This window comes from Rhodococcus sp. FG69 (assembly GCF_057808915.1).
In genome coordinates this window covers 57,417-171,950 of sequence record NZ_JBMDIX010000003.1, presented here as the reverse complement: position 1 = coordinate 171,950, position 114,534 = coordinate 57,417, and the positions used below count along the sequence as shown (strand labels likewise).

The 114,534-nt window shown below is 63.5% G+C and carries 113 protein-coding genes, 3 tRNA genes and 1 other RNA gene (2 of these 117 running past the window's edge); 59 read left to right on the top strand and 58 right to left on the bottom strand.

The window, feature by feature from the left end; translation table 11 throughout:
* A protein-coding gene (locus ACODSO_RS04530) for a penicillin-binding protein (protein WP_489035449.1) crosses the window boundary here: on the top strand, positions 1-363 show its 3' portion. 1,995 nt of this gene lie to the left of the window's left edge; 363 of the gene's 2,358 nt are visible here — the last part of the coding sequence; the start codon falls outside the window, past its left edge; it ends in the stop codon at positions 361-363.
* A gap of 17 nt (positions 364-380) precedes the next feature.
* On the opposite strand, the gene ACODSO_RS04525 is transcribed toward ACODSO_RS04530, so the two are convergent.
* Positions 381-845 carry a GatB/YqeY domain-containing protein gene (locus ACODSO_RS04525; protein ID WP_338886990.1) on the bottom strand — a complete coding sequence of 155 codons (465 nt, stop codon included), beginning with the start codon at positions 843-845 and terminating at the stop codon, positions 381-383.
* Between the two features lie 101 nt (positions 846-946).
* On the opposite strand from ACODSO_RS04525, the gene ACODSO_RS04520 reads away from it, so the two are divergent.
* Both ACODSO_RS04520 and ACODSO_RS04515 read left to right on the top strand, forming a co-directional pair.
* Positions 947-1,945 carry a metallophosphoesterase gene (locus ACODSO_RS04520; RefSeq protein ID WP_068379172.1) on the top strand — a complete coding sequence of 333 codons (999 nt, stop codon included), beginning with the start codon at positions 947-949 and terminating at the stop codon, positions 1,943-1,945.
* 18 nt (positions 1,946-1,963) lie between these two features.
* Positions 1,964-2,037: transfer RNA gene (locus ACODSO_RS04515), tRNA-Pro, on the top strand.
* Between the two features lie 126 nt (positions 2,038-2,163).
* Here the strand turns inward: ACODSO_RS04515 and ACODSO_RS04510 are convergent.
* From ACODSO_RS04510 to ACODSO_RS04465, 10 genes are all read right to left on the bottom strand, one after another.
* Positions 2,164-3,477, bottom strand: coding sequence for a ClC family H(+)/Cl(-) exchange transporter (locus tag ACODSO_RS04510; protein ID WP_489035342.1), 1,314 nt, complete (start codon positions 3,475-3,477; stop codon positions 2,164-2,166).
* Positions 3,478-3,541: 64 nt separating this feature from the next.
* A complete protein-coding gene (locus ACODSO_RS04505; RefSeq protein WP_489035341.1) occupies positions 3,542-4,516 on the bottom strand; it encodes an LLM class F420-dependent oxidoreductase in 975 nt (324 codons plus the stop codon).
* Between the two features lie 41 nt (positions 4,517-4,557).
* The gene (locus tag ACODSO_RS04500; RefSeq protein WP_489035340.1) at positions 4,558-5,235 is read right to left on the bottom strand and encodes an HAD family hydrolase; all 678 of its coding nucleotides are present in this window, start codon (positions 5,233-5,235) and stop codon (positions 4,558-4,560) included.
* 78 nt (positions 5,236-5,313) lie between these two features.
* Entirely contained in the window at positions 5,314-5,787 is a 474-nt protein-coding gene (locus ACODSO_RS04495) for a Dps family protein (RefSeq protein ID WP_068379155.1), read from the bottom strand.
* Between the two features lie 12 nt (positions 5,788-5,799).
* Positions 5,800-7,317, bottom strand: a complete 1,518-nt coding sequence (locus tag ACODSO_RS04490; RefSeq protein WP_489035339.1) for a catalase — start codon at positions 7,315-7,317, stop codon at positions 5,800-5,802.
* Between the two features lie 40 nt (positions 7,318-7,357).
* The gene (locus ACODSO_RS04485; RefSeq protein WP_489035337.1) at positions 7,358-7,828 is read right to left on the bottom strand and encodes a Fur family transcriptional regulator; all 471 of its coding nucleotides are present in this window, start codon (positions 7,826-7,828) and stop codon (positions 7,358-7,360) included.
* Positions 7,829-7,878: 50 nt separating this feature from the next.
* The gene (locus ACODSO_RS04480) at positions 7,879-8,535 is read right to left on the bottom strand and encodes a hypothetical protein (RefSeq protein ID WP_489035335.1); all 657 of its coding nucleotides are present in this window, start codon (positions 8,533-8,535) and stop codon (positions 7,879-7,881) included.
* A 4-nt stretch (positions 8,536-8,539) separates the two neighbouring features.
* The gene (locus ACODSO_RS04475) at positions 8,540-10,228 is read right to left on the bottom strand and encodes a GMC oxidoreductase (RefSeq protein WP_489035333.1); all 1,689 of its coding nucleotides are present in this window, start codon (positions 10,226-10,228) and stop codon (positions 8,540-8,542) included.
* Entirely contained in the window at positions 10,225-11,712 is a 1,488-nt protein-coding gene (locus ACODSO_RS04470) for a flavin-containing monooxygenase (protein ID WP_489035447.1), read from the bottom strand. Before ACODSO_RS04470 ends, ACODSO_RS04475 begins: the two co-directional genes overlap by 4 nt.
* Complete coding sequence (locus ACODSO_RS04465; RefSeq protein WP_442971405.1) at positions 11,712-12,302, bottom strand: TetR/AcrR family transcriptional regulator; 591 nt, start codon at positions 12,300-12,302, stop codon at positions 11,712-11,714. Before ACODSO_RS04465 ends, ACODSO_RS04470 begins: the two co-directional genes overlap by 1 nt.
* Before the next feature lie 189 nt (positions 12,303-12,491).
* Between ACODSO_RS04465 and lpqN the strand changes: the two genes are divergently transcribed.
* Entirely contained in the window at positions 12,492-13,229 is a 738-nt protein-coding gene (gene lpqN / locus ACODSO_RS04460) for an envelope biogenesis lipoprotein LpqN (protein ID WP_489035331.1), read from the top strand.
* On the opposite strand, the gene ACODSO_RS04455 is transcribed toward lpqN, so the two are convergent.
* Entirely contained in the window at positions 13,230-15,116 is a 1,887-nt protein-coding gene (locus ACODSO_RS04455) for an ATP-binding protein (protein WP_489035329.1), read from the bottom strand.
* A 214-nt stretch (positions 15,117-15,330) separates the two neighbouring features.
* Positions 15,331-17,169, bottom strand: coding sequence for a multicopper oxidase family protein (locus ACODSO_RS04450; protein WP_489035446.1), 1,839 nt, complete (start codon positions 17,167-17,169; stop codon positions 15,331-15,333).
* Positions 17,170-17,271: 102 nt separating this feature from the next.
* On the opposite strand from ACODSO_RS04450, the gene ACODSO_RS04445 reads away from it, so the two are divergent.
* Positions 17,272-18,348, top strand: a complete 1,077-nt coding sequence (locus ACODSO_RS04445) for an ABC transporter ATP-binding protein (RefSeq protein WP_489035327.1) — start codon at positions 17,272-17,274, stop codon at positions 18,346-18,348.
* 77 nt (positions 18,349-18,425) lie between these two features.
* On the opposite strand, the gene ACODSO_RS04440 is transcribed toward ACODSO_RS04445, so the two are convergent.
* Genes ACODSO_RS04440 through ACODSO_RS04430 form a run of 3 tightly spaced genes read right to left on the bottom strand, consistent with a single transcriptional unit; the run spans position 18,426 to position 20,953 of the window.
* Entirely contained in the window at positions 18,426-19,448 is a 1,023-nt protein-coding gene (locus tag ACODSO_RS04440) for an aspartate-semialdehyde dehydrogenase (RefSeq protein ID WP_489035325.1), read from the bottom strand.
* A gap of 2 nt (positions 19,449-19,450) precedes the next feature.
* Positions 19,451-20,716 (bottom strand): aspartate kinase, encoded by a 1,266-nt coding sequence (locus ACODSO_RS04435; protein ID WP_489035323.1) that lies wholly within the window; start codon positions 20,714-20,716, stop codon positions 19,451-19,453.
* Positions 20,717-20,761: 45 nt separating this feature from the next.
* Positions 20,762-20,953: a hypothetical protein gene (locus ACODSO_RS04430; protein WP_489035321.1), complete on the bottom strand. Its 192-nt coding sequence runs from the start codon at positions 20,951-20,953 to the stop codon at positions 20,762-20,764.
* A 193-nt stretch (positions 20,954-21,146) separates the two neighbouring features.
* On the opposite strand from ACODSO_RS04430, the gene ACODSO_RS04425 reads away from it, so the two are divergent.
* The 4 genes from ACODSO_RS04425 to ACODSO_RS04410 all read left to right on the top strand — a co-directional run bounded on the left by ACODSO_RS04425 (position 21,147) and on the right by ACODSO_RS04410 (position 26,830).
* Positions 21,147-23,786 (top strand): winged helix-turn-helix domain-containing protein, encoded by a 2,640-nt coding sequence (locus tag ACODSO_RS04425; RefSeq protein WP_489035320.1) that lies wholly within the window; start codon positions 21,147-21,149, stop codon positions 23,784-23,786.
* Between the two features lie 186 nt (positions 23,787-23,972).
* Positions 23,973-24,206: a DUF8691 family protein gene (locus ACODSO_RS04420; protein WP_338887016.1), complete on the top strand. Its 234-nt coding sequence runs from the start codon at positions 23,973-23,975 to the stop codon at positions 24,204-24,206.
* A 175-nt stretch (positions 24,207-24,381) separates the two neighbouring features.
* A complete protein-coding gene (gene leuA / locus ACODSO_RS04415) occupies positions 24,382-26,193 on the top strand; it encodes a 2-isopropylmalate synthase (protein WP_489035319.1) in 1,812 nt (603 codons plus the stop codon).
* 259 nt (positions 26,194-26,452) lie between these two features.
* Complete coding sequence (locus ACODSO_RS04410) at positions 26,453-26,830, top strand: SHOCT domain-containing protein (protein ID WP_068379201.1); 378 nt, start codon at positions 26,453-26,455, stop codon at positions 26,828-26,830.
* A gap of 1 nt (position 26,831) precedes the next feature.
* Here the strand turns inward: ACODSO_RS04410 and ACODSO_RS04405 are convergent, their stop codons facing one another.
* Positions 26,832-27,734, bottom strand: coding sequence for a LysR family transcriptional regulator (locus ACODSO_RS04405; protein WP_489035317.1), 903 nt, complete (start codon positions 27,732-27,734; stop codon positions 26,832-26,834).
* 72 nt (positions 27,735-27,806) lie between these two features.
* Between ACODSO_RS04405 and ACODSO_RS04400 the strand changes: the two genes are divergently transcribed.
* The gene (locus ACODSO_RS04400; protein ID WP_489035316.1) at positions 27,807-28,715 is read left to right on the top strand and encodes an EamA family transporter; all 909 of its coding nucleotides are present in this window, start codon (positions 27,807-27,809) and stop codon (positions 28,713-28,715) included.
* Between the two features lie 28 nt (positions 28,716-28,743).
* Here the strand turns inward: ACODSO_RS04400 and ACODSO_RS04395 are convergent, their stop codons facing one another.
* On the bottom strand, positions 28,744-29,127 hold the full coding sequence (locus ACODSO_RS04395) for a nuclear transport factor 2 family protein (RefSeq protein ID WP_489035314.1): 384 nt from the start codon (positions 29,125-29,127) through the stop codon (positions 28,744-28,746).
* Positions 29,128-29,221: 94 nt separating this feature from the next.
* On the opposite strand from ACODSO_RS04395, the gene ACODSO_RS04390 reads away from it, so the two are divergent.
* The 3 genes from ACODSO_RS04390 to ACODSO_RS04380 are packed head-to-tail and all read left to right on the top strand — an operon-like array spanning position 29,222 to position 31,452.
* Positions 29,222-30,487: a Mur ligase family protein gene (locus ACODSO_RS04390; protein WP_489035312.1), complete on the top strand. Its 1,266-nt coding sequence runs from the start codon at positions 29,222-29,224 to the stop codon at positions 30,485-30,487.
* Entirely contained in the window at positions 30,480-31,187 is a 708-nt protein-coding gene (locus ACODSO_RS04385) for a type 1 glutamine amidotransferase (protein WP_489035311.1), read from the top strand. Before ACODSO_RS04390 ends, ACODSO_RS04385 begins: the two co-directional genes overlap by 8 nt.
* Before the next feature lie 43 nt (positions 31,188-31,230).
* Positions 31,231-31,452, top strand: a complete 222-nt coding sequence (locus ACODSO_RS04380; RefSeq protein WP_489035310.1) for a hypothetical protein — start codon at positions 31,231-31,233, stop codon at positions 31,450-31,452.
* Between the two features lie 60 nt (positions 31,453-31,512).
* Here ACODSO_RS04380 and recR read toward each other — a convergent pair whose 3' ends face one another.
* From recR to ACODSO_RS04365, 3 genes are all read right to left on the bottom strand, one after another.
* Positions 31,513-32,121, bottom strand: coding sequence for a recombination mediator RecR (gene recR, locus ACODSO_RS04375; protein WP_489035309.1), 609 nt, complete (start codon positions 32,119-32,121; stop codon positions 31,513-31,515).
* Between the two features lie 11 nt (positions 32,122-32,132).
* Positions 32,133-32,471: a YbaB/EbfC family nucleoid-associated protein gene (locus tag ACODSO_RS04370; protein WP_489035445.1), complete on the bottom strand. Its 339-nt coding sequence runs from the start codon at positions 32,469-32,471 to the stop codon at positions 32,133-32,135.
* Positions 32,472-32,533: 62 nt separating this feature from the next.
* The gene (locus ACODSO_RS04365; RefSeq protein ID WP_068379228.1) at positions 32,534-32,968 is read right to left on the bottom strand and encodes an SRPBCC family protein; all 435 of its coding nucleotides are present in this window, start codon (positions 32,966-32,968) and stop codon (positions 32,534-32,536) included.
* 244 nt (positions 32,969-33,212) lie between these two features.
* On the opposite strand from ACODSO_RS04365, the gene ACODSO_RS04360 reads away from it, so the two are divergent.
* On the top strand, positions 33,213-34,661 hold the full coding sequence (locus tag ACODSO_RS04360) for an FAD-binding oxidoreductase (protein WP_489035307.1): 1,449 nt from the start codon (positions 33,213-33,215) through the stop codon (positions 34,659-34,661).
* Positions 34,658-35,971 (top strand): class I SAM-dependent methyltransferase, encoded by a 1,314-nt coding sequence (locus tag ACODSO_RS04355; protein ID WP_489035306.1) that lies wholly within the window; start codon positions 34,658-34,660, stop codon positions 35,969-35,971. Before ACODSO_RS04360 ends, ACODSO_RS04355 begins: the two co-directional genes overlap by 4 nt.
* Before the next feature lie 34 nt (positions 35,972-36,005).
* On the opposite strand, the gene ACODSO_RS04350 is transcribed toward ACODSO_RS04355, so the two are convergent.
* On the bottom strand, positions 36,006-36,944 hold the full coding sequence (locus ACODSO_RS04350; protein ID WP_489035304.1) for an oxygenase MpaB family protein: 939 nt from the start codon (positions 36,942-36,944) through the stop codon (positions 36,006-36,008).
* A 53-nt stretch (positions 36,945-36,997) separates the two neighbouring features.
* Between ACODSO_RS04350 and ACODSO_RS04345 the strand changes: the two genes are divergently transcribed.
* Genes ACODSO_RS04345 through ACODSO_RS04335 form a run of 3 tightly spaced genes read left to right on the top strand, consistent with a single transcriptional unit; the run spans position 36,998 to position 40,244 of the window.
* Positions 36,998-37,588 carry a TetR/AcrR family transcriptional regulator gene (locus ACODSO_RS04345; protein ID WP_489035303.1) on the top strand — a complete coding sequence of 197 codons (591 nt, stop codon included), beginning with the start codon at positions 36,998-37,000 and terminating at the stop codon, positions 37,586-37,588.
* A 16-nt stretch (positions 37,589-37,604) separates the two neighbouring features.
* Positions 37,605-37,865: an acyl-CoA-binding protein gene (locus tag ACODSO_RS04340; RefSeq protein ID WP_489035301.1), complete on the top strand. Its 261-nt coding sequence runs from the start codon at positions 37,605-37,607 to the stop codon at positions 37,863-37,865.
* A gap of 24 nt (positions 37,866-37,889) precedes the next feature.
* Positions 37,890-40,244: an FdhF/YdeP family oxidoreductase gene (locus ACODSO_RS04335; RefSeq protein WP_489035300.1), complete on the top strand. Its 2,355-nt coding sequence runs from the start codon at positions 37,890-37,892 to the stop codon at positions 40,242-40,244.
* 104 nt (positions 40,245-40,348) lie between these two features.
* Here ACODSO_RS04335 and ACODSO_RS04330 read toward each other — a convergent pair whose 3' ends face one another.
* Positions 40,349-41,167: an oxygenase MpaB family protein gene (locus tag ACODSO_RS04330; protein ID WP_489035298.1), complete on the bottom strand. Its 819-nt coding sequence runs from the start codon at positions 41,165-41,167 to the stop codon at positions 40,349-40,351.
* Between the two features lie 86 nt (positions 41,168-41,253).
* On the opposite strand from ACODSO_RS04330, the gene ACODSO_RS04325 reads away from it, so the two are divergent.
* On the top strand, positions 41,254-41,871 hold the full coding sequence (locus ACODSO_RS04325; protein ID WP_068379302.1) for a TetR/AcrR family transcriptional regulator: 618 nt from the start codon (positions 41,254-41,256) through the stop codon (positions 41,869-41,871).
* Positions 41,872-41,936: 65 nt separating this feature from the next.
* On the opposite strand, the gene ACODSO_RS04320 is transcribed toward ACODSO_RS04325, so the two are convergent.
* Together ACODSO_RS04320 and ACODSO_RS04315 are read right to left on the bottom strand one after the other, a co-directional pair.
* The gene (locus ACODSO_RS04320; protein ID WP_489035296.1) at positions 41,937-42,650 is read right to left on the bottom strand and encodes a GntR family transcriptional regulator; all 714 of its coding nucleotides are present in this window, start codon (positions 42,648-42,650) and stop codon (positions 41,937-41,939) included.
* Positions 42,647-43,789 (bottom strand): acyl-CoA dehydrogenase family protein, encoded by a 1,143-nt coding sequence (locus ACODSO_RS04315; protein ID WP_489035294.1) that lies wholly within the window; start codon positions 43,787-43,789, stop codon positions 42,647-42,649. Before ACODSO_RS04315 ends, ACODSO_RS04320 begins: the two co-directional genes overlap by 4 nt.
* 161 nt (positions 43,790-43,950) lie before the next feature.
* Between ACODSO_RS04315 and ACODSO_RS04310 the strand changes: the two genes are divergently transcribed.
* A complete protein-coding gene (locus ACODSO_RS04310; protein ID WP_489035292.1) occupies positions 43,951-45,447 on the top strand; it encodes an aldehyde dehydrogenase family protein in 1,497 nt (498 codons plus the stop codon).
* A 4-nt stretch (positions 45,448-45,451) separates the two neighbouring features.
* Positions 45,452-46,387, top strand: a complete 936-nt coding sequence (locus ACODSO_RS04305) for an oxygenase MpaB family protein (protein WP_489035291.1) — start codon at positions 45,452-45,454, stop codon at positions 46,385-46,387.
* On the opposite strand, the gene ACODSO_RS04300 is transcribed toward ACODSO_RS04305, so the two are convergent.
* Entirely contained in the window at positions 46,337-47,392 is a 1,056-nt protein-coding gene (locus ACODSO_RS04300) for an alpha/beta hydrolase (RefSeq protein WP_489035289.1), read from the bottom strand. The genes ACODSO_RS04305 and ACODSO_RS04300 overlap by 51 nt on opposite strands.
* A gap of 94 nt (positions 47,393-47,486) precedes the next feature.
* On the opposite strand from ACODSO_RS04300, the gene ACODSO_RS04295 reads away from it, so the two are divergent.
* Positions 47,487-48,431, top strand: a complete 945-nt coding sequence (locus ACODSO_RS04295) for a DUF808 domain-containing protein (protein WP_489035287.1) — start codon at positions 47,487-47,489, stop codon at positions 48,429-48,431.
* Here ACODSO_RS04295 and ACODSO_RS04290 read toward each other — a convergent pair.
* Positions 48,425-49,735 carry a TetR/AcrR family transcriptional regulator gene (locus tag ACODSO_RS04290; RefSeq protein WP_489035286.1) on the bottom strand — a complete coding sequence of 437 codons (1,311 nt, stop codon included), beginning with the start codon at positions 49,733-49,735 and terminating at the stop codon, positions 48,425-48,427. The two genes, ACODSO_RS04295 and ACODSO_RS04290, sit on opposite strands and share 7 nt — an antisense overlap.
* A gap of 230 nt (positions 49,736-49,965) precedes the next feature.
* Here ACODSO_RS04290 and ACODSO_RS04285 point away from each other — a divergent pair, with 230 nt between their 5' ends.
* From ACODSO_RS04285 to ACODSO_RS04215, 15 genes are all read left to right on the top strand, one after another.
* Positions 49,966-50,751, top strand: a complete 786-nt coding sequence (locus ACODSO_RS04285; RefSeq protein ID WP_489035284.1) for an enoyl-CoA hydratase-related protein — start codon at positions 49,966-49,968, stop codon at positions 50,749-50,751.
* On the top strand, positions 50,748-52,292 hold the full coding sequence (fadD5, locus tag ACODSO_RS04280; RefSeq protein ID WP_489035283.1) for a fatty-acid--CoA ligase FadD5: 1,545 nt from the start codon (positions 50,748-50,750) through the stop codon (positions 52,290-52,292). The genes ACODSO_RS04285 and fadD5 overlap by 4 nt, the downstream gene beginning before the upstream one ends.
* Before the next feature lie 3 nt (positions 52,293-52,295).
* Positions 52,296-53,105, top strand: a complete 810-nt coding sequence (locus tag ACODSO_RS04275; RefSeq protein ID WP_068379271.1) for an MlaE family ABC transporter permease — start codon at positions 52,296-52,298, stop codon at positions 53,103-53,105.
* Positions 53,105-53,968 (top strand): MlaE family ABC transporter permease, encoded by an 864-nt coding sequence (locus ACODSO_RS04270; protein ID WP_489035281.1) that lies wholly within the window; start codon positions 53,105-53,107, stop codon positions 53,966-53,968. Before ACODSO_RS04275 ends, ACODSO_RS04270 begins: the two co-directional genes overlap by 1 nt.
* Entirely contained in the window at positions 53,965-55,101 is a 1,137-nt protein-coding gene (locus tag ACODSO_RS04265; protein ID WP_489035279.1) for an MCE family protein, read from the top strand. The genes ACODSO_RS04270 and ACODSO_RS04265 overlap by 4 nt, the downstream gene beginning before the upstream one ends.
* 29 nt (positions 55,102-55,130) lie before the next feature.
* Positions 55,131-56,114, top strand: a complete 984-nt coding sequence (locus ACODSO_RS04260; RefSeq protein WP_489035278.1) for an MCE family protein — start codon at positions 55,131-55,133, stop codon at positions 56,112-56,114.
* Positions 56,111-57,121 carry an MCE family protein gene (locus ACODSO_RS04255; RefSeq protein WP_489035276.1) on the top strand — a complete coding sequence of 337 codons (1,011 nt, stop codon included), beginning with the start codon at positions 56,111-56,113 and terminating at the stop codon, positions 57,119-57,121. Before ACODSO_RS04260 ends, ACODSO_RS04255 begins: the two co-directional genes overlap by 4 nt.
* Positions 57,118-58,191 carry an MCE family protein gene (locus ACODSO_RS04250; RefSeq protein ID WP_489035274.1) on the top strand — a complete coding sequence of 358 codons (1,074 nt, stop codon included), beginning with the start codon at positions 57,118-57,120 and terminating at the stop codon, positions 58,189-58,191. Before ACODSO_RS04255 ends, ACODSO_RS04250 begins: the two co-directional genes overlap by 4 nt.
* Positions 58,188-59,207 carry an MCE family protein gene (locus ACODSO_RS04245; RefSeq protein ID WP_489035273.1) on the top strand — a complete coding sequence of 340 codons (1,020 nt, stop codon included), beginning with the start codon at positions 58,188-58,190 and terminating at the stop codon, positions 59,205-59,207. The genes ACODSO_RS04250 and ACODSO_RS04245 overlap by 4 nt, the downstream gene beginning before the upstream one ends.
* Complete coding sequence (locus ACODSO_RS04240; RefSeq protein WP_489035272.1) at positions 59,204-60,409, top strand: MlaD family protein; 1,206 nt, start codon at positions 59,204-59,206, stop codon at positions 60,407-60,409. Before ACODSO_RS04245 ends, ACODSO_RS04240 begins: the two co-directional genes overlap by 4 nt.
* The gene (locus ACODSO_RS04235; protein ID WP_489035271.1) at positions 60,406-60,876 is read left to right on the top strand and encodes a hypothetical protein; all 471 of its coding nucleotides are present in this window, start codon (positions 60,406-60,408) and stop codon (positions 60,874-60,876) included. The genes ACODSO_RS04240 and ACODSO_RS04235 overlap by 4 nt, the downstream gene beginning before the upstream one ends.
* A gap of 235 nt (positions 60,877-61,111) precedes the next feature.
* A complete protein-coding gene (gene mihF / locus ACODSO_RS04230; RefSeq protein WP_026347388.1) occupies positions 61,112-61,426 on the top strand; it encodes an integration host factor, actinobacterial type in 315 nt (104 codons plus the stop codon).
* Between the two features lie 50 nt (positions 61,427-61,476).
* Positions 61,477-61,959: a cation:proton antiporter regulatory subunit gene (locus tag ACODSO_RS04225; protein ID WP_489035268.1), complete on the top strand. Its 483-nt coding sequence runs from the start codon at positions 61,477-61,479 to the stop codon at positions 61,957-61,959.
* A gap of 33 nt (positions 61,960-61,992) precedes the next feature.
* The gene (locus ACODSO_RS04220) at positions 61,993-63,165 is read left to right on the top strand and encodes a cation:proton antiporter (protein ID WP_068379299.1); all 1,173 of its coding nucleotides are present in this window, start codon (positions 61,993-61,995) and stop codon (positions 63,163-63,165) included.
* 82 nt (positions 63,166-63,247) lie between these two features.
* Complete coding sequence (locus ACODSO_RS04215) at positions 63,248-63,928, top strand: GntR family transcriptional regulator (protein ID WP_489035266.1); 681 nt, start codon at positions 63,248-63,250, stop codon at positions 63,926-63,928.
* 88 nt (positions 63,929-64,016) lie between these two features.
* Here the strand turns inward: ACODSO_RS04215 and ACODSO_RS04210 are convergent, their stop codons facing one another.
* Both ACODSO_RS04210 and ACODSO_RS04205 read right to left on the bottom strand, forming a co-directional pair.
* The gene (locus tag ACODSO_RS04210; RefSeq protein WP_489035265.1) at positions 64,017-66,155 is read right to left on the bottom strand and encodes a 3-hydroxyacyl-CoA dehydrogenase NAD-binding domain-containing protein; all 2,139 of its coding nucleotides are present in this window, start codon (positions 66,153-66,155) and stop codon (positions 64,017-64,019) included.
* A 10-nt stretch (positions 66,156-66,165) separates the two neighbouring features.
* Positions 66,166-67,377, bottom strand: coding sequence for an acetyl-CoA C-acetyltransferase (locus tag ACODSO_RS04205; RefSeq protein WP_489035264.1), 1,212 nt, complete (start codon positions 67,375-67,377; stop codon positions 66,166-66,168).
* A 221-nt stretch (positions 67,378-67,598) separates the two neighbouring features.
* On the opposite strand from ACODSO_RS04205, the gene ACODSO_RS04200 reads away from it, so the two are divergent.
* Entirely contained in the window at positions 67,599-67,841 is a 243-nt protein-coding gene (locus tag ACODSO_RS04200) for a hypothetical protein (RefSeq protein WP_489035263.1), read from the top strand.
* A gap of 182 nt (positions 67,842-68,023) precedes the next feature.
* Here the strand turns inward: ACODSO_RS04200 and ACODSO_RS04195 are convergent, their stop codons facing one another.
* The 5 genes from ACODSO_RS04195 to phoU are packed head-to-tail and all read right to left on the bottom strand — an operon-like array spanning position 68,024 to position 74,299.
* Positions 68,024-70,237, bottom strand: coding sequence for a DNA polymerase III subunits gamma/tau (locus tag ACODSO_RS04195; protein WP_489035261.1), 2,214 nt, complete (start codon positions 70,235-70,237; stop codon positions 68,024-68,026).
* 60 nt (positions 70,238-70,297) lie between these two features.
* Positions 70,298-72,205 carry a helicase-associated domain-containing protein gene (locus ACODSO_RS04190; protein ID WP_489035259.1) on the bottom strand — a complete coding sequence of 636 codons (1,908 nt, stop codon included), beginning with the start codon at positions 72,203-72,205 and terminating at the stop codon, positions 70,298-70,300.
* The gene (locus ACODSO_RS04185) at positions 72,202-72,777 is read right to left on the bottom strand and encodes an HhH-GPD-type base excision DNA repair protein (RefSeq protein WP_489035258.1); all 576 of its coding nucleotides are present in this window, start codon (positions 72,775-72,777) and stop codon (positions 72,202-72,204) included. Before ACODSO_RS04185 ends, ACODSO_RS04190 begins: the two co-directional genes overlap by 4 nt.
* Before the next feature lie 27 nt (positions 72,778-72,804).
* Positions 72,805-73,608, bottom strand: a complete 804-nt coding sequence (locus ACODSO_RS04180) for a transglutaminase-like domain-containing protein (protein WP_489035256.1) — start codon at positions 73,606-73,608, stop codon at positions 72,805-72,807.
* Positions 73,609-73,645: 37 nt separating this feature from the next.
* A complete protein-coding gene (gene phoU, locus ACODSO_RS04175; protein ID WP_489035443.1) occupies positions 73,646-74,299 on the bottom strand; it encodes a phosphate signaling complex protein PhoU in 654 nt (217 codons plus the stop codon).
* Positions 74,300-74,448: 149 nt separating this feature from the next.
* Between phoU and ACODSO_RS04170 the strand changes: the two genes are divergently transcribed.
* Complete coding sequence (locus tag ACODSO_RS04170) at positions 74,449-74,778, top strand: YnfA family protein (RefSeq protein ID WP_489035255.1); 330 nt, start codon at positions 74,449-74,451, stop codon at positions 74,776-74,778.
* Between the two features lie 18 nt (positions 74,779-74,796).
* Here the strand turns inward: ACODSO_RS04170 and ACODSO_RS04165 are convergent, their stop codons facing one another.
* On the bottom strand, positions 74,797-76,104 hold the full coding sequence (locus tag ACODSO_RS04165; RefSeq protein ID WP_489035253.1) for a lipase family protein: 1,308 nt from the start codon (positions 76,102-76,104) through the stop codon (positions 74,797-74,799).
* A gap of 147 nt (positions 76,105-76,251) precedes the next feature.
* A complete protein-coding gene (locus ACODSO_RS04160) occupies positions 76,252-76,896 on the bottom strand; it encodes a TetR/AcrR family transcriptional regulator (protein ID WP_489035442.1) in 645 nt (214 codons plus the stop codon).
* A 128-nt stretch (positions 76,897-77,024) separates the two neighbouring features.
* On the opposite strand from ACODSO_RS04160, the gene ACODSO_RS04155 reads away from it, so the two are divergent.
* On the top strand, positions 77,025-78,545 hold the full coding sequence (locus ACODSO_RS04155) for an MFS transporter (RefSeq protein WP_489035251.1): 1,521 nt from the start codon (positions 77,025-77,027) through the stop codon (positions 78,543-78,545).
* A gap of 16 nt (positions 78,546-78,561) precedes the next feature.
* Here ACODSO_RS04155 and ACODSO_RS04150 read toward each other — a convergent pair whose 3' ends face one another.
* Positions 78,562-79,848, bottom strand: coding sequence for an aspartate aminotransferase type Ic (locus tag ACODSO_RS04150; protein WP_489035249.1), 1,287 nt, complete (start codon positions 79,846-79,848; stop codon positions 78,562-78,564).
* Between the two features lie 50 nt (positions 79,849-79,898).
* Positions 79,899-79,993, bottom strand: an RNA gene (gene ffs / locus ACODSO_RS04145) — signal recognition particle sRNA small type.
* Positions 79,994-80,154: 161 nt separating this feature from the next.
* On the opposite strand from ffs, the gene ACODSO_RS04140 reads away from it, so the two are divergent.
* Both ACODSO_RS04140 and ACODSO_RS04135 read left to right on the top strand, forming a co-directional pair.
* Positions 80,155-80,242, top strand: a tRNA-Ser gene (locus ACODSO_RS04140).
* 75 nt (positions 80,243-80,317) lie between these two features.
* Positions 80,318-80,875, top strand: a complete 558-nt coding sequence (locus ACODSO_RS04135) for a TIGR03086 family metal-binding protein (protein ID WP_489035247.1) — start codon at positions 80,318-80,320, stop codon at positions 80,873-80,875.
* Positions 80,876-80,955: 80 nt separating this feature from the next.
* On the opposite strand, the gene ACODSO_RS04130 is transcribed toward ACODSO_RS04135, so the two are convergent.
* Together ACODSO_RS04130 and ACODSO_RS04125 are read right to left on the bottom strand one after the other, a co-directional pair.
* Positions 80,956-81,702 (bottom strand): 3-hydroxybutyrate dehydrogenase, encoded by a 747-nt coding sequence (locus ACODSO_RS04130; RefSeq protein WP_489035246.1) that lies wholly within the window; start codon positions 81,700-81,702, stop codon positions 80,956-80,958.
* On the bottom strand, positions 81,699-83,096 hold the full coding sequence (locus ACODSO_RS04125) for an MFS transporter (RefSeq protein ID WP_489035244.1): 1,398 nt from the start codon (positions 83,094-83,096) through the stop codon (positions 81,699-81,701). The genes ACODSO_RS04130 and ACODSO_RS04125 overlap by 4 nt, the downstream gene beginning before the upstream one ends.
* A 104-nt stretch (positions 83,097-83,200) precedes the next feature.
* Here ACODSO_RS04125 and ACODSO_RS04120 point away from each other — a divergent pair, with 104 nt between their 5' ends.
* The gene (locus tag ACODSO_RS04120) at positions 83,201-84,142 is read left to right on the top strand and encodes a LysR family transcriptional regulator (protein ID WP_489035243.1); all 942 of its coding nucleotides are present in this window, start codon (positions 83,201-83,203) and stop codon (positions 84,140-84,142) included.
* Positions 84,143-84,145: 3 nt separating this feature from the next.
* On the opposite strand, the gene ACODSO_RS04115 is transcribed toward ACODSO_RS04120, so the two are convergent.
* A complete protein-coding gene (locus ACODSO_RS04115) occupies positions 84,146-84,763 on the bottom strand; it encodes a dihydrofolate reductase family protein (protein ID WP_489035241.1) in 618 nt (205 codons plus the stop codon).
* A gap of 217 nt (positions 84,764-84,980) precedes the next feature.
* Positions 84,981-85,232 carry a hypothetical protein gene (locus ACODSO_RS04110; protein WP_489035239.1) on the bottom strand — a complete coding sequence of 84 codons (252 nt, stop codon included), beginning with the start codon at positions 85,230-85,232 and terminating at the stop codon, positions 84,981-84,983.
* A 291-nt stretch (positions 85,233-85,523) separates the two neighbouring features.
* On the opposite strand from ACODSO_RS04110, the gene ACODSO_RS04105 reads away from it, so the two are divergent.
* Entirely contained in the window at positions 85,524-86,627 is a 1,104-nt protein-coding gene (locus ACODSO_RS04105) for a hypothetical protein (RefSeq protein ID WP_489035237.1), read from the top strand.
* A gap of 497 nt (positions 86,628-87,124) precedes the next feature.
* Here the strand turns inward: ACODSO_RS04105 and ACODSO_RS04100 are convergent, their stop codons facing one another.
* Complete coding sequence (locus tag ACODSO_RS04100; RefSeq protein ID WP_489035235.1) at positions 87,125-87,763, bottom strand: hypothetical protein; 639 nt, start codon at positions 87,761-87,763, stop codon at positions 87,125-87,127.
* A 596-nt stretch (positions 87,764-88,359) separates the two neighbouring features.
* Between ACODSO_RS04100 and gluQRS the strand changes: the two genes are divergently transcribed.
* The 7 genes from gluQRS to ACODSO_RS04065 all read left to right on the top strand — a co-directional run bounded on the left by gluQRS (position 88,360) and on the right by ACODSO_RS04065 (position 94,554).
* Positions 88,360-89,220, top strand: a complete 861-nt coding sequence (gene gluQRS, locus ACODSO_RS04095; protein WP_489035233.1) for a tRNA glutamyl-Q(34) synthetase GluQRS — start codon at positions 88,360-88,362, stop codon at positions 89,218-89,220.
* Between the two features lie 45 nt (positions 89,221-89,265).
* A complete protein-coding gene (locus tag ACODSO_RS04090) occupies positions 89,266-89,403 on the top strand; it encodes a hypothetical protein (protein ID WP_331712399.1) in 138 nt (45 codons plus the stop codon).
* A 76-nt stretch (positions 89,404-89,479) separates the two neighbouring features.
* Positions 89,480-90,232, top strand: coding sequence for a queuosine precursor transporter (locus ACODSO_RS04085; protein ID WP_489035232.1), 753 nt, complete (start codon positions 89,480-89,482; stop codon positions 90,230-90,232).
* A gap of 297 nt (positions 90,233-90,529) precedes the next feature.
* Positions 90,530-91,366 carry an SDR family NAD(P)-dependent oxidoreductase gene (locus tag ACODSO_RS04080; protein WP_489035231.1) on the top strand — a complete coding sequence of 279 codons (837 nt, stop codon included), beginning with the start codon at positions 90,530-90,532 and terminating at the stop codon, positions 91,364-91,366.
* A 1-nt stretch (position 91,367) separates the two neighbouring features.
* Entirely contained in the window at positions 91,368-92,288 is a 921-nt protein-coding gene (locus ACODSO_RS04075; protein ID WP_489035229.1) for a ferritin-like domain-containing protein, read from the top strand.
* Entirely contained in the window at positions 92,285-93,778 is a 1,494-nt protein-coding gene (locus ACODSO_RS04070) for a flavin-containing monooxygenase (RefSeq protein ID WP_489035227.1), read from the top strand. The genes ACODSO_RS04075 and ACODSO_RS04070 overlap by 4 nt, the downstream gene beginning before the upstream one ends.
* Positions 93,779-93,810: 32 nt before the next feature.
* On the top strand, positions 93,811-94,554 hold the full coding sequence (locus ACODSO_RS04065; RefSeq protein ID WP_489035226.1) for a MerR family transcriptional regulator: 744 nt from the start codon (positions 93,811-93,813) through the stop codon (positions 94,552-94,554).
* On the opposite strand, the gene tgt is transcribed toward ACODSO_RS04065, so the two are convergent.
* The 6 genes from tgt to ACODSO_RS04035 form a co-directional block, all read right to left on the bottom strand.
* Complete coding sequence (gene tgt / locus ACODSO_RS04060; RefSeq protein WP_489035224.1) at positions 94,508-95,749, bottom strand: tRNA guanosine(34) transglycosylase Tgt; 1,242 nt, start codon at positions 95,747-95,749, stop codon at positions 94,508-94,510. The genes ACODSO_RS04065 and tgt overlap by 47 nt on opposite strands.
* A gap of 86 nt (positions 95,750-95,835) precedes the next feature.
* Positions 95,836-97,743, bottom strand: a complete 1,908-nt coding sequence (locus ACODSO_RS04055; protein ID WP_489035440.1) for an ABC transporter ATP-binding protein — start codon at positions 97,741-97,743, stop codon at positions 95,836-95,838.
* Positions 97,740-99,470 (bottom strand): ABC transporter ATP-binding protein, encoded by a 1,731-nt coding sequence (locus tag ACODSO_RS04050; protein WP_489035222.1) that lies wholly within the window; start codon positions 99,468-99,470, stop codon positions 97,740-97,742. Before ACODSO_RS04050 ends, ACODSO_RS04055 begins: the two co-directional genes overlap by 4 nt.
* An 83-nt stretch (positions 99,471-99,553) precedes the next feature.
* Positions 99,554-101,872: an MMPL family transporter gene (locus tag ACODSO_RS04045; RefSeq protein WP_489035221.1), complete on the bottom strand. Its 2,319-nt coding sequence runs from the start codon at positions 101,870-101,872 to the stop codon at positions 99,554-99,556.
* A gap of 3 nt (positions 101,873-101,875) precedes the next feature.
* The gene (locus ACODSO_RS04040; RefSeq protein ID WP_489035220.1) at positions 101,876-102,523 is read right to left on the bottom strand and encodes a TetR/AcrR family transcriptional regulator; all 648 of its coding nucleotides are present in this window, start codon (positions 102,521-102,523) and stop codon (positions 101,876-101,878) included.
* Positions 102,524-102,625: 102 nt separating this feature from the next.
* Complete coding sequence (locus ACODSO_RS04035) at positions 102,626-103,081, bottom strand: RrF2 family transcriptional regulator (RefSeq protein ID WP_068379408.1); 456 nt, start codon at positions 103,079-103,081, stop codon at positions 102,626-102,628.
* Positions 103,082-103,186: 105 nt separating this feature from the next.
* Here ACODSO_RS04035 and ACODSO_RS04030 point away from each other — a divergent pair, with 105 nt between their 5' ends.
* Positions 103,187-104,026, top strand: coding sequence for a phytanoyl-CoA dioxygenase family protein (locus tag ACODSO_RS04030; RefSeq protein WP_489035217.1), 840 nt, complete (start codon positions 103,187-103,189; stop codon positions 104,024-104,026).
* A 278-nt stretch (positions 104,027-104,304) separates the two neighbouring features.
* Entirely contained in the window at positions 104,305-105,213 is a 909-nt protein-coding gene (locus ACODSO_RS04025) for a sterol desaturase family protein (protein ID WP_489035215.1), read from the top strand.
* Here ACODSO_RS04025 and ACODSO_RS04020 read toward each other — a convergent pair.
* Positions 105,194-105,886 carry a YceI family protein gene (locus ACODSO_RS04020; RefSeq protein WP_489035214.1) on the bottom strand — a complete coding sequence of 231 codons (693 nt, stop codon included), beginning with the start codon at positions 105,884-105,886 and terminating at the stop codon, positions 105,194-105,196. The two genes, ACODSO_RS04025 and ACODSO_RS04020, sit on opposite strands and share 20 nt — an antisense overlap.
* A 153-nt stretch (positions 105,887-106,039) precedes the next feature.
* On the opposite strand from ACODSO_RS04020, the gene ACODSO_RS04015 reads away from it, so the two are divergent.
* From ACODSO_RS04015 to ACODSO_RS03995, 5 genes are read left to right on the top strand one after another with little or no spacing between them, the layout of a single operon-like run.
* Positions 106,040-106,690 carry a hypothetical protein gene (locus ACODSO_RS04015; RefSeq protein ID WP_489035212.1) on the top strand — a complete coding sequence of 217 codons (651 nt, stop codon included), beginning with the start codon at positions 106,040-106,042 and terminating at the stop codon, positions 106,688-106,690.
* A gap of 29 nt (positions 106,691-106,719) precedes the next feature.
* Positions 106,720-107,178, top strand: a complete 459-nt coding sequence (locus ACODSO_RS04010; RefSeq protein WP_489035438.1) for an RDD family protein — start codon at positions 106,720-106,722, stop codon at positions 107,176-107,178.
* Between the two features lie 4 nt (positions 107,179-107,182).
* Complete coding sequence (locus ACODSO_RS04005) at positions 107,183-108,193, top strand: PHP domain-containing protein (protein ID WP_489035210.1); 1,011 nt, start codon at positions 107,183-107,185, stop codon at positions 108,191-108,193.
* Entirely contained in the window at positions 108,190-109,101 is a 912-nt protein-coding gene (locus ACODSO_RS04000) for an alpha/beta hydrolase family protein (protein ID WP_489035208.1), read from the top strand. The genes ACODSO_RS04005 and ACODSO_RS04000 overlap by 4 nt, the downstream gene beginning before the upstream one ends.
* 20 nt (positions 109,102-109,121) lie before the next feature.
* Positions 109,122-109,595 carry a hypothetical protein gene (locus tag ACODSO_RS03995; RefSeq protein ID WP_489035206.1) on the top strand — a complete coding sequence of 158 codons (474 nt, stop codon included), beginning with the start codon at positions 109,122-109,124 and terminating at the stop codon, positions 109,593-109,595.
* A gap of 85 nt (positions 109,596-109,680) precedes the next feature.
* On the opposite strand, the gene ACODSO_RS03990 is transcribed toward ACODSO_RS03995, so the two are convergent.
* The 8 genes from ACODSO_RS03990 to ACODSO_RS03955 all read right to left on the bottom strand — a co-directional run bounded on the left by ACODSO_RS03990 (position 109,681) and on the right by ACODSO_RS03955 (position 113,707).
* Positions 109,681-110,169, bottom strand: coding sequence for an FBP domain-containing protein (locus ACODSO_RS03990; protein ID WP_489035204.1), 489 nt, complete (start codon positions 110,167-110,169; stop codon positions 109,681-109,683).
* A gap of 21 nt (positions 110,170-110,190) precedes the next feature.
* Positions 110,191-110,763 (bottom strand): TetR/AcrR family transcriptional regulator, encoded by a 573-nt coding sequence (locus tag ACODSO_RS03985; RefSeq protein WP_489035202.1) that lies wholly within the window; start codon positions 110,761-110,763, stop codon positions 110,191-110,193.
* An 82-nt stretch (positions 110,764-110,845) separates the two neighbouring features.
* Positions 110,846-111,577 carry a siderophore-interacting protein gene (locus ACODSO_RS03980; protein WP_489035200.1) on the bottom strand — a complete coding sequence of 244 codons (732 nt, stop codon included), beginning with the start codon at positions 111,575-111,577 and terminating at the stop codon, positions 110,846-110,848.
* Between the two features lie 14 nt (positions 111,578-111,591).
* Complete coding sequence (locus ACODSO_RS03975; RefSeq protein WP_489035198.1) at positions 111,592-112,029, bottom strand: GNAT family N-acetyltransferase; 438 nt, start codon at positions 112,027-112,029, stop codon at positions 111,592-111,594.
* A gap of 218 nt (positions 112,030-112,247) precedes the next feature.
* Positions 112,248-112,338, bottom strand: a tRNA-Ser gene (locus tag ACODSO_RS03970).
* 59 nt (positions 112,339-112,397) lie between these two features.
* Positions 112,398-112,595 carry a CsbD family protein gene (locus ACODSO_RS03965; RefSeq protein WP_489035196.1) on the bottom strand — a complete coding sequence of 66 codons (198 nt, stop codon included), beginning with the start codon at positions 112,593-112,595 and terminating at the stop codon, positions 112,398-112,400.
* A 93-nt stretch (positions 112,596-112,688) separates the two neighbouring features.
* Positions 112,689-113,141 (bottom strand): nucleoside deaminase, encoded by a 453-nt coding sequence (locus tag ACODSO_RS03960; RefSeq protein ID WP_489035194.1) that lies wholly within the window; start codon positions 113,139-113,141, stop codon positions 112,689-112,691.
* A 2-nt stretch (positions 113,142-113,143) separates the two neighbouring features.
* Positions 113,144-113,707, bottom strand: a complete 564-nt coding sequence (locus ACODSO_RS03955; RefSeq protein ID WP_489035192.1) for a tRNA adenosine deaminase-associated protein — start codon at positions 113,705-113,707, stop codon at positions 113,144-113,146.
* An 82-nt stretch (positions 113,708-113,789) separates the two neighbouring features.
* Between ACODSO_RS03955 and ACODSO_RS03950 the strand changes: the two genes are divergently transcribed.
* Positions 113,790-114,534, top strand: partial view of a prephenate dehydrogenase gene (locus ACODSO_RS03950; RefSeq protein WP_489035191.1) — the 5' portion only. It continues 209 nt past the right edge of the window; the window shows 745 of its 954 coding nt (coding positions 1-745); its start codon is at positions 113,790-113,792; its stop codon lies off the right edge, out of view.

Below are 114,534 nucleotides of genomic sequence, written 5' to 3'. Positions count from 1 at the left end.
AACAACTTCGGTCCCGTCGAATTGCCGCCGGTGGACCAGAAGTACGTCCGCGGTTCGGCCAACGGTCAGGTGCCAGACGTGACCGGGCAGAGCCAGAGCAGCGCCACCTCGACGCTGCAGGGGGCAGGCTTCCAGGTGACCGTGGCGACCACTGCCAACTCGGCGGCACGCGGAACTGTGACGGGCGTTTCCCCGTCGGGCTCCGCAATACCGGGATCGACCATCACGATCTATGTCAGCGACGGTTCGGTCCGGCAAGCTCCCGCGACCCCGGCCGCCCCGGCATTGCCGAACATCGAGATACCGGCGTTGCCACCGAACATCCAGATCCCGGCGATCCCGGGTCTGACGGTGCCTCGCTAGCTGTTGGCGGCTCCGGACTACAGGCGATCCTTCACAGCCTTCGAGACCCGGGTACCGTCGGCCTTTCCGGCGGCGAGAGCCGACGCAGCCTTCATGACCTGGCCCATCTGCTTCATACCCGGACGCTGTCCGATTTCCTCGGCGACCTGCGCGATAGCTGTATCCGCAACATCGGCCAACTCGGCATCGGTCAGCGGGGTCGGAAGGTACTCGTCGATGATCTGAGCTTCGGCGCGTTCGTTCGCAGCCAGCTCGCCGCGACCGTTCTCGGTGTAGATCTCCGCCGATTCTCCACGCTTCTTCGACTCTTTCGCGAGTACCTTCAGCACCTGCTCGTCGGTCAGATCGTGAGCTTCTTTACCGGAAACTTCTTCGGTCTGAATCGCAGCGAGAAGCATGCGTATCGTGGCGGTGCGCAGCTTGTCCCTCGCCTTCATGGACGTGGTGAGGTCGGATCGAAGCTGAGACTTGAGTTCGGACATGTACCGGAACGCTACGCGCGCTCGACTCGAGCGCGCACGTCGATTAGCCGTCCTGCCGTATCGTGGTCGGTGTGTCCGTGAAAAAGAATGCATCACCGCTTCTGTCGGCGGGTCTTCTCGCGGCAGCGTCGCGCGCCCGAAGCACTGCCGCGAACGCTCCCGTACAGACCGCCGCCCTCGCCACCGCAGGAGCGGCGGCACTCGGACTCGGATACGCCACTCTGATCGAACGCAACGCGTTCACGCTGCGTGAGACGTCCATGGCGGTTCTGGAGCCGGGCTCGGCATCGCTCCGCGTCCTGCACATCAGCGACCTGCACATGATGCCCGGTCAGCGCCTCAAGCAGAATTGGCTTCGCGAGCTCGATCGCCTGGAACCAGACCTCGTGGTCAACACGGGCGACAACCTGTCACATCCGAAATCGGTCCCCGCCGTCGTCCAGTCACTCGGTCCACTCCTGTCGCGGCCCGGACTGTTCGTCTTCGGCAGCAACGACTACTTCGCCCCGAAGCCGAAGAACCCACTGAAGTACTTCAACAAGAACCACACTCGCGTTCTTGGCGAATCCCTCCCCTGGCGGGATCTACGTGCGGCGTTCACCGAGCGCGGTTGGCACGATGTGACGCACGTGCGTCGCGAACTGGAGATCGCCGGTGTCCGCATCGCGTCGGCCGGCGTCGACGATCCGCACTTGAAACGCGACCGCTACGACACCATCGCCGGCCAGCCCAATCCACTCGCCGATCTACGGCTGGGCATCACACACTCGCCGGAGCCGCGGGTGCTCGACAAATTCGCCGACGACGGATACGACCTTGTTCTCGCCGGGCACACCCACGGCGGCCAATTGTGCCTGCCGTTCTACGGTGCCCTGGTGACCAACTGCGACATCGATCGCTCCCGGGTCAAGGGTCCGTCGAAGTGGGGTACGCACACGCAGCTACACGTGTCCGCCGGCATCGGTACCTCGCCGTACGCTCCCGCGCGCTTCTGCTGCCGACCGGAAGCAACTCTCCTGACGCTCACCCCGGCGCCACGCACTGGTCCAAAAGAGGGGTCGGACGAGGGCGTTTCGCGTTCCGAGGCAGTCGTAAGCTAGACTTCTGCTCGCGGTACACGGGGTGTGGCGCAGCTTGGTAGCGCGCTTCGTTCGGGACGAAGAGGTCGTGGGTTCGAATCCCGCCACCCCGACAGCATCGAAAAAGAGACCCGCCTGATCACTCAGGCGGGTCTTTTTTCGGTTTCGCAAGACGATAGCGCCATGACCGAGAGCTTCGAGGGCGCGTCGCCGGTTGGTGAGCAAGCGACACACAGGGTTCAAGCGTCGCCCAGCATTCGGTGGCGCAGACTGTCGTAGATCGGCGGTGATCCGGCAACCTGCGCGACGAGGACGGCAGCAGCGGTCGCAGCGATCATCGGGACGGTCACCGACGTCACCGCGGTCATCTCGATGACTATGACGATGCCGGTGATCGGTGCTCGCACCACGGCGCCGAACAGCGCAGCCATTCCGACGACGATCATCGCCGGGAGCGACGGGGTGTACAGCTCCGGCACGACGGCGTCGGCGATCCCCGCGATCAGAGCTCCCCAGAGAGCGCCGAGCGCGAGCAGCGGCGCGAACAGTCCGCCTGGCGTCGCCGAGGCGTAGGACAGCGGCCCGGTGATCAAGCGGATGGCCAGGAACCCGATGAGTATCGCGACCGCCGGATTTCCGCCCCCGATCAGCGACTGCACCAGTGCGTCGCCCCCACCGGCGTAGGCCTGGTCCATCGTCATCAGCGCGCCGACGACTGCGCCGATCAGTACGGCGCGGACCGTCGGCGGCACGTCGTCGAAGCTCTCGGCGACGTCGAGCGATCCGAGAATCATCTTGTTGTAGAGAACCCCGAGGATTCCTGCCGACAATCCGAAGACGACGAAGTACGGCAGTAGCGCGATCGACGGTGTGTCGATGCCGCCGACGAAGAAGTCGGGTCTGTCCCCGGTGATGATTCGCGAACAGCCTGTTCCGAAGGCCACCGCGATCAGAGTGGGCAGCACGGTCCGCATGCGGAACGACTTCGTTACTTCCTCGAAGACGAACACGGCTCCCCCGATGGGGGCGTTGAAGGCTACGGCGAGACCGGCGCCCGCAACCGAGGATTGCATCGACACAGAGTCCTCGCTGTTCAGCCGTGCTCTCCGACCCGCCTCCGCCCCGACTGCCGCTCCCATGTGCACAGTGGGTCCCTCACGGCCCAGCACCAGTCCCGAACCGATCGAGAGCAGCCCCCCGAAGAACTTCGCCGGGATCACCCGGAGCGGCGGAGACTTGGCCTCTCCCCTGGCGACGGCCTCGACGTGTTGAATACCGCTGCCGGCGGCCAGAGGCGTCCACTTGACGATCAACGCGGCAAGGCCTGCTCCACCGGCAGTGATTGCGATGGGAATCAGCAGGGCGGGCGCCGGCGCAGCGTGCGCCCACTGCAGAAGCTCGAGCCTCAGTTCGTCCGCTTGTCGCAGGCACCATCGGAACGCTCCGCCGACGAACCCGATCACCACTCCGCAGATGGCCGCCACCCAGCACAGCCGCCACAGCCCGAGTGCCTTCGGACTGCCCGCTGTCCGGTCTCGTGTCCCACGGTTCATCTCGCTCCTGGACGCCGACGAAGCTACTACCGTCGGCGTCCACTATTACAGGTGGAGCGTGCTTTCAGCCTGCTGATGCGGCTCGCAACTTTTCGAGCAGCGGTCCCGCTGCCTCCGCCAGGAATCGCTCCTGCGTCTCGTCGCCGACCTGTACGAGCGCGATGTCGGTGTAGCCGGCCTCCCAGTACGGCTTGACGGCCTCGACGATCGCATCGAGGTCAGGGCCGCACGGAATCGTCTCTGCCACATCCTCTTTCCTGACGAACTTCGTGGCGCCGGCGAACCCGGCAGTCGTCGGCAGGTCCGCGTTGACCGCCCAACCACCAGCGAACCAGCGGAACCGGTCGTGCGCGCGCTCGATGGCAGCGTCCTTGTCAGGGTCCCACGAAATCGGGATCTGTCCGATTGCCCTCGCCGGTCCCTGATGATTGTCGGCCCATGCCTTCACCAGGGCGGGATTCGGCTCGGTGGCGATCAGGTGATGGCCGTAGTCCGCGAAACGCGCGATCGCTTTCTCCCCTCCGGCCGCGATGCCGATGGGGACGCCCGCCTCGGGCATGTCCCAGATTCGTGCCGAGTCGACACGAAAGTGCTTGCCTTCGTACGTGACCAGCCCGCCCTTGTGCAGCAGCTCGATAATCTCGAGGGCCTCGACGAACATGTCCTGACGCTTGTCGACCGACGGCCACCCCTCACCGACGACATGCTCGTTGAGGTTCTCACCGCTGCCGAGGCCGAGCGTGAACCGACCGTCGGCGAGGATCTGGAGCGTCGCGGCTTTCTGCGCGACGACAGCTGGGTGGTACCGCATGATCGGACACGTCACGAAGGTCATCAGTTCGACGCGTTCGGTGACCTGCGCGACAGCTCCCAAAGTGGTCCAGGCGTACGGTGAGTGGCCCATCGAAGACAACCACGGCGAGTAGTGATCGCTCATCACCTCGAAGTCGAAACCGACGTTCTCGGCGCCGGCTGCATACTTCACGAGTTCTTTCGGACCGGACTGCTCGGTCATGAGTGTGTAGCCGAAATTCGTCATGCTTTCGCTCCTGAGTTCTTGATCGTGGCCATACAGGCGACTCATAGGTCGGCGAGCCTCGCAATGGGGCTCTCACCGAAGCGTTCGAGGAGATCGGCCGGGTCGTCGAATACGGCTTCGGCTCCTGCCGAACGCAATTCGGCGTCCGGCACGCCCCCACAGCGAACACCGATTCCAGTGACCCCCGCCGTGCGCGACGCTTTCATGTCCCAGACACTGTCGCCGATCATGACCGCGTCGGCGGGCTCGACACCTGCTCGATCCAACGCGACCTGGACGATTTCCGGGTTCGGCTTCGCGACATCGGCGTCCTCCGACGAAGTCACGACCGACACGATGTCCTCGACGTCCAGCAAATCGCGCAGGTAGGCAAGTTCACTCTCGGGCGCAGAAGTAGCGAGCACGGCAGTCAAACCCGTATCACTCACGCGCTGCAGCAGTTCCCGAGCGCCGGGAAGGATGTGCAAACGCCCGCTCGCTTCACCGTAGTAGCGGCTGTGCAGGTCTTTCGCTTCGAGCGCGGCAGCACTGTCGGCAGAGCCGACGAGCGATTCGAGCAACTTGTCGCCGTCCATACCGATGCATCGGTGAATCTTCCACGACGGCGCTTCCACACCCACGTCGGCGAACGCGCGCGACCAGGTGTCGACGTGCACGTAATTCGAATCGATCAGTGTGCCGTCGATATCGAACAGAACTGCGCCTGAGGTCGGTGTCATTGTCGTCGGCTACCCGGCCTGTCGGGCCATGAAACACGAAAGGCCCCTCCCTGCCGGGAGGGGCCTTCGCTCGACAACTCAGTCGACCTGGGCTTGCCACATCCAGTGCAGCTGCTCCAAGCGAGCCGTGATGGAAATCAGCAGGTCCTGGGTGACCGGATCGGCCGCCTCGGTATCGGCGATGCGATCGCGGAGACGATCGATCACTGCAGCGAGATTGTCGACGATTGCAGCAGTGACCTGCTCATCCTTGGTCCAACCTTCGCCGAATCCCTTGGTTCCTGCCGACGCACTGACGGTTGCAGAGCGACCGTCGGGGCTGACACCGATCGCCGTGGCGCGTTCGGCCGCCTGATCGGTGAACTCACGGGCCGCCGCAACCAATTCGTCGAGGCCTAGATGCACCGAGCGGAAGTTCCGTCCGATGACGTTCCAGTGCGCCTGCTTCGCGATCAAGGACAGGTCGATCAAATCGACTACCGTGCCCTGCAACGCATCTCCGGCGATCTTCTGCTGGCCTGCGTCGAGTGTGCTCGAGATGGGGTTGCTCATAGTCATTCCTCCTCAGACCTTCTCGGCTTCGTCACCGGGGGTGGTCGGCGACTGACTGGTGGTCGGCGCGGAGCCGGACTGGCCTGCGCGCACACCTTCTTCGACCTTCTTGCCGAGGTCGGCGTCGACGTTCTTCCAGTACTCGAAGACTCGCACCAGGACTTCCTCGGTCACACCGTTGAGGGCGTGTCCGATGATGTTGCCCGCCAACCGTTCTCGCTGAGCATCATCCATGACCTCGCGAACGAGGGTGCCGGCTTGCACGAAATCGCCGTCCTCCGGATGCTCGATGTAGCCGGTACGCACGAAGCGCGGCTCGAAATCCCACGAACCGTCGTCGCCGTACTTCTCGCTGTTCGCGTGCGGGCCGCCGTACGAGTTGGGCGCGTAGACGGGAGTGTCCGCCGAGTTGAACGAGTACCGCATCGCACCGTCTTTGGAGTACGAATTGACCGGTGACTTGGGTGCATTGACGGGAAGCTGGGCGTAGTTCGCGCCGATCCGGTAGCGATGCGCGTCGGCGTAGGAGAAGATTCGGCCCAACAGCATCTTGTCCGGGCTGGCACCGATTCCGGGAACGAGGTTCGACGGCTCGAACGAGCTCTGCTCGATCTGGGCGTGGAAGTTCTCCGGGTTGCGGTTCAAGGTCATCTTGCCGACCTCGATCAGCGGGTAGTCCTTCTGCGACCAGACCTTGGTGAGGTCGAACGGGTTGAACTTGTAGTTCTCCGCGTCGTCGTAGGGCATGATCTGCACCTTCAAGGTCCAGCTCGGGAAGTTGCCTTCCTTGATCGAGCCGAAGAGATCCTGACGGTGATGATCCGGCGAGGTTCCGGCTAGCTCGTCTGCCTTCTCCTGCGTCAGGAAGTCGACGCCCTGATCGGTCTTGAAGTGGAATTTGACCCAGTTACGCTCGCCCGCATCGTTGATCAGCTGGAACGTGTGCGAACCGAATCCATCCATGTGCCGGTACGACTTCGGGATGCCGCGGTCGCCCATCAGCCAAGTGACCTGGTGCGCGGTCTCCGGAGACAGAGTCCAGAAGTCCCATTGCATGTTGTGATCGCGCAGACCGGAGTCGGGCATACGCTTCTGGCTGCGGATGAAGTCCTGGAACTTGATCGGGTCCTTGACGAAAAAGACCGGGGTGTTGTTTCCGACCAGGTCCCAGTTGCCTTCCTCGGTGTAGAACTTCAGCGAGAATCCGCGCGGGTCGCGCCAGGTGTCTGGGCTTCCCTGTTCGCCTGCGACAGTGGAGAAGCGCGCCAGCATCTCGGTCTTCGCACCGGGCTGCAGCGCCTTCGCTTTGGTGAACTTGCTGATGTCGCCGGTGATTTCGAGTTCACCGAATGCGCCTGCACCCTTGGCGTGTACGACGCGCTCCGGTACCCGCTCACGGTTGAACTGCGCCATCTTCTCGATGAGGTAGTGGTCGTGCAGAAGAATCGGGCCCTGCGTGCCCGCAGTCAGCGACTGGTCGTCACTGGGTACTGGAATTCCAGAATTGCTGGTAGTGGCTGGCTCGGTCATGCAAAGCCTCCTGAGAGATGTAAGAGTTGAGTCTGGTTGTCTAGGTAGTGGATATAGCCGGAACCGGCACAGTTGAATCGCTGTCCGACGCGCAGTCGGAGCACAATCCCCAGAACACGATTTCGGCTTCCTCGACGACGAACCCTGCGGATTCGGACGATTCGAGGCACGGCGCTGCGCCGACGACACAATCGACGTCGACCACTTTCCGGCATCCACGACAGACCAGGTGGTGATGGTTGTCGCCCGTGCGAGTTTCGTACAGCGCCGGTGAGCCGGCCGGTTCGATGCGACGCAGCAAACCTGCATTGACGCATGCGCGCAACACGTCGTATACGGCCTGCATCGACACCGAACCCGCCTCGGCTCGTACCACCGCGGCCACGTCGTCGGCATCCGAATGCGGCCGGGCTGCGACCGCATTCAGAACCGCCACACGCGGACCTGTGACACGCAGACCCACGGAACGCAATTGCGCTACCGGGTCCTTCGTCACATTGTCCAATGGCATGACTCGAGTATGCCCCTTTTCTGGAGTAAGTCAAGAAAAGAGGCGAGCAACTACACCTCGACGTCGCTGACCAGCCGCGACGGTCCTGTCGCCATCTTGCCGGAGATGATGTGAAGACCGAAATGAGTGCCCGAGCGGAGCCACGAACCGAGCGACGGACCGTGCGCGTCGACCTCGACCCGACACAGCCGTGCCTTCCCTGTCAGCTTCGCTCCGGCCAGAGCCAGTTCTTCGTCGACCGGCTGCGCGAACCCGAGGGCGCCCTTGATCGGAAATGCGGGTCCAACGCCCTTTGCGTCTGCGTGTACCGCCCAGCCGTCACCTGACGCCGAGGATCGAGCGAGGACTTCGCCTCCGAAATTCGCGAGCACCTTCGGCAGATGCCAGTGCGTGCGGCCACCGTGCACGGACACGTCCGAGTCGACGGCAATGAACGGAACCGACATCCTCGGCATCGCGCCCAGCCCATGGCCAGGGCGTCGGAGGACCGGACTCGCCAGGATCTCGCGATACGGCCCTACCGGGGAGCTGAGATAGTCGACGACCATCACCAACGTCACCGGCACGATCTTCTGCGGCAGCAGAGCGCGTCCCGACGGCGTGGCGCGGTGCCACCAGATGGTTGCTCTCACGTCCGCGGGCCACGGCGGAGGCGGGCTCTGGGGCCAGTCGGTGCGGGTGGTTTCGGACTCGCTCACGCTCCACATGAATCTAGGATCCTTTCACCGTAAGGGGAAGCCGCAACGCACCTGGCGCACTGGCGGGGACGACGGGACGCCTGGGCTGAGTCGGCGCGATCTCACGGTAGCCGGAGCCGAGCGGCGCACGCTTGTCCTGCTCGCCCTTGTTCGGCCACAGCGCCATGGCTCGTTCTGCCTGCGCGGTGATGGTCAGGGACGGATTGACTCCGAGGTTGGCGCTCACCGCCGATCCGTCGACCACATGCAAGCCCTCATGCCCGAAGACCCGGTGATACGCGTCGACGACGCCGTGGTCGGGTGCTGCCCCGATCGCACATCCACCGAGGAAGTGAGCGGTCATCGGGATGTTGACGATCTCGGCTATCGATCCTCCCGGGTCGCCACCGATCTTGTCCGCGAGCAGTCGAATGGCTTCGTGTCCCTGCGGAATCCATTGGGGTGGTGGGTTCCCCTGCCCGGGACGACTGGTGAGGCGCCGACCGAAGTACCCCTTCTTCGAGCCCAGTTCGAGGGAGTTGTCGTCGGTCTGCATGACGAGTGCAATGACCGTGCGCTCGGACCAGCGCCGCACCGACAGGCTGCGCAGAGCCGCCCCGGGATGACGCAGCGCCACGCCGAGCGTCTTGAGGACTCGAGGCGTCCGTCCACCACCGTCGCTGAGGACCGTCTGCAGCAGACCGATTGCGTTGCTGCCCTTGCCGTATCGGACGGGCTCGATATGGGTGTGATCGTCGGGATGGAACGAAGAGGTGATCGCCACGCCTTCGGTGTAGTCGATCTCCCTGCCGCGCGCAGTGGCGGCGAGCACAGCTTCGGAGTTGGTACGCACCATACTGCCGATCCGGTCCGACACACCAGGCAGCTGGCCGGTCTCCTTCATCGCGAGCATGAGCTTCTGGGTGCCGTAGGTGCCGGCCGCGAAGACCACCTGATCTGCCGTCATGACGGTCTCGGCGCGTCGGAGCTTTCCCCCGGTTCTGCGTGTCACCACCTCGTAGCCACCGCTGGCTCGCGGCCGCACCGCGGTGACCGTGGTGAGCGGAAACACCTCGGCCCCTGCTTGTTCCGCCAGGTACAGGTAGTTCTTGACGAGGGTGTTCTTTGCGCCGACGCGGCATCCAGTCATGCAGGATCCGCACTCGGTGCACCCGGTTCGCGTCGGTCCGACTCCGCCGAAGAACGGGTCGGCAGACTGGGCGCCCGGCGTTCCGAAGAACACGCCCACCGGTGTACTCGTGAAGGTGTCGCCGACGCCCATGTCCTCGGCAACTTCTTTCATCACCTTGTCCGACGGTGTGATCGTCGGGTTCGTTTCCACACCCAGCATGCGTTTGGCCTGGTCGTAGTACGGGCTCAACTCGCGGTGCCAGTCGGTGATGTCACCCCACTGCGGGTCCTCGAAAAAGCGCTTCGGTGGTTGGTACAGCGTGTTCGCGTAGTTGAGCGAACCACCGCCCACTCCGGCACCCGCCATCACGAGGACGTCGGGAAGCAGATGGATCCGTTGTACGCCGTAGCAACCGATCGCCGGCGCCCACAGGTACTTACGCAGCCGCCAACTCGTCTTCGGAAGCTCGTCGTCGGCGAACCGGCGTCCGGATTCGAGAACGCCTACCCTGTAGCCCTTTTCGGTGGCGCGAAGAGCAGCAACGCTTCCGCCGAACCCGGAGCCGATCACCAGTACATCGAAGTCGCTCATATCTGCTGCCCTTCCTTGGCTGGAATTCCCTGGTAGTGGGATACATCGAACGTTCGAGTCGAGTTACGGAAGGTGAACGTGTAGGTCGGCCACATCACGGGATTACGCCCCTCCGAGTCGAGGTACCAACTCGAGCACCCACCCGAATTCCACACGGTGCCCGCAAGCGAGTCGTGGATCCATGAGTTGTACTGCTGTTGAGACTGTTCCGTCACCTCTACCGACGACAATCGACGTTCGGCCATCTGCCGCAGGGCCTCCGCGACGTAGGTCGCCTGAGACTCGAGCATGTAGACGATGGAGCTGTGGCCGAGGTTGGTGTTCGGACCGTACATCAGGAACAAGTTGGGAAATCCGTGAACAGTGGTCCCGCGGAACGCATTGGGGCTTCCACCCCAGTACTCGGCGAGGGTTCGACCGTCCGTGCCGACCAGCGCGTGGGACACGGGAGGTTCGGTCGGAGTGAAGCCCGTCGCAAAGATGATGGTGTCCACCGGGTAGGAGCGGCCGTCTGCATCGACGACCGCGTCTTCGGTGATGCCGGCCAATCTGCTTGCCACGAGGTCGACGTCCGGACGATCCAACGTTTTCAGCCAGTCGTTGGACAGCAGGATCCGCTTGCAGCCCAGCATGAAGTCGGGAGTCAACGCAGCGCGCTTGGCCGTGTTCTTCACCTGACGGCGAAGATGGACCTTCGCTATGGTGGTGATCGCAGGGAGCACCTTCGGATGGTGGGCGAGTGCAGTGACGTATGCCTCACGGTAACCGTAGATGACACCACGGACCACTTTCTGCGACAACGGAACCCGTCGATACAACGCCTTCTCCAGACGCCCGAGCGTGCGATCCAGTCTCGGGATGACCCAGGCGGGCGTCCGCTGGAATACTGTGAGTCGAGCTGCTCGGTCGGCAATTTCCGGGACGAACTGCACCGCCGATGCGCCGGTACCGATGACCGCGACACGTTCACCGGTCAGATCGTGCTCGTGATTCCACGTTGCCGAGTGGAACATCGTGCCTCGGAACCTGTCGATTCCTGGCACATCGGGAAGCTTGGGTGTCGACAATGCACCCGTCGCGGCAACCAGGACGTCCGCGGTCAGGGATCCCTTCGAGGTCTCTACCGCCCAGTGAGATTCTGCGGAATTCCAGGTGGCGGAGAGCAATTCGCACTCGGTGACAATTCGCTTTCGAAGGCCGGTGGAATCGACCACCCCTCGAAGGTATCGGTAGATCTCCGGCTGCCGGGCGAACGTGTGCGTCCAGTCCGGGCTCGGTGCGAAAGAGAACGAGTACAGCGATGTCGGCACATCGCACGCGCAGCCCGGGTACGTGTTGTCTCGCCACGTTCCCCCGACATCACCGGCTCGTTCGATGATCACGACATCGGCACCGGGATCCTCGGCGAGGACTTTCGACGCCGCCGCGATACCCGCGAATCCCGCACCGACTACCAGAACCCGAACGGACTCGGGGAGTGTCATCATTCCGACACCTTCGCTTCCCAGATTGGCAACAAACGACTGCGTAGTGCCGCATCGGCCTCCGCTGTCCTGAACAATGCGGACACTGCGAGTCCGCGCGCGAGTTCGATGCTGAGCTCGATCGATTCGCTCGACATTCGACCACCCATGATTGCGGTGGCACCTCCCATGATCGCCTCGGAGACGCGTCGTTCGAGCGGAAGCATCGCCTCGTGCAGCGCTGGATCGGTTCTGGCCGCTACCCACAGCTCGAGGGCCGCATGGAACAGCGGGCCCGAGAACGCCTCGCTGAGCACCTCCACGCCGCGCTCCGGGTCAGGGTCGGTTGCAAGAATCTCGTCGAGGCGCCGGTCTACGAGATGCTCGACGGCCGCGATCACCAGCAATTCCTTCGTCGGGAAGTGGTGTAGCTGCGCGCCTCGCGAGACACCTGCCCGGCGGGCGATTTCCTGGGTACTGGTCTTGGCGAAGCCGATCTCGACGAGGCATTCGATGGCAGCGTCCAGGAGTTTCGCCTGGGTTCCTGCGGTGCGTTCGGCTTGAGTTCGCCGTTCTGGGGCCTCGGTGCTCTGGGTCACACCGACGACCATAGCCCCAAATCAACAAACAGTCCAGACTGCTTGTAAATATTCCGGCTGACCCTTCAGCGCTCGCCCTCACACCGTGCCGGAAGGTTCGCTTCGATCACTGCGTTCCAATCGATTTCCAACACTGCCGCCCTAGGCTCTGCCTTCGATCGAGGTCGGGTTACCGGGAGTGTTTGAGAGAATCGAGGACACATGAACCGTTCGAGTAGAGGCGCACGCTGTGCAGCTGCCGCCGCAACATTGGCTGTGGTGATCGGTCTCGCTGCATCATGCAGCAGCGACTCCGAGGGTTCGGCATCGGGCGAATCCACATCGGCCGCCGCGACCACGACCACCGAGTCTGCATCGACAACGAGCAGCACGACCAAGCTGGCCCCGGCGACCACCACCGCAGCTGCGGCGGGTCCGAACTACACCATCGCGGACTACATCGCCGACGAGGAAATCGTCGAGACCCCGATCTATATGGGCGATCCCGAGGCACCTCAGATCGTGTTGCCGTTCCCGGAAGGCTGGGAGGATGCAGGTGAACAGACGCCGGACTGGGCATACGGAGCAATCATCTACACCGGACCCGAAAGTGCGGAGTACACGCCGTCGATGATTGCGATCGTGTCCAAGCTCGAGGGCAACGTCGATCCGCAACTTCTCATCGACTATGCGGCGGGTGAGGTACAGAATCTGCCCGACTTCGCGCCGATGGGCGAGGGCAGGGTCTCGACGCTCGCCGGATTCCCGGCTTACCAGATCTCCGGCACGTACACCAGTGAGGATGGAACAGAACTCGTCTCGGCACAGAAGACGGCCGTCATCGAAAGCTCCGACGGGCTCTACATCATGCAGATCAACGTCGACGGCACTCCCGACCAGATCGATCTGCTGGCCAGCGCTACGCAGGTAGTGGACGACGAAACGACCATCACGCCGTAGCTAACTGGTCATCCGCTGCCACCGATTGTCGGTAGACGTCGATGCCACCCGCACCAGGCGGGTGGCATCGACGCGTACGGCGTCCGCAAGTTCGGCGCGCGTGCACTGCGCGGCAAGCGCATCACGAACCAGAGGACATATGAAGCGCACAGCGTTCGAGTCCGGCAGTTCCACGAGAAGCCCTGCCGCAAGAGCTGGTTCGAGATGCGTCGACGGTCTCGCGATCAGTTCTTCTGGCTGTGCCGCCGCCAGACGCAGCTCCTTCCGCGTCTCGCTTGGAAGCGTCGAAGTTCGGGAGCGGATCACCGCAGAAACGGAATCGGGAACGACATCTCGACACACGCCGTCGATCCCGATTTCACGTATCACTTCTGCTGTGTAGTAAGGATTCCCGCCAGCCCGACGATGTATGTACTCGGCCAGCTGAAACGTTTGCTCCCGGATACCGGCATGAACAACCATCCGCGCGGTGGCGTCGACGTCGAGCGCGCTGATCCGCACCAGCGTCGAGTCGCACTTGCTGGTCAATCCAACCAAAGAGCCACGCCGAGAACGAGTCTCGGCACCGTTGTCCTGCCAGGTCGCGACGATGACGAGAGGAAGCTGACGTAGATTGCCGACTACCAGCTGCAGGACCTCGCGGCTGGCGCGATCGGCTCGATCGAGATCGTCGAGTACGACCAGGGTGGGATGACCCTCGACGAGTCGATGAAGCGCGAGTACGACGCTGTCCAGAATCAGGAAGTCGGCGCGGTAGCGCTCCTTGGCTTTCGACGGCACCGACCACCCAGGCAGAAGTTCCAGCAGCTGCGGCGCGATGACCTCTGCCGCCCGTGCGAGCTGCCCTCGCCCAGCATTGTCTCCCAGTGCGCGCAACACCTGCACCCACGACCACAATTGCGGTTGGCGAATCCCCTCGGGCGGACACGACCACGCTGCGGTGAACCCGACGGACTCGGCCCGTAGAACTGCCTCACCCGCGATCGCGGTCTTCCCGATCCCCGCTTCCCCTGCCAGGACGATGACGCGCCCGACCCCACACTGCGCGCTGACGAGGGCGTCGTCGATCCTCTGCATCTCCGCGTCCCGACCGAACAAGCAGGAGTCGGGCGGCCCGACGATACCGGGGGCATCGTCCGGTTCGAGCCACCCCAGGGTCGCGGACTGTCGCCTGATCTCTGCTTCGAGCGAGACCAAGGCTGCTCCTGGCTCGATACCCAGCTCGTCCCTCAGCAGCAGTTCCACCCGTCCGAACGCACGCAGCGCGTCGGCACGCCGGTTCGCGCGATACAGCGCAAGCATCAGTTGCCACCACAACCGCTCTCGCAGCGGTGATATCACGATCTGATCCTCGAGCTGTCCCACGATATCGACGTGGTGTCCGAGCATGAGTCTGCAGTCGAAGTACGCTTCGACGATATCTGCTCGGAGTTCGTCCAGGCGGTGCGTCTCATGCACAGAGACGGCCAGATCGCGCAGGTCCTCCAGCGGCTGCCCGGTCCAGACATCCATCGCCTCGCTCAGCAGTTCACACGCGCGAGCATGATTCCCGTTCTGAGATTCGATGCGTCCCGCTGCGGCCAGTGATTCGAAGCGGTCGACATCGAGATCCCCCGTCCCCAATTCGAGCCGGTACCCGTACGACGTCGTCACCAACGATTCGGGGCCGAGCACCCGCCGCAAATTGGCCACGTAAGCACGAACCGAACTGATCGCTTTGACGGGTGGATCCCCGTTCCACACCGCCTCGATCATCGCGCCGAACTCGACGACATGCCCATGGGAAAGCAGCAGAACCGCAAGGACTGCGCGTTGTTTCGGCCCTCCCAGCGGCAGGGGCTCACCGTCACGCAGGACTTGGAGTGGGCCGAGCAGCTTGTAGTCCACGCAACCCCCCACCTTCGGCCCCGACACCACACAGAGGAATCAATTGAGCCACACCTCCCGGGATCGTGCACAACACGTAGTCCAATCGAATTCCAACCGTTATCGATTTCGGTGAATTCCTTTCGTTTCTATGACAAAAGGAATTCACGGGGCTGCGACCGGCACCTGACGCAGCCTGAGGTCAGCGAATGGAAATCCCCACCCAAGCGTGCGATCAGCCCAGTACGCGATATCGCAGCATCATCTCGTGATCCTCGTGGTCGAGCATGTGACAGTGCCACATGTAGCCCTGCAACTCCGAGCCGCTTCCATGATTGCCCGATGCGTGATGGCTCGATACTTGGTGGCTCGATACTTGGTGGCTCGATGCGGTGGAAAACGTTGCGTCGGGATCGAATCCGAGTTCTTCGGCACGCGGGAACCGCACAAGGATTCGCGTCACGGTACCCGGGTAGGTGTTGACGGTGTCCTTGGCGCCGGCTTCCCACGGCGCGGGCCCAACCGTCGGCCCGGTGCAGTAGCGCTCGACGTCTGGTGCCCATTTCACACCGATGCCCGGCCGGGGGTTGTCTCGCTGGTACGCCGCGAGATCGACCGGCGCCCGGCCGAGGGTTCGAAAGTGCACGAGATGCAGATGGATCGGATGCGGTTCGAGTGTCGTATTGACGATGTTCCACTGCTCGACGGCGCCCTGTGCGGGCATTTCGATATCGGGATCGCTGTACCGCAGGTTGTTCAATGTCATCATTGGAGGCGCCGTCGACAACCCGGCCGACGGCTGGTTGACCGTGACGGTTCGAGTGAAAGTGGGAGTCGGCACGGGAGGCAACAATGCGGCCTGGCCTTTGCCACCGCGATACATCGTCATGACGTCGCCTGTGAACCCGCGGCCCGACGCCACCCTGAATTGGCAGAACAGCGGCATCGGGACTGCACCGAGCGAGGCGGCCTGGGCAGGTGGCGGCTCGTCGTTGCGCAGTTCGACGACGGCGCCGGGCTCCACGGCACCGAAATCGACGAGCACATCGACCCGCTCGGCCGGCGCCAACCGGATGCTGCCGGTATGGACAGGCGCGTCGAGCAATCCCCCGTCGTTCCCGATCACCCAGAACTTCATCCTGTTCGAGAAGAACAGATTCCACACACTGTAGGAACCGGCGTTGACGACACGGAACCGATAGAGACCGCGTGCGACTTCCATCGTCGGCCAGATCTTTCCGTTGACGACTCCGACGTCGCCGGTCCCGCCACCCTCCCATTTGCCCTGCGGCACCGTGATATTCGAACGGATGCTCATCGAACCGTCGGGGTTCATGATCTTTTCCTGCAATACCAACGGCATCTCGAACTCACCGGACGGCAATCCGAGCGAGTTGTCGGCCAGTCCCGAATCGAACTGGTCCCGAACAAGATTCGTGCCGACAAGCCCGGCGTAGACGTTGATGCGCGTCATCGACATCGCATGATCGTGGTACCACAGACCAGCAGCGTCGTTCAGGCCGGGGAAGCTGTGCGTCAGGGACTCCCCGGGTCTCACCAGCATCTCGGAGTGCCCGTCACTGTCCGGCGGCGTGATGCCTCCGTGCAGGTGCAACGACGTCGGCGTCAGGTGACGGTCGTTCTCGCTCATCCCGTGCAGCGACGTGTCGATATCGGCGGCGAGAGGATTGCCGTCCGTCGAATTGGTGTACCGCAGCGTCCACGGCTGCCCCTGCACGCTCTCGATCGTCGGACCTAGGTAGTCGAGTTCGCCGTATCCGAAGGTGGGCGCCGGCGCGAGATCGGCGTGGAAGGAATGTGCGCCACTATGGGCATCGAGCTCGATCGCACTCCCCGACAGGACCGGCAGCCTGGGCAACTCGTCACGAAACGGCTGCAACTTCGGTGAGTGGAAGAGCAGCGGGCTGTTGCCTCCGAAAATGTCGTCGGCCAGTGCCCGACGGGTCGCCGTACTCGATGGCAGCGCTGCCGCTCCGACAGCCAGCGCGGTCAGCCCGGCCGCACGGAAAGCAGATCGACGGGACACTGCATCCACGCGCACCCTCCCGTCCATCGATGTGATCGAGCCCATACTATGGGCCCTCGTCGACACCCGTCGACACCCCACACTCGGATCGTCCGGCACGTTCCTGCCGGTGGAGGGACTTTCTTCGTCATGGCATCGATCACATTCGACCGCGCCACCAGGCTTTTTCCAGGCTCCGACGTCCCAGCCGTCAATTCGCTCGACCTGGAAATAGCCGACGGCGAATTCTTGGTACTCGTCGGCCCCTCGGGCTGCGGCAAGTCGACCTCGCTGCGGATGCTCGCGGGCCTCGAAGAAGTCGACAGCGGCCGCATTTTCATCGGCGGCACGGACGTCACCGACTCCGAACCCAAAGACCGCGATATCGCGATGGTGTTCCAGAACTACGCGCTGTACCCACACATGAGCGTCGCCGAGAACATGGGCTTCGCGCTCAAGCTCGCGAAGGCGAACAAGGAAGAAATCCGCGCTCGCGTGCTCGAAGCTGCCAGACTGCTCGATCTGGAACAGTATCTGGACCGCAAGCCGAAGGCACTGTCGGGAGGTCAGCGTCAACGAGTCGCTATGGGGCGCGCCATCGTTCGGCAACCGCAGGTGTTCCTGATGGACGAGCCGCTGTCCAATCTCGACGCGAAACTCCGTGTTCAGACGCGTACTCAGATCGCGCAGCTTCAGCGTCGCCTTGCCACCACCACGGTGTATGTGACGCACGATCAGGTCGAGGCGATGACGATGGGTGACCGGGTGGCCGTGTTGAAGGGCGGCGTTCTGCAACAGTGCGCGTCCCCGCGCGAGCTCTACCGGACGCCGACGAATGTGTTCGTCGCTGGATTCATGGGTTCACCATCGATGAACCTGTTCAGCGTGCCGGTCACCGATGGTGGCGTGCGGATCGGTGACCAGGTGGTCCCGGTCTCGCGGGGGACCCTCGCGGCGTCCACGGGGTCCGAGGTCGTTTTCGGGATCCGGCCAGAGCATGTCGAGATCGTGTCCTCGGGATTGAAGCTCGAGATCGACGTCGTCGAGGAACTGGGCTCGGAAGCGTTCGTATTCGGTCGCGCCGATATCAACGGCACTGCTCAGACGATCGTCGCGCGCGCCGACTGGCGTGATCCGCCGCAGAAGGGCGAGATCGTCAGCATTCGGTTCGACGACGCCCACTCCCATATATTCGACGGATCGGGCGACGGCGTGCGGCTCGGGTGACGAGAGGGCGCTCCGCGCCAGTGGCGTGGTTGAGTGCACCCCAACGCACTCAACCGCGCCACTGGCGGCGGAGCCGCCTACACCAGCAATTCCGCGATCTGAATCGTGTTCAGGGCAGCACCCTTGCGCAGGTTGTCGCCCGAGACGAAGAGCGCAAGCCCGCGCCCCTCAGGGACGCCCGGATCCTGGCGGATACGGCCGACGAGGGACACATCCTTGCCTGCGGCTTCCAGCGGCGTCGGGACATCCACCAGCTGGACGCCGGGAGCCGAACCCAGGATCTCCCTGGCACGCTCTGCCGAGAGCGGCCGAGCGAACTCCGCGTTGATCGACAGCGAGTGACCGGTGAACACCGGGACGCGAACGCACGTACCGCTGACCAGCAGATCAGGCAGCCCCAGGATCTTGCGGGACTCGTTGCGGAGCTTCTGGTCCTCGTCCGTCTCGCCGGAGCCGTCGTCGACGAGCGCACCGGCGAGGGGCAGGACGTTGAACGCGATGGGTGCGACGTACTTGTTCGGAGCCGGGAAGTCGACCGAGGATCCGTCGTGCACGAGCTTTTCGACGTCACCGATGACTGCGCGCGCCTGGGTGGCGAGTTCGTCGACGCCGGCAAGGCCACTGCCGGAGACCGCCTGATAGCTGGAGACGATCAAGCGCTGCAGGCCTGCCTCGTCGTGCAGCGCCTTCAGGACCGGCATTGCAGCCATCGTGGTGCAGTTGGGGTTCGCGATGATTCCCCTGGGCGGGTTCTTCGCCGCCTCGGGGTTCACCTCGCTGACGACCAGCGGTATGTCCGAGTCCTTACGGAACGCCGACGAGTTGTCGATGACGACGGCGCCGGCCGCCGCGAAGCGGGGCGCCTGCTCACGCGAGAGGGTTGCACCGGCCGAGAACAACGCAATGTCGATCCCGGCGAGATCTGCGGTGGACGCGTCCTCGACGATGATCTCCTCGCCGCGGAACGGAAGCTTCTTGCCCGCCGATCGAGCGGATGCAAAGAACCGCACGGTCTCGGCCGGAAAGTTACGCTCCTCCAACAAGGTTCGCATGACTGCGCCGACCTGCCCGGTGGCTCCTACGACTGCAACTACGGTCATGACTACCGTCCTGTCCCTGCGTGTACGACGGCTTCTTCCTCGCCGCCGAGGTCGAAGGCTGCGTGCAGAACGCGCACCGCCTCGTCGAGCTGTGTGTCGCTGCACAACACCGAGATTCGGATCTCGGAGGTGCTGATCAGATCGATGTTGATGCCCGCGTCCGCAAGAGCCTCACAGAACGTCGCGGTGACGCCCGGATGACTCTTCATTCCGGCGCCGACGAGCGAAACCTTGCCGATGTGATCGTCGTAGAGAACCTGCGCGAAGCCGATTTCGGACTGGAGCTTGGTGAGCTTCTCCACCGCCGTCGGACCGTCGGCCTTGGGGCACGTGAAGGTGATGTCAGTCTTGCCGGTGTCGATCTTGGAGACGTTCTGCAGCACCATGTCGATGTTGATCTCGGCATCGGCGACAGCTCGGAACACCTTGGCGGCGTAGCCGGGAGCGTCGGACAATCCGACGACGGTGACCTTCGCTTCGCTGCGATCGTGTGCGACGCCGGTGAGAATGGCTTCTTCCACTGGGATGTCCTCCATAGATCCGGAGACGATGGTTCCGGGTTTCGTGGTGTACGACGAACGGACGTGCACTGGAACGTTGTAGCGGCGCGCGTATTCGACGCACCGCAGCATCAGAACCTTCGCGCCGCAGGCCGCCATCTCGAGCATTTCCTCGAACGAGACGGTGTCGAGGTGTCGGGCATTCGGCACGATGCGCGGATCGGCGGTGAAGATTCCGTCCACGTCGGTGTAGATCTCGCAGACGTCGGCATTCAACGCGGCGGCGAGCGCAACGGCCGTGGTGTCCGAGCCACCGCGTCCGAGCGTCGTGACGTCCTTGCTGTCCTGACTGACGCCCTGGAAACCCGCGACGAGGACGATCGAGCCTTCGTCGAGTGCGCTGCGAACGCGACCAGGCGTGACGTCGATGATCTTGGCGTTGCCGTGCACGCTCGTGGTGACGACGCCAGCCTGCGAACCGGTGAAGGACCGCGCCTCGGCGCCGTACGAATGAATGGCCATCGCCACCAGCGCGTTGGAGATGCGCTCGCCGGAGGTGAGCAGCATGTCCATCTCGCGGGCAGGCGGGGCTGGGCACACCTGTTGCGCCAGGTCGAGCAGCTCGTCGGTGGTGTCACCCATTGCGGAGACAACTACTACGACGTCGTTGCCCGCCTTCTTCGTCTCGACGATTCGTTCAGCGACGCGTCGGATGCGTTCGGCGGTGCCCACCGACGATCCACCGTACTTCTGGACGATGAGAGCCACGCGTGTGTACCTCCGCTGCATTGTGGTGTGACTGGCTTGACTACCTTACCGAGTTGCCTGCCTGCGAGGCGCTGCGGGTACGACGGCGACGCCTCTCACCTGCGCTGATTCGGTCTTCGACGACGACAGTCGACGAGTGATCGGTCCGATCGCCCACGACAGGACGGCACACGACGAGACAGCACCCGACTCCGCGGCACCGATGACGAGTGGTCCCGCATCGCCCCGGTCCGGCATCCGGTTTCTCGGCTTCGATCGGGGGCTCGGTCTCGAAATTCGATTGCTACTACGACACGACGCCGCCGCTACCCCTCCGAACCGTACCGACCGGCCTGCATATTCGACTTTCGGCACCCGAAATGGCAAGGAAGGGAATACTATTGGGCAGTCCAACGCATCGCCTGCGCCTTTCGTCGGGAGAGGGTCGTGTATGACCACGTTGCCCTTGTCTGTGCCCACACCCCGAAGTCGCATTCCGGCCCTCGCCGAGGCGACCATTCGGCGACGACGGCTGCTCGACGACCTCGATCGCGGCGGGCGGACCAATACGGTCACGTTGTTGACCGCACCCGCGGGATCCGGCAAGACCATGCTCCTTGTCGACTGGATCGACTCCAAGCGGGGCACCGCCAGAGGCTCGATCGCCTGGCTGACGGTCGACGAGACCGACAACGACCTCGTCGGCATCCGCTCGCGCATCGCCTCTGCCTTCGCACAAGCCGGCTCCCCCGCCCTGGATTCGGCAATTGCGACCCTCCCGTCGCCCAGCGACTCGTCGTACGCCGACTTCGCTGCGCTGCTCGTCGAGGCACTCGAGTCCGTGGACGAGCACATCACGTTGATCCTCGACGACAGCCATCTGCTGCATGATCGACAAACACTTGCATTGCTCGGGAATTTTCTCCGGTGGCCTCCTCGCAACGTGCGGGTCGTTCTGGCGGGGAGATACGAACCGCCACTCGCGCTCCAGAAGCTGCGCCTCGACGGCCTCGTGCACGATATCTCGGCCTCTACCATCGCCTTCACCTCCGACGAGGCAGCCGAGATGCTGGCGCGATCCGGGACCGTTCTGAACGAGCACGACTTGGCGAAATTGATGAACCGCACCGAAGGCTGGGCGGCTGGCCTTCGACTCGCGGGCATGACACTCGTAGGCTCTCTCCGCCCCTCCGAACTGATCGAGGACTTCACCGGAACCGAGCACACGGTTGCGGACTATCTAGTGGGTGAGGTGCTGTCCTACCTCCCGCCGACCGTTCGGATGTTTCTCGTCGAGACGGCCGTACCCGATTGGTTCACAACTGATCTCGCGGAGCGTCTCACCGGCGAGAGTCACGCCCAAGACGTCATCGACGGCCTTCTCGCACAGAACTTCCTGATCGATCAGATCCCCGGTCCGGAGCCCGCATACCGCTACCACCCGCTGATGCGCGGGTACCTCCGCGCCGAGATGGCCCGGCTCGGTGCGGAGCAGATCCGAAATCTCGAACGCGTCGCAGCGTCCTGGTTCAACGACTACCGACAACCGCTGCAAGCTCTCCAACACAGCGTCCACGCGGGAGACTCTCCGACGATCGTCGAGATCCTATGCGAGTCGGGCCTCGGCATGGTGCTGCGAGGGAACGGCGCCCAGGTGCTCACGGCCATCGAACGGAGCCCGGTTCGCGTCAGAAAACACGCGATCGCTCAGCTCGTCAACGCTGCAGCGTTTCTCATCGATGGCAACACCGCTCCGGCAGTGTCGATACTGTCCGCGCTTCGCCGATCTGCGACGGCTCCGGTCACCGATCGGACCTCACGCAAGGATCTCGACGCCGAAATGCTGCGGCGCGCTCTCGAAGTCCACGCTGCGATTCGCACCGGCAACATCGCGGCGGCGCTCGCTCGGGCGAAGAATCTCGACCTCGGAAAGTCCGGCTCACCAGAACTCGATTCCTACACCTTGATGGTCGTCGGCCTGGCCGAACTGCACCTCGGCCTCGCCACCGACGCCATCCACCACCTCATGGACGCGACGGCCAACGCCCGAGCAGGCAATCTGCATCTCACTGCTCTGAGCGGCCTGTCCATCGTCGCCGGATCTTATTTCCTCGCAGGACAACTGGACGATACCCTCGGCATGGTCGACGAGGCTCGCGAGATCGCCGACCGACACGGACTCACCGACACTCCCGTCTATGCCGTGGTGCAGTCCTTGGAACTGCTCGTGGCGACTATTCGCACCGACCCCGCCCCACCACCCGTTCCGGAGGACGTCTGGGTCGCAATCGGCCAGTCGCCGGATCCAGCGGTCGCCGACTACGGGCGCCGTGCCAGGTGGGCCTTGGAGATGCTGGGCGACCGGTCCGGTCACCACGACCGCGAGTGGTTGGAATTCGACCGGCCGGCCATCCCCGGCTTCGAGGCCCTGCTCGCTCCGATGGTGCAACGACGCTATCTGACCTCGGGCGAGGTCCATCGCGCAACCGAACTCGTCGACGTCACGACACGTCGACTCGGCAAGATCGGCGACGTCGGGCTGCTCGCCGCCGAGATCCATCGACTGCACGGGCGGCTCGACGCCGCGGACAACGAACTGTCGTCGATTGTCGACGGCACCAGGCGGTGCATCAATCCAGTCAACTCCGTTCGTGCGCTCCTGGCGGCCGCAAGCGTCGCCGCGGCTAGAAAACACCCGATTCGGGCGTTCGACATGGTCGTCCAAGCGTTGACTGCGGCGGAACCGGAGTCGATACTGTTGCCGTTCGTCGAGGCAGGTACCCCGGTACGCGACATTCTGACGCATAACCACGGACGATTCGGTCTGCTCGAGCCATTCGCGGATCGCGCCCGTGCCTGTGTCCCTCACGAAGCTCGGACGATCGATCGGCCCGCTACCGGCACGCTCACCCGCCGCGAACTCGAGTTGCTTCGGGAACTCCCCTCATGGCGGACCGCAGAACAGATCGCCGCCGATCACTTCGTCTCCGTCAACACCATCAAGACGCACCTTCGCGGGATATACCGAAAGCTCGAGGTCCGCTCCAGACGGGACGCGATCGCGGCAGCACACGAGCTGGGTCTGCTGTAAGAGACCCGCGACCGGAGCGTCACAGGGTTCATCACCTGCGGGTGATGCCGCAGCCCGGTTCGACGCGGACGCTGGTACTCACACCGACAAGCCAAACCCGGGAGCGGAACCTGCAGAACAACCCCCCATTCCGGGAGTGGAACCTGCGGAACGCCCCTGGTGGAATCAACTGCAGGAGCGAACGCCATGGCTCGACCCGCCGACGTGCATTCGCACGGAATCCGATACGAGTTCACCGTCGAGGGCGACCTCTCCGAGCGCGCGAAGGCCGCATTCCCCGACCTCTCCGTCGCACGGATTCCGACCACTTTCACGCGCCTGTTCGGACCCATCGACGACGAGACGGCGCTGCGCGGAATGCTCGCACGCTTCGATGCGCTCGGTCTGACCATCGTCGAACTGCGCAGGCTTCCGGACTGAGGTTCGAGCAACCCGGACGTGAAACCACCATGGTCGGTAGTACACTCGCACACATGCAGCGCGCGCTTCTTCTCGATCGCCGCGACGGGGTCTGAATCAGACTGGCTTCCCGTCGCGGGGTTTCATCGCGCCGGTCGAAATCCATTTCAGCGAAGTAACCTCGGAGATCAGAGCAATGTCACCAGCCGACGCATACACATCCGGATCGCGCACCATCACCCCGCCTTCCCGTCCTGGACCGAGCGACCAGCCCGCATGGAACACGCAGAAGAACTCTTCGATGCCGACCTACCGGTACCGTCCGTTCGCCGAAGAGGTCGAGCCGATCACGCTGCCGGATCGAACCTGGCCCGACAAGATCATCGACCGCACTCCGCAATGGTGTGCCGTCGATCTACGCGACGGTAACCAGGCTCTCATCGATCCGATGAGTCCGGCGCGCAAGCGTCGAATGTTCGATCTGCTGGTCCGGATGGGCTACAAGCAGATCGAGGTCGGGTTCCCGTCCGCCAGCCAGACAGACTTCGATTTCGTCCGGGAGATCATCGAAGACGGCGCCATCCCCGACGACGTCACCATCCAGGTTCTGACGCAGTGCCGTGCCGAACTCATCGAGCGGACCTACTTGGCCTGTGAAGGCGCACGCAACGTCATCGTGCACTTCTACAACTCCACCTCCATTCTGCAGCGTCGCGTGGTGTTCAAGGCCGATCGGGACGTCATCAAGAAGATCGCAACGGACGGCGCGCGCAAGTGCCTCGAGGTCGCTGCGAACTACCCGGACACCGATTGGCGGTACGAGTACTCCCCCGAGTCCTACACCGGAACCGAACTGGCATACGCAAAAGAGGTGTGCGACGCCGTCGTCGAGATCATCGATCCGACGCCTGCGAAGCCGATCATCCTGAATCTGCCTGCGACGGTAGAAATGGCGACACCGAACGTCTACGCCGACTCGATCGAATGGATGAGCCGTAATCTGAACCGCCGCGACAGTGTGGTTCTGTCACTGCACCCGCACAACGACCGCGGTACGGGCGTCGCCGCAGCAGAACTCGGCTATCAGGCCGGCGCGGACCGCATCGAAGGATGCTTGTTCGGCAACGGGGAGCGCACCGGCAACGTGTGTCTGGTGACGCTCGGACTCAACATGTTCACCCGCGGTGTCGATCCGCAGATCGATTTCTCGAACATCGACGAGATCCGGCGGACCGTCGAGTACTGCAACCAGCTCCCCGTACACGAGCGTCATCCGTACGGCGGCGACCTCGTCTACACCGCTTTCTCGGGAAGCCACCAGGACGCCATCAACAAGGGCCTCGACGCAATGAAAGTCACTGCGGACGAGCAGGGTTCGGACATCGGCGAGATCACCTGGCAGGTTCCGTACCTGCCGATCGACCCGAAGGACGTCGGCCGCACCTACGAGGCTGTCATCCGGGTCAATTCGCAGTCAGGCAAGGGTGGCGTCGCATACATCATGAAGGCCGATCATGGTCTGGCGCTTCCGCGTCGGCTGCAGATCGAGTTCTCCCAGGCCGTGCAGCGCATCACCGACGGTGAGGGTGGTGAGGTCTCACCGAAGGAAATGTGGGACGTTTTCGCCCAGGAATACCTGAGTCCGATCCGGCCGCTCGAACGCATCAAGCAGCGCGTCATCGCCGCGGAGACCGACGGCGGCACGGACAGCATTGTCGCCACGGTCAAGCTCGAAGGCGTCGAGCAGGACATCAGTGGTTCCGGCAACGGACCACTCGCTGCCTTCGTCGACGCGCTCTCCACAGTCGGCTATGACGTCAGCGTCCTCGACTATTCGGAGCACGCGATGTCCGCAGGTGACGACGCGCAGGCCGCCGCCTATGTGGAAGCATCCGTCACCGGGCCCACGGGAAGTGCAGTCACCGTGTGGGGCGCCGGAATAGCCACCTCCATCACGACCGCGTCACTACGCGCAGTCGTGTCAGCAGTGAACCGCGCACTGAAGTAGACGACGCGGCCCGCCGCAGTCCACTCAGGCCCCTTTCCCGCTTCCTCGTGCCGGGAAAGGGGCCCGCGTGGTTCCCACCGCCCCGGGGGCCGCGAACGGGAGATTCAGCTCGCCGTCGTATGCACAGTGTTCCTGTGAAGCTCACGCGCGCACATCATCCGGCGCGGGTGATCTCACCTGTTTCGGATGATGATCTTGCTTTGCGTCGGATGCCAGAATTGCTCGTAGGTTTTCACACTGATGAAATGGGGCACCGAACGTGGACTCGTTCTGGGATTTTTTGTGGCTGATAATCGTGAGTTTCGCGTTCATCGCGTACCTCATGGTGTTGTTCTCGATCATCGGCGACCTCTTCAGGGACCACAAGACCTCTGGCTGGGTCAAGGCGATCTGGGTGTTCTTCCTGATCGTTGCACCGTTCCTCACCGCTCTGGTCTACCTGATCGCCAAGGGCGGTGACATGACCAAGCGTCAGGTCGCGGCCGTGCAGCACGCGAGGGACGAGCAGGAGCAATACATCAAGCAGGTCGCCGGACGGACATCCGCCGAGGAAATCGCGCACGCCAAGGCACTACTCGACGCGGGCACGATCACCGAGGACGAGTTCAACCAGCTCAAGTCGAAGGCACTTACGTAGCTCACGCTCCGTTTCCGCTCACGCAGGCGGCCTCGTCGACGAAGGCGTCCACCACTGCGGCGACAGCCGCCAGTGCGTGGGCGCCTGGGCGCGTTGCGAGCTCGTAGATTCGCCCAGCCCGCACACCCGAGAGCGGGAGACGAACCAAAGCTGGATGGACGACGGCATAGCGCGGCATCAGCGCGACGCCGTGTCCCCGGGCAACGAGTTCCTCGGTGACACGGAAGTCGTTGATGCGCTGAATAACTCGGGGGCGAACTCCTGTGGCGGCCGCAACCGAGAGCAAGACGTCGTCGACCGGAAATCCACCCCTGACGCTGATCCACTGCTCGTCGGCCAGCTGACGTAGATCGACCGAATCCTGTTTTGCCAGAGCATGTTCAGGCGGAAGCACGAGATCGATCGGTTCGCGCATCAACGCTCGAACTTCGATGCGCGGCGCTGCCGTCGCCGCAGCTCGTTCGTCTCGATGCGTCAGAACGACGTCGTAGTCCGCCAGGAGCGCCGGAACGGACGAGGCAGGTAGATCCTCGTCGCTCGCGTCCACTCGAGTTCCACTCTCGCGCATCCTGTCCAGAACGCCCGGCAACAGCAACGCGGCACCGGACGGGAACAGAGCGACGCGCACGCGTCCCCTCGGCGACGCGCTGTAGGACGCCATCTCGGCACTGGCGCGATCGAGAGCTCCCAGAACCTCGTCGGCGCGAAGCACGAGCGCGGCGCCCGCGTCGGTCAGACGCAGGCGTCGACCATCGGGTTCGAGTAGCGGGACACCTGCCTCTCTGCCGAGCAGTTTGAGTTGCTGCGACACTGCCGACGGCGTCAGCGACAGCGCGATCGCGACCGCTCCGACAGTTTCGCGGTCCGCGAGCTCCCTGAGGATTCTGAGCCGCTCCACATTCATGTAGTAAATCTTAACTGTTGATACGGATATATTCGATTGTGCTGATAGTTAAGGCCCGTCACGATTGGTGCCATGACCACTCGCGACCGCCTCCTCGGACTGACCGTCGCCGTGCTGTGGGGACTGAACTTCCTCGCCATCCGTGTCGGCCTCGACCACTTCCCCCCGTTCTTCTTCGCTGGGCTGCGATTCCTGGTCATCGCCGTGCCCGTCGTACTGTTCGTCCGACGCCCGAACGTTCCGCTGAAGTGGCTTCTGCTGTACGGCTTCGGCTTCGGCTTCCTGCAATTCGCCTTCCTGTTCGCAGCCATGAACGCTGGAATGCCCACCGGGTTGGCCTCGCTCGTGTTGCAGTCTTCGGCGCCGTTCACGATCGTTCTCGGCGCGCTGCTCCTTCGCGAGAACGTGAGCAGGCGTCAGATCCTCGGGATTACCATCGCGGTCGCCGGGATGGCCCTCATCGGATACGACCGGACCCAGGCCGCGTCCCTGATACCCGTCGTGCTGACCTTGATGGCCGGACTGGGTTGGGCGGTCGGCAATCTGGGCAACCGGCTGGCCAAGTCCACCGAACCGATGCGGCTGATGCTGTGGATGTGCGTGGTCCCGCCGCTCCCGATGCTCGCTCTGTCGGCTGCGGTGGAGGGCCCGGCGACGGGCTGGCGGGCGCTCGCGGACTCGTTCAGCATCGACGGCTGGCCCGCCCTTGCAGGCCTCGCGTACATCGTGCTGCTGGGAACCATCGCAGGTTCCGGTCTGTGGACGATCCTGATCAGCCGTCACCCGGCCGGCGTCGTCGCGCCGTTTTCGCTGCTCGTTCCGGTCGTCGGAATTGCCGGCGCGTGGATCTTCCTGAGCGAAACCCCGAGCATTCTGTCGCTGATAGGAGCCGCGGTCGTCATCGCCGGCTGCTTGGGCGGGATGGCCACCGCGCGGCGAGCGTCGTCGGCTACGCCACTGGCGGAACCGCTGCGAGTCTGACATCGGTGACCCCGATCTGGGCGTTCCTTCAGTTTCCAGGAAGCTGGACCAGATCCTCGGGCGACCAATACGCCCGCATCGATGTGATTCTGCCGTCGTCGTCGAATTCCATCACGTCGATGGGTGCCACTTCGAACGTGTTCTCGCCGAATTTGGACACCAACCTGAAGTGGAAGGCCGCCGAGTTGGAAGCGATCTTGCACGTCAGGAGTTCCGCTGACTGCTCCAAGGGCTCCAGCACCGCGTAGAACTCTCTGATCGCCTGTTCGGTTGTCCTGACCTCGGTGCCGACCGGATCTTCCACGGTCGCCCCCTCGGCGTACAGGGCAAGAATGTCGTCGACGGTGCCGTGCGCGACGGCCTCGACGTAGGCGTCGACGGTCTTGCGGACGACATCGGCAGATGGGGCCATGCGAGTTCCTTTCTAGAACTTGTTTCAGTCAACATAGCGGGTGCCGCCACATTCCGAGGAGAGTCGAGCCGGATGTTTGTGCCAGACTCGGCGCATGGTTCGATCGGGTGAGCGCAGAGCGGCAATCGGCGCGCGGGGCCGGCTGGCACTACGAGCGGCCGAGGCCGCGACGTGGGCGTCACGCAAGGCAGGTCGAGGTAAGGGATCGATGATCGGCGGTCTGGTCGCCCTCAAGATCGACCCGGACATCCTGACGGGACTCGGCTCCGGTCGTCGCACAGTGGTGGTGACAGGAACCAACGGGAAGTCGACGACGACACGCATGACGGCTGCCGCACTGGCCACCCTCGGCGACGTCGCGACACAAGCAGACGGCGCGAACATGGACGCAGGCATCGTCGCCGCCCTGCACGCGCATTTCGACGCCCCGCTCGCGGCGCTCGAGGTCGACGAACTTCACGTACCGCACGTGTGCGACGCCGTGTCGCCTGCCGCGGTCGTGTTGCTCAATCTCAGTCGCGACCAGTTGGACCGCGTCGGCGAGATCAACATGATCGAACGAAAGCTACGAGCAGGCCTGGCCCGTCATCCCGAGACAGTCGTGATCGCCAACTGCGACGACGTGCTCGTCACGTCCGCTGCATTCGACGCCCCGAACGTGGTGTGGGTGGCGGCGGGCGGCGGCTGGGCAGGCGACTCCGTCAGCTGCCCTCGGACCGGTGAACCCATCGTCTGGGACGGTGAACACTGGTACAGCACCGGAAGTGAGTTCAAGCGCCCGACTCCCGACTGGTGGCTCGACGACGAAAATCTCTACGGCCCGGACGGCCAGATCATCCCGATGACGCTCGCTCTTCCCGGTAAAGCCAACCGCGGCAACGCAGCCCAAGCTGTCGCAGCCGCAGTGACGCTGGGAGCAGCCCCCACCGATGCCGTCGTCGCCGCGTCCGGAGTAAACGAAGTCGCCGGGCGGTACTCCACCGTCCAGCACGGACCACATTCCGTCCGAATGCTTCTCGCGAAGAATCCCGCCGGCTGGCAGGAAGCGCTGTCGATGATCGACCCGACCGTGGATGGGCTCGTCATCGCAGTCAACGGTCAGGTTCCCGATGGCGAGGACCTTTCATGGCTGTGGGACGTACGGTTCGAGCATTTCGAGAACGTTGCTGTCGTCGCTGCCGGCGAGCGTGCCACCGATCTGGGAGTCCGGCTGCTGTACGCCGGTTCGCAGCACACAACCGTCGCAGATCCGTTGAAGGCCATCGAATCCTGCCCTCCCGGGCGCATCGAGGTTCTAGCCAACTACACTGCGTTTCGCGATCTGGGGCGCGCACTCGCACGGGAGGCGAACGATGTCTGAGTCCACCGTTCGCATCGGGTTGGTCCTGCCCGACGTCATGGGCACCTACGGCGACAATGGCAACGCATTGATTCTGCGACAACGGCTTCGGATGCGTGACATCGACGCCGAGGTCGTGCACATCACCCTGAACGATCCAGTCCCCGACTCGCTCGACGTGTACACCCTCGGCGGCGCCGAGGATTCGGCGCAGCGCTTGGCGACTCGGCACTTGACGAAGTATCCAGGGCTGCAGAAGGCAGCCGCCCGCGGAGTCCCGGTGCTGGCCATCTGCGCGGCCATTCAGGTCCTCGGCCACTGGTACGAGACATCCTCCGGCGAAAAGGTCGAGGGGGTATCCCTCTTCGACGTGACGACGTCACCTCAGGAAACTCGATCGATCGGCGAGGTCATCACCGAGCCGCTGCTCGATGGGCTGACCCAGAAGCTGTCCGGATTCGAGAATCACCGAGGGGGAACGACATTGGGTTCCGACGCGCATGCGTTGGCACGTGTCACCTCGGGCGTCGGAAACGGAGTCGGTGACAGCCGAGAAGGCGTCGTACAAGGTTCCGTGATCGGGACGTACATGCACGGGCCGGTTCTCGCCAGGAACCCGGAACTGGCGGACTATCTGCTGGAAAAGGCGATCGGCAGGACCTTGGAGCCGCTGGACCTGCCTGAGGTCGCACAGCTGAGGCGCGAGCGCCTGCGACGGTAGTGCCCGGCGGCTCCAGAGGCTTGGCGGCCCCGCCGCACGGATCGTGAGCGACATCGTCCCAGCCGAACGCCAGGCTGGCGCGTCCGGCGAGTTCGGCGGCATTGTCTCTGCGTCGATCTCGGAAGCGAATCTGCTTGGCCGAATGGAATTGCTGCCCGTCCAGCCGGACTATCAGCCCACCCTGCCCGTATTCGACGTCCTCGTAGAGAAAGACGTCCGCCGACGTGGACCGGTGCTTGCCGTCGGCCGGTCGGTAGTCCGTTGAGTGCACGTCAGGACACTCAACCGTGCCACTGGCGGCGAAGCCGCCCTCCAAATCCGAGCCCTACAAAACCCGCCGTCCGGTCAGCGCACGGCCGAGCGTGAGCTCGTCCGCGAACTCCAGATCCCCGCCCATCGGCAGGCCGGAGGCCAGCCGGGTGATCGATAGGCCGGGAAAATCGCGCATCATCCGGACGAGATAGGTCGCGGTCGCTTCGCCCTCGGTGTTCGGATCGGTCGCGATGATGACCTCGGCGACATCGACGCCGTCCTCCTGGTTCCCGATGCGCACCAGCAACTCGCGAATGCGCAACTGATCAGGCCCGACGCCGTTCAATGGATCGAGCGCACCACCGAGGACGTGGTACCTGCCTTTGAACTCTCGAGTGCGCTCCACGGCTTGAACGTCTTTCGGTTCCTCGACGACGCAGATGATGCTGCGATCACGCCGAGGATCGGCGCAGATTCGGCACAACTCCTTGTCGGCGACCGTGCCGCACACGGTGCAGAACTGGACCCCGTCACGGACACGCTGCAGCGCATTGATGAACCGGTCCACCTCGGGCGGTTCGACGCCCAACAGGTGAAATGCGATGCGCTGAGCACTCTTCGGGCCGACCCCAGGCATCTTGCCGAGCTCGTCGATCAGATCCTGGACTGGACCCTCGTACACGCGCGAACTCTCTAGAAGCCGGGGAGCCCGAGCGATCCGCCGCCGAGCCCACCCGCCAGCGGTCCGAGCTTCTCGGCGGCGACAGCCGACGCCGACTTCGAGGCGTCGGCGATGGCCCCGATGATCAGATCCTGAAGAGTCTCGACGTCCTCGGGGTCGACGACCTTCGGATCGATCACCAGGGAAACCAGCTCACCCGTCCCCTTGACCGTCGCCGTGACGAGGCCCCCGCCTGCCTGGCCGGTCACCTCGGCTTCGGCGATCTCGGCTTGCGCAGCCATCAGCTGCTGCTGCATCTGCTGGGCCTGCTGCATGATCGACGCGATGTCGGGCTGCTCACCGGGTTGCACAGTGGTGTCCTCTCGGTTCGGGTACTCCACAGCAACACTAGTGGGTCATCCAGCCTTACCGACTAACGCACTTCACGTTCCAGATTCGACAGCGTCTGCGCCTGGATCTTCTTCAATCCCAACGGCGCGAAGGTCTTCTCGAAGAACCCGCCGATCCCGCCCGCACCCTTCCACTCGGTGGTGGTCGTCACCTCGCTACCGGTTCCGGACGGGGCGACGGTCCAGGTCGTGACCATCGAGGAGTTCGCGTCGCGCTCGACGATCCTCGATCCGTCGACGGTGACGGTCGCCTTGACGTTGCGCGACCGCTTCGACGTGGCCTGCAGCGTCCACTGAGCGACAGTGCCGTTGCCCTGTCCCCCTTCTACGACGGTGTAGTCGAGGTACTGCTCGGGAAGAATCCGCGGACGGACGGTCTCGTAGTCGGCGAGTGCCGCCAGAACCTGATCGGGCGCCTGAGCGATGGTGATCGAACTACTCGCGCTTACCTGTGCCACGTGTGCGTCTCCTTGAATCGTTGTTACCTGGTTCCCATCCTGCACTCCGGGGTGACCGATCGAGAAAGAACGACGTCGTGGGTGTGATGCGCTTCACCGCGGACTGTCCCAGCTGCGAAAATAAGTTGGATGCACCACGCATTTGACCGATTTGCGCATATCAACAACAACATTTCCATGAAGTTTCATGCTCCAGGTGCCATTCTCGGTAGCCCCGCGCGAGCAGTGGATATAGCGTCTCCATGTGGCTTACGCGATAGCACTCCCGAGACGAAGGCCCGCACCCCGCGAGAGCGGATTCGCCGCGCACCGCGCAGGGGTGGAACTTCTGCTGGACAGCTATCGGGCAATACCCGCGACCGCAACCGTTCGGTTGGCGAAGAAGACGTCCAACCTGTTCCGAGCCCGCTCGGCGACGAGCGCACCCGGCTTGGACGTGTCAGGCCTGACGAGCGTCATCTCGGTCAACCCGCAGAACAAGACCGCCGATGTCGCCGGCATGTGCACCTATGAGGACCTCGTCGCGGCCACTCTCCCGTACGGCTTGGCGCCGCTGGTCGTCCCACAGCTCAAGACGATCACCCTCGGCGGGGCAGTCACCGGACTCGGCATCGAGAGCACCTCGTTCCGTAGCGGTTTGCCGCACGAGTCGGTGTTGGAAATGGATATCCTCACCGGCCGCGGTGAGATTGTCACCGCGACTCCCGACGGTGAAAATTCAGACCTGTTCTGGGGCTTCCCCAATTCGTACGGAACTCTCGGATACGCGACTCGACTGAAAATTCAGCTGGAGTCCGTCCTGCCGTTCGTCGCCCTGCGCCATGTCCGCTTCGACGATCTCGACGTGATGCAGCGCGTCATGGACGAGATCGTGCGCGACCGTTCGTACGACGGCACCGAAGTGCAGTATCTCGACGGAGTCGTCTTTTCGGCCGACGAAAGCTATCTCACCCTCGGCATTCAGACGGCCGAACCGGGGCCTGTCAGCGACTACCACTCGGGGCAGGACATCTACTATCGCTCGATCCAACACAGGGGCGCCACACCTGAACCCGACCGACTGACGATCCATGACTACCTCTGGCGCTGGGACACCGACTGGTTCTGGTGCTCACGCGCATTCGGCACGCAGAATCCGAGAATCCGACGGTTCTGGCCGAAAAAATACCGTCGCTCCAGTTTCTACTGGAAGCTCATCGCGCTCGACCGAAAGTACGACATCGCCGATCGCCTCGAGGCGCGCAAGGGCAATCCGCCACGGGAACGCGTCGTACAGGACGTCGAAGTGCCCATCGAGAACACCGCCGCGTTCCTGCGTTGGTTCCTGAACGAAATACCCATCGAACCACTGTGGTTGTGTCCGTTGCGTCTTCGGGAACCGGCACTGTCCGGCGCCGACGCGGCTCGCCCCTGGCCGCTCTATCCGCTCGAGCCGAAGAGGACCTACGTCAACATCGGGTTCTGGTCCTCGGTTCCGATAGTTCCAGGAGCCCCTGAAGGTGCAGCCAACCGGGCGATCGAGCACAAGGTGACCGATTACCAGGGGCACAAGTCGCTCTACTCGGATGCGTATTACACCGAGTCGGAGTTCGCCGCGCTGTACGGCGGCGAGAAGTTCGTCGAACTGAAGAAGCGTCACGACCCTGATTCACGTTTGTTGGATATGTACTCGAAGGCGGTGCAAAGAAAATGACAACGTTCGAAGAACCCACTACACGCGAGACCCGAACTCACAAGCTCACCATCTCGGAGATCCTCGAGTTGCTCTCCGACGGCAACATCCCGATGCGGTTCACCGCCTACGACGGAAGCGCGGCGGGACCCGAGGACGCCGAAATCGGCCTGACCCTCAAGAGCCCACGCGGAACCACGTATCTGGCAACCGCCCCCGGCGATCTCGGGATGGCGCGCGCGTACGTCTCCGGTGACCTCGACGCCGTCGGCGTCCATCCGGGCGACCCGTACGACCTGCTGCGGATCATGGGCGACGAACTGCATTTTCGACGCCCGAGCGCCCTGACGCTGGCGTCGATCACGCGGTCACTCGGCTGGGATCTGTTGCGTCCCATTGCCCCTCCCCCGCAGGAAGTCGTTCCGCGGTGGCGTCGGATAGCCGAGGGACTCCGACATTCGAAAACTCGCGACGCCGATTCGATCTCGCATCACTACGACGTGTCCAACACGTTCTACGAGTACGTACTCGGGCCATCCATGACGTACACCTGCGCTGCCTACACCTCGGAGAACGACACGCTGGAGGCGGCGCAGGAGAACAAGTATCGCCTCGTGTTCGAGAAGCTCGGATTGAAGGAAGGCGATCGACTGCTCGACATCGGCTGCGGCTGGGGTGGAATGGTCCGCTACGCGGCGCGACGGGGCGTCAAGACCATCGGCGCGACCCTGTCGAAGGAGCAGGCTGCCTGGGCGCAGAAGGCGATTGCCGAGGAAGGCCTGTCCGATCTCGCCGAGGTGCGCTTCTCCGACTACCGGGACATCGCGGAAACGAACTTCGACGCGGTGTCGTCCATCGGGCTCACCGAGCACATCGGCGTCCACAATTACCCGTCGTACTTCGACGCGATCAAGTCCAAGCTTCGGGTCGGCGGCCGAATACTCAACCACAGCATCACCAGGCCGGACAATCGAAGTCATGCACGCGCTGGGTCGTTCATCGACCGTTACGTCTTCCCGGACGGTGAACTGACCGGTTCCGGGCGCATCATCACCGAGATGCAGGACGTCGGCCTCGAGGTCCGCCATGAAGAGAACCTGCGCGAGCACTATGCACTCACTCTCAAAGCCTGGTGCAAGAATCTCGTCGACAACTGGGACGCCTGCGTAGCCGAGGCGGGCGAGGGCACTGCACGCGTCTGGGGCTTGTACATGGCCGGATCTCGGCTCGGGTTCGAGCGCAATGTCGTTCAGCTGCACCAGGTGCTGGGCGTCAAGCTCGGCCCCAAGGGCGAGGCGAGTGTTCCGCTTCGCCCGTGGTGGGAGGGCTAGCCCTCCAGTGGCGCTGCAGAATCGGGTGACATCACTACACCTTGGGGCTGTAGTGCTTCGGATCGTCGCGCGCTTCCATCGGCGGCAGATTTCGCGCTGGGGTCTGCGGCAGCGCAGCGTCGGCGAGCACGCGGCCGTTCGCACGGTCCCAGCCGGCCCGTCCACGCGGATGCAAACGGTAGCGTCGTGGAACCAACGCGAACGACAGGTTCACTGCCTTACCCACCCAACCGAAGACGCGCTCGTCGCGCTCGGACCAGTCGTAGCCCAGCAAGTCTCGCACCGGCTGGTCGTACAACCCGACGGTAAGCCAGACGAACCCGCGGGTGATCGGCACTCGCAGGACCGACCACACGCGGCTCGGAATCCACGCTGCATACGGCGGGGGTCCGATTTTCGACAGGTCCAGCACGTCGCGTGTTGCCTTGTTGTCCTCGAGGACCTCGTTGCACATGCGTTTCCAGTACAGCTGGAAGTCCTCCCACGTCTCCGGCACCGGTTTCATGCTCATGCCGTAGAGCCGATACCACTGGATGTGCTCGGTGAACAGCTGACGTTTCTGTGCTTCGCTCACTCCGCCCATGAAGTGATCCGCCGTGAGGATCGTTCCCATGAAGAACGTCGCGTGCGCCCAGTAGAAGGTGTCGGGATCGAGCGCGTGGTAGCGGCGCCCCTTGGCGTCGACGCCTTTGATGTTCTCGTGATATCCGCGGACCTGCAGCGCAGTCGCTTCGGCGCGATCGCCGTCGAACACCACTCCCCCGATGGGATAGAGCGAGCGATACAGACGTTGCCACCGTTCGTCGAAGAAGATCGAGTGCTGCTCGACTCCTGCGCCGAGACCAGGGTGCATGTTCTGCATGGACCCCGCCCATACGCCCTGCAGCATTCCACGCCAATCACCGAAGTATTTCCATGTCAGCGAATCCGGTCCCAGTGGAACCGGTCGCTCGTCACCCGATTGACTACGCATGTTGTCAGACTAGGATCTGACAACATGCGTAGTCAATACTTCAGGCGAAGCCGTTGAACATCGACGAACGCCGACGCCAGCGCCACGAGTCGCTCTTGGCCGCAGGAATCGAGTTGCTCGGCTCCCCCGATGGTTCCGCCGTCAGCGTTCGCGGGGTCTGCCGCTCGGCAGGTCTCACCGAGCGCTACTTCTACGAGAGCTTCGACGATCGCGATGCATTCGTACGAGCGGTGTACGCCCACGTCGGCGAGCAAGCCCGACAAGCAATCGTCGATGCCGTCGAATCCTCGGACCAGCGCGACCGAGTCGAGACACCCGTCCGCGCGTTCGTCGAACTGGTTCTGGACAACCCGAGCGTCGGACGAGTTCTACTGCTCGCCCCGTTCTCGGAGTCGGCGATCGGCGGAAGCGGCGCAGCATTGCTTCCCAGCTTCGTCGAGCTCGTGCAAGCCCAGTTGGTCACCGACGACCCCGATGACAGACACCTGATTGCCGTCGGCGTGGTCGGGGCGCTCACGGCGCTGTTCGTCGGCTACCTCGACGGCTCCATCACGACGCCCCGCGAGAAATTCGTTGCGCACTGCGTCAGGCTCGTCTCCGGGGCCTCGGAACATGCCATGATCGAACCGACCACATTCCGATAGCCAAGGAGCTCACACGATGTCCGATCTCGACAAGTCGTTCCAGCAAGCCCAGGTCGACGTCAAGACCCTCACGACCAAGCCGAGCAACGATGATCTGCTGAGCCTGTACTCGTTGTACAAGCAGGGCTCGAAGGGCGACGTCGACGGCAAGCGACCAGGCAGGCTGGACATGGTGAACCGCGCCAAGTACGACGCCTGGGCAAAACTCGAAGGCACTGGCCAGGATTCGGCCAAGCAGTCGTACGTAGACTTGGTTTCTCGCCTTCTGGGCAAGTAACTCATCCACAATGAGAGGCACCGCGTGAGCGACTACGACGAGGCAGATCTGCACATCGAGAAGCCGAAGACTCACGCGGCGGGACCGGTCGCCGTCGCAGTGTCGATGAAGCGATCACTCGGGCACATGGGTGCGGTGCGCACCGCGAAGACGCTCCTCGACCTCAACCAGGCCGAGGGCTTCGATTGCATGAGCTGCGCGTGGCCGGATCCCGACCCCGGCCACCGCCATGCCGCCGAGTTCTGCGAGAACGGCGCCAAGGCCGTTGCCGAAGAGGCGACGACCACGCGTGCCACTCCGGAATTCTTCGCGCGGCACAGCATCGCCGAGCTCGACGCCCGCACCGAGCACTGGCTCGGTCAGCAGGGCCGCATCACGCACCCGATGGTCAAACTTCCCGGCGCGACGCACTACGAACCCATCGAATGGGATGACGCCTTCCGCCTCATCGGCGACGAGTTGAATGCCCTCGACAGTCCCGACGAGGCACTCTTCTACACGTCGGGACGCGCCTCCAACGAGTCTGCGTTCGTCTACCAGCTGTTCGCCCGCGCGTTCGGAACCAACAACCTTCCCGACTGTTCCAACATGTGCCACGAGTCGACGTCGTTCGCCCTGCAGGAGACCATCGGCATCGGCAAGGCCAGCGTCACCCTCGACGACGTGTACGACGCCGAGCTCATCATCCTGGCCGGCCAGAACCCCGGTACCAACCATCCCAGGATGCTCTCCGCGCTGGAGAAGGCCAAGCAGAACGGCGCGAAGATCATCTCGATCAACCCGCTCCGGGAAGCGGGCCTACTGAATTTCAAGAACCCCCAGACCGCACGGGGCATGGTAGGGCCCGGCACCGACCTGTCTGACTACCACCTGCCGATCAAGATCAACGGCGATCTTGCGCTCTTCCAAGCCATCGGATCGTTGCTGCTCGAGTGGGACTGCATCGACCACGAATTCGTCGAGACGTACACCGCAGGATTCGACGAATGGCGCGAGCATGTCGCGTCGGTGGACTGGGATGTGGTCACCGACGCAACGGGTTTGACCGTCGAACAGATCACCGAGGCCGCACAGATGCTGCGTGACTCCAAGGCCACCGTGTTCTGCTGGGCGATGGGCCTGACGCAACACCGCAATGCCGTCGCCACCATCAAGGAAGTCACCAATCTCGCTCTCGCGCAGGGAAACATCGGCAAGCGCGGTGCCGGACTGCTGCCAGTTCGTGGACACTCCAATGTGCAGGGAGATCGCACGATGGGAATCTGGGAGCGGGTTCCGGAGCACTTCCTCGACGCCATCCAAAGCGAGTTCGGCTTCGATCCGCCTCGCAAACACGGCCTCGACACCATCGATTCCATTCGAGCGATGCGCGACGGCAAAGCACACTTCTTCCTCGGCCTCGGCGGCAACTTCGCCCAGGCGACGCCCGACACCGAAGTGACGTTCGAAGCTCTGCGCGGGATGCGCATGACCGTCCACATCTCCACCAAGATCAACCGATCACACCTGGTCACCGGAGATACCGCGTTGATTCTGCCGACTCTGGGGCGCACCGAGAAGGACGTGCAGAAGTCGGGGCCACAGTGGATCTCGGTGGAGGACTCGACATGTTCGGTGCACTCTTCCCGTGGGCCGTTGACACCGGCGAGCGAGCACCTGCGCTCGGAGATCGCGATTCTGACGGGAATCGCCGAGGCGACCCTGGGAGATCGCTACGGGATCGACTGGAAGAACATGCGGGAGGACTACCGCAACATTCGCACCCACATCGCCCGCGTCGTCAACGGTTGCGAGGGTTACGAGGTCAACGTGCGGCGGCCCGGCGGCTTCATACTTCCGCACCCGCCGCGGGACTCACGGACGTTCGAGACACCGTCGGGCAAAGCAGAATTCACATCCTCGCCCATCGATGTTCTGCACGTTCCCGACGGGCACCTGCTGTTGCAGACCCTCCGCAGTCACGATCAGTTCAATACGACTATCTACGGACTGAGCGACCGGTATCGCGGCATCGAGGGCGGCCGACGCGTCGTCTTCGTCCATCGCGAGGACATCGCAGCGCTGGGCTACCGTGACGGCGACTTCGTGGACCTGGTGACGACGTGGGATGACGACGATGTCGACCGGAGTGCTTCGAACTTCCGCATCGTCGAGTACGACACCCCGCGCGGGTGCGCTGCGGCGTACTACCCGGAAACCAATCCTCTGGTGCCGCTCGATTCCACCGCGACGGACAGCAACTGCCCCACGTCGAAGTCCGTTGTAATACAACTGGTTCCGGCCGGCACCTCGGCAGTCGCCGACAAGGGCGGACACCAGGACGAGATTCGTTCGGACGAAGGCCACAAGAAGCACCCGCAGCCGCATCATCTCAGTTAGGCCCTCCGGCCCAGTGCGGTGAGGCCCTCCGGCCCAGTGCGGTGAGGCCCTCCGGCCCAGTGGCGCGGTTAGGTGCACCCCAGTGCACTCAACCGTGCCACTGATCAGACAAGCGAACGACCCTGCTTGATCCTGGTCCGGACATCCCACAGCAGAATGTTGAACGGCATGTTCCGGATCACCTGGGGCGTGAACCTGTTCACCACTGCGAGGCTGCCCATCAGCCGATCGAAACGCCTCTGCTTGACCGGATCCCACGGCAGTTCCATCTCGTCGCGGAACCGCTCGGGCAGGAATCCCGTGGTCACGAAGCGCATGAACGGGCCGATGAACGGATGTAGGATTTTCGGTTTGACGAACGTCGCCGACGCGATGCCGTAGAGGTACTTTCGGATGGTCGGGTCTATGTGCACGTCGTTCAGTGCTGTGTTCCAATACTTTTCGAATGTGACGCGGTCGGACGGCCACATGTCGCGCGGCATCTGCAGCGTCGAACCCAACACGTGGCATCGCTGATACATCTCGTCGAGAGATTCCGCATCCGGTTTGCCGTACAACGCGTTGTGGACGTCCTCGAACCCTCTGTACAGACAGGCCGCGACCCACAGCTGCAGGTTCGGATCGAATGCGTTGTACTTCACCGGACTGTCGGAGGTGGACTTCACCGAAGCGTGCGAACGATTTGTTGCCTTGCGGTATGCGGCTTTGACGTCGTCCTCTCCCATCCCCGCTACCGCCAGATAGGACAACGTCGTACGAGTTCTCTTCACCGGATGCCGGTTGATCTGGCCGCTCTCGACCGTGCTCTCGTACACCCCGTACCCGACCGCTGGATGCGCCAGCTGCATGATCACGTTGGCACCACCGGCGAGCAGACCGACACCCGTCATCGATTTCCGGAGTAGTTCGTTGTCGACTGCCATGGCGAATCCTTCTGATCGGATATCTGCATACGTTCGTGTGCAGATGACGTTAGGTGAGTCCGACGAACGGTGTCAAGATGTTGTCCATGCCCGAATCACCCCGGACCTACGGCGGAGTCGACGGCTCGGCCCGGGTCGCCGAACGGCGTCGCATGCTCGTCGAGGCGGGCCTCGACCTGTTGGGAACGACCGAACCCGAGCTGACTGTGCGAGGTGTGTGCCGCCGATCCGGAGTCGCCTCGCGGTATTTCTACGAAAGCTTCGCCGACAAGAACGCGCTGATGGAAGCCGTGTACGACCGGGTCATCGGTGACATCACGACGACCGCCCTCGCCGCAGTCTCCGCGTCGGCCGACACCGAACGCGAACGCGTCCACGCCGCAGTCCATGCCATCGTTCGATCGGTCGCCGAGGATCCACGCCGCGGGCGTGTGTTGTTCTCGGCGACGTTGAGCAACGACGTCCTGGCCGCGAAACGAGCCGAGTCGACGAAGATGTTCGCGGCCCTTCTTGCCGCCCAGGCCAACCAGTTCTACGGCACCTCCGCGAACCGGCAGCAAGCTCTCACAACCCATTTCGTCGTAGGAGGTTTCGCACAGGTACTGACGGCGTGGCTCGGCGGCGAACTCGATCTCGACGAGGGTGCGGTTGTCACCCAGTGCACGGATCTGCTGCTGGCCGCCGCACCCTACGCGTCGCCCTAGTGGTGCGGCACTGCGCGCTCTGGTGCACTCGACCGCGCCACTGAGGCCCGAGGATCCGTGAATCGCTAGGACCGAAGTCCCACCCGCTCGCGGTAGGCGACCAAATGCTCCGCCCCGTCCGCGAACTGCCGACCCATCAGCTCACCGGCGGCATCGACGTCTCCGCGCGCGAAGGCGTCGATCAACGCGTCGTGACCGGCGACGGCGTCTCGACCCCACGACTCCGACGCCGAGTACAGCTTGGTCGGCGTGTAGCGAATCGCACCGTAGAGGAACCACGCCAGCTTTCGCCCGCCCGCGACTCTGTTGACGAATCGATGGAATTCGAACACGCACGTCTCGACTGCATCGGGATTTGCGTGCACAACGGCCTCACGAAGCCGAGCATTGAGACCCGTCAGCTCCTCGATCTGCGACTCGGTGATCACTCGTGCCGCTCGGCGGGCCAGCTTGCTCGCGATGGCGCCCTGCAGCCAGAAGATGTCCTCGATATCGTCACGGTCGAGCTCCCCGACGCGGTAGCCGCGATTGGGCACCTGCTCGACGAGACCCTCCCCACGCAGCGACACCAGCGCCTCCCGCACCGGCGTGGCACTGACCCCCAGTTCCACAGCCGTGTCGTCGATCCGCACGAACACGCCGGGCCGTAGCACCCCCGACATGATCTGGCTGCGGATATGCGCGGCAACGTCCTCGGACAACTGCGGTCGACGCCTCAGCCCTTTCACCACCAGCCCTTTCACCGCCGGACCCTCCGTCGCCAGTTCCGGTGCAGTCACAGCCCGTAGGTCTTGCCGATGATGTCGCGCTGAATCTCGTTGGTACCGCCGTAGATCGACGAGACGAGCGTGGTTCGGACGTGCTTCTCCATGTCGAACTCGGTGGCGTAGCCGTACCCACCCATCATCTGCATGCCCTCGAGCGCGACCTTCTTGGCCGTCTCGGTGAGCTTCAGCTTCGCCATGGACGCTTCCCGAGGGAACAGCTTGTCGGGGTTCTCGTCGACGAGCCGGGCGACGTGATAGACCAGCAATCGACCGCATTCGATCTCGGTGGCAAGGTCCGCAACCCGGTGTCTGAGGGCCTGAAATGTTCCGACGGGCCGACCGAACTGCTTACGTTGGGTGATGAACTGGAGAGTGTCGTCGAATGCTCTCTGCGCGGTCCCGAGCATCATCGCCGCCAGAATCAATCGCTCGATGTTGAGCCCGGTCATGAGCTGCGACCACCCTTGACCTTCGACTCCGACAACCGCATCCTCGGGCAGTACGCAGTCGGTGAAGTAGAGGTCGTTGACCTCCTTGCCGCCCATCGTGTCGATCCCGACGATGCTGAGGCCGTCCGCATCGGCGGGCACATCGAACATCGTCATCCCCCCGTGCTTGCCCTCACCGCGGCCAGTTCGGGCTACCAACAAGATCCGGTCCGCGAAGTGCGCGTTGGAACACCACGTCTTCTGGCCGTTGATCAGCCACCCGTCGCTTGTCTTCTCGGCGCGGCAGCTCAGATTTCCGACATCCGAACCGGCCTCCGGTTCGGACATCGAGATCGAGTAGCTCTTGCCTGCGACGATTCCGCCGAGCACTGCCTCTTTCTGCGTGGGTGTTCCGAACTTCCCGTACGCGGCTCCGGTGATGAGCGTGGGTCCGATTCCGCCGATCGGAGCCATTCCCTTGGCTGCCTGTTCGAGAAGAATGCACATGTCGACCGTGCTGCCATCGGCGCCGCCGAACTCCTCGGGGATGGTCGCTCCGAGCCACCCCAGCTCGGCCATCTTCTCGTAGAGGGCCTGGTTGTGTGAATGCGTGCCGTGTTCGGTGAGGGCATCCCGCTGTTCGCGGGTCCCCGCCTCCCGCGCGCAGAATGCTGCGACGGCTTTGGCGAACGACGCTTGTTCCTGGGTGAAGTCCGTACTCATGGTTGCTCCAGACGGTAGAGGGATCCGTCGGTGCCCCTAGGGGTTGTCATCGACAGGTCACGACGCATAGTGTGAGCTTCACAACAGTAAATCACATCAAATATATGTGATGCGATCTATCGGACTGATCGAAATACCGAGCCTGCGGAGGATGCACACCCATGACGGACCAGGTCGTAGAGATAGAAGCCCGCACCTTCGACAGCCTCGATCCACGAACGGGCACAGTGCTCGCCAGCTACCCCGTCGACGGCGAGACCGAGGTTCGCGTGGCAGTCGAACGCGCCCGATCCGCAGCCAGATGGTGGGACATCCAAGGCTTCACCGGTCGCAAGCGGTGGCTGCTCGAGTTCAAGAGCGCCATAGCCAAGGACGCCAAGAGCCTCGCCGACGTCATCGCCGCCGAGAGCGGCAAGCCGGCCGAGGACGCGATGCTCGAGGTCATGTTGGGCGTCGAACATATCGACTGGGCTGCCCGTAATGCAGAGAAGGTGCTCAAACAGCGCAAGGTGTCCTCCGGCCTCATCAGCGCGAACCAGCAGGCATTCGTCGGCTACCGGCCCTTCGGAGTCGTAGGCGTGATCGGACCGTGGAACTACCCGCTCTACACACCGATGGGGTCCATCGCGTACTCGCTCGCGGCGGGAAACACCGTGGTGTTCAAGCCGAGTGAGCTCACCCCGGGCGTCGGAGTCTGGCTTGCCGAGAAGTGGAATTCGCTCGCCGCGGCGCATCCGGTGTTTCAGACCGTCACCGGCGACGGGTCGACCGGGACGGCACTGTGCACCGCGGGCGTCGACAAGATCGCATTCACCGGATCGACCGCGACAGCGAAGAAAGTCATGGCCACGTGTGCGGCATCGCTGACTCCACTTGTCGCAGAATGCGGAGGCAAGGATGCGATGCTCGTCGGCGCCGACGCGGATATCGACGCGGCCGTCGAGTTCGCGACGTTCGGCGCCATGGGCAACGCCGGTCAGACATGCGCGGGAGTGGAACGCATCTACGTCGCAGCACCGGTGTACGACGCCTTCGTGAACAAACTCACGACGTCGGTGAAAGCACTGAAACCCGGTGGCGCGGCTACCTCGTCGTATGGCCCGATGACGCTCGGCAAGCAGAGCGACATCGTCCGGTCGCAGATCGAGGACGCCCTCGCCAAGGGCGGGCGCGCGGTACTGGGTGGACTGGAATCGCTGCACGGTCCGTACATCGACCCGGTCATCCTGACGGACGTGCCGGAGAACTCGACCGCCATCACCGAGGAAACGTTCGGACCCACTGTGGTGGTGAACAAGGTCCGCGACCTCGACGAAGGTATCGAGCGTGCGAACGCGTCGTCGTACGGTCTCGGCGCGTCGGTGTTCACCAAGGACACAGCTGCGGGCCGCCGTGCGGCAGACAAACTCGACTGCGGTGTCGTCACTGTCAACTCGGTTCTCGGATTCGCTGGAATCCCTGCCCTTCCGTTCGGCGGTACCGGCGACTCCGGCTTCGGACGAATCCATGGCGCCGACGGCCTCCGTGAATTCAGCACCGTCAAATCCCTTACCGTACAGAAGTTCGCCGCACCCCTGAACTTGCTGACCATGCAGCGCAAAGCACGCGATCTGAAGATTTCCGCGCTCATGCTCAAGCTGCGGCACGGCCGAGGCTGACGACATGGATATCACGCCGAAAAGAGGCCGCTACGGCTGGCTTCGACGCATCGAAGAGCTGGACCCGGTGGCGGACTGCCACACTATCCACCGCATCACCGCAGGCTACGAGTTTCCGTGGGACTACACGCGGGCGCTCGAGTTTGCACTGTTCCGAACCTATTGTGTGCCCAGCATTTCCGAGCTTCTCGAGAAGACCGGCGAATTTCGGGACCGTCCACAGAAGCGGTACGACGACACCTCGCTTCTGATGGCCGAGATGCTCGAACACGGGTACGACTCCGAACGTGGTCGCGAGGCGCTTCGCACGGTCAATCGAATGCACGGGAAGTACGCCATCGACAACGACGACATGCTGTACGTCCTGACCACGTTCATCTACGAACCGATCGACTGGATCGACAGCTACGGATGGCGCAGGTTGCACCCGAACGAGCGCCTCGCGGCGTTCCACTTCTACCGTGAAGTCGGAATCCGGATGGGTATCAAGAACATTCCGGAGTCTTTCACCGAGTTCGCGAAGTTCAAGCTCGACTACGAGGAGCGCACGTTCCGCTTCACCGAGGACAACCACAAGGTCGGCACGTACACCCTCGAGCTGTTCTGCTCGTGGTTCCCCACGGCCGTGCACCCAGCGGTACGGCAGGGTGTCTACGCGTTGATGGACGACAGGATGGCCTCCGCGTTCGGCTTCCCCGCCGGCTCCCCCGGCCTGAGGCGCATGGCCGAGGCAAGCTTGCGCTTGCGGGCACGCGGCGAGCGCTTCCTGCCTACACGCAAGCACTCGCGCAGCACCGACGACGCCAAGAACAAAACCTACCCCGGCTACCCGGGCAACTACCGTCCGAAGGACCTGGGCGCCCTGAACTGCCCTTACTCGTCGGAGACCTCAGCCGAAAGCCTTACCCGCCCAGCCGTCGAGCACCCCGCGAAACTCTGACGACAGGGGCAGCGGAACGTTGATGTCGAGGCCGGTGGCCGGCAACGGCCCCAACTCCGCAAGCATGTGCGACGCGTTGATCAACCGCGCGTAGTCGACGTCGGTCCCGGCGAGCGCGTCGAACAGTCGGTCCGTCTGCCCGCACGAGACGTTGAGATCCTTCTCTGAGCACGTCAGCAGCACATCGGTACCCGCTGGAAGAGTTTGCGCCACAGCCGCCGGGTCCACCGCGTCCGCTTCGGCAAGAAACTGCGCGTTGCTTCCACTGAACCCGACCGCGGCCAGCACCTCGTCGTCCGGATAGGGCAGCGAACGCCCCGCACGCAACGCGGCGATAGTCTCGTCCAGACGGCCACGCAGTCCATCGGCGTCGGCCGGGAGGAGCTGCCCCGAGGCGACGGCCGCGTCGAAATTGCGGTTCAGCTGTGCATGAAGAAGATCGAAGTATCGAAGGGACAGCGGCGCCAGCAGTCCGAGCTTTCCGATGTCGGGGATGCGTTCGGTCAGTGCCAGCGCAGTGAGGCCACCTTCGCTGTGTCCGAACACCGCGAAGTCGTCGCCGCGAATCCCGGTGTGGTCGGTGAGGTATTCGGCTGCGGCTTCGGCTCCGTCCACCTGCTCGGTGAAACTGGGCAGGTCGGCCGGGTCGAAGCCGGTTCGTCCGCTTCCGATCTTGTCGAAACGCAATGTGGTGACGCCACGTTCGGCCAGTACCTCGGCGACGTACGCGAGCGTGTTCGGCGTGATGCCGCCGTCGACGTAGTTGCCGTTGCGATCGATCGGCCCACTACCCGGGAGTATCAGCGCGGCGCCTCGACGTTCACCGACCGCTTCGCGGATGCTTCCGTAGTAGGTGGTCCCGTCGGACTCGAATTCGATCTCGCTGTCGGCCGCTGCATCGGGCGACCACGGGACGTTGATCGGCGCGGCATTCGCAGTCGCACCTCCCACCACGACGAGCAACGAGACGGAAAGCCCCAGGACCTTCTTTCGGGTCAGCATCATATGACGCATGCTAACAATTCGACTTGACCAAAGCATTACCTAAGCACGCGGTATCGTTCATTCACATGCTCGAGACAATTTCAGGAGGCCAGTGATGGCGGGTGGACTCGTTGCCCTGTTGGACGACGTTGCCGCGCTCGCGCGACTCGCAGCGGCCTCGATCGACGACGTCGGGGCAGCAACGGGGAAGGCGACGGCCAAGGCCGCGGGCGTCGTGATCGACGACGCCGCGGTAACGCCCCAGTACGTACGCGGCCTTGCCGCCGAACGGGAACTGCCGATCATCAAGCGCATAGCGATCGGCTCGCTCCGCAACAAGTTGCTGATCATCCTCCCGATCGCACTGTTGCTGAGTCAGTTCCTCCCCTGGCTCTTGACGCCGATCCTGATGCTCGGCGGCTGCTACCTCGCGTACGAGGCGGTCCACAAGATCTGGGGCGTCGTCTTCGGCCATGGCGCACACCATGCAGAGGCTGCCGACGAGCCCAAGGACGAGGACAGCGTCGTCTCCGGCGCAGTGCGCACCGACCTGATCCTTTCTGCCGAGATCATGGTCATCGCCTTGGATACGATTGCATCCGAGGGATTTTGGAATCGGCTGATCATTCTTGCGGTCGTCGCTGTCGTCATCACCATCGTCGTGTACGGCGTCGTCGGACTGATCGTGAAGATGGACGACATCGGACTTCGCCTCGCGGAGCAATCGTCTGGATTCGTCGAGAAATTCGGTCGCGGTCTGGTCAAGGCAATGCCGAAGGTCATGTCGGCTCTCAGCGTGGTAGGCACCGCCGCGATGCTGTGGGTGGGTGGCCACATTCTTCTCGTCGGGATCGACGAACTCGGATTCCATCCGCTCTACGAACTGGTCCACCACGGTGAAGAGGCCGTTCGCGGCATCGCCGGAATCGGTTCGATCCTTGCCTGGATAGTCAATACGCTGGCGTCGGCGTTGCTTGGCTTGATCGTCGGCGCCCTGGTCGTTGTCGCGCAGCTGGGTGTAACCAAGATTCTCGACAAGCGAAGAGCTGCCGCTCACTGACCCATCAGAGTTGTGATCATCAGCTGACGCACCCGACCCGCCGGGCCAGGCGAGAGATCGAAGTGCACGAGGCGGCCCATATCGAATACCAACCCCAGGGCCGCGTGCACCAGGAATCTCGCCTGCACCGCCGTGATGTCTGGGCGCGCGTCGCTGAGCAGTTGCGCCCACTTCTCGATGTTCAACCGCTGCAGGTTGCGCAGCGCGGAGCGCTGTTCCTTGGGAAGATTACCGATCTCCGCGAAATACACGGCCATGAGTTCGCTTCGCTCGAAGGACAACTCGAGATACAGATCGACGAGAGTCTCGATCGCATCCTCGGTTGTCGTCGACTGCGCGAACGCCTCGTCGAGCGCCACCGTCAACCCGTCGCTCGCGCGTTGGAACGCGGCGGCAAGGAGATCGGATTTGCTGGCGAAGTACCGGTACACGCTCGATGCGTTGATTCCTGCAGCGGCACCGATGTCCTCGATACTCACGCTGTGGTAGCCGTGACGATAGAACAGCCGAATTGCCTCGTGAAGCAACTCTTCTCTCTTCGACTCGTATCTGCCGGCGGATGTATCCGCCGGCGGACCATCGGTGAGCTCCGGCAAGTTCACTGCTAGAACGCCACGAACCGTGGACAGCAGCAGCGATTCGATCTGCTTGGCGGACAACACCGACCGATGCGCGGTGATGCTCGCGACCACACTGATCGCTGCGGCCGCAACGGTCGACGCGTCCGCCTCCGATAGTTCCGGACGCAACTGCATCAGCGGAGTGCGTACACGCTGGTTCAGTATCGTGACCGAGCGCCGCAGCGCGAGCCGGTCCGCGGGAGCGAGGTAGCGCCCCTCCCACCGATACAATCCGCCGGTTCGCCGATTGTCGATGGTGGTATCGATGATCGCCGTCATGACGGCGTCGAGCCGTTCGCGCGGATCCTCGGAATCGAATTCGAGATCTGTTGCAGTGAGCAATGTTCCGGAGAGCCCCATGACCGTGTGCACGAACAGCGCGTACTTCGTCGGAAAGTGTCGATACAGCGCGGGCCCCGAGATATCGAGTGTTGCCGCGATGTCGTCGATCCCCACGGCGTGATACCCGCGTTCGCTGAATGCCTCGGCCGCGGCGGACAGGATCTGAGCTTTGCGATCCTTGGGCCGCCGGCGGGGGGCAGGAGTGGAGCCTGCGGAATGACCGGGTAGGGCGGGAGTGGAGCCTGCGGAATGACCAGGTAGGGCAGGAGTGGAGCCTGCGGAATGATTCGAGGTTATTCCACATCCGGCATCGGTCATGGTTCCACCTCTCTCGTTCGCCATCTGCGCCCCTCGGCCAGGTTACTCGCAGACCATTGCACCGTTGCAGACCGCTGCCCCGCTTCCCGACCGAGAAGTACGTCTCGGCGAATGTACTCGCACGAGTTCGATGTATGTCATGGATTCCTTGACATCAACGATGATTCGAGTGCTAAGTTAGCGGCAATTCGCATATCGCTCGTGTTCGCGTTGATCGCACAACATCGCACAACTCCGACCGAAACGGCTGCACCATGACAGCTCCAGGACTTCGAACCGAACTCTCCGACGGCATTCTCCGCGTCACCGTCGATCGACCGTCGCATATGAATGCGCTCGACGACGCCACGTGCGCAGCGCTGATCGCGGCATTCGAGTTCGACGACGTTGATGTTCGCGTCGTAGTGCTCACCGGTAGCGGAGGCTCCTTCAGTACCGGCGCCGACGTCGTCGAACTTGCTACCGCCACACCCGCCAGCGACGCCGAGGCGCGGCACGCAGCCGAACATACGATGCACCGTGCAGGAGCATTGGCCCGTGCGATCACCAGTTGCCCGGTGCCCGTCATTGCGCAAGTCAACGGCCCGGCAGTCGGGATCGGTGCGTCGATGGCATTGGCATCGGACTTGATCTACGCGAGCGAGGACGCATATTTCCTGTTCGCCTTCAGCAAGATCGGTCTCATGCCCGACGGGGCGAGCAGTCTGCTCGTTCCGGCGGCGATCGGACGCGCGCGAACCAACGCGCTCATGCTTCTCGCGGAGCGGATGCCGGCCGAGGAGGCATTCGCAGTCGGCCTGATCAACGACGTTCTGCCCGCCGACGAGCTCGGAGCCCGCGTCGACGCGGTGGCCGCGAGGCTCGTCCGTAGCCCTCGGCGAGCCCTTGAACTGACCAAGAGATCCATCACCGATTCGACGCTGGCGCTTCTCGACGATGCGCTGCGCCGAGAAACCGAGGGACAGATCGAATTGCTTACATCACCTGAGTTCATGCAGCGGGTAGCTGCACTCGCGTCGCCGCAGAAGAAGGGGGCATGACCGTGTTGGACGAACCACAGCGTTCTCGCCGCAACAACTGGAACAACCAGGTACGACGCCACGCGCTGATGCAACCGGATGCCGTCGCCCTGCGCTTTCAGGGCGCGTCGACATCCTGGTCGGAGTTGTCCGATCGTGTCGATCGATTTGCCGGCGTCCTGAGCCGACGAGGGGTCGGCTTCGGCGACCGCGTATTGATTCTGATGCTCAATCGCCCCGAGTACCTCGAAGCTGTACTGGCAATCAATGCGTTGGGCGCACTTGCGGTTCCGGTGAACTTCCGTATGACACCGCCCGAGGTCGCGTTCCTGGCACAGAACAGCGGCTCGCACCTCGTCGTCACCGACGAGACATTGTCACCGCTCGCCGATGCCGTAGTCGCACAGGTGGATTCCCTCACCGAGAAGATAGTCGTCGGCAAGGAGTACGAGGCTCTTCTCGCCGACTCCGAGCCTGCGGAGCCCGTGGACGTCCCGGACGACGCCCCCGCGCTCATCATGTACACCTCGGGTACCACCGGCAGGCCGAAGGGCGCCGTCCTGACGCACGCCAACATGCAAGCCCAGGCATTGACCTGCATTCGGGCGCTGCAGATGCACGGAATCGACGAGGTCGGATTCTGCGCGTCACCGATGTTCCATATCGCCGCTCTCGGCAGCTTGGCGCCGAGCCTGCAACTGGGTATCCCGACCGTCGTGTATCCGGTCGGCGCATTCGATCCGGCAACCCTCCTGGACGTGCTCGCCGCCGAGCGCGTCACCACATTGTTCTTGGTTCCCGTGCAGTGGCAGGCCATGTGCGCCGAGCAATCACGCAACCCTCGAGACCTGAACCTGAGAGTCATTTCGTGGGGTGCGGCCCCGGCGTCGGACACCGTGCTCGAGGCCATGGCCGCGACTTTCCCGAATGCACAGAACGTGGCGGTGTTCGGCCAGACCGAGATGTCGCCCATCACCTGTGTGCTCGACGGCGAGGATGCTCTACGCAAACTGGGTTCGGTAGGGCGCGTCATCCCCACGATTGCGGCACGCGTCGTCGACGACGAGATGAACGATGTCGCGCCCGGCGAGATCGGTGAAATCGTCTATCGCGGGCCGACTATGATGCAGGGATACTGGGAGAACCCGGACGGCACCGCCGACGCGTTCCACGGCGGCTGGTTCCACTCCGGCGATCTGGTCCGTCAGGACGACGAGGGGTTCGTGTTCGTCGTCGATCGCAAGAAGGACATGATCATCTCGGGCGGTGAGAACGTCTACTGCGCCGAGGTCGAAAACGTACTGTTCGGGCATCCACGCATTCTCGAAGCAGCCGTCATCGGACGTCCCGACGACAAGTGGGGCGAAGTACCGGTCGCCGTGGTAGCACTGAAGGATTCCGAAGACCTCACGTTGGACGAACTCGTCGTATGGCTCGGTGATCACCTGGCGCGCTTCAAGCACCCACGGGAGCTCGTCATCGTCGATGCGCTCCCCCGAAACGCAAGCGGTAAGGTCGTGAAGGTTGCTCTGCGTCAATCGCATTCGACCACGCCCGCCTGACCGGTGAGTTTCGAACTTCCCACCGCCACATCGCCGGCGCGCGATCTCGCGAACCAGGTCGGCGGCCTACTCGCGTTCTCGGTGACGGCATTGTCGCGGACAGTCACCACGATTCTACGACGACGGTTGTCTCTCGAAGAGACGGTCACGCAAGCATTGTTCGTCGCACGGGTGTGCACCGTTCCGGCTCTGTTGCTGATGCTCCCGATCGGGGTACTGATCGCAGTCTCGGTCGGCTCACTCGCCGGAAGATTGGGCGCCGGTGCCTATTCCGGTGCCGTCGTCGCCTTCGTGGTCGTCGGTCAGGCTGCAGCGCTCGTCTGTGCGTTGATGCTGGCAGGAGTCGCGGGCTCGGCGATCTGCGCAGACCTGGGCTCGCGAACCATCCGCGAGGAAATTGCTGCTATGGAGGTGATGGGCCTCGATGTCGTGGAGCGTCTCGTCGTCCCCAGGCTCATCGCGTCGATGTTCGTCGCGGTGGTCGTGTGCGGCATGGTCACCGCCGTCGGCGTCGGCGCCTGCTTCTTCTATCAGGTCTTCGTCGCCGATCAATCCGCGGGTGCGTTCCTCGCCACGTTCAGCGAGTACGGGCGGGTGTCCGACTTCGTGATGGCAATGGTCAAATCGGTGTGCTTTGCGGTGACATCGACGCTGATCGCGTCGTTCAAAGGTCTGCACGCCAAGGGCGGTCCGAGCGGTGTCGCCGACGCTGTCAACGAGGCCGTCGTGCTCGCGTTCGTCATGGTGTTCGTGGTCAATACCGTTCTCTCCCAACTCTATGCGGTCGTCGTGCCCGCGGTCGGGACTTACTGATGGCCTACGTCCTGAGAGGCTCGGACAGCCTTCATCGCCTGAAAAGGCGAGGCCGCGCTGCCACCACGGCATTCGCCGAACTGGGCCGTCACATGACGTTCTTCGCCGAGACCGTCGCGGCCATTCCCTTCACACTGCGGCGGTATTCCAAGCACGTGGCGCAGCATGTGGGTGAGGTCAGCTTCGGGTACGCCTCGCTGCTCGCGGGTGGGGGAACGATCGGAATTGTCTTCGCAATGTCCGCCGTCGCCGCAATGATGGTCGGTGTCGAGACATACCGCGGCCTCGAGTTGATCGGGTTGACGTCGTTGTCCGGCTTGCTGTCTGCCATCGCGAACACCCGTGAACTTGCACCCGTCATCGCCAGCATCGCCCTTGCCGCCAAGGTCGGCACGGGATTCACCGCGCAGCTCGGAGCAATGCGCATCTCCGACGAGATCGACGCACTCGACTCGATGGCCGTACGTCCGATTCCCTTTCTTGCCACGACACGCGTGATCGCAGCCGTAGTATGCATCGTGCCGATCTACATGGTCGGCCTGATCTCGACGTTCGTCGCAACACGCTTGGTCGTCGTCACATTCGGCGGCAGTTCGGCAGGAACCTACGACTACTACTTTCACCTGGCTCTCACTCCGGCGGACCTGATCTACTCGGTCGTCAAAGCCGCGGTATTCGCCATCATCGTTGCACTCGTGCACTGCTCCTATGGTTTTCACGCCTCCGGTGGTCCGGAGGGAGTCGGCCGGGCCGCCGGGCGAGCACTGCGCACCTCCATTCTCGCGATCGGAATCACTGACGTCTTCCTTACCTTCGTGCTGTGGGGAATCGTTCCCACCGTTCCTGGACTCGGTGCATCGTGACAGCTCCCCCGCGGAGGCTCGGGCCGAACCGCGCTTCTCTCGTCGTTCGCGGAATCACGGCAAGCGTGGTGATCGTCGCGGCCGCTGTCGCCGCTGTCGCCTACGGCGGTGGCGCTTTCGACCGTGGTACCGCCGTGCATGTCGATATCCCAGCTTCCGCAGGATTGCTAATCGGCGAGATCAGTGTGCAGTACAACGGGGTTCAGGTCGGAACAGTCGTCGATATCGACAGCGGTATCGAAACATCGACGGTGACGATGCGGATCGACGCCACAGATGTGCCCGCATCCTCGATGGTGCGGGTCGTACCTCGAACTCTGTTCGGAGATGTGTACTTACGGCTCGTCGACGACGGCTCCGATCCCGGCCAACTTGCGTCCGGTGACGAACTGGCGATGGATACATCGACCGAGGCAGTTCAGCTGAGCGAGGTCTACCGCCGCGTCACGAGCCTGTTGGACAGCCTCGAACCGGCCAAGGCACAGATCGCCCTCACCGAGATCAGCACTGCCTTGCGGGGCCGTGGCGATAGTCTCGGCGCCACGATCGATCGGCTTGCTTCGCTCACCGCGGTGCTCGAACCTCGCGCACAGTCGGTCATCGATCACACTCCACAGACGCGCAAGGTCGCCGACGCCTTCGCGGAGGCAACGCCCGATATCCTTGCCACCGTCGAGGCGACGACGGCTCTCTCGCAGACCATGCTCGCCCGATCACGCGGAGTCGAGAATCTGCTGACCAACGCAGCAACACTTGGTAATTCTGCGTCGATTGCCGCCCAGGAGAACACGTCGAACTCGATCACAGTGATCCACAACGGTGCACCGGTGCTGAGGACAACCGCGGAGAACTCCTCGGGGCTGGGCGCGACCCTCGACATGTTCGAGCCGTTCGGAGCGGCCGGTGCGAGGATCTTCGCGAGTGGCCGGTTCGACATCACCGCTGTCCCCGACTTCTCCTCGCCGCTACCGTATACCGCTGCGCACTGCCCGAAGTACCCCGGACTCGACGGTCCGAATTGCGCGTTGGCCGAAATTCAGGACACCGCAACCACAACCCCGCAACCGTTGAATCCGGCCAGCACGATACTGCTCGCTCCCCTGCTCCGCGGCACGGAAGTGAGAATCCGGTGACCTCGCTACGACGTCCACTGTTCGCACTCATGGCATTCACGACGGCCGGGATTCTGTCCACGATCGTCGTCACCAACACGCTCAGTGTCCCGGTGGCCGGGGACACGACGACGCACACAGCCGAGTTCGCTGGAGTCGAAGGCTTGCGTGCAGGCAACGACGTCACCCTCGCGGGGGTCAGGATCGGCAAGGTCGGCGGCGTGGAATTCACCACCGTCGGTTCACGATCCACCGCCGTCGTCACGTTCGACGTCCAGAAGTCGGTGCCGATCGCCGCCAACGTCACCGCCGCAATTCGGTACGGCGACATGCTCGGCGCACGGTACCTCGCCTTGGTGACTCCGGATGATCCGGCCGGAACACTCGACGATGGCGACAGCATTCCGATCGATCGCACCTCACCGCCGGTAGACCTGACTGCGCTGGTGAACGGCTTCAAACCCCTGTTCGACGCCATCGAACCGGCACAGGTCAATGCGTTGGCTCGCTCCATCACGGATGCATTCAGCGGCGAGGCAGCAACCGTCGACTCGCTGCTTCGCCATATCGCATCCGTCACGAATGCCCTGGCAGACAACGAACAGGTTCTGAACGATCTGATCACCGACCTCGATTCGGTTCTGCAGGTGATGGATTCGCGCGGAGGCGACATCACCCGACTGATCATCGGGCTGACCGAGATGAGCCAGGTCGTCGCCGACCGAAACGCCGCCGTGATCACCGTGCTCGACGACGGCTCCGGCGCGGTAGATGCTCTTGCCGACCTCCTGACGAGCACATCCGGTTCGCTCGACCGGACCGTCACCGATCTGACCGCGACCACTCGGTCATGGATTCCCGAGACAGCGCAATTCGATCGGACCATGACGGTGCTCCCCGAACTGGCACAGTCGATCAACCACCTGGGTGACTACGGCGGCTGGCTGAATCTGTACACCTGCAATTTCACCCTGAAAGCCGGTGAGGCCGAGGCGAACATCTTCGGTGGAACGCACACGGAGATCTGCCGATGAGTATCGCACGCCTCGGGTCGATCGGAATTGTGGCTGTCATTGCACTTCTTGCATCCGCCCTGCTTGTTCCACAAGGATGGTATCTGGTTCGAACCAGTTCCTACACAGCTCAATTCGCCCACGCAGGAGGATTGGCGGAATCCGATCCGGTGTTCGTCGCCGGTGTCCCTGCGGGTCGCGTCGACAGCATCGACCTTGCGGGCGACCACGTCGACGTACACTTCCGACTCGACCGCGACCGTACGCTGGGGCACCGAACCACCGCCGCCGTGAAGCTCAGGACCATCCTCGGCAAGCGGTATCTCGACATCGTCCCCGACGGCACCGGATCCGTCGGCGACAACAGGACCATTCCGACCGAGCGCACCTCCGTCCCTTACTCGCTCGACGACATCGGCGCAAAGGTCCAGTCGGTCGCCACCGGACTCGACGTCACAGCGCTCGCGTCGATGGTATCCACCCTGCGCGAGACAGTGCCCTCGGATCGTGCCGTCGTGTCCGACGCGCTCACCGGCGTCAGCGCGGCCTCGGCGATGCTGGCACGCAACGACGAGAAGATTGCCAGTCTGCTCGAAGCCGCGACATCGCTCACCACGTCGGTCGCGGCCGAAAGCGAATCGATCGGCATACTGCTCGGCAACGCGCGATTGGTTCTGGAGACGCTGTCGGATAGGCGAAATGCCATCAGCGCCCTGGTGACCGACCTGCGCACGGTTGTCGAGTCGGCGTCGGTCTTCCTCGATGGCAACGCCACCGAACTCGATCAGCTCCTCATCGACATGCGCTCTGTCACCGACACACTCGACCGAAACGGACGCAACATCGACACTCTGCTGAGGACGCTCCCCGCTGGGCTCCGAGCCGTCACCGATGCCACCGGAAACGGGAACTGGGTCGATGTCTCTGCCCCTGCCGGGCCGCTGCCCGACAACCTGCTCTGTGCACTGGGCATATTCGACGGTGACCCAGCAGGCTCCACTCCCGGGATGCAGGGGTGCAGCGGATGAAGATTCTCGCAGCCCTCGTCGCCGTCGGGTCCGTTGTCGGAGCCTGGTTCGTCTTCTTCGCCTCCGACGACAGCATCACCGTCACAGCGGATTTCTCCTACATCAACGGAATCTACCCGGGCAGCCCCGTGCATGTTCTCGGTGTTCCGGTCGGCACGGTGGATGCAGTCGACCCCCAGGGAACGTCGGTACGAGTCACGATGAGCGTGGCCTCCGGAGTCGACATCCCAGCGGATGCGGGAGCGTTCGTCATGAATCCATCAGTAATCAGTGACCGTTTCGTCGAACTCGGGCCCGCATACCGGGGCGGTCCGACTCTGGGCGAGGCAGTGATCCCCGTCGAGCGCAACCGCTCACCGATCAACTGGGACCAGCTCTTGGAGAGCGTGAACACCGTCGCCAGCGCCCTCGGCACACAGCCCTCCGCAGGCTCGAGCGGGATCGGGTCCGCACTGGACATCGTCGCCGATGGGACTGCGGGCCTCGGACCGGAGATCAACGATGCCATCGGCAACATCTCACGAGCGACAGCCGTGGTCGGCGGAAACAGCGAGGAACTCGGCACCCTCATCGACAACATCGACCGACTGATCGGTGCCGTCGCCTCCCGTCAAGGCGCCGTCGAGTCGATGACCGATTCCCTGTCGCAGCTGGGCGCTGAGATACAGCAGCAGGACCTCGACATCGGCGAACCCATCGCGCAAGTACGCTCGATGTTCGATCACCTCGACCGTCTGTTGGTCGACCGCGGCGAAGACCTCCGCGCGGTGCTGCAGAACGCCAGCACACTGACCGGGCAGTTCGCCGCACAGGATGCACAGTTCGCCGAACTCGTGGACCTGCTTCCGCTCATGATGGAGAACATCGGCAACACCATCGGCGATGACCAGCGCGCTCGAATCCGGTTGAACGTCTCGACCGACCTGGACCAGTTCGCCGTCGCCGTCCCACTGTGTCGTGAACTGGCGTTGCCGATATGCACCGGAGCGGGTATCACCAATCCGATCTCTGTTCCGATCAGCACCTCGAATCCACTCGGGCTCGCGCAGTTGTTGGGAGGAGGGCGATGAGACAGTTGGTCCCACTGATCGCGAGTTGCCTCCTTCTCTCCGGATGCGGCCTCGGACTCGGCCAGCTACCCATTGGTCGATCGGCCGAAGGCGACGACTATCACGTCGTCGCGAATTTCCCTCGCGCCGACCGCATCCGGCTCGGCACCGAGGTCAGGGTCGGCCAGCAACTGGTGGGACGGGTACACGACCTGTCGACGGACGGCACTCACGCGCTTGTCGGACTGAGTCTGTCCCGGTCGGTTCCACTACCCGCCGACGTGACCGCCTCCCTCGAACTGCCGTCGGCACTGGGGGAACCCTATGTACGGCTGACGCTTCCGCAGGATCCTGCCCAGCACACGTTGACCGACGGCGCCGTTCTCGACAACACCGCCATCGGACCGGAACTCGAATCATCACTCGCCACTCTGGGTCTGGTCCTCAACGGCAGCGGACTCGACCAGCTGCAGACGATCATGACCGAGATCAACGACGCTTTCGGTGGCCGCGGCCCGGAGATTCGCGAACTTCTTCGCAGCGCCGACAGAATTGCCGCGAACGCGGCTGATCACCAGGGCGAATTCGATCGGGTACTTGTCGCGGCGGGGGCGGTATCGGCGACGCTGGCGGACAACAGGGCTGCGCTCGACACCGGTCTCACGGTGGCTGCGCCGACGATGGAGTTGCTCGTACGCCAGCGAGACCACATTGCCTCGATTCTCGAGTCCACCTCGTCGTTGGCATCGTCGGCGCAGGATCTGTTCGTGGACGATCAGGATCGACTCACGACGGGCGTGCACGATCTCGCCGACATCGTGAGTTCGATTCAGGGATTCAACGATTCGGTGACTCCGACGCTCGCCAACATGAATCAGTTCATCGACGGTTTCAACGGCGCAGTTCATGGCGACTACCTCGTCTTCGACGGCGCCCTCGACCTGCCGGAGACGGTCGGAGAGCTGATGACGGGCGGACGCGTCGCCGACGTTCCCGCGACACTGCAGGAATTGCTCGTGCCGGGGGGACCCGCATGAGCAGGGGCGTGCGGATTCAGCTGGTGCTGTTCGTCGTCACTGCTGTCCTCGCTGTGGTCGTCGGCAGCAACTATGCGCTCGGCTCGCAGTCTCTCCGCGGATCGATCGACGTGGTCGCACCGATGACCGACGCGATGAACCTCGGCGTCGGCGCGGGCGTCACGTATCGCGGTGTCGCGGTCGGCACCATCACCGACATCTCGGTGAGGCCGTACGGCGCGAATGCCCATCTCGCGCTGGATCCAGACACACGGATACCCGTCGGATCGACGGCGAAGGTCACCACCAGCAACGCACTGGGAATCATGAGCCTGGACATCATGCCCAGCAGCGCGGATGGTCCGTTTCTCGCAGACGGCGACACCCTCGACGTCCCGCCCGAGCTTCACCCGCTACCGCTGGACGAATTGTTGACGCAGATGGCAGCGCTCATCGACTCGATCGACCCCGCGTCCATCACGACGCTGAGCGAGACCGTCGGAACCGCGCTCACCGGCACGGGCGCCGCTCTGAATCAACTGTTCGACGACGTGGACACGCTCGGTCTCCTGCTCGAGTCCCACGCCCCGGCGCTCGCGAACATCGTCGATTCCTCGCTGCCTATGCTCGACGCCGCCGCGGCACAGGCGGACGGCGTCGCCGGCGCAGCCACAGCGACACGGGACGTCACTCAGCAGCTTCTCGCGCAGCAGCCGTCCTTGATCTATCTCGTGGATCGATCACCGGACGCGCTCCTTGCAACCAGTCGACTGCTCGACGACACGCGCGGGACCGTCGGCGCGTTGATGACCAACCTCGTGACCGCCACCGATGTGCTCGGGGACCGCACACCCGCGCTGTCTGCATTCCTGACGACCACGCCGGAAACGCTGGAGAAGCTGACGTCCATCGTGCACGGCGACCGTGGAGATTTCACGCTCGTGGCCACCCAGGGCCCGGTCTGCTGGTACGACACCGAGCGCCGAACCGTCGGCGACGAATCTCCGCGCGATCCCGACCTGTCGCTCTACTGCCCACCCGGGGACGACCTCGCGCAGCGAGGTTCTGCGAACGCCCCACGACCGAACGATCTCGGTCTATCGGGCGCGACCTCGCCGGGCAACGTCACCGGGCCACCTGTCGTCGACGATCCCCTTCTCATCCCGACCGGGGTGGAGGCGCTCGACTACTGGAAGAAGCTCCTGGAAGGAGTGCAGAAGTGACAGTACGGAAAAGCGTGGCCGCGCTCGTGATCCTCGCTCTCGCAACCGGTGTGGCCGTTCTCGGCTACCTCCACCTGGGCGACCGCAAGCTCGACGACCTACGGGCGACGGCATTGGCGTCGGCGACGCAGTTCACCGAGGAACTCGCGACGTACAACTTCGACGACTCGGGCGCGAACCTCGACCGCGTCACGGCCGTATCCACCGACGAGTTCGCGCAGACGTACCGCGACGTGTCCGGGAAACTTCAAGGGTTGCTGACGAGCGGGCAGGGCTCCTCGACGGGACACGTTGTCACCGCAGGGATCGTCGAGATAGACGACCGAAATGCGCTCGTCGCGGTGTTCCTCGATCAGGAGGTCCGCAACCTGTCGGTACCCGACGGCCGCACCGATTCCTCGCGCATGGTGATCGGTCTCGAGCGCGTCGGCGATCGATGGTTACTTGCCTCAGCGGAGCCCCGGTGAGACGGCAGCGAGGACGCTCAGTGACATGATCGCAGGCCTGTCGAGAAGGCCGAAGTGCTGGTCGGGGCACACCCCCAATCACAAAGCACGTAGCCTGACTGAGAAGGTACGGTGGCTCCAGTTCGAATGACATGCGTGTCGTTCGAAAAGATTGTCGGAGCCACCAGGCACGATGCAAGAGGGTCCCGACCATGTCACCAAAGCGACGGGTCACCACTATCGAGGAGATAAGGCCATGGCTTTACCAGTATTGACTCCGGAACAGCGCACCGCGGCTCTGGCCAAGGCTGCCGAGGCGCGCACCGCCCGGTCGAAGCTGCTGGCCGCCGTCAAGTCCGGCGAGCTCAGCGTCGCTGACGTTCTCGCGAAGGCCGAGAACGACGAAATCGTCAAGAAGACCAAGGTGTCCGCCCTGATCAAGGCACTTCCGGGTGTCGGTTCGGTGCGCGCCGCACAGCTGCTCGAGCAGCTGTCCATCGCAGATACCCGCCGCATCGGCGGCCTCGGCGCGAACCAGCGCGAAGCGCTGCTGGCGGCCGTCGCGTCCTGATACAGGGCTTGTGCGGTACAGGTCACACTCGACGGGGCTAGCATTTCCCCATGAACGTCGAAGTGACCCTGCTGCCCGGGATCGGGGTGCGGAAAGATTTCGCCCTCGCATCCGGGCGCCGCATCGGAGTCATCACCCGCAAGGACGGCGCGAACGAGCTCATCGTGTCGCGCAAAGATGACCCCGACGCAACACAGGCGTCCATCACCTTGAGCAATGAGGAAGCGGCGGCGCTGGGCAATCTGCTCGGCACGCCGCAACTCATTGCTCAACTCGGGGAAGAGCATCGCGATCTCCCCGGCATCAACACCCGCCAGCTCCCGATCCGCGAAGGTTCGCGGTACGACGGTCGAGCTCTCGGCGACACCACCATGCGCACCAGAACCGGCGTTTCCATCGTTGCGGTGATGCGCGCGGGCCAGGTGCAACCATCACCAAAACCGGACTTCACACTTACTGCGGGTGACTTGCTGGTCGCTGTCGGTACAGCGGACGGTCTCGACGCAGCCACCAAACTTCTCGGCAACAACTGAGACGGACGGGGCGAGAAGAGACGGGGTCGACCGATGGCGGAGAGCGCGCTTGCGTTGACCGAGCTCGGCGCAGTGTTCTTCGCACTCGGAATTCTCGCGCGCGTCGCCGGCAAGATCGGCGTCTCACCGATCCCGTTCTACCTACTCGGCGGACTTGCCTTCGGCAACGGTGGTGTCCTCACGCTCGGTGGCATCGACGAATTCACCGAACTTGCCAGCGAAATCGGTGTCGTCCTGCTCCTTCTGCTCCTCGGGCTCGAATACACCGCCACGGAACTCGTCACCGGCCTCCGGCGATCGTGGATGGCGGGAATCGTCGACATCGTTCTCAACTTCACACCGGGAGCCGTCGTCGGCCTGATGCTCGGGTGGGGTGGCGTCGGAGCGCTGGTGCTCGGCGGCGTCACGTACATCTCGTCCTCCGGCATAGTCGCCAAGGTCCTCACCGATCTCGGGCGGCTCGGCAACCGTGAAACACCGGTGGTGCTGTCGATCCTTGTGTTCGAGGACCTGGCGATGGCTGTGTACCTGCCGATCCTGACGACAGTGCTCATGGGGGCCGGTCTACTCGGTGGGCTCGAAGCCCTCGCTGTCTCGCTACTGGTGGTCACCATCGTGCTGGTGGTGGCGCTACGGTACGGCAGATTCGTCTCGGCACTGCTGGACAGCCAGGACCGCGAAGTGATGCTGCTCAATGTCCTCGGTGCGGCGCTGCTCGTCGCCGGCATCGCGTCCGAACTGCAGGTGTCCGCGGCGGTGGGTGCATTCCTCCTCGGAATCGCGATCTCCGGGTCAACGGCCATGAACGCCACCCGTGTGCTCGAACCCCTGCGTGATTTGTTCGCGGCGATGTTCTTCGTGGTGTTCGGCCTGGCAACCGATCCGGCGACCATCCCCCCGGTCCTGGGCTGGGCTATCGTGCTCGCCGTCGTCACCACGTTCACCAAGGTGCTGACTGGAGCCTGGGCGGCGGGGCGTCAGGGGATCGGACTGCCTGGCCGTCTGCGAGCGGGCGCAGCGCTGGTCGCGCGCGGCGAGTTCTCCATCGTCATCGCGGGGCTCGCGGTCGCCGCAGGGGCGGTCGAAGGCGAACTAGCTGCATTGGCCACCGCCTACGTGCTTCTCATGGCGGTACTGGGGCCGGTGGCAGCGCGCGTGGTGGAGCCGCTGGCACGGACGGTCATCGGTCCGAAGCCCTCCCTATGAATGCGGTGTCACGCGGACGGCAACCATCCACTCTCGGGGCGCCGCCTGCATGGCACCCCACCCGTGTGATTTGCTGACCGATATGACTCAGCGGCGTCGCTCTTCATCGGAAGGCGAATCCGCCCTGCGCCGACGCCCACAGCTGTCCGAGGACGTCGCAAACCATGTTCGGCACATGGTCATGTCCGGCGAAGTTCTTCCAGGTAGCTACATCAGGCTCGACGAGACTGCAGCCGAGCTCGGGGTCAGCGTCACCCCGGTGCGGGAGGCACTACTGACACTGCGCGGTGAGGGGATGGTCGAGCTCGTCCCGCACCGCGGATACGTCGTGTCGCCGCTGACCCCGGAAGACATCGTCGACATCTTCTGGTTGCAGGGGCAGATTGCCGTCGAACTCGTACGGCGTGCGGCCCCGAAGATCACCGCCGAGGTGATCTCGGAGCTCGAATCGTTCAATGCATCCCTGGCCGCCGCGGTCGAGAAGGGGCAGGCAGAGGAAGTCGAGTTCAGCGAGTTCGAGTTCCACCGGGTGCTCAACCGGCTCACCAACGCGAACAAGCTGGCGTGGTTCCTCAACAACGCGACCCGGTATACGCCGACGCGGCTGTACGCGTCCGATCCGACGTGGGGGCGAGCGGCGGTACGAAATCACGAGGAGCTGATCGAGGCACTCCGCATCGGCGACGTCGAGCGGGCGTGCACGCTGATGCGGCAGCAATTCACCGACGGAGCCGAGAGGCTCATCGCCTACCGCGGGGCTTAGTCGCAGAAAAAGCCAGTGGCACGGTTAAGTGCATTGGAGTGCACTCAACCGCGCCACTGGGCGCGGAGCGCCCCTACCGAACTTGCAGTCAGCGCAAGGAATCCGGGGCGGTGAAACGCTCACCGTACTTCGCTGCGAGCTCGTCGGCACGCTTGACGAACCCTGCCTGACCACCCTTGTAGCCGACGACGTACTGGTGCACGCCACCGGTCCAGGCGGGGTAGCCGATGCCGAAGATCGAGCCGATGTTGGCGTCAGCGGTGGTGTTCAGGACACCCTCGTCGAAGCACTTCTGGGTCTCGATGGCCTCGATGAACAGCATCCGCTCGATGAGGTCTTCGAACGGAACGTCCGCCGAACCCGACTTGAATGCATCGCGCAGTCCGGGCCACAGGCCGGTGCGCTTGCCGTCTGCGTACTCGTAGAAGCCCGCACCCTTTGCCTTCGACGGACGCTCGAACTCGTCGACCATCTTGTCGATGACTGCACCCGCCGGATCCTCGGGAGGGGTCTGACCCGCAGCAACGAGCGCGTCGTAGGTCTCCTTGCGAATCTTCTGCATCAGGTTGAGCGTCAGCTCGTCGGACAGCTGCAGCGGCGCTGCCGGGTATCCGGCCTGCAGACCTGCCTGCTCGATGGTCGCTGGCTCGACGCCCTCACCGAGCATCGCGATGGCCTCGTTGATGAAGGTGCCGATGACGCGCGAGGTGAAGAATCCGCGACTGTCGTTGACGACGATCGGGGTCTTCTTGATGAGCTGCACCAGGTCGAATGCCTTCGCCAACGCGGCGTCCGACGTCTTGTCGCCGCGGATGATCTCCACGAGCGGCATCTTGTCGACGGGCGAGAAGAAGTGGATCCCGATGAAATCTTCCTGACGCTTCACACCCTGAGCGAGGCTCGTGATGGGCAGCGTCGAGGTGTTGGAACCGAGCAGCGCGGTCGGATCGACCAGATCCTCGATCTCCTGGAAGACCTTCTGCTTGAGCTCCTCGGACTCGAACACGGCCTCGATGACGAGATCCGCGCCTTCGACGTCTTTGGCGTCGGCGGTGGGGTGAATCCGCGCGAGCAGTGCGTCGGACTTCTCCTGCGTGGTCTTGCCACGCGAGAGAGCCTTGGCCTCGATGGCCTCGGAATACGCCTTACCCTTCTGCGCAGACTCGAGCGCCACGTCCTTGAGGACGACCTCGATGCCCGCCTTCGCGCACACGTACGCGATGCCCGCGCCCATCATGCCTGCGCCGAGGACTGCGACCTTGGTGAACGTCGTCTTCTCGATGCCGTCCGGACGTGACTTGCCCGCGTTGATCGCCTGCAGGTCGAAGAAGAACGCCTGAATCATGTTCTTCGAGACCTGGCCGACGACCAACTCGGTGAAGTAACGCGACTCGATGGTGCACGCATTGTCGAAGTCGACCTGCGCACCTTCGACTGCCGCAGCGAGAATCGCGCGCGGAGCCGGCATCGGTGCGCCCTTGATCTGCTTGCGCAGGTTGGACGGGAACGCCGGCAGGACCTGTGCGAGCTTCGGGTTCGACGGCGTGCCGCCGGGGATCTTGTAACCCTTGACGTCCCACGGTGCGACGCCACCCTCCGGGTTGGCCTTGATCCACGCCTTCGCGGCGGGCACCAATTCTTCGATGCTGCCGACCAATTCGTGAATCAGACCGACCTCGAGGGCCTTCGCCGGACGGAACCGGGTGCCTTGTGCGAGGACGGTCATGAAACCGTTCTGGATACCGAGCAGCCGCGTGATACGGGCAACGCCACCGCCGCCGGGCAGCAGGCCGAGCGAGACCTCGGGCAGACCGATCTGCACACCGGGTACGTCGGCCGCGATGCGGTGATGCGTCGCGAGGGCGATTTCGAGTCCGCCGCCGAGTGCTGCACCGTTGATGGCGGACACGACCGGCTTGCCGAGCTTCTCGATGCGACGCAGCTGAGCCTTCACTCCCTGCACCTCGTCGAAGACCTGCTGTGCGTCCTCGGGACGAGTAGCCAGAATGTTGTTCAGATCTCCGCCGGCGAAGAAGGTCTTCTTCGAGGACGTGAGGACAACGCCGGTGATGCTGTCCAGCTCCGCTTCGAGGCGGTCGACGGTGGCGCCCATCGATTCCTTGTAGAGCTGGTTCATCGTGTTGGCGCCCTGGTTCGGGTCGTCCATCGTGAGTACGACGATGCCGTCGGCGTCCTGGTCCCACTTGATCATGTTGTTTTCAGACATCAGTTGTTCCTCAGACTCGCTCGATGATGGTGGCAACGCCCATGCCGCCGCCGATGCACAGGGTGATCAGCGCGTATCGGCCGCCGCGGCGCTCGAGCTCGTCGAGCACAGTTCCGGTGATCATGGCGCCGGTGGCGCCGAGCGGGTGGCCCATCGCGATAGCGCCGCCGTTGACGTTGAGCTTCTCGTTCGGGATCTGAAGATCCTTCTGGAACCGAAGCACGACGGACGCGAACGCCTCGTTGAGTTCGAAGAGATCGATGTCGTCGACGGTCAGTCCCGCAGTTGCGAGAACCTTCTTCGACGCAGGCGTGGGGCCTGTCAACATGATCGTCGTGTCGGCGCCGCTCGTCGCGGTCGCAACGATGCGGGCGCGAGGCACGAGATTCAGGTCCTTGCCTGCCCGCTCGCTGCCGACGAGAACGAGTGCCGCGCCGTCGACGATGCCGGAGCTGTTGCCGCCGGTGTGCACGTGATCGATCTTCTCGATCCAGTGGTACTTCTGCAGCGCTACGTCGTCGAATCCGCCCATCGCGGCGATGCCGGTGAACGCGGGGTTGAGCTTGCCGAGTGACTCGACGGTGCTGCCCGGACGCATGTGCTCGTCCTGATCGAGGATGAGCAGACCGTTCTGGTCGGTGACCGGAACGACGGACTTGGCGAAGTAGCCACCGGACCACGCCGCCGCGGCGCGTTCCTGGGACTGCACGGCATAAGCGTCGACGTCTTCGCGGCTGAACCCCTCGATCGTCGCGATGAGATCGGCGCCGATGCCCTGCGGCGCGAAGTACGTGTCGTAGTTGGTGGCCGGGTCCATCGCCCAGGCTCCACCGTCGCTACCCATCGGGACACGCGACATGGACTCGACGCCACCAGCGATGACGACCTCGTCCCATCCTGAGCGCACCTTCTGTGCTGCCAGGTTGACCGCTTCGAGGCCGGACGCGCAGAACCGGTTGAGCTGGAAGCCGCCGACGGTGTCGGGCATCTTCGCGGCGAGGACCGCGGTGCGCGCGATATCGGCGCCCTGGTCACCCACCGGGGAGACGACACCGAGGATCAGGTCGGAGATTCGGTTCTCGTCGAGGTCTGGGAATCGTCGACGCAGCTCGTCGATCAGGCCGGTGACCAGCGAGATCGGCTTGACGGAGTGCAGTGCACCATTTTTCCCCTTGCCACGCGGGGTTCTGATGGCTTCGTAAATGAACGCTTCTGTAGTCACAGGGCGGTCGTTCCTTCCACGTACTTCTCATTCGGCGGCGGCACCGTAAGGCGCCACTGGACTCGAGGAATACACCTCGGCTTCGTTCAGCCTAGAACGCGTTAGATCACCGGGTGAAGGACCGAAACGAGCGAACTACGTGACCGGTGTGATCGTTTGAGCGGATCGCGGCGGGGGTAGAGCTAAGATCACCAGTGGGGGAACATTGGCCAGCTACGGAGATGATGACCATGGAAACCCAGAAGCCGTTCACGGTCGGGGCGCACGTCAAGGTGCAATACAGCTCCGACCCGACGCTGCCCCGAGATCAATGGAGCAAAGAGTCGGGCGTGATCAAGGAAGACTTCGGCGAGCAGATCACCGCAGCCACCGGTCGCAGCTGGGCACAGGCGCACCGCTTCGCAGTCGCGCTCGACGACGGACGGCTCGTATTCGTGGATCCGGAGAATCTGGAGCAGGCCTGACGGACAGGTGCAGTCCGGCGGGTGCAGTTCCGCGGGCTCAGTCCGGGGGAAGCTAGCACCCTTTATGCAGAGCTAGCACCCCCGCTCGCCTCCGAGCAGGTGTGCTAGCTCGACAAGAGATGTGCTTGCTCCGCAAGAGGTTGTGCTAGCTCCGCAAGAGGTGTGCTTGGTCCACGCGGGATCTACTCCTTCAGCGGAGTCGCCCCGAGCTGCGCCTGCAACAGTTCCATAGCAACGGTCTCCGGATCACGTCGAACCGATGGGTCGGCGGGTTCGGCTGCGGCCTTGAGTAGCTCTTCCTCGTCCTCCGGAGTTTCAGGCGGCGGTGGTCCGGCCGGCTCGGGCTCGTCCGGGTAGTCGGGGGCCTCGGGCGGCGGAATGTCGTCGTACGCAGAACCACCGCTCCCTCCCGAACCAGCCGCTACCGAACCGTCGCCTGCCGACCCGAAGCCGTCGTCGGTCGTACGTGCCGGCTTACTCTGGCTCGGACGCGAAAACTTGGTCGGCGGGGTCTTCGGGGCTTCCTGCGCGCCCTTGGACACCGGAGAGTCGTCGGCGGGTGCGGCTGCTCCGACGACACAGGTCACGGCCCAGTCGACGCCGAACACGTCACGCAGTGCGTCACTGATGACGTCGGCATTCCTCGGTTCCTGCAGCCGCTTGGCGAGGGGAGCCGAATCGTGGCCGAGCGTGATCGACCCGGCGTCGACCGCCCGCACCGAAGCTCCGGAAAGCATGACCTCGACGGTGCGGCTGCGTTCGCGGACCTTGACTCTGACCTCGGACCACACCGCGCGCACCGCCGCTGCATCGGGTTGATTGGACGCAGCGACAACAGGTTCGGGCTCAGGTACAGCCGCTGGTTCGGGCTCAGGTACAGCCGCTGGTTCGGGTACTGGTTCAGCCGCAGCTGGCGCGGGTTCGGGCTCAGGTTCAGCCGCTGGTTCGGGCTCTGGTTCAGGCGCCGCAGGCGCAGGTTCGGGCTGTGGTTCCGGAACAGGCTCGGGCTGTGGTTCCGGAACAGGCTCGGGCTCTGGTTCCGGCGTTGGATCAGGCGCGGGCGCGGACTCAGCAGGCGGCACCACAGCAGCAGGCACCGGCTCAGCAGGAGCAGCATCGGCCGCCGGCCGCTGGGACGGACGGACGAACTTGGGCGCAACCTCCTCGACGGGCGGTGCCGCCTCGGGTCGACGCTGCACAGTCACCTGATCGACAGCGGCTTGCTCGCCCGCGGGAAGAGTGACGTCGAGCCGTCGCTCCAGCCGCTCCAGCCGCTGCAATACAGCCGATTCCGCATCCGACGCAGACGGAAGCAGCATCCGAGCGCACATCACTTCGAGGAGCAGCCGCGGAGCCGTGGCGCCTCTCATCTCACCGAGACCGGTGTGAACGATCTCGGCGTAGCGAGCGAGGGTCGCCGACCCGATGCGTTCGGACTCCTCGCGCACACGCTCGAGGACGTCACCGGGGACGTCGACGAGGCCACGCTCGCCCGCGTCCGGGACGGCACGCATCAAGATCAGATCGCGAAGTCTCTCGAGGAGGTCGGTCGCGAACCGACGTGGATCGTGACCGGCGTCGACGACCTTGTCGATGGTCCCGAACAGCGAGCCGCCGTCGCCGACTGCCAGCGCGTCGACGGCCTCGTCGATGAGCGCGACATCGGTGACGCCGAGCAACGACAGCGCTCGCGGGTACGTGACTCCTTCCGGCCCGGCACCGGCAAGCAGTTGGTCGAGCACGCTGAGGGAGTCACGCGGCGAACCGCCACCCGCACGGATGACCAGCGGAAAAACCGGGGCCTCGACCTCGACATTCTCCTGCGCGCAGATCTTTTCCAGCAACCCACGCATCGTCGACGGCGGAAGCAGACGGAACGGATAGTGGTGTGTCCGCGACCGGATGGTCGGAAGGACCTTTTCCGGTTCCGTCGTCGCGAAGATGAATACGAGATGTTCGGGCGGCTCTTCGACGACCTTGAGCAGCGCGTTGAAGCCCGCCGTCGTGACCATGTGGGCCTCGTCGATGATGAAGATGACGTAGCGCGATTCGGCGGGCGCATAGACGGCCTTGTCGCGAAGATCACGGGCGTCGTCGACGCCACCGTGACTCGCTGCGTCCATCTCCACCACGTCGAGGTTTCCGGGTCCGCCCGGTGCGAGGGCGACGCAGGAATTGCACACGCCGCACGGCGTCGATGTCGGACCCTCGGCGCAGTTCAGCGATCGCGCGAGGATGCGCGCAGACGAGGTCTTTCCGCAGCCGCGAGGGCCGGAGAAGAGATAGGCGTGGTTGATCCGATTGGCGTTCAGCGCAACACTCAACGGCTCGGTGACGTGCTCCTGCCCGACGACATCAGCGAACGTCGCAGGACGGTACTTCCGGTAGAGAGCCACGCCTGGAAGGGTACCGGCGCACACCGACGCAAGCATCGATGGCCCGATACAAGACCCGAGTCATTCCGTGGGCTGGACCATTCGAATGCGCGTGAGGGTGATGCTGCGTCGCCCGTTCGACTGTGCCGACCATCCGTGAACGACTCCTGCGTCGAGCACGACGTCGCTGAGCTCGTCCATGATCGTGCCGCGCTTGGTATCCAGGCAATTCACCCGGACCGTGCCCCCAAGGGCAACCGCACGGGCCAATGCATCGACATCACGCGGCGCAAGCTGACACCATGCTCGGATCGACCCGGCCACTCGATCGACGTCGACCTCCACCGCCTTTCCCGACGCCAGTGCCGCGGCGAGGACAGCAGGTGGGGTGCCCGCCCGAATCGCGAACACCGGACCGGAAGCCGTCCGGGGTGCCTTGGCCCTGGAGACCTTCATCTCTGCCGCTGCACCCTCGACTGTCGGCGCATGCCCGGCTTCGCGGAGAACGTCCAGAACCAGATGGGCCGGAAGTGACGATACGACGACGGTGGGGGCGACGATGCGTGACTTCAACTTCGCCAATGACGCTATCTCTCGAATCAGCGATTCGTCGTCGCTCACGACGACACTCGACGCGGAACGGACGACCATGTGGCCGTGTCTCCGCGCGCAATCCTTGATCAAGTAGTCGAGCGACTGCGGTATGTCGGTGACGGCGACCTCGGACAGTTCGGCACACAGGTTCTCGGCCGTGCCACCGTCGTCGAAATATCGTCGAACCGATGCCGGGGAGAAACGCCACGTCGACGCCGCATCTTTCGACTCGGCGATGGCAGCGCCGGAGAGGAGGTTCGAGATGCGTTCGCTTACCGGTCCGGTCACGACGGCGGTGAGATCGGGCAACAGCCGCAGCACACACTCCGATCCGTCGACGATGCGGTCCACGATCGGAGCGATGACCGTCTCGACAGCGCCCACGCCGCAACGACCGAGACCGCCGAGCGCGCTCGACAGTTCGGTCGGCGCATGACCCGCCAGCAGTCCCAGCCACGACAGTTCACGCCAGATCGCCTCGAGGTCCCCTGGATCGGCTGCGTCGACGAATCCCGGCAGTAACCACTCGAAATAGCGAAGCGCCGATGCGTCGTCGGCGACGCCCTTCGGTGGCATGGATGCGAGAACAGCGTGCCGAAGCATCGCAGTGGACGCATTGCTCGGATACACGCTCAGCACCTTGGCGCCCGAGAGATTGGTCGGCGAACCGTCCAGGCACCACCACCCGGCGATCATCGACACCAGCTTCTCCGCGCGGCTCGACGCCTTCCATGCGGGGAAGTCTGTGGTGCTTCGCACGACGCCGCGTCCATGCTGAAGCAGTCCCATCGACCGGCCCAGTTCCAGCACCAGTTCGACCACCGAACTGTGCTCTGCGTCAACGGCTGTGGTCAATGTTCGGATTTCGCGGGCACCGACGCCGCCCGCCTTCACCGTCGAGACGCTCCCCGAATCGACCGCGTCGAGCACTGCGTCGGCCGTCTCGCAGAAGCGTGCGATTGCCCGCTGCTGTCCCGCGAAGTCCATGTCTGCAGGCTCGCCTGGCCACGGGCACGCCAGGCTCGGGACACCATCGAGTTCGAGTCCATCGAGCGGGGATGTCCGATACCCGTCGCCGCTCGGCCACGCGAGGGCCCGGTCGACGAGCGCTGCCAGGGCTCGGTCGATGTCCTCCGCCGTGTTCCGGCCGCCTTCGTCGAATCTGACGGCGAGCTCCGAGCGCGTCCGGATGTCCTTCGATGCCGCCAGGACACTCCGCGCGCCATGGTCGAGCGAACGCACGGCCGCGCCCACCGACTGCGGAGTCTGCAGCAGGTGAGCCAGTGCTGCATAGGTGCGCGGCGGGGGGTCGATTGCGACGTCGATGCGGTTGTCGAGCAGCCGCGCAAGTGCCGCCTCGTCCAGACCTTCGAGCCACTCGCGCTGCGACGTCACTTCTTCTTCGCTGCAGCCTTGGCGGCCTTCTTGAACTCACGCACTTCGAGGAGTGACTTCTCGTCGACGACGTCGGCAATGGAACGCCGAGATCCGTCGTCCCCGTACGCACCTGCGGCCGTGCGCCAACCCTCGGGGGTGACACCCATCTGCTTTCCGAGAAGAGCAAGGAAGATCCGTGCTTTCTGATCGCCGTATCCGGGAAGTGCTTTCAGTCGCTTCAGCACTTCGGCACCGTTGGGGTCGCCCCGGCGCCAGAGCTCGTCGGGCTTGCCGTCGTAGTTGTCGACAAGAAACTGCGCGAGTCCCTGGATGCGCTTGGCCATCGACCCCGGGAATCGATGCACAGCAGGAGTCGTGGCACAGACGGCGGCGAACTCGTCGGGATCCGCTTCCGCGATGGTGTCGACGTTCAGGTCACCGAGCCTGTCGACGAGCTTCTTCGGACCTGCGAACGCCGATTCCATCGGTACCTGCTGATCGAGAAGCATGCCGATGAGCAACGCGAACGGGTCCTCCGCCAGCAGTGCGTCGGCCTCGACGTCACCGGTCAGGTGCAGTGTGGGAGACATGACCGAATCTTCTCACGCACGAGAGGCCTAGGTGATCGACACCAACTGCGTGATGTCGTCGAACGGCAACGGCCCGTCGACGATGGCCCCGACGACCGCGTTGTTCAACGTGATCGATCCGCCGTGGTTGTCGAGGAAGGCCGTGTCGGCGGCGTCGCGCCCGGTTGCAATGCGCACCAGCGTCGAACGGGGTGCGAGGCAGGTGGCGTCGACGACCCGCCACTGACCTTCGACGAACGCTTCGGCGACTGCGTGGAAGTCCATCGGATCGCACCCGGGCGCGTACACCGCGACGAGCCGAGCCGGAACGTTGACCGCACGAAGGAGTGCCACGACGAGATGGGTGTAGTCGCGGCACACACCGGCACCGGCCAGCAGCGTGTCGACGGCACCGTCGATCGGATCACTGCTTCCCGGCACGTAGCTCAGCCGAGCGCCGACCCACGACGACACCTCGGCGAGAAGCTTCTCCGACGGTTCGTAGGATCCGAATTCCGTTGCGGCGAAACCGAAGAACTTGTCGGCTTCGGAGTATCGACTCGGTCTGAGGTACAGCGACAGATCGTAGTCCGACGCCGGCGCCGGTTCGGTATTGCCGTAGATCGTGGCCGAGTAGGACACTTCGAGTTTGCCGACGCCCGCATGCAGCTTGTGGATGCGCGTACCGTGCGCGCCACTGATCTCCTGCGCGTCGACGGGTTGCCCGTCGAGTGTGAACGACAGTGCTTCCCACACGTCCGCGCCGGGATGCGGTGCTACCGCGATCTGAAATTCGAGTGTGCTGGCCTCGGTGACATCCACGTCGAGGTAGGCCGAGACGTCACGTTTCATTGTGGTGATCCTGCCATCAGTCGGACGAACGTGCAGATCATGAGTCTTCAGAACGAAATTCTCCGGTGGCGAGGAAGATGACGCGCTTGGCGACTTCGACGGTGTGATCGCTGAAACGCTCGTAGAACCTGCCGAGCAAGGTGATGTCGACTGCAGCGGGAACCCCGTACGGCCAGTCCGGCGCGGAGGTCAGCACGAAGAGACTGCGGTGCAGCTGGTCCATCTCCTCGTCGGCCGTCTTCAGCTCGGCCGCGAGCTCCGGATCCCGCGTCAACAGAACCTCACGCGTCGATCTTGCCTGCGCGACGGCCACGCGCCCCATCTCGGCGAACACGGCCTCCGCTTCGGGAGGAAGCACGTGAGCAGGGTGACGCCGCCGGACAAGCTCGGCGACATGGATCGCGAGCCCACCCATTCGCTGGAGGTCGGCGACGATGTGGATCCCGCTGACCATGATCCGCAGGTCGAGTGCGACGGGCGCTTGCAGCGCGAGTACCGAGAATGCCTTGAGTTCCCATTCGGTCGCGAGCAGGTCGATCTCGTCGCGGCTGCCGATCGTCTCCTCGGCCAAGTGCAGGTCAGCGTTCAGCAGCGCGGTCGTTGCCGACTCCATCGCCGACTCGGCCAACCTGCACATGTCGGTCAGGTCGGAGCGAACCGAATCGAGCTGCTCGTTGTAGGACTCACGCATGACGGCAGCCATTTGCGGCTGTGCGCGCGAGCGAGCGCTGTTCGTCGAAAGTCCCCATGTGCGCTGATCCTCACCGTAGAAATCTACGTGTCGTTGTACCCCCGCCTGCATCTTTCTACACTTCGGGGATTTGTGGGATCCTGCTGCCCGTGACGGTCGTCAAATCGATTCTGTTGTTCGGTGTAGCTGCTGTGTTCGAAATCGGCGGTGCATGGCTGATCTGGCAGGGCATCCGTGAGCACCGCGGCTGGATCTGGATCGGCGCAGGGGTGATCGCACTCGGCGCGTACGGCTTCGTTGCGACGCTCCAGCCCGACGCCAACTTCGGTCGCATACTCGCGGCCTACGGTGGCGTCTTCGTCGTAGGGTCGCTGGCGTGGGCGATGGTCGCCGACGGCTTCCGCCCCGACCGGTGGGACGTCACCGGCGCGTTGATCTGTCTGGCCGGCGTCGCCGTGATCATGTACGGCCCGCGCTGACTCGCGAGCCACACATGATCAGCAGTTGGTCGGCGCAGGCACTCCGTAGAAGCGATCCTTGATCCAGTTCTGTGCCTCGCCGATACCGAGAAGGTCCGGGATGAGGTGTCCTGCACCCGATCCGGGAACGATCGCCGGAACCTGCGCGGCACTGAGCTGAACCGTGGCACCTTTGCTGCACCACGCGCCGCCGAGTTCGACGGCCTGTCCGTGCGGAACGATGTCGTCGGACGTGCCGGACTGGATCAGCACCGGAGCCGTCGGGGTACGTTCGCCGATCTTGTTCTTCGACAGGATTTCCTGCGCTATCGGCAACCGGTCGAGCACAACAGACATCGGTTCGCCGGTGGTGGTGTACTCGGTGGTTCGGTGCAGCCCCACGGTCAGAATCGTCTCGCCGACACACTGATTGGCGACCAGGTTCAGCATCGCCCTCCCTGCGTCGTTGATGTTCGCGTCGATGATCGGCCGCAGACCGGGATCGGATTCGAGTAGTCCGTTGAGGGTGTATCCGATGACACCGGTCAAAATGGTTCCGTCCACCTGATCGAGCGTCTGCTTCAGGTCCGCGGGCGGGGCGCCGGCGTAGGTGCCGACGAGGTCGAGTTCGGGGGCGTACTCACCGGCCAGTTCGGCTGCAGCAGCTGCCGCACCGCCGCCCTGCGAATACCCGTAGGCCGCAACGGGTCCGTCCGCGGAGATCTTGGTGCCCTGCAGGTTCTGGGCAGCCCGGACAGCGTCGAGAACCGCGTGCGCTTCGGAAGCTCGGTTGACATAGGTGTGCGCACCCGGCGTACCCAGTCCCTCGTAGTCGGTGATCACGACGCCGTAGCCCTGAGACAACAGAGAGTACGCGGCGAGAATTTCGTACTCGACCATGAATCCCAGCGGAGGCGTGTAGGTGATGAGGCGGTTCAGCATCCGCGACGGCGCGCACTGATCGCCTTGCCCTTGGGTGCCGGGGGCCAGCACGACGAGCGGCCTCGGCCCAGGTCCTGTCCAGTCCGCGGCAGGATCGATGTACGTTCCGGTCACCGCGTTCGGAGCGTCGTTGGAATCGGTGCTGCGGTACATGATTCGTGTGGCGACACCCGGAAGTGTCCCGCCGATTCCGGGTACCGAGATCGCCAGCGGCGACGGCTCGGTGCGGAGAACATCACCCGGCGCGCCCGCAGGCAACGGACTCGGGGGCGTGTAGAAGTCGGACGCCCCGGTCGAGCCTGTCGACGATCCCGAGGGCGGTTGCGCCGACGCGAGCGGCGTCATCACCGTCGCGACCAACACCGCGGCACCGATTGCCGAACCGAATATCCGTGACACCCGCATGCGTGAGAACCCCCCGTACGTCCGACCGCTCCTTACCGAGCGGTAGTAAGACTTCGAAACGGACCATACGTGATGGGGCACACAAAATGAAAGGAGGGTTGAGCGGATCACACTATCCTGCGGTAATCGGTCGGGAGATTCTCCATTTCACCGACGTCGACGATGCATCTCGGCTTTCGCAGCGGTGATCTCGTCCGTAGTCAGCGCACGACCGGGCAGCGCGGACATACCTGAATCGGCTCGCAGACCATCCATGACGATCGCGAAATAGCGCTTCCAGTTCGCGGGCTCCACGCAGCCCATGAACTCGGACGCTGCGCTGACCATCCCGATCAGCGGGAAGAGGTCGTTGACCTCGACATCAGCTCGTAGGCGACCCGAATCTTTCGCACGAATGACAATTCGTTCGACGAACGGCTCGATCCGTTCACGCATCTTGGCGATCCCATTGCAGCCCTCGTCGGTACCCAGCACGACGTCACCGAGGCCCTTGTCTGCCGATATCCCTTCGAACAGCTTCGTGAGGAACATGACCAGACCATCCCAGGGATCCTCGACCAGCAACGATTCTTCTGCACTGGCCAGCATGTCCTCGAGGCGTTGCTCGAACACCCCGTCGATCAGTTCTTCCTTGCAGGAGAACCGCCGATACACCGTCCCGACGCCGACCTTCGCGTGAGCCGCGACGTCATCGAGAGTGATGTCGATCCCGCGAGAGGCGAACAGCTCACGCGCCGCATCGACGATGCGTCGGCGATTGCGTTCGGCATCGGCCCGCAGCGGCTTCTTGATGCATGTGTCGTCTTTCACAGTCAATGCGTGTCCGTTTCACCCGATAAGCGGAGGCAATACCTCCACTTAACTGCTATCTTCGCTCTATCCGGAGGATACACCTCCGCATAGTCGATCGAAGGAACACCATGACCGCATTGTCACCCGACGACACCACGTCGTCAGAACTGGCAACGGGGGAAACCACCGAAGCCAAGTCCCACCGAAATCGTTGGTTGATCCTGGCCACGCTGGGTCTCGCCCAGCTCATGGTGGTGCTCGATGCCACCGTCGTGAACATCGCACTCCCCGCCGCGCAGCTCGACCTCGGGTTCGACAACAGCAACCGCTCATGGGTCGTCACCGCCTACGCGCTCGCTTTCGGCAGCCTCCTGCTGCTCGGCGGCCGACTCAGCGACCTCTTCGGTCGTCGCAACACCTTCCTCGTAGGCCTTGTCGGTTTCGCCGTGATGTCCGCGGTCGGCGGGGCGGCAGTCAACTTCGGCATGCTGGTCGCCGCACGAGCAGGTCAAGGCGTGTTCGGCGCCCTACTGGCACCGGCGGCCCTGTCCCTCCTCGCGACCACGTTCACCGATCCGAAGGAACGCGCGAAGGCATTCGGCATCTTCGGTGCGATCGCCGGCGGCGGCGGCGCACTCGGACTCCTGTTGGGCGGAATGCTCACCGAGTGGGCCAACTGGCGCTGGAGTCTCTACATCAACCTCTTCTTCGCAGCGTTCGCGTTCGTCGCCGGGTTCGTCCTGCTGGCGAAGCACAAGGTCGACGTGCGGCCACGCCTGGACATCCCGGGCACCGTCACCGTGTCGGCAGCACTCTTCGCCATCGTCTACGGCTTCGCGCACGCCGAGTCCGACGGCTGGGGCAACACTGTCACCATCGCGTTCCTGGTGGTAGGCGCCGTATTGCTCGGAGTGTTCTTCGGAATTCAGCAGCGCGTAGAACATCCGTTGCTTCCGCTCCGGATCATCCTCGACCGCACTCGAGCCGGATCCTTCCTCGCCGTATTCATCTCCGGCGCAGGCATGTTCGCAGTGTTCCTGTTCCTGACCTACTACCTGCAGAACACACTCGGTTTCACTCCGATCAGCACCGGTTTCGCGTTCATGCCGATGATCGGCGCGCTCATCGTCACTGCAACGTTGTCGACAGCGATCGTGCTGCCACGATTCGGACCACGAATCCTCATGACTGGAGGACTCCTCGTCGCGGCGCTCGGCATGGGACTGCTCACGCAGATCGACGTCGATTCCAGCTATGCGACGCACATCCTGCCCGGCCTCGTCATCATGGGTCTCGGGCTCGGCGCGACGATGGCGCCAGCAATGCAGGGCGCAATCTCGGGTGTCGACCCCGACGATTCCGGAGTGGCGTCGGCGACCGTCAACACGATGCAGCAAATCGGCGGATCGATCGGTACCGCGCTGCTGAGCACCATTGCGGCAACGGCTGCGGCGAACTACGTCACCGACAACATGGCGACAGCAGCGAGTGCCCAGGCCCTTGCCGCACACGCCGAGGTTGCCAGCTACACCACGACGTTCTGGTGGGCGACAGGAATCTTCCTGCTCGGCGCGGCCGTCTCGGCGATCGTCGTCAAGCCGGGGTTGCTACCGGACGCCCCTGAAGGCGCGGTAGTCGTAGGGCACTAGAGGGCGCTCCGCGCCACTAGCTGCGGAGCAGCTTTTCCGTCGCGGCCAGCAGAACGCAGGTCGCGACGCCGTTCATGGACTTCTCCAGCTCGTCGAGCGATGGGAAGCTGGGGGCGAGGCGAATGTTCCGGTCGAGCGGGTCCTTCTTGTACGGGAATGCAGACCCTGCGCCCGTCAACGCGATTCCGGCGTTCTTCGCCAAATCGATCGACCGAGCCGCCGTTCCCTCGAGCACGTCGAGCGAGATGAAGTAACCGCCCTTCGGCTCGGTCCACGAAGCGATCTTGGACGCACCGAGTCGGTCGTCGAGAATCTGCTGAACCAGCGCGAACTTGGGTGCCAGGATGTCGCGATGCTTCGCCATGTGGGCGCGAACACCCTCGGCATCACCGAAGAACCGCAGGTGGCGAAGCTGATTGAGCTTGTCCGGTCCGATGCTCTTCTTACCGAGGTGCTTCTGGTACCACTCCAGGTTCTCGTCGGAGCTACCGAAGAAGCTGACGCCGGCTCCGGCGAACGTGATTTTCGACGTCGATGCAAGCACGAACGGCCGGTTGGCGTTCCCTGCCTCGGCAGCCCAACCCAGCACGTCGTACGAGGGGGCGAACTCTTCTGCGATCGGGTGCACCGCATACGCGTTGTCCCAGAACAGACGGAAGTCCGGAGCCGCAGTAGGCATGGTCGCCAGCGTCCGAACGATCTCCTCGGAGTACACAGCGCCGGTCGGGTTCGAGTAGTTCGGGACTGCCCACATTCCCTTGATCTGCGGGTCCGCAGCAACCAACCTGGTGATCTCCGCGATGTCCGGGCCGTCGGGCAGCATCGGGATGGAGATCATGTCGATACCGAAGCTCTCGGTGATCGCGAAGTGCCGGTCGTATCCGGGGGCCGGGCACAGGAACCTGATGTTCGGCTCGGCCGACCAGGCGCGAGGAGAGTCCGGCAATCCGTGCAGCAACGCCCATACGACGAGGTCGTGCATGATTTCCAGGCTCGCGTTGTTGCCTGCCACCAGATTTTTGACCGGGATGTTCAGCAACTCACCGAAGATTGCACGCAGCTCGGGAAGACCGCCCAAACCGCCGTAGTTGCGGCAGTCCGTGCCGTTGCCGTCGCGGAAGTCCTCGCCGGGGAGCGTCAGCAGGCCTGCAGCGAGATCGAGCTGCTCGGGCGACGGCTTTCCGCGGGTGAGGTCCAGAGCAAGATTCTCGGCCTTCAACTGCTCGTACTTCACAGCCTGACGCTCGTGCTCTGAGGCGAGCTCCTCATGGTTCATCAGACCCAACTGGGTTTGCGCTGGCATGCGGAGCGGCCTCTCGGTGTCTGGTCCCTCGACTGTGTTGATCCACAAAATAAAGGGGACCCCGCGCACCCGGCAGAGCCCATTGACCCTTGCTGCCTTCCGGCCCTGGGGGAGTTCACAGGATGCGCGCCGCGCGGGATCCATTGAAGAGTGTAGCCGTACCCGCGAGGCCGACGGGTCGGTGCCCCTCGCTGCGGCCGCTCGACAGGCGCCTGGAAGCTGTCAGATCGTATGAATGTGCCGTTCAAGCGATCACGGACCGGCCCGTTTGGGAGATGGAGGGGGTGACCCGGTATGCTTCCCCACGGAGGATTCGCCTAGTGGCCTATGGCGCTCGCCTGGAACGCGGGTTGGGTTAACGCCCTCAGGGGTTCAAATCCCCTATCCTCCGCCAACGGGACAGCCCCTGCGATACGTCGCAGGGGCTTTTTCGTGTTCGACTCGCGAGAATTGCCGCAGAATCTGTGACATGACCTCCACCGAAACGACCGCCGACCGCTACCGCAGGCTCGCAGCCGCACTCACGACGCGCATCGACGCTGTGCCCTCGGACAAGTGGGACACCGCCTCGACCTGCGCCGGATGGACCCTCCGTGACGTCGTCCGCCACATCCTCGACACTCAACGCGGTGCTCTGACGCCTGTCGGGCTGACCATCCCCGATTGCCCCGCCGTCGACGACGACCCGGTCGCTGCGTGGGTGCACACCCGGGACGCAATGCAGGACATTCTCGACGATCCGGCGCGAGCAAATCTGGAATACGACGGGCATTTCGGACGCACCGACCTGGCGTCGTCCATTCGATCGTTCTACTGCCTCGACCTCATCGTGCACGCGTGGGACATTGCCCACCCGACCGGTTTGGACGACAGCATCGCCGACGAGGACCTCGATTTCGTCGAGGCGTTCATCGCCGAGATGGGTGACAACATCCGGATGGACGGGGTCTGCGGGCCTGAAGTGCAGGTCCCCGCCGACGCCGACCGGCAGACGAAGGTGCTGGCCCAGCTGGGCCGAACGGTCTGATCCGCTGCATCACCGCCGGACGAAGAACGCACGCACGGGCTCGACAGCCCGTGCGTGCGTCATTGTTCGTCTCGCTGCACTTACCGCGCAGACCAACCGCCGTCCATCGTGTAGGACGCACCCGTGACCATGCTTGCGTCAGCGGAGGCCAACCACCCGACGAGCGATCCGACTTCCTCGGGCTCGACGAGTCTCTTGATCGCACTCTCGGTCAGCATGACCTTTTCGAGCACCTGGTCCTCGTCGATCCCGTGGGCCGCAGCCTGATCCCTGATCTGCTTCTCCACCAACGGCGTTCGCACATACCCCGGGTTGACGCAGTTGCTGGTCACGCCGTACTTGCCACCTTCGAGAGCAGTCACCTTCGACAGACCTTCGAGGGCATGTTTCGCGGTCACGTACGCAACCTTGTACTCGGATGCTCGGAGACCGTGCACGGACGACAGATTGATCACCCTGCCGAACCCTCGGGCGTACATCCCGGGCAGCGCCGCGCGAATCAACAGGAACGGGGCCTCCACCATCAACGTCTGAATCCGACGAAACGCTGCCGGCTCGAAATCGACTATCGGAGCGACGGTCTGAATTCCCGCATTGTTGACGAGAATGTCGACGTCGAGCGACAAGTCCTCCAACGCCGAGACGTCGAGCAGATCCACTGCCCACGCGTCACCGCGTAATTCGACGGCCAACTCCTTGGCCGCAACCTCGTCGACGTCGGCGATCGTGACCTTCGCACCGTGCGAAGCCAATCGACGGGCACACGCAGCGCCGATCCCCGACGCCCCGCCCGTCACCAGCGCGGAACGCCCGGCCAAATCGGTCACTTCAGGCCGGCCTTCGCCAGTTCCGCCTCGGTGGCGAGGTTCTTGGCGTCGGCGATGTCGATGCTCTCGAGCGCCAATCCCTTCGTCTCACGAGCGATGACGACGGCGACCACGGTGATGGAGCAGGCACCGGCCAGGTACCAGGCGATCGGAACCGACGAGCCGTAGATGTCGAGCAGCTTCACCGCGATGATCGGGGCGAGCGAACCGGCGACGATCGAAGTGACCTGGTAGCCAAGGGACACACCGGAGTACCGCATGCGCGTCGGGAACATCTCTGCCATGATCGCCGGCTGTGTGGCGTACATGAAGGCATGGAACAGCAGTCCGATGATGATGGCCAGCATGATGACGACGTTGTGACCGCTGTTCATCATCGGGAACGCGAAGAAGCCCCACGTTGCTGCCGTGACGGCACCGACGAAGTACACCGGACGACGGCCGATTCGGTCGGCAAGCCTGCCCACCAACGGAATTGCGCAGAAGTGGATAGCGTGGGCGATGAGCATCCACCACAGGATGGTCGAGGTGTCGGTACCGACCTCCACCTTCAGGTACGTGATGGAGAAGGTGACGACGAGGTAGTACATGACGTTCTCACCGAAACGCAGGCCCATGGCCGTGAACACGCCACGTGGGTAACGCTTGACGACCTCGAACACACCGTACGACGCTGCCTTGATGACCTCGGCTTGCTTGTGTGCCTCGAGGAAGATCGGGGCGTCGGAGACCTTGGTGCGGATGTAGTAGCCGACGAACACGATGACCGCGGACAGCCAGAACGCGACGCGCCAACCCCAGCTGAGGAATGCCTCGTCGGACAGGGTTGTCGTCAGAACCAACAACGCGACGGTCGCCAGCAGGTTACCTGCAGGGACGCCGGCCTGCGGCCAGCTTGCCCAGAAGCCTCGACTCTTGTTCGGACTGTGTTCTGCGACAAGGAGAACCGCGCCTCCCCATTCGCCACCGACGGCGAATCCCTGGATGAACCGCAGAGTCACCAGCAGTGCGGGTGCCCAGTAGCCGATTGCCTCGAATGTCGGCAGACAGCCCATGAGGAAGGTGGCGCCACCGACGAGGACAAGACTGAACTGCAGCAATTTCTTTCGGCCGTACTTGTCACCGTAGTGACCGAATACGATGCCGCCCAACGGCCGTGCGACGAAGCCGACGGCGTAGGTGACGAATGCGGCCAGGATGGCGTCGAGCTCGCTTGTTCCGGCGGCGAAGAAGATCTTGGAGAACACCAGTGTCGCGGCGGTTCCGTAGAGAAAGAACTCGTACCACTCGACGATGGTGCCTGCCATCGAGGCACCGACGACCTTCTTGAGGCCTGAGGGTGTCGCATCGGGGTCCGGTTCGGACCGTCCTGCCAGCGGCTGATCGACGCTCATTGATTCTCCTGTGTTACTCGGCACTTCAGGTTCATTGTTGTGACAGACCACACATTGGCGGGTTGTCCTGAGTATTGGTGCAGATCTTTGTCGACGCAAGAGCCATGAACGCAGATCCGATCTGCAAAAATGCAGACATGACCCTCGGTGGCGCGAAGATCCCCAGTGCAGACGACCTACTGGTGCTACTCGCTGTCAGCCGAACCGGTCGCTACAGTTCCGCGGCCGACGACCTAGGGATCAACCACACGACCATTTCCCGACGCATCGCCGCGCTCGAGGACACGCTCGGCGGGCGAGTGCTGACGCGGGCCGGTGGAGGCTGGGAGCTCACACAGTTGGGCCGCGGCGCTTTGACCGCGGCCGAGGCAGTCGAGGACGCACTGCGCACGCTGGTCTCGACCGACGCCGGTGCGCTGGAGGGTGTGGTGCGCATTTCGGCGACCGACGGCTTCAGCGCCTACATCGCCGCCCCGGCAGCAGCGCGGGTGCAGCGAACACATCCTCGGGTGTCGGTGGAGATAGTCGCCGTCACCCGGCGTGCGTCGCAGCAGCGATCGGCCTTGGATATCGAGATCGTCGTCGGCCAACCGCAGGTGCACCGCGCCGAGGCGATCCGACTCGGGGACTATCGGCTCGGCCTGTACGCATCTCAGACTTACCTGGACGAACACGGAACGCCGCAGATCCCGGCCGAGCTGGCCGCGCACCCGTTCATCTACTTCATCGACTCGATGCTGCACGTCGACGATCTCGATCTGGCACCCAACTTCACCCCGACGATGCGCGAATCGGTGACCTCGACCAACGTATTCGTCCACGTCGAGGCCACCCGAGCGTCTGCGGGTATCGGACTGCTGCCGTGCTTCATGGCCGACCGCCACCCCGACCTACAACGAATCCTGCCCGACGCCATCGCAGTGAAACTGACGTACTGGCTCGTCACCCGAAGCGAAACGCTGCGACGGCCGGAGGTGTCGGCGGTGGTCGACGCGATTCGGGCCGTGGTCGACGAGCAGCGCTCGGCTCTGTTGGGCGAGAACTGACGATCAGCCGCCCTGCACGTCGTCCATGTTGCCGGCCCCCGGGGTTCCGGCGTCGAGGCCGTAGCGCAGGTACACGGTGCCTGTGCCGCCGACGGCCGGTGGCTCGAGCAACGTCAGGTTGCTGGGCACGGTGCCGTTGGCGAACACTTTCTTTCCCACTCCCAGAAGGATGGGATGCACCCACAGATCGAGTCGATCGAAGAGCTTCTCCCGCAACAGAGTCTGAACCAGATCGAGGCTTCCGACCACCTTGATGTGGTCGTGTCGATCTCGGATCTCACGCACCGCACCGACCAGGTCCGGCCCGAGTTGGGTCGAACCGTCCCACAGCAGATCGGGTGTGCCGCGCGAGGCCACGTATTTGGGTATCGCGTTGAACAACGTCGCGAACGAATCATTTCGGTTCGGCCAGTACGCGGCGAAGATGTCGTAGGTGCGCCGTCCGAGCAGGAGCGCATCCGTGCCCTCGTATGCGGCGACAACTTGCGCCCCGGAGACCTGGTCGATGAGAGGAGCCTGCCAACCACCGAAGGGGAAGTTCTCGGGATCTTCCTCGGGGCTTCCGGGTGATTGCGCGACGAGGTCGAGGGTTGCGAAAAGCTCCAAGGTGATGAGGCCCATGATTGCTCCTGGTTCGATTGGTGTTCTATGTGGTGGGGCGAGGGAACGACGATGTTCGTGCGGTCCGTCAGAGCGCTTACAGCGGTGAGCACTGTTGGGTACCGGGAACGGAAACTGTCTGTGTCGTCATGATCGATTGGACCTCGGTCAGAGCGAAAACTCACCGGGGAGTGTCGCCTGGTCGTACCCAAACTGAAGCAACGGCGGCGAGCGCTCATCAATTCGGCTCTCCTGGGCGAGAGCTGACCGTCCCGACGCGGATCTGGATGTGGCCGCCGCGGACGGCGCGAGCCGAAAGAGCGCGCATGGGTGGCGCCATCGCGGTACATGGGAGAGCCTCGATGTCCGAACCGCCGAGTCGGCACGCCAACTTCGCCAGCGGGGTCCACACCGCCGCGCGTCCGACGGGCCGCTGCATGTCGACGACGGCGACGACGCCCCCGTCCTCGTGATGTCGCCCGAGTAGCAACTCGCCACGTCGACGCCGGGCGTGTGGGCGTGGCGGTTTGGCATTCCTAGTGCCCCGGTGACGTCGCTCGTGCTCACATCACTCAGCCACGAAAACGACAGTTTCCGCCCGGTCAGCCGAGAGCACAACATGCATCGACCGGACTGAGTAGATGCCGGATGCGCCGATGCTGTGTCTTCAATTCCAAGGTGTGTCAGTGGAATTCATGGTTTCAGCGGGGCCGCGCGCCCTCTGCGTGCTGCATGCCGCGGTTCTGCATCCGCAGCCGGTTGACGCGCGTACGCTCACACGATGTCGGGGAACGAACACGATCAAGGGCCACGAGCACGACCTCCTGAAGCTGTCGGGGTGGTGTCGGTCCTGCTGATCGCCGACCCAGGCAAGCCCACGGTCTTCGCGCAACGACTGGCCGAGTACCTACCGGAACGCTTGCGACGTCGAGACCGCGACGAGCGCCGGTGGACTGTGTCCGTGCGCAGCGAGCCTTACCTCTCCGACGAGCACGCCGACTTCGCAGACGTGATCGACGCAGTCGAACCATCGTCGGAGAAGGATGACGTCGTCGTCTACCTCACTGATCTACCGCGGCGCGAGGACACCGTGCCGGTGGTCGCCGACGTCAGCGTCGCACATCAGTTCGCGCTCGTTTCCATCGCCGCCGTCGGCGGGATTCGCATCGAGGACCGAGTCCGTGCCGTCGCCGAACTCGCCATCGCGTGCATCCTCGGTGAACCGACACTCGCACCGCCCGGTACGCGGAGGCGGTTTCCTTCCCAGCAGATCGCTGACGGCGTGCGCTATTTCGCTCCCGCAGGGTTACGGCGAGTGCGCCTGCTGTCGGGGATGGTGCGTGCGAATCGGCCGTGGCGGCTTGTCACCGGGCTGTCGAAGGTACTTGTCGGCGCGTTCGCTACCGGTGCGTTCGCCTTGGCGACGAGCACGATCTGGCTGTTCGCCGACATGATGGGCCCATGGCGCATGAGTGCAGCGACGTTGCTGTCAATTGCGGCGATGGTGTTCTGGCTGGTCCTCGATCACCGGTTGTGGGAGCGGCCGACGGCGCCGGACGAGCGCGAACGGTCCGTGCTGTACAACACCGCCACCGTCGTCACCCTGGTCATCGGCGTTCTCGTTCTGCACATTGCCTTGTTCGGTCTACTTCTGCTCACCGCATCGATCGCGTTACCCCCTCAGCTGCTTTCCAGCACGCTCGGACATGCGGTGAGCTTCTCCGACTACCTCACGCTCGCCTGGCTGCTGGCATCGATCGCCACCATCGGCGGTGCACTCGGATCGGGTCTCGAGGACGACACCGCCGTCACAGACGCCGCGTACGGGGTCCGGCAACGACAACGCGTCGAGCGGACACAGAAACGCTCGACCCAGGCGCAATGACAGTCCAATCGGCGACCCCAGCTGTACTGCAGGCGACCGTCCGACACGGCCACAAACAACTTGTAGGAATCTTGCAGAACACCCCTAGCCAGCTTGTCGCATACTCGGCGTGAACGACAGTTACCGCACCGTCAAGAAACCTTGACGTCGACCTTGAAAAGTACCCTTCGAGACCGCATGTCATCGGCGACAATCGATGCGGTTGCCCGCCGGTAGACGACCCGATTGCCCGAGTCCGACTTCTTACAATGTGAGGTTTCCACGGCCAAAAGCTGCCTGTGAATACGTAGCCTCAAATACGCGTACGAGCGGTTGACGCGTCATGGAGCTGCACAGTGGAGATACGCAGCTCGGCGGACGAAAGTCGGGCGGTTGGTCAGTTACGTGGCGCTCAAAGTTCAATCGGGCATTTTCTACGGGTCTCGATCACCGTGCTCATCCCGGCGCGCCAGTCGCGGACCTCAGGGCTAATTGCAGCCAGGAGGCGTAGCGCATCGTTATGTCCGGGCGATGATGTTCACCCCGAGCAATGGTTCCATGTGCGAGACGCGGTTACGTAGACCGTGAAGACGGGCGGCGCGGTCGGCGACGATGTAACCATTGGGGTCACTGTTGTTGTGAGGGAATGCGTGGTGCAGTGCTTGCTGCCAGAGGATTCTTCGACCGCGGAAGCCGGCGTCGGAGTGTCTTTGGTGGGAAGCAGTTTCGGCCAGACACCGAAGGTGATCTGCGCAAGGATGTCGTCGTGGTTGATTGGTGCGCCTTTGCGGGGGGTGCGCCACATCTCGGGTCCCGTCTGCATCGGTGGCATGCTTACGAGCGGATTTTCGTGAGTCCCTGGTCAGTGAGTTCAGTGGGCGTGCTGGGTCGATCAGCCAGTGTGCTCCGTGTGTCGTTCCGGTCTGGCTATGGTGCGGCTGGTTAGCGTTCCAGGAGCGGAGTTGTTCGTCGATGGTGTTGCGGAGCGCTACTTCGGTGATTGCCAACACTTGCTGAAACGCCGAGGACAGCTGCAGGTTCCATTTGTAGAGCTCTAGCGCGAGGTACGGATCGTTGCCGCACCGGGAGGAGTAGGTAGCCAGGCGGACGGGGTGCAGATGCTTGTTGACCGCGAGGATCGCCGCGTGCTTTGGCATCTGTTGGGCCTTCCGCTACTGTCGACTGTAGATACGAGGACAAGGTCCCTCGTAAACACATGGAGTCTCCCCCTCGGCAGCTAGGCCGCGGGGGTTCTTCTTTTCCTGGACACTGTATCGACCGGCGCAGCGATTCCCCTTTGTCGGTTAACCTCTCCCACGAGTACCGACTGACCCAATCATGCGGTAGGTCTGCGTACCACGGTCAATGTCGGTCGAGTGTCGACTTCACCGAGCACAGTGCGCAGATGTGCGTGCGTCCAGCACAGTTCGGCGGCCAAGTGAGTGCGGGTGCAGTTGGTGGATTCAGCGAGTGCGAGAGCATCCCGAAGAGGACTTTGGTACTTCGCCGGGAAAGGCCACCAACGGCTCTTCCCTGCGCAGACCTGCCACGTCTGCCAGTCGTTGGTGAGCGCGCCGAATCGACGCTTCGGACACCAGGCGCAGTTCGCCCATACGGTAGATGCAATTTACAACACCAACATCTGGTCGGTCTTGGGCGAGCCCAGATCCCAGCTTGTGGCGAACGCGGCGACCGCCGGTCAGGCACCGCCCACCATCACAACCCCCAACGAGCGTGAAACTAGGATCTCCCCATGCCCGCCGGACGCTTCGCCCCCAGTCCCTCGGGCGATCTACATCTCGGGAATCTCCGAACGGGATTGCTCGCCTGGCTGTTCGCCCGCTCCACCGGCCGTCGGTTCGTGATGCGCGTCGAAGACCTCGATCGCGTCAAGGCCGGCTCCGAGCAGCGTCAACTCGAAGACCTCGCGGCAATCGGGATCGACTGGGACGGGCACGTCATGCGGCAATCCGAGCGTCGGGAGGTCTACGACGCTACGATTCGCACGCTCACCGCAACCGGGATGACGTACGAATGCTTCTGTACGCGTCGGGAAATCCTGCAGGCCGCATCCGCGCCACACGCTCCTGACGGCGCATATCCCGGAACCTGCCGCAATCTGACCGCAGACCAAAAGGCAGCGAAGTACCGCCCACCTGCCATCCGATTACGTTCGCAGGTAACCGAATTCACCATCGTCGATCAGTTGCACGGCTTGTTCCGAGGCCAGGTGGACGACTTCGTCCTCCGCCGATCCGACGGCGTGCCCGCCTACAATCTCGCCGTCGTCGTCGATGATGGCGCGCAAAGCGTCGACCAGATCGTGAGAGGCGACGACCTCCTCACCTCCGCGCCGCGGCAGGGCTACCTCGCCCAGCTCCTCGGCCTCACCCCCGCCACCTACGTCCATGTACCCCTCGCTCTGAACGTCGAGGGCAAGCGTCTCGCCAAGCGGGACGGCGCGGTGACGCTGCGCGAACGACCCGACGCGTGGGCGCTCATCACCGCCTCCCTCGGCATGCCCGATGCGAAGAACGCCGAGGAACTGCTCGAGCAGTGGAAGCCGACGCAGGTACCGCGCGATCCGTGGGTGTTCGATCCCTCGAATCTCTGACCTGCTCACCGATCGAGGTCACGTTGCAATGCGACAGGACGCGCTGTGCTCGCGCTCGCCCTGTTCGGCCTCAACATCGTCGGTGCGATTCCGATCGGCCTCGGTCTGCTGGTGACCATTCCGGTCACGATGATCGCCGGGACCTACGCCTACCGCGTCACCGTCGGTGGCCGCGTCGCCTGATCGGCGATCCGCCTCGATGGGCGCGCGTCCCTCGCGGGATTCGCGCCCATCGTCGTCTCGGTGCTTGGATCGAACGGTGACTACTACCGAACACACCGCCCCCGACGGCGGCACAGAGTCTGGGCAGGCCACGTTCGCCCACATCAGCCGGGGTTACTACCCCACCATCGTCGCCCTCTTCGTGGCGACGCTGCTGATCTCGAACGTGGCCGCCAGCAAAGGTGTCGCCTTCTTCGCCTCGTCCGACGTCATGCTCGGACCGCTCCAAATCCTGCCCATCAACACCGACGGCGCGTTCTTCCTCTTCCCGCTCGCCTACATCCTCGGCGACGTGCTCAGCGAGGTCTACGGCTTCAAGGCCACGCGCCGCGCGATCTACCTGGGCTTCGGCTCGATCATTCTCGCCGCAGCGTGCTTCTGGATCACCATCGAACTGCCGTCGGCGAGTTTCTACGAAAACCAAGAGTCCCTCGAGACCGTCCTCGGCGTCGTCCCTCGGCTGGTGCTCGCCGGTCTCGCCGGGTACTTCGTGGGGCAGATGCTCAATTCGCTCGTTCTCGTCGCGATCAAGGAACGGACCAAGGAAAAGCACCTCTGGGCCCGACTGATCGGCTCGACGATCGTCGGCGAATTCTTCGACACCCTCATCTTCTGCTCCATCGCCGCAGGCGTCATCGGCATCACGACGTGGGCTGACTTCGTCAACTACGTCATCGTCGGGTTCGTGTGGAAAACGCTCGTCGAGGTGATGGTCATGCCGATCACGTACCGGGTCATCTCGTACATCAAGAAGCGCGAGCCGAGCTACCAGGAGTCCGTGTCCGTCTAGGGGTTCCGGGGGGTTGGGGCTTATTGAGCGAACGGCTCATTCGGTCTCGACCCCGGCCCCTCGCGCACCTTCCAGCGAGCGCGCGTGTTGCAACGCGCGCGCTCGCTGCAACCTGCGCGGCCAGGCCGACAGACCCCGCAGCCAGGCCCGCAGACCCCGCAGCCAGCCGGCAGACCCGCGGCTCCGCCGCCAGAGGCGCGGTTACGTACACCCCAACACACTCAACCGTGCCACTAGGGCCAAGTCGTTATCTATTGAGCCATTGACAAATGGCTCAATCAGCATGAGTCTAATCACATGACTCCGTCCTACAACGCTCGCGCGGTCGTCACCGGTGCCGGCAGCGGCATCGGTCGCGCGTTCGCCCTCGAATTGGCCCGCCGTGGTGGCGAGGTGATCTGCGCCGACATCTCCCTCCCCCGCGCGGAGGACACCGTCGCGCTCATCACCGCCACCGGCGGCACTGCCCACCCCGTCGTCTGCGACGTCGCGCTGCGCGAACAGGTCGAGGACCTCGCGCTGTTCGCCGAATTGACCTTCGGCAGAGCACCCACCCTCGTCGTCAACAACGCGGGCGTCGGCATCGGCGGCACGCCGGTCGGCGAGATCGGCTTCGAGGACTGGAACTGGGCCCTGGGCATCAACCTCTGGGGTGTCGTGCACGGGTGTGAAACCTTCGCCCCTGTCATGAAAGCCGCAGGTGAGGGCGGTTTCATCAACGTCGCCTCGGCTGCAGGGTTCGCCGCCGCTCCCCTCATGGCGCCCTACAACGTGGGCAAAGCCGGCGTCATGTCCCTGTCCGAGACCATGGCTGCCGAGCTCTCCGGCACCGGCCTGCGAGTCACCGTGCTCTGTCCCACATTCGTGAAGACCAACGTCGCAGTCGACGGCCGAATCACCGAAACAGGTGCGAAGCTGGCCGAAACTCTCATGCGCAAAACCGGTTTCACTCCGGAGAAGATCGCTGTCGACACCCTCAACAAGTACGACCGCGGACGCCTCTACGTCGTCCCGCAGATCGACGCAAAGCTCGTGTGGCGCCTCAAGCGCGTCGCACCGGCGCTGTACACCCGAGTGCTCGGGCTGCTTGGGCGCCTCGCACCGCAGGAAACCACCGAGAAGGTAGGAGTCTGACATGGCATTCGATTTCGACGAGATGCTCGTCAAGATCAAGGACAAGCAGTGGGCGTTGGCCGATATCGACTGGGATGCACCGGGTTCCGAGACCATCAGCCCCGAGCTGTGGACCAAGCTCAAGCCCTTCATGTCCGATCTGATGTGGATCGAGAACGTCGGCGCGCGCGGTTTCGCAGCCATGGCGCAAAAGGCCCCGACCGACACCCTCAAGGAGATCTACACCTACTTCCACGCCGAGGAGCAGAAGCATGCCAATGCCGAACTCGCTCTGATGCGTAGGTGGGGAATGCTCGACGGTGACGAGATCCCGCAGCCCAACGTCAACGTCAAGCTCGTGATCGACTGGCTCGACAAGTACTCGGACCAGACCTCGCTCGCGGTGCTGGGCACCGTCATCCCGATGCTCGAGGTCGCGCTCGACGGCGCTCTGGTGAAATTCATCGTCGACGAGATCGACGACCCGGTCTGCCAGGAAGTCTTCAAGCGAATCAATTCCGACGAATCCCGACATCTCGCAGTCGATTTCCAGGTCATCGAGCTTCTCGGTCACGCGAAGATGCGCAAGATCATCGTCGAGACCGTCGGAGCCTGGATGAACCCGTCGTTGATCATCGGGACGCTGCGCTACATCCCGTTGCTCAACAAGATGCGCGACAACATCGTCGCGATGGGCGTCGACGAAGAACGCCTCTACACGGCGATGCGACGGTTCAAGAAGGTCGGCGAGCGAAGCGAATTCCCCAAACGCCTACCGATGTACCGATTCATCAGTTGGCACTCGGGCGTCGTCATCAACAGGGCACATCCGTACCACAAATTCGCCGACGCCCTGGTCAGGGTTACCGCCAGATATCCGAAGAGGATGCTGCGACCCCAACCGACCTGGTCCAAGGAACTCACCTACGAGCCCGTCGCATGAGCGAGCCGCTGTCAGTTGCCATCATCGGCGGTGGATTCGCCGGAATCGGTGCCGCAATCCGTTTGAAGCAAAAGCGAATCGACAACATCGCCATCTTCGAGCGCGGACGTGAGCCGGGCGGAACGTGGCGCGACAACACCTATCCCGGCGCGGCGTGCGACATCCCTTCGAGGCTGTACTCGTACAGCTTCGCACCGAACCCTGATTGGTCGCATACGTACTCGGGGAGCGCCGAGATCCTGCAGTACATCGAGCGGATGGTCGACGACTTCGGCCTCCGCCCGCTGTTCCGGTTCGGCCACAACGTATCCGGAGTGATCTGGAACGAGAACGCATCGGTGTGGGAAATCTCGTTCGACGGCCATCCTCCGGTTCAGGCCCGCGCGGTCGTGATGGCGTCGGGACCTCTTGCGAACGTGAGCTTCCCGTCGATCCGTGGCCTCGACACGTACGAGGGTCACAAGATCCACAGTGCCCGTTGGGATCACGACTACGACTTCACCGACAAGAAGGTCGCAGTCATCGGAACCGGGGCCTCGGGAGTGCAAATCGTGCCGGAACTGGTGAAGGTGGCCCGGTCGGTCAAGGTCTTCCAGCGCACCCCGGGGTGGGCGCTGCCGCGCACCAACTTCGCAACACGGCAGGCCACCAAGGACGTCTATCGCCGCTTCCCTGCCACCCAGTCCCTCGTCCGAACCGCCTGGTTCTGGGGCCACGAGTCTGTCGCACTCGGTGTGGTGTGGAATTCGCCGCTGACCCGCGTCGTCGAAGCCGTCGGGAAACTGCATCTACGACGCCAGGTGAAAGATCACTGGCTGCGACGCCAACTCACCCCGGACTTCAGGGCCGGATGCAAGCGTCTGCTGATGACCAGTGACTTCTACCCGGCTCTGCAGAAGGACAACTGCACGCTCGTGACCTGGCCCATTGCACGGATCTCGCCCAAGGGAATTCGTACGGTCGAAGGCATCGAGCACCAGGCCGACGTCATCGTGTTCGCGACGGGATTCGACGTGTCGAAGACCGGCACACCGGTCCCGATATCCGGTCGCGATGGCCGCATCCTTGCGGACGAATGGAGAACCGGCGCACGGGCCTACAAGTCCATCGCCGTCTCCGGCTACCCGAACATGTACTTCACCTTCGGGCCCAACTCAGGGCCGGGACACAGCTCGGCGTTGGTCTACATGGAGGCGCAGATCGACTATCTCGTCGACGCCATCTCCTATGCGCTGGCTCGAAACTCCGTCCTCGATGTCCGCGAGGACCGCCAACGCGAGTACAACGTCGATCTGCAACGGCGCTTGCAGAAGACGACCTGGAATTCCGGCTGTTCGAGTTGGTACCTCACCGAGGACGGGTTCAATGCGACGATGTTCCCGGGCTTTGCCAGCCAGTACGTCGGCCAATTGAAGTCGGTGGACTACGACGACTACACCACCAGCGAGTACCAGCCGGCCGAGCAGATCGAGTTGACCGCTACCGTATAACGACAGGGGCGTGCCGGCGGAAGGAAATCTCGGTGGAGTATCGGATCGACGATCTTGCTCATGCCGCCGGCACGACCACCCGCAACGTGCGTGCCTACCGCGAGCGTGGTCTGCTGCCTCCGCCCGAAAAGCGTGGGCGCATCGGGATCTACGACGACGTTCATCTGGCGAGGCTACGGCTCATCGACGTTCTTCTTCAGCGCGGTTTCACTACCTCGCACATCAGCGACTTCATCACCGGCTGGGAGAACGGCAAGGATCTGGCCGAAGTACTCGGCCTCCAGAATGCCGTCACCGAGCAGTGGTCGAATGACGAGGTCGTCGAGATTCCCCTGGACATGGTCGACGAGTTCCTCGGCGACAGTGATCAACTGACGAGGTTGCAGGCGCTCGGCCTCGCTCGCGTCGACGGCGATACCTGCATCTTCACTGATCCGGAACTGCTCAGCGGTTTCTCGTCGTTGTCCGAGTACGGTTTCACGATCGGGCAACTCATCGACCTGCACGAACGAATCCACGCCGCTGTAGACGGCATTGCGAAAGATATGATCGGTACCGCGAAGAATCATATCGTCGACCTACACGGCGAGGGGTGGTTGCCCGGTGACGACGAGGTCGGTGCGACCACGGACATGCTGGTGAAGATGCGTGAACTCGCGGTCCACTCCGTCACCGCGATCCTCGCCCGCACGCTCGACGAGAACCTCCAGCACGAACTCGGTGACTACCTCACGACTGCTTTGCAGAATAGAAACGACCGAGAAACTCATCCTTGAACTCGTGAAACCTGTTCTGCTGAATCGACTCTCGGATATCGTCGACGAGTTTCACGGTGAAGCGCTCGTTGTGAATGGTGCACAACGTCGATGCCAGCATCTCCTTGGCCTTGAACAGGTGATGGATGTAGGCCCTGGTGTAGTGAGCGCACGTGTAGCAGTCGCAGTTCTCGTCGATCGGAGTGAAGTCGCGTCGATGCTTGGCAGTGTTGATGTTGAACCGTCCGGTGGGGACGTAGATCGCCGCGTTGCGGGCCACTCGGGAGGGATTGACGCAGTCGAAGGTGTCGGCGCCGTTCTCGATGGCGGTGAAGAAGTCGTCGGGCTCGCTGATACCGAGCATGTGCCGCGGTTTGTGTTCCGGCAGTTCCTCGTTCACCCAGCGAGTGATCGTGCCGAGGTTCTGCTTCTCCAGAGCTCCGCCGATGCCGTAGCCATCGAAGCCTCGGCCGGTCTCGCCGGTGATGGTCTCCAGATCGTGGGCGGCCTTGCGTCGTAGATCCTCGTACTGCGCGCCCTGCACCACACCGAACAGTGCCTGATACGGCTTCCCGACGCGTTCGGCGGTCAGTCTCTCGTGCTCGAGGACACACCGTTGTGCCCATGCCTGCGTCCGGTCCACCGACATCTCCTGGTAGCCACGGGTGTTCATCAGCGTCGTCAGCTCGTCGAACGCGAACATGATGTCGGCGCCCAGCTGGTGCTGAATCTGCATCGACACCTCGGGCGTGAACCGGTGACTGGACCCGTCGAGATGCGATTTGAACGTGACCCCGTCGTCGTCGACGTGCGCAAGCCGCTCCTTGCCTTCGGCGATGACATCGTCGGACTCGACCCGGGAGGCGTCCATGGAGATGACCTTCTTGAATCCGACGCCGAGCGACATGACCTGGAAGCCACCGCTGTCGGTGAACGTCGGGCCGTCCCAGTTCATGAACTTCCCGAGACCGCCTGCCTCGTCCACGATGTCGGACCCTGGCTGAAGGTACAGATGGTAGGCGTTGGCGAGCACCGCCTGTGCGCCGAGCTCCTTCATCGCCTCGGGCAAGACCGCTTTGACCGTCGCCTTGGTGCCGACGGCAATGAACGCGGGAGTCGCGATGTCGCCGTGCGGGGTGTGGATCGTCCCGGTGCGGCCGAGGCGGTCGTCGAGCCGGGTGTCGATGCTGAAGAAGGGGTCGTTCGGAGCGCTCACTGTGTAGACCCTAGGCGCTCCGCGCCAGTGGCACGAATAGGTGCACCCCAATGCACTTAACCGTGCCACTGGCGGCGGAGCCGCCCCTAACTGAACTGCGAGGAGTACAGCCGGTGGTACGCCCCACCCGCACCGACGAGCGAGTCGTGGTCACCCTGCTCCACGATCTGCCCGTCCTCCATGACGACGATGAGGTCGGCGTCGCGGATGGTCGAGAGTCGGTGGGCGATGACGAAACTGGTCCGATCGCTGCGCAGTGCAGCCGTAGCCTTCTGAACCAGCAGTTCTGTGCGCGTGTCCACGGAACTGGTCGCCTCGTCGAGGATCAGAATGAGCGGCTTCGCGAGGAATGCGCGAGCGATGGTGATGAGCTGCTTCTCACCTGCGCTGACGTTGTTGCCTTCCTCGTCGATCACTGTGTCGTATCCGTCGGGCAGCGAGTGCACGAACTTGTCGACGTAGCTGACCCGGGCAGCTTCGAGGATCTCCTCCTCGCTCGCGTTCGGGTCTCCGTAGGCAATGTTGTCGCGGATGGTGCCACCGAACAGCCAGGTGTCCTGCAGAACCATGCCGGTCTGCTCGCGCAACTCGTCGCGGGTCATGTCCCGCGTTTCGACGCCGTCGACGGTGATGCGTCCGGCATCGATGTCGTAGAACCGCATGATCAGGTTCACGAGCGTCGTCTTGCCTGCACCGGTCGGACCGACGATGGCAACGAGGTTCCCGGGTTCGGCGACGAGTGAGAGGTTCTCGATGAGCGGCTGATCCTCGCGATAGCGGAAGGACACGTTCTCGAACGCCACCCGACCGAGGTGCTTCTCCGCAACAGCTGGCTTGGACGGATCCGGTTCCTCGTCTTCGGCGTCGAGCAGCGCGAAGATGCGTTCGGCCGACGCAACACCGGACTGCACGAGGTTCACCATCGACCCGACCTGGGTGAGCGGCTGAGTGAACTGACGTGAGTACTGGATGAACGCCTGGACCTCACCGAGGCTCAGTGTTCCCGACGCCACCCGCAATCCACCGACTACCGCGATGATCACGTAGTTGATGTTCCCCAGAAACATGATGGCGGGCATGATCATTCCGGAGATGAACTGCGCGCGATAGCTCGATTCGAACAGCTTGTCGTTGCGGTCGCCGAATTCGCGCTCGACCTCGGCCTGACGCCCGAATGCCTTGACCAGTTCGTGGCCCGTGTAGGTCTCCTCGATCAGGCCGTTGAGCTTGCCGGTGTGCTTCCACTGGTTCACGAAATGTGGTTGGGAACGCTTGGCGATCACAGCGGTGACGAGGAACGACAACGGAACCGTCAGCACTGCGACGAGAGCGAGCAACGGCGAGATCCAGATCATCATTCCCAGGATGCCCAGCACCGTGAGCACTGCGGTGATCAACTGACTCAGCGTCTGCTGCAGGCTGGTCGAGACGTTGTCGACGTCGTTGGTCACACGGCTCAGAAGTTCACCGCGAGTGTGCGAGTCGAAGTACTTCAGCGGAAGCCGATGCACCTTGCGCTCGACGCTGTCGCGGAGGTTCCGGATAGTGCGCTGCAGTGCGATATTCAGGATGTATCCCTGCGCCCAGGCCAACGCCGCCGACACCAGATAGAGCACCAAGACGAACAGCAGAACGTTTCCGACGGCCGAGAAGTCGATCCCGACGCCCGGTGTGACATCCATGCCGGAGACCATGTCCGCGTACGTGCCCTGACCATCGGACCGGAGCTGCCCGACGGCTTGCTCCTTCGAGATCCCCGACGGCAGTTGCCCTCCGACGACACCGTTGAAGATCAGGTTGGTGGCGTGACCCAGAATGTTCGGCGCGGCCACGGACAGTACGACGCTCGCGATCGCGAACACGAGCATCATCCCGAGCAGGACTTTCTCGGGTTTTAGCAGGCCGAGCAGTCGCTTCATCGACGGCTTGAAGTTGAGCGCTTTCGTACCCGGCGCTCCGATGACGGGTGCTGCACCTGGTCCGGGGCGCGTCATGACGCCGCCACCGCGTGCTGCGAGTCGACGATCTCCGCGTACGTCGGGCACGTCGCGATCAGCTCGCTGTGTGTTCCGAGGCCCACGGGTTTACCGTCGTCGAGTACCAAGATCTGGTCGGCATCGACGATGGTCGAAACGCGTTGCGCAACAACGATCATGCAGGCATCTTTCATGACCGGCTTCAGTGCGGCCCGTAGTTTCGAGTCGGTGGTGAGGTCGAGGGCGGAGAACGAGTCGTCGAAGAGGTAGATGCTCGGGCGTCGAACCAGAGCGCGCGCTATGGCCAGTCGTTGTCGCTGGCCGCCGGATACCGTCGTACCGCCTTGAGCGACTACGGTTTCCAACCCCTCCGGCATCTTGCGGACGAAGTCGGCGCCCTGCGCGATCTCGAGCGCGTCCCACAGTTCCTCGTCGGTGGCGTCGGCCTTGCCGTAGCGAAGGTTGGAGCCGATCGTTCCGGAGAACAGAAATGGCTTCTGCGGAATCAATCCGATGTGACTACGAAGACTGTCGATGTCGAGGTCCCGAATGTCGGTTCCGCCGACGAGCACTTGACCGGCGGTGACGTCGATGAGTCGCGGAATCAGATTGACCAGGGTCGACTTTCCGGATCCGGTACCACCGATGATCGCCGTCACTTTACCGGGCTCGGCGCGGAGATTCACACCGCACAGGACCGGGAATTCGGCACCGGGAAAGGAAAATTCGGTATTGCGCAATTCGACGATTCCCGGATCGGTCGCGAACGACTCAGGAGTGCTCGGCAGTGTCACCGACGATTCGGTCGCGAGGACCTCGCTGATTCGGTCGGCGCACACGGATGCTCGCGGGACCATCATCGCGATGAACGATGCCATCATCACCGACATCAGAATCAGCATGATGTAGCTCAGTAGGGCGGTGAGGGCGCCGATTTCCATCGTGCCGTCGTTGATCGCGTGGCCGCCGAACCAGATGACGGCGACGCTGGTCACGTTGGAAATCATCATCACCGTCGGGAACATCAACGCCATCAGCCGGCCCACCCGCAGAGCCGCCTCGGTGAGCGAGTCGTTGGCGACGGCGAACCGGTCGATTTCGTTTCGCTCGCGCACGAAGGCGCGCACGACTCGGATTCCGGTGATCTGCTCACGCAGAACGCGGTTCACCGCGTCGATCCGAACCTGCATGGATCGGAATCCGGGAACCATGCGCACGACGATGAGGCCCATCGAGATCGCCAGGCCGGGTACCGCGATCAGCAGAATCCAGGACAGGCCGAGGTCTTCTCGCAGGGCCATGACGACGCCACCGATGCACATGATCGGGGCCATCACCACGATCGTGAATCCCATGACGATCAGGAGCTGAACCTGTTGAACGTCGTTGGTGTTGCGCGTGATCAACGACGGTGCGCCGAATTGTCCGACTTCCCTGGCGGAGAACGTCCCGACGCGGTGCAGGATCGCTTTACGTAGGTCGCGGCCTGCGCCCATCGCAGCTTTCGCTCCGATCAGAACAGCCGCCACCGAGCACACGATCTGCACCAACGACACCAGCAGCATCCAGCCGCCGGTCGTCAGGATGTAGTTCGTGTCTCCGCGCGTGACACCGTTGTCGATGATGTCCGCATTGAGACTCGGTAGATACAGTGCGGCAGCGGTGGCCACGAATTGCAACGCGATGAGTAGGGCGATCGCGCGCTTGTACGGGGCCAGATAAGTTTTGAGCAGCGGGATCAGCATGATGGCCGAAGATTACTCGTACACATGGGTAACAGTCTCCACAATTTGTCAGGCATACGAGATCTCCGGCCATCTGCGGCAGGTCAGGCCTGCGCAGCGGCGTCCTCGCGGGGCCGCGGTTGCAACTTCTGTAGCTTCGCACCTTCGATGTCGACATCGGGAAGGATCTTGTCCAACCACTTCGGCAGCCACCAGGCCTTGTCGCCGAGGAGTGCCATCACCGACGGGATGATGACCATGCGGACGACGAAGGCGTCGAAGAACACGGCCGCAGCCAACGCGAATCCGATCGACTTGATGAACGAGTCGGGCTCGGCCATGAACGCCGCGAACACCGAGATCATGATGACCGCAGCCGAGGTCACGACGCGTGCGCCGTACTTGAAGCCGTTCACGACGGCATCCTTGGCGGCAGCGCCGTGCACGTACTCCTCACGCATTCGCGATACCAGGAACACTTGGTAGTCCATCGCGAGACCGAAAACGACGCCGATGAGGAAGATCGGCATGAAGCTGACGATCGGCTGCGGATTGCTGATCAGTCCGAGTCCACCTTCCTGGAAGATGAACACGGTCGCACCGAACGTCGCGAGCACGCTGAGCAGGAATCCGATCGTGGCCGTCAATGGCACGAGAATCGACCGGAACACCAGCATCAGCAGCACGAACGCCAGACCGACGACGACGGCCAAGTACGGCACCAGCGCGTCCTGCAGGCGCTCGGACACATCGAGTTCGAGCGCGGTCTGACCCGTCACGCCGTAGGAGACGCCGGTGCTTTCCTTGACGCCGGACTCGGCGGCCCGCATGTTGGCGACGAGGTCCTTGGTTTCCTGACTGTTGGGACCGCTGGACGGTGTGACGAGGATCTGCGCGGTGTCGCCGGCTTCGTTGACTGCGATGATCTGCGCGTTGGCGACGTCGTCTTGTTCGTAGATCGCGTCGACGACCTGGCCGAACGCTGCGGTGCGATCGGCGTCGGCCACATCACTGGCGTCGGCGATCGTCAGAAGCGGTCCGCTCTTACCCGGCCCGAAGCCTTCCTGTTCGAGGTCGTAGGCCTTACGAACGGACGTCGACGGGTCGGACGTGGCGATACTCGGCAGCGCGAGCGACAGGCCGGTCGTCGGGCCCGCGATGACTCCCAGGAGCACGATGCCGCCGATGAGGCCGATCGCTGGTCGCTTGACCAAGAACCGAGCCCACCGGAGCCCGTTGGTCGGTGGCGCGTTGGGGTCCTCGGGATCAGTGGTGTTGACGAACTTGAGCTTGCCTGCGAACGCCTTGCCTTTGTAGAGGCCGAGCATTGCAGGTAGGAACGTCAATGCGATGAGAACAGCAATCAGCACAGCGAAGCCGGCTGCCAGGCCCATCTGCGACAAGAACGGAATCCCGACGACGCGTAGCGCGACGAGTGCAATCAGCACGGTTGCACCCGCAAATACGACGGCCGAACCGGCGGTTCCGACGGACCGAGCTACCGCCTCCTCGCGATCGTCGGTGAGCGTCAACTCATGTCGATATCGCGCAAGAATGAACAGTGAGTAGTCGATCGCGACGGCCAGGCCGATCATCACCGCGAGGACGGGTGTGAACGACGAGAGGTCGAAGAAGCCAGAGGCGGTGGTGATGGCGAGGCTACTGATACCGATTCCGACGATTGCGGTGATCAGCGGCAGGCTCGCTGCTGCTGCCGATCCGAACATGATCAACAGAACGATCGCTGCCACGGCCAATCCGACGATCTCCGATGTGCCACCGGGTGCGCTGTTGTCCTGTGCAACGGTTCCGCCGAGTTCGACGGTCAGGCCCGCGTCGCGAGCCGGTTGAGCCGCATCGTCGAGGGACGTGCGCAGCGCATCGGTGACATCGGCGGCCTCGACGGATATGGGCACGCTCAAGGTACCGATGTTGCCGTTCGGACTCAGGGGCGAGAGCGCTGCAGCGTTCGCGGCTGCGACGTCGGGCGCCGTGCCGTCTTCTGCGGCGAGCTCGTTGTATCGATCGACGATGGCTGTGTTGCCGGCTACCGGGTTGGCGAGCGGCTGCTGGCCATCGGGCTTCACCGATGGTGCGACGTCGGCGATCTTGTCGATCTCGGCGATGGTGGCGTCGATCGCTGCGGTGTACGCGGGCGTATCCAGGCTCTGGCCGTCAGGAGCGGCGAATACATAGTCGGCCGAGACCGCGGTGAGAGGATCCTCCGCGGTACCGAATCTTTCGCTCTGCAGGTCGAGTGCCGACTGCGCCGGCGTCCCCGGGATGTTGAACGAGTTGGCCGTCGGGCCGGAGAGCGTCGCGGCACCCACACCTGCCAGGACCAGGATTGCCAGCCACAGGGCCAGGACGATGCCTTTTCGCCGGAAGGCGAACTTTCCGATTCGATACAAATAGGTGGCCACTGCTTAGCTCCTCGGTAAGTTTTCGGTTGCCCTGGTCTGTGGTTCGCGTGGGTCGGGAAGTCCGGACTGCAGTTGGTCGAATGCGTCCTCGACGAGCTGTGCGGGGGTGGTGTCTGCTGCGGGATTGTTGGTCCAGATCGTCAGAGCAGCCGTGACTGCGCTACCCACCGCCACCTGCATGAGATTCGGAAACAAGTCCGTGTCGATGTTGGTTCCAGTGCGCTCGGCGATGGCCTCGCCGAGAACACGAGTCAGTGAGTGATGAACCTCGAGCTTGCGTGCAACGACGGCGGGGGTCGATTCGACGAGTTGCGCGACGGCGAAGGTCTCAGCGAGGTCCCGCCCCGGATCGGTGACCATCGACACGGCCACGTGCCGCAGCGATGTCCAGATCGGCTCGTCCTTGGGCCTGGCCCGCAGCGTCTCGAACCAGGCCCACGCCGAGGCCTCGATGTGGTGCAGAACTGCTTCTTCTTTGTTGGCGAAGTAGTTGTGAAAAGTCCGAGTTGAGACCCCTGCCTCGGCGGCGATCGCGTCGGCGGTGACGGAATCGAGCCCGCGCTCCTTTGCGAGCTTCACGGCAGCCTGCCCGAGAGCATCGCGCGTAGCGGCCTTCTTCTGATCACGAAGGCCGGAGGGATTGAAGGTCACGCGATCTACGGTACGGAACTTGCAGAGTTCTGCAATGTTGCACGGTTGTGCAATATTGTCGACTGCATCACACAATCGACTCGATGAGGTGTCAGGTCACATCTAACGTCGGGTCCACGCCGCTGGATCTGCAGTCAACTCAGCAATGAAGGGAGGGATGTCATCGGCGACGATGTCCGCCAACGACACACCTTCCAGCACCGCCCTCATGTTTGCCCGCACTGCCAACCACACCAGCTGCAGCGGCTTGGCCGGACCGGGGTAGTCGACATCCTCGGGCCGTTGACCTCGCACCGACGCGAGTGGCCCCTCGACGGCCCTGATCACGTCGGCGACGGAAATCTCCGCCGCGGGACGCGCGAGCCAATAACCGCCGTCGGGACCCCTGCGACTCCGCAGCAGATCCGCCCGCCTCAGGTCGGAGAGAACCGATTCCAGGAATTTGTGCGGGATGTTCTGGGCGGCAGCGAGGGCTTCGGCTTTGCCTGGTGCATCAGCCGACGCCGCGAGCTCGAGCAGAGTTCGCACGGCGTAGTCCGCCTTGGCGGTAATGTGCACAGCGTTCTCCTCCGACCGTTGTGGGCACCCTGATTCCTATCATTCGAATAGGAAATAGGCGAATCTCGCGCTGCGGAACCCTGTCCTCGGCATTAGCGTCTGTGCATGATCAACGAGCATGGCGTCTTCGACGCTTCCGACACCGAAGCCATCGCGTGGTTCTACTCGATGCACGGGTACGCCGTCGTACGAAACCTGCTGACCGACGACCAGCAGGACGCAATGGAACGCGAGTGCGTCGGCGCGCAGTCGAAGGTCGTCGCCGGCGAACTACCCAGCCGATACGGCTCGACGGTCTTCCTCGACGAGGCGGCGAAGGCCGACAAGTTCGCCAACTACGTCGAGTACGTCAACGAACTGTCCCCGGCCGTTCGCTCGGCCGCCGAACATCCGCAGCTACTGAAAGTGTTGAGAGTCGTTCTGGGCGAGCAAATCTGGCTTCGCGACAGCGAACAGTTCGGAGTCGTGTACCAGGACGCGCGCCCCGGCAAGGAATCCGGCTACACCCGGATCGGCTGGCACTCGGATTGGCAGGCAAGCCCGAGCCTCGACGTCTGGCCCTCGACGGCATTCACCTTTCATATCGACGGCACAAGCCCGGCCAACGGGTTCCTTCGGGTCGTCCCCGGCAGTCATCTGTGGGCGACGCCCGCGCCGTACCGCAACATCAACGGCGTCACGGTCCCCGACACCGCTCGCCCCACCGGTGGCCGTTCCTCGATGGCCCCACCCTTCCCGATGCCTCTAGGATTCGAGAAAATTCCCGGCGAGGTGGCCGTTTACGTGGAACGAGGCGACGTCATCCTGCACGACGCCTACCTCTGGCACTCTGCCGCGCGCGCCACCGACGATCACGCCACGCGCCGCCACGTCCGGGGTGGATGGTTCGGGGGTACCGCCCCGGCAGCCGGGGTCGAGGAGTTCATCAAGAATGCTGCTCGCTGACGGGTGGAGGCCCCCTTTTCGGTGACCGAATGTCTGTTTCGGTCACCCGGCCGTGAGCGAATGTCCGTTTCGGTCTCCCAGTGGGAGCGAACGGCTCATTGAGTCACTCTGAGTGACTCAGACAGTCGTTCGCTCACCCGAAGTGACCGAAACAGACATTCGGTCCCCCCAAAGGTGACCCGAACAGACATTCGGTCAATACGTAGCAACCAACTGTGGCCCCTGACACCCCCGCGCGTTACACTTGACTCCCAAGTGTCACGCAGAGGAGTTGTCCGATGGTCGAGTGGGTCGGTTCTGCCTGGAACACGCTTCCCGAACCTCTACGAGATCCGGTGGCGCTGGCGATCCCCGCGTTCGCATTGCTGCTGGCCATCGAATGGCTGGCCGCGATCAAGCTGGAAGATGGGACCAAGGGCAGCTACAAGGGTGCCGACGCCCGAGCAAGCCTCGGCATGGGCGTCGTATCCATCGCGACGACGACGGTGTGGAAGACCCTCGCGCTGTTCGGGTACACGGCCCTCTACGTGTACGTCGCACCATGGCATCTCCCTGCCGACGCCTGGTACACCTGGGTGATCTTGATCCTCGGTGTCGACTTCCTCTTCTACGCGTACCACCGGATCGCGCACCGAACGCGGATCATCTGGGCAACTCATCAAGCCCACCACTCGAGCGAGTACTTCAACTTCAGTACCGCACTGCGGCAGAAGTGGAACAACAGCGGCGAGATCATCATGTGGCTCCCACTGCCGCTACTCGGAATCCCCCCGTGGATGGTGTTCGTCGGATTCTCGATCAACCTTGTCTACCAGTTCTGGGTACACACCGAACGCATCGACAAGCTCCCGCGCGCAATCGAATTCGTCTTCAACACCCCGTCGCACCATCGGGTTCACCACGGACGTGATCCGCAGTACCTGGACAAGAACTACGGCGGCATCTTCATCATCTGGGATCGAATCTTCGGCAGCTACGCCGACGAAATCGAACGACCACACTACGGATTGACGAAACCGGTCGACACCTACAATCTGTGGACACTCCAGACACACGAATACCGCTCCATCGCAAGGGATGTAGCGGCATCGCGGTCGTGGCGTGAGCGGTGCGGATTCGTCCTCGGTCCACCGGGGTGGACGCCGAGCAGAGAGAGAACGAAGGAACCTACTCTTCGTTCAAGTTGATCAGAAAGTCGACGGATCCTGAACCCTCGACCGTGACGAATCCGAGCGACGGCGGCTCGATTCCGAAGTCCGACCACGTTGTGGGGATACTCCCCGACGCGATCAGGGTGTCACCGGACTGCAGGACCTCGATCTCGACCGACACCGGGCGCGTCTGATCCTTGAGAGTGAGGGTGCCATCTGCTGTCACCGTCGTCGTCGTCCCGTCCTTCGGAAGCGAGGACAGGTCGACGGGCGAGTCGAAGGTGAACGTCGCGGTCGGGTAGGTCGCAGTATCGAAGATGTTGCCACGGAACTGACTGTCACGACGGTCGCTGTCGGTGGTGATCGAGTTGGTCTGCACCGTCACTTCGCCTGCGGTCAGCGAGTTGTCCTCGATGGTTACGTCGCCGCTGACCTCGGTGGTCGTCCCGACAACCGTGACATCGGCGCCATTGAGAACCTCGGCGACGGTGTATCCCGCCGCAGTCGTGTTCGACGCATCTCCCGGGACGATGGTCCAGGTGCCATCGATGTCGTCGGTCGACGCGGCCTGCGCTCCCGAGGTCGACACCGTCGCCGCAGGTGCGTCACTGTCGGCAATGAACTTTCCGTAGGCCCAAGGCCCGACCGTAACTCCGAGTGCCACCAGTACGACGACGATTGCGCCGACTATCCACCATTTCTTTGTCATGCCCGCCAATGCTAGTTGCACCTTCAAGTCCATGGAGGATCCAGTTCCTGGCATTTTACTGAGAGATTTGTCCGAAATTCGACGGTCGAATTGAGTGCACACGACTGTCGCCGAACTGGAATGATCATTTGACCTGACAAGGCGGTGAGGCCGATGCCCCAAGAAGTTCGTCTACTCGACGTGGCCGTCGGCGTGGTCGCCACAGCTGCGGGCGCTGCCCGTGCACTCACGCGGGTTCCCGGCCTCGGATCCCCGCTGCGTGCACTGGCCGCACGCGGCGAACGAACCATCGCAACGGCAACCGTCGTCGCCGACGCACTGCTACGCGCAATCGTCGTGAAGATCGTCGCCGCTGCACTCGAGGAAATCGACCTGACGCGTCTGATCCGGGACAACGTCGATATCGACGCCATCATCGAGGGCGTCGACCTGGACCGGGCCGTCGAGCGAGTCGACCTCGACAAGGCGGTCGCCCGAGTGGATCTGGATGCTGCGGTCCGTCGCGTCGACATCGATGCCGTGATCGGGCGAGTCGACCTCGATGCAGTCGTGGACACTGTCGATCTCGACCGTCAGGTGTCCAGAGTCGACCTCGACACTGCGATCTCCCGCGTCGACCTGATCGCGCTCGCGAACTTCGTCATCGACGGTGTCGACCTCCCCGACATCATCAGAGATTCGACAGGTTCGCTGTCCGCCGAAGCAGTGCGAGGAGTAAGGAGCCAGGGCATGCAGGCAGACGACGCCGTGTCCCACTTCGTCGGGAGGCTCTTCGGCCGCGAACCGGGTCCGGCGTCGACGTGAGACATCCTCACCCGGAGAAGCCGCACGAGATGCGCCCCGCAGGAATCATCACCCGGGGCGCTGCCGCCGTCATCGACTTGACCGTAGTCTGTGCGCTGATGGGCGCCGCCTACGTCGGATCCATGTTCGTGCAGTTGCTGTTCGATCCGGGATCCTTCAGCTTCGAATCCCCGGCCATGAAGCTGTCCGTGTCGGTCCTGATCGGACTGTCGATGCTCTACCTCACCGTGTGCTGGGCGGGCACCGGCCGTACCGTCGGCGCGATCATGATGGGTGTTCGGCTGATCACTCCGCAGCATGGCCTGGTCCGGTGGCCCCTCGCCGCGCTGCGCGCATTCCTGTGCGTCCTGTTCGCGTTCGGCCTGTTGTGGGTCGCAGTGGATCGACGGCGGAGGTCGCTGCAGGACATCGTCCTGCGGACTTCGGTGGTGTACGACTGGCAGCCGAACACTCCGCTGATCGACCCGCACACCACTGCTGGACAATAGGTACATGGACCCGATCCAAGCCCTCCGCGAGATCGCCTACTGGCTCGAGCGTTCGCGCGCGGACACCCATCGCGTCAAGGCATATCGGCGAGCTGCCGACGTGGTCGAATCCCTCAGCGAGACAGCACGGTCCGAACGACAGCGCACGGACTCCTGGTCTGCCCTTCCTGGAATCGGCGCCAAGACCTCACTGATCATCCGGCAAGCACTCGCCGGAGATGTGCCCGAGTACCTCGTCGAGAAGCGTGACGAGGCCCAACCGATCGGCGATAACGATCTTCGATCTGCACTCAAAGGTGATCTGCACACGCACTCCAACTGGTCCGACGGCGGCAGTCCCATCGACGAGATGATGCATACTGCCAAGCGCCTCGGCCATGAGTACTGCGCGCTCACCGACCACTCCCCCAGGCTCACGGTGGCCAACGGGCTGACCGCCGAGCGTCTCCGTCGTCAACTCGACGTGATCGCCGAGCTCAACGAGCAACTCGCACCGTTCCGAATTCTTTCCGGCATCGAGGTCGACATACTCGACGACGGTTCTCTCGATCAAGACGACGGCCTTCTGTCCGAGCTGGATGTCGTTGTGGCGAGCGTGCATTCGAATCTACGAGCAGACTCGGACACGATGACCCGAAGGATGGTCAATGCCGTGGCGAACCCGCACGTCGATGTGCTCGGCCATTGCACGGGAAGGCTCGTCGAAGGTGGCCGGGGAACACGACCGGAATCGAAGTTCGACGCCGAGGTGGTATTCGAGGGTTGCAAGCAATTCGGCACCGCCGTCGAGATCAACTCCCGTCCGGAGCGTCAGGATCCACCCGAACGGCTGATCGACATCGCGCTCGAACGCGGCTGCCTGTTCGCCATCGATACCGACGCCCATGCCCCTGGCCAACTGGACTGGCAGGGTTACGGCTGCCTTCGCGCCGAGGATCGCGGGGTCCCGACCGATCGCGTCATCAATACCTGGTCCATGACGGACCTTCTCGCCTGGACGGGTGGCGATCGGTGAGATCGACCCGCTTTCTGGTCCTGCTGGCTACATTCTTCGTTCTCCTCGGATGCACCAGCCCTGTCGTCCATTCCAGCCCCCCGCCTATCCCGACGCCTTCTCCCGCCCTCGTCCCGGCGCTGTCCGACCCTCCGATCAGGCTTCTCTACGGCCCGGATCGCGAGGACAATGTGGGCGACCTGTATCTGCCGGACAACGGAGCCGACAAAATCCCGGTCGTCGTCATGGTCCACGGCGGTGGGTGGCAGCAGCAGTTCGACATGACCTATTTCGATCCGATCTCCCAGGCGGTGGCCGATCGCGGAATCGCAGTGTGGAACATCGAATATCGTCGCGGCACCGGCAACTTCCGCGACACTCTCGCAGATGTCGACAATGCAACCGAAGCGCTCGCGAACACGGTGCAAGAGGCAGCGGGTGGCAGGCTCGACCTCGATCGTGTGCACGTCGCCGGACACTCTGCGGGCGGTCAACTTGCTGCATGGCTCGCCGGACGGCACACACTGGATGCGTCGGCCCCCGGCGCGACGCCTCGCATCATGCCCCGCACCGCGACCATCATGGCCGGCGTGTTCGACATGGCGCGCGCAGCGAACATCGGCGGGGACACGTTGGTACCTGCATTTCTCGGCGGTATGCCCCAGCAGGTTCCTGACCGATATGAGCTGGCGTCTCCCATCGAACACCTGCCGGTGGGCGTCGAGGTGACGGCGATACATGGCGACGCTGATCGAACGGTGTCGGTGAACCAGAGCACCGCATACGTCGAGGCCGCGAACGCGGCAGGCGACACCGCCGAAGCGATCATCGTTCCGGGTGCTGGGCACAGCGCGTTCACAGATCAGGGATCGGTGGCATGGCGGACGACCGTCGACGTTATCGCAGCCCACGCGGCCACCCTCGGATGACCTCTGGTACACAGTTGCCCATGAAGCGGATGGTCTTTGCCGGAGTTGTCATCGCTGCCGCGCTTGCCGGGTGCAGCGACGAGTCCGCCACCGATGCCAGCACGTCGACCACCGCCGGAGCGACGCAGGAGACGTCGTCGGTGACCATTACGGTCGAACCATCCGTTGTCTCACCTACGCCGCCGGCGAAGTCCGAAGCAGCGGCGACACCGGACGCGGTCGTACCCGAAGCGCCGACTGGCCCTGCTGTGCCCGAGGCCCAACTCCCCACCGGATCCGACATGCCCCACGGTGAGCAGCTGTATACAGAGACTTGTGAGCAATTCATCTCCGCGATCGATGCCTTGGCCGCTACCGGAGCGGTCACACGAGAGCAGTCAGCGACCGGAATCTCCGATCAGCTGCAATCCAATCCGAGCTGGTCGACGCTTCCGCCAGAGGACCAGCAGGAAATCCTGCGCGGGCTTCAAGCCGCCGGACAGGGTAGCTGCTGAACGGTAGCTAGCACCGTTTTTGCAAGGCTTGGACCGGAATTCACGCGTGATTCGGTGTACTAGCTCGGCAAAAAGGGTGCTAGCTCTACGTGTACAACCGCTCCACGAACGCGTTCAGATTCTCCTGAGCGCGGACGACCCGTTCTTCGGGAGTGAGGTTCTCGCGGTAGCGATTTCCCAGCGCCGGCGTCTTCTTGCCACGCGCGTAGAGCGAGCACGCGAGGTCGGTGCACATGTACGTGCCGACCGTGTTCCCTTTGCGCCCCGATTCGCCGACTTTGCTGGCTGTCATCAGGGAGACGTTGCCGCGTGAATGCGTTGTCATGCAGATGGTGCACATCTGGGCGCGGTCCGAACCACCGGTTTCATGTTTGAGTGCGACACCGATCAGCTCTCCCTCGCGCGGTACGACGAGGTAGCTCCGCCCGGCGTACGACGGATCTGACCAGCCGAGGAAATCCAGCTCCTCCCAGTCTGTTTCAGTGAGGTTGCGCGGAACGTTCAGACGCTTCGCATCACCCTTCGAACAGTTGACGAAGGACGATCTGATCTCTTTCTCTGTTACGGGTTCCATTTCTCCTCCTTGGTCCGAAAGTCACTGCGACGGCCAGTTTTCGAGCGCGTGGTGCAGCACGTCCAGCACACGCAGCCACGACTGTTCGGATTCGCGCGGCGGACTGTGACTGAAACCGCCCGACGCCTCCAATGCGATGAAGCCATGAAACGTGCTGCCCAACAATCGAACTGCATCGGTTTCATCCGGCTCGGTCAACCTGTACGCACGCAGAATCGCCCTCGACATCTGCGAGTGCCGGCGTGCATCGCTGGCCAACACTGCGTCGGAGTCGAGCTCGAACTGCGTGGACGCGTATCGGCCGGGGTGCTCGCGTGCGTAATCGCGATATGCACCGGCGAACGCCACCAGCGCATCTTTTCCTGCGCGGCCGGCCACGGCGTCGGACACGCGATCTGCGAGTTCGGACAGCGATGCGACCGCGACCCGTTGACGTAGATCGCGCAGGTTCTTGATGTGCGAATACAGACTTGCATCCTTGACGCCGAACGAACGGGCCAACGCGAGGACGGTCACGTTCTCGAAACCGACGTCGTCGGCCATGTCTGCGGCCGCTTCGGTCAAACGGGCGACCGTGAGCCCAGCGCGCGCCATTGCCCTCCTTGCTAGTGACAGTGGCGTATTTCCTAGCCACCCTAGGAAGGGTAGGCGTCTCCCGGCGTCGGCGCCACTTCTTTTACCGCGCGCGTAACTTCCAGTAGGCCTGCGACTTGACCGAGCCCTTCGGCAGAGCGTGGGTAGACCTGAGGGTCTTGACGATCGCCCGTGTCGACCTGCCGTCACACGCCACCCACGCAAACGCTCCAGGTGCAGGCACGAGCTTCTCCGCGGCCTCACGCAGCAGCCGTCCGTCGTCGATTCGCTCGAACCACGTCACCTCGACTGACGGACCCGCATGTACAGGGAGCTGACTGTCGGACTCGTACTGCCATTCGAGCCACACTCTCGCCGGGGTGTCACCGATCGCATCGAGCAGGGTGTTGATCGCCGGGAGCGACGCCGTGTCGCCGAAGATCAGGAACTCCGACGGCGTCGGTACCGGGATCGTGAAGTTCGACGAACCGGAACCTTTCGGCATCAGGCTCGCAGCGAGCGTGTCGCCGGGTTGCGCGTTCTGCGCCCAGATCGACGCCGGGCCGTAATGGACCGCGAACTCGATCGAAAAACTGTCCGACGCCGGATCCTGTTCGAGCAGCGTGTAGCCGCGTTGACGTTCCCTGCCGGTGCCGTCGTCGAACCACAGCCGGACCCACTGCGTCGGGTGCACGGGATAGTCGGCCAGCAGCCCGTGGGATGTGAAACCGATGCGGATGTACTTGTCGGTGACGGGCTCTACTGTCGTCACGGTCAACGTGTAGTCGTCCGCTCGGTAGGCCTTCATGATGATGCCTTCGACGCCTCTGCTCATAAGGGCAGGGTAACCTAATTCGAGGTGTATATCCGCTCGGTCGGTCTGGTTCCGTCGGACATGATCCACTCGGCGTCTCGTCGGCCGACCAGCGTCCAACCGGTTCGCTCGTACAGCGCGATGGCTCGCTCAGCGGATTCGACGACGTCGAGCATCAGCACCCCGCGGCTGCGCGCGCGGCGCAGTAGGGCTTCTCCGACCTTCGATCCCCTTGCACTCGGATCGACGAACAGCCTCGACACCCACAACTCGTCGTTCCGCCCGGTGAGGACCAGGTGTCCGACCAGGCGCCCGTCGCGCTCAGCAACCCACGCGGCCACGGAGTTCTGGGGTGCGAGCCACTCGGACGGATCGTCGGGCCAGCGGTTCGGGTAGCCGTCGGACTGGTGAACTTCTGCCAACATCCGTATGCAGCCGGGGAGGTCGTCGGGTCCTCGGGGCCGAATTTCCACTTCTGCGACGGTACCGAATGTTGAGCGAATGTCTCATTCGGTCACTTGGCGAGCCGAGCGCGCACCTTCCAGCCCACGCACGCGTTGCAACCTGCGCACTGGCTGGAACCTGCGCGGCCAAGCCGGCCCGCAGCGAATGTCTCATTCGGTCACTTGGGGCGGCGGCCGAACGCACACAAAAAAATCTCCCCACCCGACGGATCGGGTGGGGAGATTCTTGGCGGTGGCGGAGGGATTTGAACCCTCGGACGGGGATTACCCGTCACACGCTTTCGAGGCGTGCTCCTTAGGCCGCTCGGACACGCCACCGCGGAAAACTGTACCGTAGTGACGGCCCGAGACTAAATCGCCTGCTCAGCCATCGGAAATCAGTTCCCGGTGAGCTTGTCCTTGATGTTGGAGGCTGCGTCCTTGACCTTCTCCGCGCCATCCTTCACTGCGGACGAGAGCTGGTCGCCCTTGCCTTCTGCTTCGAGGTCCTTGTTGCCGGTGACCGAACCGGTAGCTTCCTTGGCCTTGCCGCCCAGATCCTCGGCCTTGTTACCAATTTTGTCGTCGAGTCCCATTTTTGCCTCCTGAGGATGCGTCGTACAGAACGCAGTTTTCGCGTTCCCTGCCCCGGTACTTACCCCCGAGTAGGACCGATAAACATGAGAGTTTCATAAGCGTTTCGCGTCGAAGAACTCGCGCAATGCCGCGCCGCACTCGTCGGCGAGAATCCCTCCGCGTACCTCGGGCCGATGCGCCAGGCGTCGATCACGCACCACGTCCCATAGCGAACCCACTGCTCCGGTCTTGGGTTCCCACGCGCCGAAGACAACGCGAGAGACGCGCGCAAGGACCAATGCCCCGGCACACATGGTGCACGGTTCGAGGGTCACTGCGAGCGTGCAGCCTTCGAGCCGCCAACCGTCACCGTGCACGGACGCAGCGGCGCGCAGAGCCAGGATCTCGGCGTGCGCCGTCGGATCGCCCGAGGCTTCACGAGCATTGGCCGCCCTGGCCAACTCTCGGCCGTCGGCGTCGAAGACCACAGCGCCGACCGGTACATCCAGCTCGGAGGCGTCACCCGCAGCCGCCAGAGCGGCACGGATGAGCTCGACGTCCGTCATAGCTACCGAGGAAGCTTGTCCAGGACAGCTCCGAGTTCGTCGGGGAATCCGAGGCGCTGCGCGATGGAGCCGAGTTGCTCGTCCGGGTAGAGGTCGGTCTCGGCGACGATGATGCCCATTACCGCCTCAGGAAGCCCGAGATCGGCCAGCAGGCCCATGTCTCCCTCTGGCCACGGCTCGACGTCGTCCAGCTCGTCAGAATCGAAATCCGGGATGTCGATGTTCAGTTCGTCGAGCACATCCGCCGCGATGTCGTACTCGCCCGCAAGACTGGCGTCGGACAACAGGAGACGGGTGCCCGACGGTGCAGGCCGAAGGACGACGAAGAACTCGTCGTCGACGTCCAGTAGACCGAAGACGGCACCTGAACTCCGCATTTCACGCAGTTCGGTCTCGGCGGCCGACAACGACGTCAGCGCACTCGATGGCAGTGGTGTCACTCTCCACTTGCCGTCTTCACGGACCACTGCGACGCCGAAGCCTTCCAGGTCGTCGAACGCGTTGCTATCCGGACCGTCGAACTTCTTCGCCTTGGCGGAGTTGTTACTCCCGCGCTGTGCAGCCATGCGCGCAACGGTAGTCGCCGGACTACCTCAAAATGAAGTCCACCGCGGTCGCCCCTGTTTGCCCGTGTGAAAACCTGGTCGGGTGACTACTGCTCCCGTCTGTGTACTAGGGCTCGGCCTGATCGGCGGATCTGTGCTTCGAGCGGCTGTTCGCGCTGGCAGGACCGCGTGGGGGTACAACCGCTCGGCCGATGCGATCGCAGGCTCCGCCGACGCCGGGTACGACACCGGCACCGACCTGACAGCGGCCCTCACACGGGCAGCCGAGTCCGGCGCGCTCATCGTCATCGCGGTGCCGATGCCCGCAGTCGACTCGATTCTCGACGCCATTGCCGAACACGCGCCCGACAATCCGATCACCGACGTCGTCAGCGTCAAGGTCGAGGTCGCCGAGGCGGTGGCACGGCACGAGCTCGCGGCCCGATACGTGGGCGGGCATCCGATGGCAGGCACCAACCGATCAGGCTGGTCTGCGGCGGACCCCGACCTGTTCCGCGACGCGGTGTGGGTGGTGACCGTCGACGACGGTTCCGACCCCGGCGTCTGGCGTGAGGTCGCCTCGCTGGCACTGGATTGCGGATCGGTCGTCGTGCCGACCGTCAGCGACGAGCACGATCGAGCCGTCGCCCGCATCTCCCATCTGCCTCACCTACTGGCCGAGGCGCTGGCGGCGGTCGGCGCTGTCAGCCCGCTTGCGATGGGACTGGCCGCAGGTTCGTTCCGCGACGGAACCCGGGTTGCGTCGTCGTCGCCCGATTTGGTCCGGGCCATGTGCGAAGGCAACGCCGACGCGCTCACCGATGCACTGGACGACGCCTTGGCCCTAC

Coding starts and splice junctions, on each gene's coding strand:
- ACODSO_RS04500 (WP_489035340.1), bottom strand. CDS start 5,235: ATGACACCGACCTCAGGCGCAGTTCTGTTCGATATCGACGGCACACTG.
- ACODSO_RS04305 (WP_489035291.1), top strand. CDS start 45,452: ATGGATATCACGCCGAAAAGAGGCCGCTACGGCTGGCTTCGACGCATC.
- ACODSO_RS04070 (WP_489035227.1), top strand. CDS start 92,285: ATGAGCGAGCCGCTGTCAGTTGCCATCATCGGCGGTGGATTCGCCGGA.
- ACODSO_RS04010 (WP_489035438.1), top strand. CDS start 106,720: ATGCGCCCCGCAGGAATCATCACCCGGGGCGCTGCCGCCGTCATCGAC.
- ACODSO_RS04295 (WP_489035287.1), top strand. CDS start 47,487: ATGGCGGGTGGACTCGTTGCCCTGTTGGACGACGTTGCCGCGCTCGCG.
- ACODSO_RS04385 (WP_489035311.1), top strand. CDS start 30,480: ATGTCTGAGTCCACCGTTCGCATCGGGTTGGTCCTGCCCGACGTCATG.
- ACODSO_RS03995 (WP_489035206.1), top strand. CDS start 109,122: ATGAAGCGGATGGTCTTTGCCGGAGTTGTCATCGCTGCCGCGCTTGCC.
- leuA (WP_489035319.1), top strand. CDS start 24,382: ATGTCACCAGCCGACGCATACACATCCGGATCGCGCACCATCACCCCG.
- ACODSO_RS04425 (WP_489035320.1), top strand. CDS start 21,147: ATGACCACGTTGCCCTTGTCTGTGCCCACACCCCGAAGTCGCATTCCG.
- ACODSO_RS04495 (WP_068379155.1), bottom strand. CDS start 5,787: ATGAGCAACCCCATCTCGAGCACACTCGACGCAGGCCAGCAGAAGATC.
- ACODSO_RS04325 (WP_068379302.1), top strand. CDS start 41,254: ATGCCCGAATCACCCCGGACCTACGGCGGAGTCGACGGCTCGGCCCGG.
- ACODSO_RS04395 (WP_489035314.1), bottom strand. CDS start 29,127: ATGGCCCCATCTGCCGATGTCGTCCGCAAGACCGTCGACGCCTACGTC.
- ACODSO_RS04240 (WP_489035272.1), top strand. CDS start 59,204: ATGAGCAGGGGCGTGCGGATTCAGCTGGTGCTGTTCGTCGTCACTGCT.
- ACODSO_RS04030 (WP_489035217.1), top strand. CDS start 103,187: ATGATCAACGAGCATGGCGTCTTCGACGCTTCCGACACCGAAGCCATC.
- ACODSO_RS04075 (WP_489035229.1), top strand. CDS start 91,368: ATGGCATTCGATTTCGACGAGATGCTCGTCAAGATCAAGGACAAGCAG.
- ACODSO_RS04315 (WP_489035294.1), bottom strand. CDS start 43,789: ATGAGTACGGACTTCACCCAGGAACAAGCGTCGTTCGCCAAAGCCGTC.
- ACODSO_RS04155 (WP_489035251.1), top strand. CDS start 77,025: ATGACCGCATTGTCACCCGACGACACCACGTCGTCAGAACTGGCAACG.
- ACODSO_RS04020 (WP_489035214.1), bottom strand. CDS start 105,886: ATGACAAAGAAATGGTGGATAGTCGGCGCAATCGTCGTCGTACTGGTG.
- ACODSO_RS04220 (WP_068379299.1), top strand. CDS start 61,993: ATGGCGGAGAGCGCGCTTGCGTTGACCGAGCTCGGCGCAGTGTTCTTC.
- ACODSO_RS04505 (WP_489035341.1), bottom strand. CDS start 4,516: ATGACGAATTTCGGCTACACACTCATGACCGAGCAGTCCGGTCCGAAA.
- ACODSO_RS04350 (WP_489035304.1), bottom strand. CDS start 36,944: ATGCGTAGTCAATCGGGTGACGAGCGACCGGTTCCACTGGGACCGGAT.
- ACODSO_RS03985 (WP_489035202.1), bottom strand. CDS start 110,763: ATGGCGCGCGCTGGGCTCACGGTCGCCCGTTTGACCGAAGCGGCCGCA.
- ACODSO_RS04050 (WP_489035222.1), bottom strand. CDS start 99,470: ATGCTGATCCCGCTGCTCAAAACTTATCTGGCCCCGTACAAGCGCGCG.
- ACODSO_RS04390 (WP_489035312.1), top strand. CDS start 29,222: ATGGTTCGATCGGGTGAGCGCAGAGCGGCAATCGGCGCGCGGGGCCGG.
- ACODSO_RS04200 (WP_489035263.1), top strand. CDS start 67,599: ATGATGACCATGGAAACCCAGAAGCCGTTCACGGTCGGGGCGCACGTC.
- gluQRS (WP_489035233.1), top strand. CDS start 88,360: ATGCCCGCCGGACGCTTCGCCCCCAGTCCCTCGGGCGATCTACATCTC.
- ACODSO_RS03990 (WP_489035204.1), bottom strand. CDS start 110,169: ATGGAACCCGTAACAGAGAAAGAGATCAGATCGTCCTTCGTCAACTGT.
- ACODSO_RS04270 (WP_489035281.1), top strand. CDS start 53,105: ATGGCCTACGTCCTGAGAGGCTCGGACAGCCTTCATCGCCTGAAAAGG.
- ACODSO_RS04300 (WP_489035289.1), bottom strand. CDS start 47,392: ATGATGCTGACCCGAAAGAAGGTCCTGGGGCTTTCCGTCTCGTTGCTC.
- ACODSO_RS04480 (WP_489035335.1), bottom strand. CDS start 8,535: ATGTGGAGCGTGAGCGAGTCCGAAACCACCCGCACCGACTGGCCCCAG.
- phoU (WP_489035443.1), bottom strand. CDS start 74,299: ATGCGTGAGTCCTACAACGAGCAGCTCGATTCGGTTCGCTCCGACCTG.
- ACODSO_RS04430 (WP_489035321.1), bottom strand. CDS start 20,953: ATGCCGGACCGGGGCGATGCGGGACCACTCGTCATCGGTGCCGCGGAG.
- ACODSO_RS04125 (WP_489035244.1), bottom strand. CDS start 83,096: ATGAGCGTCGATCAGCCGCTGGCAGGACGGTCCGAACCGGACCCCGAT.
- ACODSO_RS04150 (WP_489035249.1), bottom strand. CDS start 79,848: ATGCCAGCGCAAACCCAGTTGGGTCTGATGAACCATGAGGAGCTCGCC.
- ACODSO_RS04310 (WP_489035292.1), top strand. CDS start 43,951: ATGACGGACCAGGTCGTAGAGATAGAAGCCCGCACCTTCGACAGCCTC.
- ACODSO_RS04115 (WP_489035241.1), bottom strand. CDS start 84,763: ATGGGCCTCATCACCTTGGAGCTTTTCGCAACCCTCGACCTCGTCGCG.
- ACODSO_RS03960 (WP_489035194.1), bottom strand. CDS start 113,141: ATGACGGACGTCGAGCTCATCCGTGCCGCTCTGGCGGCTGCGGGTGAC.
- ACODSO_RS04245 (WP_489035273.1), top strand. CDS start 58,188: ATGAGACAGTTGGTCCCACTGATCGCGAGTTGCCTCCTTCTCTCCGGA.
- ACODSO_RS04470 (WP_489035447.1), bottom strand. CDS start 11,712: ATGACACTCCCCGAGTCCGTTCGGGTTCTGGTAGTCGGTGCGGGATTC.
- ACODSO_RS04165 (WP_489035253.1), bottom strand. CDS start 76,104: ATGCGGGTGTCACGGATATTCGGTTCGGCAATCGGTGCCGCGGTGTTG.
- ACODSO_RS04055 (WP_489035440.1), bottom strand. CDS start 97,743: ATGACGCGCCCCGGACCAGGTGCAGCACCCGTCATCGGAGCGCCGGGT.
- ACODSO_RS04405 (WP_489035317.1), bottom strand. CDS start 27,734: ATGAATGTGGAGCGGCTCAGAATCCTCAGGGAGCTCGCGGACCGCGAA.
- ACODSO_RS04485 (WP_489035337.1), bottom strand. CDS start 7,828: ATGCCATTGGACAATGTGACGAAGGACCCGGTAGCGCAATTGCGTTCC.
- ACODSO_RS04475 (WP_489035333.1), bottom strand. CDS start 10,228: ATGAGCGACTTCGATGTACTGGTGATCGGCTCCGGGTTCGGCGGAAGC.
- ACODSO_RS04285 (WP_489035284.1), top strand. CDS start 49,966: ATGACAGCTCCAGGACTTCGAACCGAACTCTCCGACGGCATTCTCCGC.
- ACODSO_RS04525 (WP_338886990.1), bottom strand. CDS start 845: ATGTCCGAACTCAAGTCTCAGCTTCGATCCGACCTCACCACGTCCATG.
- ACODSO_RS04440 (WP_489035325.1), bottom strand. CDS start 19,448: ATGACCGTAGTTGCAGTCGTAGGAGCCACCGGGCAGGTCGGCGCAGTC.
- ACODSO_RS04355 (WP_489035306.1), top strand. CDS start 34,658: ATGACAACGTTCGAAGAACCCACTACACGCGAGACCCGAACTCACAAG.
- ACODSO_RS04450 (WP_489035446.1), bottom strand. CDS start 17,169: ATGGACGGGAGGGTGCGCGTGGATGCAGTGTCCCGTCGATCTGCTTTC.
- ACODSO_RS04290 (WP_489035286.1), bottom strand. CDS start 49,735: ATGGCGAACGAGAGAGGTGGAACCATGACCGATGCCGGATGTGGAATA.
- ACODSO_RS04105 (WP_489035237.1), top strand. CDS start 85,524: ATGTCGGGGAACGAACACGATCAAGGGCCACGAGCACGACCTCCTGAA.
- ACODSO_RS04340 (WP_489035301.1), top strand. CDS start 37,605: ATGTCCGATCTCGACAAGTCGTTCCAGCAAGCCCAGGTCGACGTCAAG.
- ACODSO_RS04420 (WP_338887016.1), top strand. CDS start 23,973: ATGGCTCGACCCGCCGACGTGCATTCGCACGGAATCCGATACGAGTTC.
- ACODSO_RS04400 (WP_489035316.1), top strand. CDS start 27,807: ATGACCACTCGCGACCGCCTCCTCGGACTGACCGTCGCCGTGCTGTGG.
- lpqN (WP_489035331.1), top strand. CDS start 12,492: ATGAACCGTTCGAGTAGAGGCGCACGCTGTGCAGCTGCCGCCGCAACA.
- ACODSO_RS04025 (WP_489035215.1), top strand. CDS start 104,305: ATGGTCGAGTGGGTCGGTTCTGCCTGGAACACGCTTCCCGAACCTCTA.
- ACODSO_RS03955 (WP_489035192.1), bottom strand. CDS start 113,707: ATGGCTGCACAGCGCGGGAGTAACAACTCCGCCAAGGCGAAGAAGTTC.
- ACODSO_RS04260 (WP_489035278.1), top strand. CDS start 55,131: ATGGCATTCACGACGGCCGGGATTCTGTCCACGATCGTCGTCACCAAC.
- ACODSO_RS04185 (WP_489035258.1), bottom strand. CDS start 72,777: ATGTCTCCCACACTGCACCTGACCGGTGACGTCGAGGCCGACGCACTG.
- ACODSO_RS03965 (WP_489035196.1), bottom strand. CDS start 112,595: ATGGGACTCGACGACAAAATTGGTAACAAGGCCGAGGATCTGGGCGGC.
- ACODSO_RS04100 (WP_489035235.1), bottom strand. CDS start 87,763: ATGCCAAAGCACGCGGCGATCCTCGCGGTCAACAAGCATCTGCACCCC.
- ACODSO_RS04465 (WP_442971405.1), bottom strand. CDS start 12,302: ATGGTCGTCGGTGTGACCCAGAGCACCGAGGCCCCAGAACGGCGAACT.
- ACODSO_RS04445 (WP_489035327.1), top strand. CDS start 17,272: ATGGCATCGATCACATTCGACCGCGCCACCAGGCTTTTTCCAGGCTCC.
- ACODSO_RS04120 (WP_489035243.1), top strand. CDS start 83,201: ATGAACGCAGATCCGATCTGCAAAAATGCAGACATGACCCTCGGTGGC.
- ACODSO_RS04135 (WP_489035247.1), top strand. CDS start 80,318: ATGACCTCCACCGAAACGACCGCCGACCGCTACCGCAGGCTCGCAGCC.
- ACODSO_RS04250 (WP_489035274.1), top strand. CDS start 57,118: ATGAAGATTCTCGCAGCCCTCGTCGCCGTCGGGTCCGTTGTCGGAGCC.
- ACODSO_RS04215 (WP_489035266.1), top strand. CDS start 63,248: ATGACTCAGCGGCGTCGCTCTTCATCGGAAGGCGAATCCGCCCTGCGC.
- ACODSO_RS04510 (WP_489035342.1), bottom strand. CDS start 3,477: ATGAACCGTGGGACACGAGACCGGACAGCGGGCAGTCCGAAGGCACTC.
- ACODSO_RS04210 (WP_489035265.1), bottom strand. CDS start 66,155: ATGTCTGAAAACAACATGATCAAGTGGGACCAGGACGCCGACGGCATC.
- fadD5 (WP_489035283.1), top strand. CDS start 50,748: ATGACCGTGTTGGACGAACCACAGCGTTCTCGCCGCAACAACTGGAAC.
- ACODSO_RS04180 (WP_489035256.1), bottom strand. CDS start 73,608: ATGAAACGTGACGTCTCGGCCTACCTCGACGTGGATGTCACCGAGGCC.
- ACODSO_RS04080 (WP_489035231.1), top strand. CDS start 90,530: ATGACTCCGTCCTACAACGCTCGCGCGGTCGTCACCGGTGCCGGCAGC.
- ACODSO_RS04015 (WP_489035212.1), top strand. CDS start 106,040: ATGCCCCAAGAAGTTCGTCTACTCGACGTGGCCGTCGGCGTGGTCGCC.
- ACODSO_RS04490 (WP_489035339.1), bottom strand. CDS start 7,317: ATGACCGAGCCAGCCACTACCAGCAATTCTGGAATTCCAGTACCCAGT.
- ACODSO_RS04330 (WP_489035298.1), bottom strand. CDS start 41,167: ATGGCAGTCGACAACGAACTACTCCGGAAATCGATGACGGGTGTCGGT.
- ACODSO_RS04255 (WP_489035276.1), top strand. CDS start 56,111: ATGAGTATCGCACGCCTCGGGTCGATCGGAATTGTGGCTGTCATTGCA.
- ACODSO_RS04225 (WP_489035268.1), top strand. CDS start 61,477: ATGAACGTCGAAGTGACCCTGCTGCCCGGGATCGGGGTGCGGAAAGAT.
- ACODSO_RS03980 (WP_489035200.1), bottom strand. CDS start 111,577: ATGAGCAGAGGCGTCGAAGGCATCATCATGAAGGCCTACCGAGCGGAC.
- ACODSO_RS04005 (WP_489035210.1), top strand. CDS start 107,183: ATGGACCCGATCCAAGCCCTCCGCGAGATCGCCTACTGGCTCGAGCGT.
- mihF (WP_026347388.1), top strand. CDS start 61,112: ATGGCTTTACCAGTATTGACTCCGGAACAGCGCACCGCGGCTCTGGCC.